This window comes from Haloarcula sp. H-GB4, assembly GCF_030848575.1.
Classification (GTDB): Archaea; Halobacteriota; Halobacteria; order Halobacteriales; family Haloarculaceae; genus Haloarcula.
This window is the reverse complement of sequence record NZ_JAVDDX010000001.1, coordinates 499,271-609,565: the sequence shown is the minus strand read 5'-3', so window position 1 is coordinate 609,565 and position 110,295 is coordinate 499,271. Positions and strand designations below refer to the sequence as shown.

At 62.6% G+C, this 110,295-nt stretch carries 123 protein-coding genes and 4 tRNA genes (2 of these 127 only partly in view); 52 read left to right on the top strand and 75 right to left on the bottom strand.

Going from position 1 to position 110,295, the window contains the following annotated elements; genetic code table 11:
• The 4 genes from RBH20_RS03285 to RBH20_RS03270 form a co-directional block, all read right to left on the bottom strand.
• Positions 1-1,000: the 5' portion of a divalent metal cation transporter gene (locus tag RBH20_RS03285; RefSeq protein WP_306705461.1), read on the bottom strand. It extends 326 nt beyond the left edge of the window; 1,000 of the gene's 1,326 nt are visible here — the first part of the coding sequence; the start codon lies at positions 998-1,000; its stop codon lies beyond the left edge, outside the window.
• 173 nt (positions 1,001-1,173) lie between these two features.
• Positions 1,174-1,878: a hypothetical protein gene (locus tag RBH20_RS03280; RefSeq protein WP_306707463.1), complete on the bottom strand. Its 705-nt coding sequence runs from the start codon at positions 1,876-1,878 to the stop codon at positions 1,174-1,176.
• Between the two features lie 60 nt (positions 1,879-1,938).
• A complete protein-coding gene (gene pdhA, locus RBH20_RS03275; protein WP_306705459.1) occupies positions 1,939-3,051 on the bottom strand; it encodes a pyruvate dehydrogenase (acetyl-transferring) E1 component subunit alpha in 1,113 nt (370 codons plus the stop codon).
• Between the two features lie 51 nt (positions 3,052-3,102).
• A complete protein-coding gene (locus tag RBH20_RS03270) occupies positions 3,103-3,759 on the bottom strand; it encodes a sugar phosphate isomerase/epimerase (RefSeq protein WP_306705458.1) in 657 nt (218 codons plus the stop codon).
• A gap of 91 nt (positions 3,760-3,850) precedes the next feature.
• On the opposite strand from RBH20_RS03270, the gene RBH20_RS03265 reads away from it, so the two are divergent.
• The 6 genes from RBH20_RS03265 to RBH20_RS03240 all read left to right on the top strand — a co-directional run bounded on the left by RBH20_RS03265 (position 3,851) and on the right by RBH20_RS03240 (position 12,093).
• Positions 3,851-4,243, top strand: coding sequence for a DUF5658 family protein (locus RBH20_RS03265; protein ID WP_306707461.1), 393 nt, complete (start codon positions 3,851-3,853; stop codon positions 4,241-4,243).
• 64 nt (positions 4,244-4,307) lie between these two features.
• The gene (locus RBH20_RS03260; RefSeq protein WP_306705456.1) at positions 4,308-5,432 is read left to right on the top strand and encodes a thiamine ABC transporter substrate binding subunit; all 1,125 of its coding nucleotides are present in this window, start codon (positions 4,308-4,310) and stop codon (positions 5,430-5,432) included.
• A gap of 12 nt (positions 5,433-5,444) precedes the next feature.
• The gene (locus RBH20_RS03255; RefSeq protein WP_306705454.1) at positions 5,445-7,301 is read left to right on the top strand and encodes an iron ABC transporter permease; all 1,857 of its coding nucleotides are present in this window, start codon (positions 5,445-5,447) and stop codon (positions 7,299-7,301) included.
• A gap of 25 nt (positions 7,302-7,326) precedes the next feature.
• Positions 7,327-8,451 (top strand): ABC transporter ATP-binding protein, encoded by a 1,125-nt coding sequence (locus RBH20_RS03250; RefSeq protein WP_306705452.1) that lies wholly within the window; start codon positions 7,327-7,329, stop codon positions 8,449-8,451.
• Between the two features lie 202 nt (positions 8,452-8,653).
• Positions 8,654-10,129 carry a Na+/H+ antiporter NhaC gene (nhaC, locus tag RBH20_RS03245; protein WP_306705450.1) on the top strand — a complete coding sequence of 492 codons (1,476 nt, stop codon included), beginning with the start codon at positions 8,654-8,656 and terminating at the stop codon, positions 10,127-10,129.
• 140 nt (positions 10,130-10,269) lie between these two features.
• On the top strand, positions 10,270-12,093 hold the full coding sequence (locus RBH20_RS03240) for an L-aspartate oxidase (RefSeq protein ID WP_306705449.1): 1,824 nt from the start codon (positions 10,270-10,272) through the stop codon (positions 12,091-12,093).
• 131 nt (positions 12,094-12,224) lie between these two features.
• Here RBH20_RS03240 and RBH20_RS03235 read toward each other — a convergent pair whose 3' ends face one another.
• Entirely contained in the window at positions 12,225-12,944 is a 720-nt protein-coding gene (locus tag RBH20_RS03235) for a DICT sensory domain-containing protein (protein ID WP_306705447.1), read from the bottom strand.
• A 10-nt stretch (positions 12,945-12,954) separates the two neighbouring features.
• Entirely contained in the window at positions 12,955-13,329 is a 375-nt protein-coding gene (locus RBH20_RS03230) for a transcriptional regulator (protein ID WP_306705445.1), read from the bottom strand.
• Positions 13,330-13,426: 97 nt separating this feature from the next.
• On the opposite strand from RBH20_RS03230, the gene RBH20_RS03225 reads away from it, so the two are divergent.
• Entirely contained in the window at positions 13,427-14,038 is a 612-nt protein-coding gene (locus RBH20_RS03225) for a translation initiation factor IF-2 subunit beta (protein WP_306705444.1), read from the top strand.
• A 35-nt stretch (positions 14,039-14,073) separates the two neighbouring features.
• Here the strand turns inward: RBH20_RS03225 and cysK are convergent, their stop codons facing one another.
• A complete protein-coding gene (gene cysK / locus RBH20_RS03220; RefSeq protein ID WP_306705441.1) occupies positions 14,074-15,006 on the bottom strand; it encodes a cysteine synthase A in 933 nt (310 codons plus the stop codon).
• A gap of 119 nt (positions 15,007-15,125) precedes the next feature.
• Between cysK and RBH20_RS03215 the strand changes: the two genes are divergently transcribed.
• Positions 15,126-15,251 carry a hypothetical protein gene (locus tag RBH20_RS03215; protein WP_306705439.1) on the top strand — a complete coding sequence of 42 codons (126 nt, stop codon included), beginning with the start codon at positions 15,126-15,128 and terminating at the stop codon, positions 15,249-15,251.
• A gap of 8 nt (positions 15,252-15,259) precedes the next feature.
• Here RBH20_RS03215 and RBH20_RS03210 read toward each other — a convergent pair whose 3' ends face one another.
• Both RBH20_RS03210 and RBH20_RS03205 read right to left on the bottom strand, forming a co-directional pair.
• The gene (locus RBH20_RS03210) at positions 15,260-15,961 is read right to left on the bottom strand and encodes an SOS response-associated peptidase (RefSeq protein ID WP_306705437.1); all 702 of its coding nucleotides are present in this window, start codon (positions 15,959-15,961) and stop codon (positions 15,260-15,262) included.
• Positions 15,962-15,995: 34 nt separating this feature from the next.
• Positions 15,996-17,645, bottom strand: a complete 1,650-nt coding sequence (locus tag RBH20_RS03205; RefSeq protein WP_306705435.1) for a thiamine pyrophosphate-binding protein — start codon at positions 17,643-17,645, stop codon at positions 15,996-15,998.
• A 165-nt stretch (positions 17,646-17,810) separates the two neighbouring features.
• On the opposite strand from RBH20_RS03205, the gene RBH20_RS03200 reads away from it, so the two are divergent.
• From RBH20_RS03200 to RBH20_RS03185, 4 genes are all read left to right on the top strand, one after another.
• Positions 17,811-18,197, top strand: a complete 387-nt coding sequence (locus RBH20_RS03200; RefSeq protein ID WP_306705431.1) for a hypothetical protein — start codon at positions 17,811-17,813, stop codon at positions 18,195-18,197.
• Positions 18,198-18,259: 62 nt separating this feature from the next.
• Entirely contained in the window at positions 18,260-19,489 is a 1,230-nt protein-coding gene (locus tag RBH20_RS03195) for a TIGR00300 family protein (protein WP_306705429.1), read from the top strand.
• A 128-nt stretch (positions 19,490-19,617) separates the two neighbouring features.
• Positions 19,618-21,108 (top strand): ATPase domain-containing protein, encoded by a 1,491-nt coding sequence (locus RBH20_RS03190; RefSeq protein WP_306705426.1) that lies wholly within the window; start codon positions 19,618-19,620, stop codon positions 21,106-21,108.
• 6 nt (positions 21,109-21,114) lie between these two features.
• Entirely contained in the window at positions 21,115-22,515 is a 1,401-nt protein-coding gene (locus RBH20_RS03185; RefSeq protein ID WP_306705424.1) for a PAS domain S-box protein, read from the top strand.
• 14 nt (positions 22,516-22,529) lie between these two features.
• Here the strand turns inward: RBH20_RS03185 and RBH20_RS03180 are convergent, their stop codons facing one another.
• Together RBH20_RS03180 and RBH20_RS03175 are read right to left on the bottom strand one after the other, a co-directional pair.
• Positions 22,530-23,396, bottom strand: coding sequence for a ZIP family metal transporter (locus tag RBH20_RS03180; RefSeq protein WP_306705422.1), 867 nt, complete (start codon positions 23,394-23,396; stop codon positions 22,530-22,532).
• Between the two features lie 45 nt (positions 23,397-23,441).
• Entirely contained in the window at positions 23,442-24,146 is a 705-nt protein-coding gene (locus RBH20_RS03175; RefSeq protein WP_306705421.1) for an SDR family NAD(P)-dependent oxidoreductase, read from the bottom strand.
• 95 nt (positions 24,147-24,241) lie between these two features.
• Between RBH20_RS03175 and aroA the strand changes: the two genes are divergently transcribed.
• The 4 genes from aroA to RBH20_RS03155 all read left to right on the top strand — a co-directional run bounded on the left by aroA (position 24,242) and on the right by RBH20_RS03155 (position 27,905).
• The gene (gene aroA, locus RBH20_RS03170; protein ID WP_306705419.1) at positions 24,242-25,531 is read left to right on the top strand and encodes a 3-phosphoshikimate 1-carboxyvinyltransferase; all 1,290 of its coding nucleotides are present in this window, start codon (positions 24,242-24,244) and stop codon (positions 25,529-25,531) included.
• Positions 25,532-25,633: 102 nt separating this feature from the next.
• Positions 25,634-26,029 carry a hypothetical protein gene (locus tag RBH20_RS03165; protein ID WP_306705417.1) on the top strand — a complete coding sequence of 132 codons (396 nt, stop codon included), beginning with the start codon at positions 25,634-25,636 and terminating at the stop codon, positions 26,027-26,029.
• A gap of 48 nt (positions 26,030-26,077) precedes the next feature.
• Positions 26,078-27,277 (top strand): chorismate synthase, encoded by a 1,200-nt coding sequence (gene aroC, locus RBH20_RS03160; protein ID WP_306705415.1) that lies wholly within the window; start codon positions 26,078-26,080, stop codon positions 27,275-27,277.
• A 1-nt stretch (position 27,278) separates the two neighbouring features.
• Positions 27,279-27,905 (top strand): uracil-DNA glycosylase family protein, encoded by a 627-nt coding sequence (locus RBH20_RS03155; RefSeq protein WP_306705413.1) that lies wholly within the window; start codon positions 27,279-27,281, stop codon positions 27,903-27,905.
• On the opposite strand, the gene RBH20_RS03150 is transcribed toward RBH20_RS03155, so the two are convergent.
• Entirely contained in the window at positions 27,906-28,448 is a 543-nt protein-coding gene (locus RBH20_RS03150; RefSeq protein ID WP_306705411.1) for a hypothetical protein, read from the bottom strand.
• Positions 28,449-28,548: 100 nt separating this feature from the next.
• Here RBH20_RS03150 and RBH20_RS03145 point away from each other — a divergent pair, with 100 nt between their 5' ends.
• From RBH20_RS03145 to RBH20_RS03095, 11 genes are all read left to right on the top strand, one after another.
• A complete protein-coding gene (locus RBH20_RS03145) occupies positions 28,549-29,301 on the top strand; it encodes a hypothetical protein (RefSeq protein WP_306705409.1) in 753 nt (250 codons plus the stop codon).
• A gap of 26 nt (positions 29,302-29,327) precedes the next feature.
• Positions 29,328-29,411, top strand: a tRNA-Ser gene (locus tag RBH20_RS03140).
• A 250-nt stretch (positions 29,412-29,661) separates the two neighbouring features.
• A complete protein-coding gene (locus tag RBH20_RS03135) occupies positions 29,662-31,044 on the top strand; it encodes a PGF-pre-PGF domain-containing protein (protein WP_306705408.1) in 1,383 nt (460 codons plus the stop codon).
• 45 nt (positions 31,045-31,089) lie between these two features.
• Entirely contained in the window at positions 31,090-31,389 is a 300-nt protein-coding gene (locus RBH20_RS03130) for a DUF5785 family protein (protein WP_306705405.1), read from the top strand.
• Positions 31,390-31,444: 55 nt separating this feature from the next.
• On the top strand, positions 31,445-31,783 hold the full coding sequence (locus RBH20_RS03125; protein WP_306705404.1) for a hypothetical protein: 339 nt from the start codon (positions 31,445-31,447) through the stop codon (positions 31,781-31,783).
• 108 nt (positions 31,784-31,891) lie between these two features.
• The gene (locus tag RBH20_RS03120; RefSeq protein WP_306705402.1) at positions 31,892-32,665 is read left to right on the top strand and encodes a GTP cyclohydrolase III; all 774 of its coding nucleotides are present in this window, start codon (positions 31,892-31,894) and stop codon (positions 32,663-32,665) included.
• Between the two features lie 67 nt (positions 32,666-32,732).
• Complete coding sequence (locus RBH20_RS03115; protein WP_306705399.1) at positions 32,733-33,308, top strand: CBS domain-containing protein; 576 nt, start codon at positions 32,733-32,735, stop codon at positions 33,306-33,308.
• An 86-nt stretch (positions 33,309-33,394) separates the two neighbouring features.
• Complete coding sequence (locus RBH20_RS03110; protein WP_306705397.1) at positions 33,395-33,862, top strand: N-acetyltransferase; 468 nt, start codon at positions 33,395-33,397, stop codon at positions 33,860-33,862.
• Positions 33,863-33,894: 32 nt separating this feature from the next.
• Positions 33,895-33,968 (top strand) — tRNA-Thr (locus tag RBH20_RS03105).
• A 35-nt stretch (positions 33,969-34,003) separates the two neighbouring features.
• On the top strand, positions 34,004-34,408 hold the full coding sequence (gene msrB / locus RBH20_RS03100) for a peptide-methionine (R)-S-oxide reductase MsrB (RefSeq protein WP_306705395.1): 405 nt from the start codon (positions 34,004-34,006) through the stop codon (positions 34,406-34,408).
• A gap of 48 nt (positions 34,409-34,456) precedes the next feature.
• A complete protein-coding gene (locus RBH20_RS03095; RefSeq protein ID WP_306705393.1) occupies positions 34,457-35,170 on the top strand; it encodes a hypothetical protein in 714 nt (237 codons plus the stop codon).
• Here RBH20_RS03095 and RBH20_RS03090 read toward each other — a convergent pair.
• The 6 genes from RBH20_RS03090 to RBH20_RS03065 all read right to left on the bottom strand — a co-directional run bounded on the left by RBH20_RS03090 (position 35,143) and on the right by RBH20_RS03065 (position 38,118).
• Positions 35,143-35,400, bottom strand: a complete 258-nt coding sequence (locus RBH20_RS03090; protein ID WP_306705391.1) for a glutaredoxin family protein — start codon at positions 35,398-35,400, stop codon at positions 35,143-35,145. The genes RBH20_RS03095 and RBH20_RS03090 overlap by 28 nt on opposite strands.
• Positions 35,401-35,466: 66 nt before the next feature.
• Complete coding sequence (ndk, locus tag RBH20_RS03085) at positions 35,467-35,931, bottom strand: nucleoside-diphosphate kinase (protein ID WP_306705389.1); 465 nt, start codon at positions 35,929-35,931, stop codon at positions 35,467-35,469.
• A complete protein-coding gene (locus RBH20_RS03080; protein ID WP_306705387.1) occupies positions 35,931-36,287 on the bottom strand; it encodes a 50S ribosomal protein L24e in 357 nt (118 codons plus the stop codon). The genes ndk and RBH20_RS03080 overlap by 1 nt, the downstream gene beginning before the upstream one ends.
• Before the next feature lie 2 nt (positions 36,288-36,289).
• A complete protein-coding gene (locus RBH20_RS03075; RefSeq protein ID WP_004516764.1) occupies positions 36,290-36,517 on the bottom strand; it encodes a 30S ribosomal protein S28e in 228 nt (75 codons plus the stop codon).
• Positions 36,518-36,528: 11 nt separating this feature from the next.
• Complete coding sequence (gene rpl7ae, locus RBH20_RS03070; RefSeq protein WP_004593501.1) at positions 36,529-36,891, bottom strand: 50S ribosomal protein L7Ae; 363 nt, start codon at positions 36,889-36,891, stop codon at positions 36,529-36,531.
• A gap of 213 nt (positions 36,892-37,104) precedes the next feature.
• Positions 37,105-38,118: a nitronate monooxygenase family protein gene (locus RBH20_RS03065; RefSeq protein ID WP_306705381.1), complete on the bottom strand. Its 1,014-nt coding sequence runs from the start codon at positions 38,116-38,118 to the stop codon at positions 37,105-37,107.
• Between RBH20_RS03065 and tmcA the strand changes: the two genes are divergently transcribed.
• The 5 genes from tmcA (at position 38,117) to RBH20_RS03040 (ending at position 43,874) form a co-directional block, all read left to right on the top strand.
• The gene (gene tmcA / locus RBH20_RS03060; protein WP_306705379.1) at positions 38,117-40,444 is read left to right on the top strand and encodes a tRNA(Met) cytidine acetyltransferase TmcA; all 2,328 of its coding nucleotides are present in this window, start codon (positions 38,117-38,119) and stop codon (positions 40,442-40,444) included. The genes RBH20_RS03065 and tmcA overlap by 2 nt on opposite strands.
• Entirely contained in the window at positions 40,441-40,938 is a 498-nt protein-coding gene (locus tag RBH20_RS03055; RefSeq protein ID WP_306705377.1) for a DUF456 domain-containing protein, read from the top strand. Before tmcA ends, RBH20_RS03055 begins: the two co-directional genes overlap by 4 nt.
• Positions 40,935-41,099: a hypothetical protein gene (locus RBH20_RS03050; RefSeq protein WP_306705375.1), complete on the top strand. Its 165-nt coding sequence runs from the start codon at positions 40,935-40,937 to the stop codon at positions 41,097-41,099. The genes RBH20_RS03055 and RBH20_RS03050 overlap by 4 nt, the downstream gene beginning before the upstream one ends.
• Before the next feature lie 123 nt (positions 41,100-41,222).
• On the top strand, positions 41,223-42,824 hold the full coding sequence (locus tag RBH20_RS03045) for a class I adenylate-forming enzyme family protein (protein WP_306705373.1): 1,602 nt from the start codon (positions 41,223-41,225) through the stop codon (positions 42,822-42,824).
• Between the two features lie 75 nt (positions 42,825-42,899).
• Positions 42,900-43,874 carry an LLM class flavin-dependent oxidoreductase gene (locus tag RBH20_RS03040; RefSeq protein WP_306705371.1) on the top strand — a complete coding sequence of 325 codons (975 nt, stop codon included), beginning with the start codon at positions 42,900-42,902 and terminating at the stop codon, positions 43,872-43,874.
• On the opposite strand, the gene RBH20_RS03035 is transcribed toward RBH20_RS03040, so the two are convergent.
• The 31 genes from RBH20_RS03035 to RBH20_RS02885 form a co-directional block, all read right to left on the bottom strand.
• Positions 43,871-44,602 (bottom strand): GNAT family N-acetyltransferase, encoded by a 732-nt coding sequence (locus RBH20_RS03035; protein ID WP_058997003.1) that lies wholly within the window; start codon positions 44,600-44,602, stop codon positions 43,871-43,873. The two genes, RBH20_RS03040 and RBH20_RS03035, sit on opposite strands and share 4 nt — an antisense overlap.
• Positions 44,603-44,670: 68 nt before the next feature.
• On the bottom strand, positions 44,671-45,030 hold the full coding sequence (locus RBH20_RS03030) for a hypothetical protein (protein ID WP_306707459.1): 360 nt from the start codon (positions 45,028-45,030) through the stop codon (positions 44,671-44,673).
• 11 nt (positions 45,031-45,041) lie between these two features.
• Entirely contained in the window at positions 45,042-46,703 is a 1,662-nt protein-coding gene (locus RBH20_RS03025) for an FAD-dependent monooxygenase (protein WP_306705368.1), read from the bottom strand.
• A complete protein-coding gene (locus RBH20_RS03020; RefSeq protein ID WP_306705365.1) occupies positions 46,696-48,360 on the bottom strand; it encodes an electron transfer flavoprotein subunit alpha/FixB family protein in 1,665 nt (554 codons plus the stop codon). Before RBH20_RS03020 ends, RBH20_RS03025 begins: the two co-directional genes overlap by 8 nt.
• 2 nt (positions 48,361-48,362) lie before the next feature.
• Entirely contained in the window at positions 48,363-49,217 is an 855-nt protein-coding gene (locus RBH20_RS03015) for an electron transfer flavoprotein subunit beta/FixA family protein (protein ID WP_306705363.1), read from the bottom strand.
• Between the two features lie 204 nt (positions 49,218-49,421).
• Positions 49,422-49,751 (bottom strand): ferredoxin family protein, encoded by a 330-nt coding sequence (locus tag RBH20_RS03010; RefSeq protein WP_306705361.1) that lies wholly within the window; start codon positions 49,749-49,751, stop codon positions 49,422-49,424.
• Positions 49,752-49,801: 50 nt separating this feature from the next.
• Positions 49,802-50,764, bottom strand: a complete 963-nt coding sequence (locus RBH20_RS03005) for an alpha/beta hydrolase (protein ID WP_306705359.1) — start codon at positions 50,762-50,764, stop codon at positions 49,802-49,804.
• 177 nt (positions 50,765-50,941) lie between these two features.
• Entirely contained in the window at positions 50,942-51,148 is a 207-nt protein-coding gene (locus RBH20_RS03000; RefSeq protein ID WP_306705357.1) for a hypothetical protein, read from the bottom strand.
• Positions 51,149-51,300: 152 nt separating this feature from the next.
• The gene (locus RBH20_RS02995) at positions 51,301-53,040 is read right to left on the bottom strand and encodes a glutamate--tRNA ligase (RefSeq protein WP_306705355.1); all 1,740 of its coding nucleotides are present in this window, start codon (positions 53,038-53,040) and stop codon (positions 51,301-51,303) included.
• Between the two features lie 771 nt (positions 53,041-53,811).
• Entirely contained in the window at positions 53,812-54,747 is a 936-nt protein-coding gene (locus RBH20_RS02990) for an ArsA family ATPase (protein ID WP_306705353.1), read from the bottom strand.
• Between the two features lie 87 nt (positions 54,748-54,834).
• The gene (gene idsA3 / locus RBH20_RS02985; protein WP_306705351.1) at positions 54,835-55,875 is read right to left on the bottom strand and encodes a geranylfarnesyl diphosphate synthase; all 1,041 of its coding nucleotides are present in this window, start codon (positions 55,873-55,875) and stop codon (positions 54,835-54,837) included.
• Positions 55,876-55,879: 4 nt separating this feature from the next.
• A complete protein-coding gene (locus RBH20_RS02980; protein ID WP_004593536.1) occupies positions 55,880-57,226 on the bottom strand; it encodes a ribonuclease J in 1,347 nt (448 codons plus the stop codon).
• Positions 57,227-57,490: 264 nt separating this feature from the next.
• Positions 57,491-58,894, bottom strand: a complete 1,404-nt coding sequence (locus RBH20_RS02975; protein ID WP_306705348.1) for a hypothetical protein — start codon at positions 58,892-58,894, stop codon at positions 57,491-57,493.
• A 173-nt stretch (positions 58,895-59,067) separates the two neighbouring features.
• Positions 59,068-59,820 carry an isopentenyl phosphate kinase gene (locus RBH20_RS02970; RefSeq protein ID WP_306705347.1) on the bottom strand — a complete coding sequence of 251 codons (753 nt, stop codon included), beginning with the start codon at positions 59,818-59,820 and terminating at the stop codon, positions 59,068-59,070.
• Positions 59,817-60,800 carry a mevalonate kinase gene (mvk, locus tag RBH20_RS02965; protein WP_306705346.1) on the bottom strand — a complete coding sequence of 328 codons (984 nt, stop codon included), beginning with the start codon at positions 60,798-60,800 and terminating at the stop codon, positions 59,817-59,819. The genes RBH20_RS02970 and mvk overlap by 4 nt, the downstream gene beginning before the upstream one ends.
• A 139-nt stretch (positions 60,801-60,939) precedes the next feature.
• Positions 60,940-62,277, bottom strand: coding sequence for a cytochrome P450 (locus tag RBH20_RS02960; protein WP_306705344.1), 1,338 nt, complete (start codon positions 62,275-62,277; stop codon positions 60,940-60,942).
• Positions 62,278-62,347: 70 nt separating this feature from the next.
• Complete coding sequence (locus RBH20_RS02955) at positions 62,348-62,728, bottom strand: DUF5518 domain-containing protein (protein ID WP_306707457.1); 381 nt, start codon at positions 62,726-62,728, stop codon at positions 62,348-62,350.
• A 58-nt stretch (positions 62,729-62,786) separates the two neighbouring features.
• Positions 62,787-63,170 carry a DUF5518 domain-containing protein gene (locus RBH20_RS02950; protein WP_306705342.1) on the bottom strand — a complete coding sequence of 128 codons (384 nt, stop codon included), beginning with the start codon at positions 63,168-63,170 and terminating at the stop codon, positions 62,787-62,789.
• Positions 63,171-63,271: 101 nt separating this feature from the next.
• Positions 63,272-64,093: a 30S ribosomal protein S2 gene (gene rpsB, locus RBH20_RS02945; RefSeq protein ID WP_306705340.1), complete on the bottom strand. Its 822-nt coding sequence runs from the start codon at positions 64,091-64,093 to the stop codon at positions 63,272-63,274.
• Positions 64,090-65,295 carry a phosphopyruvate hydratase gene (gene eno / locus RBH20_RS02940; RefSeq protein ID WP_306705338.1) on the bottom strand — a complete coding sequence of 402 codons (1,206 nt, stop codon included), beginning with the start codon at positions 65,293-65,295 and terminating at the stop codon, positions 64,090-64,092. Before eno ends, rpsB begins: the two co-directional genes overlap by 4 nt.
• A 2-nt stretch (positions 65,296-65,297) precedes the next feature.
• Complete coding sequence (locus RBH20_RS02935) at positions 65,298-65,471, bottom strand: DNA-directed RNA polymerase subunit K (protein WP_004516796.1); 174 nt, start codon at positions 65,469-65,471, stop codon at positions 65,298-65,300.
• A complete protein-coding gene (locus tag RBH20_RS02930) occupies positions 65,468-65,668 on the bottom strand; it encodes a DNA-directed RNA polymerase subunit N (protein WP_004516797.1) in 201 nt (66 codons plus the stop codon). The genes RBH20_RS02935 and RBH20_RS02930 overlap by 4 nt, the downstream gene beginning before the upstream one ends.
• A 12-nt stretch (positions 65,669-65,680) precedes the next feature.
• Positions 65,681-66,079 carry a 30S ribosomal protein S9 gene (locus tag RBH20_RS02925; RefSeq protein WP_004516798.1) on the bottom strand — a complete coding sequence of 133 codons (399 nt, stop codon included), beginning with the start codon at positions 66,077-66,079 and terminating at the stop codon, positions 65,681-65,683.
• Entirely contained in the window at positions 66,073-66,510 is a 438-nt protein-coding gene (locus RBH20_RS02920) for a 50S ribosomal protein L13 (RefSeq protein WP_004593558.1), read from the bottom strand. The genes RBH20_RS02925 and RBH20_RS02920 overlap by 7 nt, the downstream gene beginning before the upstream one ends.
• On the bottom strand, positions 66,507-66,857 hold the full coding sequence (locus tag RBH20_RS02915) for a 50S ribosomal protein L18e (protein WP_004516800.1): 351 nt from the start codon (positions 66,855-66,857) through the stop codon (positions 66,507-66,509). Before RBH20_RS02915 ends, RBH20_RS02920 begins: the two co-directional genes overlap by 4 nt.
• 24 nt (positions 66,858-66,881) lie before the next feature.
• Positions 66,882-66,966 (bottom strand) — tRNA-Leu (locus RBH20_RS02910).
• A 104-nt stretch (positions 66,967-67,070) separates the two neighbouring features.
• Entirely contained in the window at positions 67,071-67,850 is a 780-nt protein-coding gene (locus RBH20_RS02905) for a DNA-directed RNA polymerase subunit D (protein ID WP_004963344.1), read from the bottom strand.
• Between the two features lie 3 nt (positions 67,851-67,853).
• Positions 67,854-68,243 carry a 30S ribosomal protein S11 gene (locus RBH20_RS02900; protein WP_004516802.1) on the bottom strand — a complete coding sequence of 130 codons (390 nt, stop codon included), beginning with the start codon at positions 68,241-68,243 and terminating at the stop codon, positions 67,854-67,856.
• Complete coding sequence (locus tag RBH20_RS02895; protein ID WP_306705332.1) at positions 68,240-68,755, bottom strand: 30S ribosomal protein S4; 516 nt, start codon at positions 68,753-68,755, stop codon at positions 68,240-68,242. The genes RBH20_RS02900 and RBH20_RS02895 overlap by 4 nt, the downstream gene beginning before the upstream one ends.
• Positions 68,755-69,288, bottom strand: coding sequence for a 30S ribosomal protein S13 (locus tag RBH20_RS02890; RefSeq protein WP_005535607.1), 534 nt, complete (start codon positions 69,286-69,288; stop codon positions 68,755-68,757). The genes RBH20_RS02895 and RBH20_RS02890 overlap by 1 nt, the downstream gene beginning before the upstream one ends.
• Positions 69,289-69,309: 21 nt before the next feature.
• Positions 69,310-69,394: transfer RNA gene (locus RBH20_RS02885), tRNA-Ser, on the bottom strand.
• A 216-nt stretch (positions 69,395-69,610) separates the two neighbouring features.
• Between RBH20_RS02885 and RBH20_RS02880 the strand changes: the two genes are divergently transcribed.
• Together RBH20_RS02880 and RBH20_RS02875 are read left to right on the top strand one after the other, a co-directional pair.
• Positions 69,611-69,913, top strand: coding sequence for a hypothetical protein (locus RBH20_RS02880; RefSeq protein ID WP_306705328.1), 303 nt, complete (start codon positions 69,611-69,613; stop codon positions 69,911-69,913).
• Between the two features lie 165 nt (positions 69,914-70,078).
• Positions 70,079-71,140, top strand: a complete 1,062-nt coding sequence (locus RBH20_RS02875) for an Mrp/NBP35 family ATP-binding protein (protein WP_306705326.1) — start codon at positions 70,079-70,081, stop codon at positions 71,138-71,140.
• 62 nt (positions 71,141-71,202) lie between these two features.
• On the opposite strand, the gene RBH20_RS02870 is transcribed toward RBH20_RS02875, so the two are convergent.
• The 5 genes from RBH20_RS02870 to cofD all read right to left on the bottom strand — a co-directional run bounded on the left by RBH20_RS02870 (position 71,203) and on the right by cofD (position 74,783).
• Entirely contained in the window at positions 71,203-71,394 is a 192-nt protein-coding gene (locus tag RBH20_RS02870; RefSeq protein WP_004516807.1) for a 30S ribosomal protein S17e, read from the bottom strand.
• Between the two features lie 191 nt (positions 71,395-71,585).
• Positions 71,586-72,212, bottom strand: a complete 627-nt coding sequence (locus RBH20_RS02865; protein ID WP_306705318.1) for a DUF447 domain-containing protein — start codon at positions 72,210-72,212, stop codon at positions 71,586-71,588.
• Entirely contained in the window at positions 72,209-73,072 is an 864-nt protein-coding gene (locus RBH20_RS02860; protein ID WP_306705316.1) for a triphosphoribosyl-dephospho-CoA synthase, read from the bottom strand. The genes RBH20_RS02865 and RBH20_RS02860 overlap by 4 nt, the downstream gene beginning before the upstream one ends.
• The gene (locus tag RBH20_RS02855) at positions 73,045-73,791 is read right to left on the bottom strand and encodes a tRNA-dihydrouridine synthase (RefSeq protein WP_306705314.1); all 747 of its coding nucleotides are present in this window, start codon (positions 73,789-73,791) and stop codon (positions 73,045-73,047) included. Before RBH20_RS02855 ends, RBH20_RS02860 begins: the two co-directional genes overlap by 28 nt.
• Entirely contained in the window at positions 73,791-74,783 is a 993-nt protein-coding gene (cofD, locus tag RBH20_RS02850; RefSeq protein ID WP_306705312.1) for a 2-phospho-L-lactate transferase, read from the bottom strand. The genes RBH20_RS02855 and cofD overlap by 1 nt, the downstream gene beginning before the upstream one ends.
• 160 nt (positions 74,784-74,943) lie before the next feature.
• Here cofD and RBH20_RS02845 point away from each other — a divergent pair, with 160 nt between their 5' ends.
• Complete coding sequence (locus tag RBH20_RS02845; RefSeq protein ID WP_306705309.1) at positions 74,944-75,483, top strand: dual specificity protein phosphatase family protein; 540 nt, start codon at positions 74,944-74,946, stop codon at positions 75,481-75,483.
• Between the two features lie 16 nt (positions 75,484-75,499).
• On the opposite strand, the gene RBH20_RS02840 is transcribed toward RBH20_RS02845, so the two are convergent.
• The 5 genes from RBH20_RS02840 to cyoE form a co-directional block, all read right to left on the bottom strand.
• Positions 75,500-76,240, bottom strand: coding sequence for an ABC transporter permease (locus RBH20_RS02840; RefSeq protein ID WP_306705307.1), 741 nt, complete (start codon positions 76,238-76,240; stop codon positions 75,500-75,502).
• On the bottom strand, positions 76,237-77,178 hold the full coding sequence (locus tag RBH20_RS02835; RefSeq protein ID WP_306705305.1) for an ABC transporter ATP-binding protein: 942 nt from the start codon (positions 77,176-77,178) through the stop codon (positions 76,237-76,239). Before RBH20_RS02835 ends, RBH20_RS02840 begins: the two co-directional genes overlap by 4 nt.
• Before the next feature lie 272 nt (positions 77,179-77,450).
• On the bottom strand, positions 77,451-77,690 hold the full coding sequence (locus RBH20_RS02830) for an Rdx family protein (protein WP_306705303.1): 240 nt from the start codon (positions 77,688-77,690) through the stop codon (positions 77,451-77,453).
• Positions 77,691-77,721: 31 nt separating this feature from the next.
• Positions 77,722-78,423, bottom strand: coding sequence for an ABC transporter ATP-binding protein (locus RBH20_RS02825; RefSeq protein ID WP_306705301.1), 702 nt, complete (start codon positions 78,421-78,423; stop codon positions 77,722-77,724).
• Positions 78,420-79,811, bottom strand: a complete 1,392-nt coding sequence (gene cyoE / locus RBH20_RS02820; RefSeq protein WP_306705299.1) for a heme o synthase — start codon at positions 79,809-79,811, stop codon at positions 78,420-78,422. The genes RBH20_RS02825 and cyoE overlap by 4 nt, the downstream gene beginning before the upstream one ends.
• 142 nt (positions 79,812-79,953) lie before the next feature.
• Between cyoE and coxB the strand changes: the two genes are divergently transcribed.
• Positions 79,954-80,718: a cytochrome c oxidase subunit II gene (gene coxB / locus RBH20_RS02815; protein ID WP_306705297.1), complete on the top strand. Its 765-nt coding sequence runs from the start codon at positions 79,954-79,956 to the stop codon at positions 80,716-80,718.
• Positions 80,719-80,865: 147 nt separating this feature from the next.
• On the opposite strand, the gene RBH20_RS02810 is transcribed toward coxB, so the two are convergent.
• Entirely contained in the window at positions 80,866-81,324 is a 459-nt protein-coding gene (locus tag RBH20_RS02810) for a hypothetical protein (protein WP_306705295.1), read from the bottom strand.
• Positions 81,325-81,574: 250 nt separating this feature from the next.
• The gene (locus RBH20_RS02805) at positions 81,575-82,351 is read right to left on the bottom strand and encodes a CAP domain-containing protein (RefSeq protein WP_306705293.1); all 777 of its coding nucleotides are present in this window, start codon (positions 82,349-82,351) and stop codon (positions 81,575-81,577) included.
• A 122-nt stretch (positions 82,352-82,473) separates the two neighbouring features.
• Here RBH20_RS02805 and srp19 point away from each other — a divergent pair, with 122 nt between their 5' ends.
• The 3 genes from srp19 (at position 82,474) to RBH20_RS02790 (ending at position 84,080) form a co-directional block, all read left to right on the top strand.
• Positions 82,474-82,752, top strand: a complete 279-nt coding sequence (gene srp19 / locus RBH20_RS02800) for a signal recognition particle subunit SRP19 (RefSeq protein WP_023843155.1) — start codon at positions 82,474-82,476, stop codon at positions 82,750-82,752.
• Positions 82,749-82,976, top strand: coding sequence for an H/ACA ribonucleoprotein complex subunit GAR1 (locus tag RBH20_RS02795; protein ID WP_306705290.1), 228 nt, complete (start codon positions 82,749-82,751; stop codon positions 82,974-82,976). The genes srp19 and RBH20_RS02795 overlap by 4 nt, the downstream gene beginning before the upstream one ends.
• 75 nt (positions 82,977-83,051) lie before the next feature.
• Positions 83,052-84,080 carry a presenilin family intramembrane aspartyl protease PSH gene (locus RBH20_RS02790; RefSeq protein WP_306705287.1) on the top strand — a complete coding sequence of 343 codons (1,029 nt, stop codon included), beginning with the start codon at positions 83,052-83,054 and terminating at the stop codon, positions 84,078-84,080.
• An 18-nt stretch (positions 84,081-84,098) separates the two neighbouring features.
• Here RBH20_RS02790 and RBH20_RS02785 read toward each other — a convergent pair whose 3' ends face one another.
• On the bottom strand, positions 84,099-85,106 hold the full coding sequence (locus RBH20_RS02785; RefSeq protein WP_306705286.1) for an ornithine cyclodeaminase family protein: 1,008 nt from the start codon (positions 85,104-85,106) through the stop codon (positions 84,099-84,101).
• A gap of 116 nt (positions 85,107-85,222) precedes the next feature.
• The gene (locus tag RBH20_RS02780) at positions 85,223-85,453 is read right to left on the bottom strand and encodes a hypothetical protein (protein ID WP_306705284.1); all 231 of its coding nucleotides are present in this window, start codon (positions 85,451-85,453) and stop codon (positions 85,223-85,225) included.
• A 477-nt stretch (positions 85,454-85,930) separates the two neighbouring features.
• Here RBH20_RS02780 and RBH20_RS02775 point away from each other — a divergent pair, with 477 nt between their 5' ends.
• Positions 85,931-86,098, top strand: coding sequence for a hypothetical protein (locus RBH20_RS02775; RefSeq protein WP_004518770.1), 168 nt, complete (start codon positions 85,931-85,933; stop codon positions 86,096-86,098).
• A gap of 35 nt (positions 86,099-86,133) precedes the next feature.
• Here the strand turns inward: RBH20_RS02775 and RBH20_RS02770 are convergent, their stop codons facing one another.
• Positions 86,134-86,547: a DUF3054 domain-containing protein gene (locus RBH20_RS02770; protein ID WP_306705281.1), complete on the bottom strand. Its 414-nt coding sequence runs from the start codon at positions 86,545-86,547 to the stop codon at positions 86,134-86,136.
• A 111-nt stretch (positions 86,548-86,658) separates the two neighbouring features.
• On the opposite strand from RBH20_RS02770, the gene RBH20_RS02765 reads away from it, so the two are divergent.
• Together RBH20_RS02765 and fen are read left to right on the top strand one after the other, a co-directional pair.
• Positions 86,659-87,207, top strand: coding sequence for a GNAT family N-acetyltransferase (locus tag RBH20_RS02765; RefSeq protein WP_306705279.1), 549 nt, complete (start codon positions 86,659-86,661; stop codon positions 87,205-87,207).
• A gap of 86 nt (positions 87,208-87,293) precedes the next feature.
• Positions 87,294-88,274 (top strand): flap endonuclease-1, encoded by a 981-nt coding sequence (gene fen, locus RBH20_RS02760; RefSeq protein ID WP_306705277.1) that lies wholly within the window; start codon positions 87,294-87,296, stop codon positions 88,272-88,274.
• A 57-nt stretch (positions 88,275-88,331) separates the two neighbouring features.
• Here the strand turns inward: fen and RBH20_RS02755 are convergent, their stop codons facing one another.
• The 3 genes from RBH20_RS02755 to RBH20_RS02745 are packed head-to-tail and all read right to left on the bottom strand — an operon-like array spanning position 88,332 to position 91,479.
• The gene (locus RBH20_RS02755) at positions 88,332-89,471 is read right to left on the bottom strand and encodes an ABC transporter ATP-binding protein (RefSeq protein ID WP_306705275.1); all 1,140 of its coding nucleotides are present in this window, start codon (positions 89,469-89,471) and stop codon (positions 88,332-88,334) included.
• Between the two features lie 17 nt (positions 89,472-89,488).
• Positions 89,489-90,418 carry a carbohydrate ABC transporter permease gene (locus tag RBH20_RS02750; RefSeq protein WP_306705273.1) on the bottom strand — a complete coding sequence of 310 codons (930 nt, stop codon included), beginning with the start codon at positions 90,416-90,418 and terminating at the stop codon, positions 89,489-89,491.
• Positions 90,415-91,479: a carbohydrate ABC transporter permease gene (locus RBH20_RS02745; protein ID WP_306705271.1), complete on the bottom strand. Its 1,065-nt coding sequence runs from the start codon at positions 91,477-91,479 to the stop codon at positions 90,415-90,417. The genes RBH20_RS02750 and RBH20_RS02745 overlap by 4 nt, the downstream gene beginning before the upstream one ends.
• 562 nt (positions 91,480-92,041) lie before the next feature.
• Between RBH20_RS02745 and RBH20_RS02740 the strand changes: the two genes are divergently transcribed.
• Both RBH20_RS02740 and RBH20_RS02735 read left to right on the top strand, forming a co-directional pair.
• The gene (locus RBH20_RS02740) at positions 92,042-93,448 is read left to right on the top strand and encodes a class II fumarate hydratase (protein ID WP_306705269.1); all 1,407 of its coding nucleotides are present in this window, start codon (positions 92,042-92,044) and stop codon (positions 93,446-93,448) included.
• A gap of 325 nt (positions 93,449-93,773) precedes the next feature.
• A complete protein-coding gene (locus tag RBH20_RS02735; RefSeq protein WP_306705267.1) occupies positions 93,774-94,007 on the top strand; it encodes a hypothetical protein in 234 nt (77 codons plus the stop codon).
• Between the two features lie 48 nt (positions 94,008-94,055).
• On the opposite strand, the gene RBH20_RS02730 is transcribed toward RBH20_RS02735, so the two are convergent.
• Complete coding sequence (locus tag RBH20_RS02730; RefSeq protein ID WP_306705264.1) at positions 94,056-94,556, bottom strand: GNAT family N-acetyltransferase; 501 nt, start codon at positions 94,554-94,556, stop codon at positions 94,056-94,058.
• A gap of 158 nt (positions 94,557-94,714) precedes the next feature.
• Between RBH20_RS02730 and RBH20_RS02725 the strand changes: the two genes are divergently transcribed.
• Complete coding sequence (locus tag RBH20_RS02725) at positions 94,715-95,011, top strand: hypothetical protein (RefSeq protein ID WP_306705261.1); 297 nt, start codon at positions 94,715-94,717, stop codon at positions 95,009-95,011.
• 32 nt (positions 95,012-95,043) lie between these two features.
• Here RBH20_RS02725 and RBH20_RS02720 read toward each other — a convergent pair whose 3' ends face one another.
• On the bottom strand, positions 95,044-95,838 hold the full coding sequence (locus tag RBH20_RS02720) for a hypothetical protein (protein WP_306705259.1): 795 nt from the start codon (positions 95,836-95,838) through the stop codon (positions 95,044-95,046).
• 88 nt (positions 95,839-95,926) lie between these two features.
• Between RBH20_RS02720 and gatE the strand changes: the two genes are divergently transcribed.
• On the top strand, positions 95,927-97,798 hold the full coding sequence (gene gatE, locus RBH20_RS02715; protein WP_306705257.1) for a Glu-tRNA(Gln) amidotransferase subunit GatE: 1,872 nt from the start codon (positions 95,927-95,929) through the stop codon (positions 97,796-97,798).
• On the opposite strand, the gene RBH20_RS02710 is transcribed toward gatE, so the two are convergent.
• Together RBH20_RS02710 and RBH20_RS02705 are read right to left on the bottom strand one after the other, a co-directional pair.
• A complete protein-coding gene (locus RBH20_RS02710; RefSeq protein WP_306705255.1) occupies positions 97,795-98,214 on the bottom strand; it encodes a hypothetical protein in 420 nt (139 codons plus the stop codon). The genes gatE and RBH20_RS02710 overlap by 4 nt on opposite strands.
• A 61-nt stretch (positions 98,215-98,275) precedes the next feature.
• A complete protein-coding gene (locus RBH20_RS02705; RefSeq protein ID WP_306705253.1) occupies positions 98,276-98,764 on the bottom strand; it encodes an HTH domain-containing protein in 489 nt (162 codons plus the stop codon).
• Positions 98,765-99,064: 300 nt separating this feature from the next.
• Here RBH20_RS02705 and RBH20_RS02700 point away from each other — a divergent pair, with 300 nt between their 5' ends.
• Positions 99,065-101,536 (top strand): bacterio-opsin activator domain-containing protein, encoded by a 2,472-nt coding sequence (locus RBH20_RS02700; protein ID WP_306705251.1) that lies wholly within the window; start codon positions 99,065-99,067, stop codon positions 101,534-101,536.
• Between the two features lie 3 nt (positions 101,537-101,539).
• Here RBH20_RS02700 and RBH20_RS02695 read toward each other — a convergent pair whose 3' ends face one another.
• A complete protein-coding gene (locus tag RBH20_RS02695) occupies positions 101,540-102,265 on the bottom strand; it encodes an RNA methyltransferase (RefSeq protein WP_306705249.1) in 726 nt (241 codons plus the stop codon).
• Positions 102,262-102,786, bottom strand: coding sequence for a hypothetical protein (locus RBH20_RS02690; protein WP_306705247.1), 525 nt, complete (start codon positions 102,784-102,786; stop codon positions 102,262-102,264). The genes RBH20_RS02695 and RBH20_RS02690 overlap by 4 nt, the downstream gene beginning before the upstream one ends.
• Positions 102,787-103,050: 264 nt before the next feature.
• Here RBH20_RS02690 and RBH20_RS02685 point away from each other — a divergent pair, with 264 nt between their 5' ends.
• Both RBH20_RS02685 and RBH20_RS02680 read left to right on the top strand, forming a co-directional pair.
• Entirely contained in the window at positions 103,051-104,010 is a 960-nt protein-coding gene (locus RBH20_RS02685; RefSeq protein ID WP_004518753.1) for a transcription initiation factor IIB family protein, read from the top strand.
• 146 nt (positions 104,011-104,156) lie between these two features.
• Positions 104,157-104,489: a hypothetical protein gene (locus RBH20_RS02680; protein ID WP_306705243.1), complete on the top strand. Its 333-nt coding sequence runs from the start codon at positions 104,157-104,159 to the stop codon at positions 104,487-104,489.
• Between the two features lie 162 nt (positions 104,490-104,651).
• Here the strand turns inward: RBH20_RS02680 and sop2 are convergent, their stop codons facing one another.
• Positions 104,652-105,362, bottom strand: coding sequence for a sensory rhodopsin II (gene sop2 / locus RBH20_RS02675; RefSeq protein ID WP_306705241.1), 711 nt, complete (start codon positions 105,360-105,362; stop codon positions 104,652-104,654).
• A gap of 2 nt (positions 105,363-105,364) precedes the next feature.
• Positions 105,365-107,620 carry a methyl-accepting chemotaxis protein gene (locus RBH20_RS02670; protein ID WP_306707455.1) on the bottom strand — a complete coding sequence of 752 codons (2,256 nt, stop codon included), beginning with the start codon at positions 107,618-107,620 and terminating at the stop codon, positions 105,365-105,367.
• 345 nt (positions 107,621-107,965) lie between these two features.
• Between RBH20_RS02670 and RBH20_RS02665 the strand changes: the two genes are divergently transcribed.
• The 3 genes from RBH20_RS02665 to RBH20_RS02655 form a co-directional block, all read left to right on the top strand.
• A complete protein-coding gene (locus tag RBH20_RS02665; RefSeq protein WP_306705239.1) occupies positions 107,966-108,922 on the top strand; it encodes an NADPH:quinone reductase in 957 nt (318 codons plus the stop codon).
• A 94-nt stretch (positions 108,923-109,016) separates the two neighbouring features.
• Entirely contained in the window at positions 109,017-109,727 is a 711-nt protein-coding gene (locus RBH20_RS02660; RefSeq protein WP_306705237.1) for an SDR family oxidoreductase, read from the top strand.
• A gap of 227 nt (positions 109,728-109,954) precedes the next feature.
• Positions 109,955-110,295 carry the beginning of a sodium-dependent transporter gene (locus tag RBH20_RS02655; RefSeq protein ID WP_306705235.1) on the top strand. It continues 997 nt past the right edge of the window, so only the first 341 of its 1,338 coding nucleotides appear in the window; its start codon is at positions 109,955-109,957; its stop codon lies beyond the right edge, outside the window.

The window sequence follows — 110,295 nt, the reverse complement described above, 5'->3', positions numbered from 1 at the left end:
CGGACAGCAGCGCAACAGCGACGAGCAGGCCGCGGTAGCGGTTGTCCTCGATAGTGGTGCCCCAGCCGAGTTTGTCCGCGAGCAGGAACGGCGGGACGATGGTGTTGCCTCCGAGCGTCGACACAGCAGCGCCCCACAGACCGAGCAGGAACAGCCAGCGGGCGCTGTCGCCGACCAGCGGACCGAGGGCCTCAGCAGCGCCGACCGTGGTAAGGTCGCCCGAAGTGAGCACGCTCGCCGTCACCAGAAAGATGGCGAGGCTGTAGATGCCGAAGGCCACCAGCATCGACGCCCCCACGTCGACCGTCGCGAGGTCGTAGTCCTCGCGGGTCCAGCCGCGTGCCCGCATTGTGTAGGAGTGCATCGTAATGAGCGTGATGTGGACCGCGCCACCGAGGATGCCGGCCGCGACCAGTGCGCTTCCGGATGGGACAGACGGGACCAGTCCTGTCACCGCCGCACCGGCGTCGATGGGCACGACGAATAGACTGGCGACGAACGCGACGACGACCAGCAGGACGAGCACTTTCGCGGCCAGTTCGAGGAACCGGTAGCCCCCGCCCGCCAGCCCCGCTGCGAGGATGAGCGCCCAGACGACGCCCCAGATACGCGCGTCGATACCCGTCACCGTCGCCGAAACCGTGGCGACGGTCTTCATGATGACCAACTGTGCCACGCCGGCAGCGAGTACCGCGTCGCCGACAAGCAACCACGCCCACGTTTCGCCGAGGTGATCCTCGACAACGGCGACGATGCCACGCTCGGTCAGCAGTCCCAGCCGCATCGCGAGATACTGCGCCAGCGCTCCCGCCCCTGCGGAGAGGACGACGACCCACAGGAGACTGTAGCCGAAGGCACCGCCCGCGGTAACGAGGCTGGCTATCGTCGCTGGGCCGGCAGCAATCGCGCCCGCGATCCAGGATGGTCCCATCGCTTCGACGTAGTCACTGATTGTCCCGCTGCTAACAGCCGAACTGTCGACGGTTTCGGTCGAACTCATACCTCCGGCTTGGGTGAGGCCCCCTGAAAACACTGCCGACATATTGTTCGGTGGTATTCTACGGTAATTCGGTTGCTGTACAGCGATTATGCGGAAATGGAAGCTCTGCGGAATTAGTATATCACGCGCTCACCGGGCGGAACGCTACCAGAAGGAGTCCAGACTGCGCTGACTCAGAGTTCGACGGTCCCGAGGTCCGATTCCAGTTCGTCGACGTGGTCGTTGTACGCGTCGACGAAATCCTCGAACTGCGGGGCGTACTCACGGATGTCGGCTGCCGAAGGGGGTTCGTACTGCGAGAGGAGATAGAGCCCGTTGCTCCCGCCGACCCGGAGGTACGACGCCCCGTCGGTGTCCCACTTCAGTTCCCAGCGCGTGCCGCCGATTCGGTCGGTGAAGGTGCCGTAGTCGCCGCCCTCGTAGCGCTGGAGTTCCCGCGCGATCTGGTCGCATATCTCGCGGATACGGCCGAGGACACGGTCTCGTTCGGCCACAACGCCGTCGGTCGTCTCGATTTCCGGGAATTCCGTCGACACGTCGTCGAGAACACCGTCGAGCGACGCGACGTAGTTGTTGAATCCCTCGACGAAGGCATCGTAGTCGGCGAGCGCGGCCGCCAGCGGCTCCGGCTCTGGTGGCTGTTTGGTCGAGATGACGTAGGTATCGGAGCCGCGCGAGGGGGAGAACCGGAGGTACTCCAGATCGCCACCCTCGTACTTCACCGTCCACTCGCCGCGGTCGGTCTCGATATCCGCCTGTCCGTAGTCGCCGCCCTCCAGTCGGGCGAGCTGGTAGGCGACCTGTCCGGCGTGGTCCCGGACCGCCGCGACCAGTTCGTCACGCTGCTGTGCAACGGCCGTTGCGTCGGCGGGGTCCACCGGTGGCCACTCTGTCACAGTAGACGGAAGCGACGGGACGGCAATAACAGGCTCGGTCGGCTACTCGGACTCTAGGAGCGCATCGTCACCGTGGCGCTCGCGGAGTCCCTCGAAGTACTCGCGCTGCTCGTCGATGTTCGATGTCGATTCATCGTACACGTCGGTAAAGAGGTCCGTCGGGTCCGGTGCGTGGGCCTCAGCGTTGTCGATGATTTCGCCAAGGCGCTCGTCGATGGTGTCGTCCATCACGTCGATTTTCCCGTCGTCCAGCAGATTGCAGTTTCTGAGGAATGCCTCCATGCGGTCCAGCGGGTCGCGTTCGCGCCACTCCTCGACCTCTGCGTCGTCCCGGTATACGTCCGGGTCGTCGGCGGTCGTGTGCGCGCCAAAGCGGTACTGGACGGCCTCGATGAAAATTGGCTCCTGATCTTCGCCGTTTGCTCCTACGGCCCGCTCTCTGGCGGCCTCGGTGACGGAGTAGGTCGCCAGCGGGTCCATCCCGTCGACCTGCACGCCGTCGAAGCCGTACGCGTCGGCTTTCTGCGCCAGCGTCTGGCTGGCAGTCTGGCGCTCCCGCGGGACGGAGATGGCCCACTGATTGTTGTTGCAGAAGAACACCGTCGGTGTCTCGAACACGCCGGCAAAGTTCATCGCCTCGTGGAAATCCCCCTCGCTGGTGGCCCCGTCGCCGAAGTGGACGACGCCTGCCCGCTCGTCGCCCTTGCGCTTTGCCGCCCACGACCAGCCGACGGCGTGGGGCAGGTGTGCGCCGATGGAGATGTTCAGCGGGAACACGTTCACGTCGCCGAGAGCGGCGTTACCCGCTTCGTGGCCCATCCAGTAGAGGACGTACTCCCAGGGGAGCCCGCGGGCGACGAGCGCGCCGTGTTCCCGGTACTGATAGAAGATAGTGTCCTCGTCGGCCAGCGCGTACGTCGACCCGATCTGTGACCCCTCCTGGCCCGCCAGCGATGAGTAGGTCCCGAGCCGGCCCTGCCGCTGGAGGCTTATCATCCGCTCGTCAAACCGGCGGGCAAAGCGAATATCGCGGTACATCGACACCAGTGACTCATCGGACAGGTCCGGAATGAGGTCTGGTTCGACGATCTCACCGTCTGAATCGAGCGCCTGTACCCGGTCGTCGGGCGCCCGATTGAGAACGTCCTGTGTCATTTCGTACCCTACACTCGGAGAGGACCGTCAAAAAGCTGTGTTCGGCTCCGGTCAGCCAAGCCACTCCAACACGCGCCGACGGGCGTCAGCCTGATCGTCGGGCATCACTTCGAGGACGACGGCGCCGTCGAAGTGGGTATTGAGAACACCGGCAGTTGGTTCGAGCGGAATGTCACCATCGCCGAATGCCAGCCCGTCCGTCAGTACTGTGCTGTCGGTGAAGTGAACGACTTGAATCTGGTCGCCGTAGTCTCTCAGGAGGGTTGTCAGCGACTCCAGATAGGCTGGCTCGGACATGAACAGGTGCGCTGTATCGAGCACCAGGTCGTGGCCACGGTCGAGCAGGAGGTTTGCCAGCGAGAACTGACTCGCGCCGGGATTGTTCTCGTAGCCGCAGGGAGCGGTGAAGTCGTAGCTGTCCAGTTGGGTAGTATGCGTGTGCTGTGCGTACTGGCTGTGGACCACGAGATAGGCGTCGAGTCGCTGGGCCAATGCATCGCTCTGGCGGAACGGGTCCGGGTCATCCGGGCGGGCATGAAGCGTGTGGACCGACGTCGCGGAGACGGGTGACTCTTCGACCGTTGCCGCTGTAGCCGGTACGTCATCGAGGTCTGACGGCCGCAAGTGAAGTTCTACGCTATCAAAGCCCCGATCGGCCGCGGCGTCTAGCTTGGCCGGGGTCGGCGGGCACTTGCCGACAAGATTCATTATCGTGATTTTCACGACGGCGAAAATAAAACAGTCCCTTCATTAGCATAACTGAGCCGTATAATTCATGGCGTGTCCGCCCAACGTATTCATGATGCTCGGCAAAGAGGGGCCAGCGGCAGACAGTGAGCGGGTGACGCTCTGGCCGGATCACCACCTATCGCACACTCATGCGGTGCTCTGGACCGTCATCCTCGTCGCAACAGTCGGAGATATCCTCCTGACAATGACTGGGCTCACGGTCGGCCTACAGGAGGGGAACGCCGTCGTCAGCACGATGCTTGCGGAGTTCGGGCTGGCTGGCCTCTGGCTGGTGAAGTTCGGGGCGATGCTGTGGCTGGTCGCCGGGTGGCGACTGCTCTCCGAGCGCAACGCGACGATCTTTCTTGCCCTGTTTGCCGTGGTGACACTCATGGTCGTCGCCTACAACTCAGTCACCATCCTGCAGTACCGCGGGGTAATAACGGCTTTTGCGGGCATCTGAAGCGCTGAAGCCTTAGAATTCAGGAACAGCGGGATTAAGTACCACTGGGTGTGACCACGGTGTAATGGATAGACGTTCTTTCCTGACAGCGGCCGGCGCGACGGTGTCCGTCTCGTTTGCCGGCTGTGCCGGACTGGGTGGCAGCGACGAAGCGAGCACTGAGGCGTCGAGCACGGACGAATCAACCGCCACCGGGACAAGTACCGGCGACGCCGGCAGTGCCGACGAGACGCTGGTCGTTGGGACCTACAGCGCGTTCGTCGACTCGCCGTCGACGAGCCCGGGCGCATGGGTGAAACAGCGCTTCGAAGAGGAGTTCGACGCTCGCCTGATCTGGCAGACACCAAGCAATGAGGTCAACCACTACATCGAGCGCCGGAACGCTGGCGTCGACATCGAGGCCGATATGTACCTCGGACTGAACACGGACCACCTCGTCCGAGTCGACGAGAACCTCGACGACAGCCTGTTCGCCGATGTCGGCGACGTGGCGGGGCAGAACGACATCAAATCTGGCCTGCAGTTCGATCCCGACGGCCGGGCGATCCCCTACGACACCGGCTACATCAGCCTAGTGTTCGACGGGACAGCGACTACGGCGCCGGAGACGTTCGACGGCCTCCTTGCCGAGGAACACGCTGGCGACCTCATCACACAGAACCCTGCCAGTTCAGCGACCGGGCGGGCGTTCCTGCTGCACACGGTCAAGCAGTTCGGCCCGGACGGCTATCTGGACTACTGGAGCGACCTGCAGGACAACGACGTTCGGGTGCTTGGCTCCTGGAGCGACGCCTACAGCGCCTGGTCGGGCGGCGAAGCGCCGATGGTCGTCTCCTACTCCACTGACCAGGTGTTTGCCGACCAGAACGACGCGAACATGGAGAAACACCAGATCCGCTTCCTGAACGACCAGGGCTACGCCAACCCGGAAGGGATGGCGATCTTCGACGGGGCGGACACGCCCGACCTCGCCCGGGAGTTCATGGGCTTCCTGCTGCGCCCGGAAATCCAGGGCGAAATCGCCGTCCGGAACGTCCAGTTCCCGGCGACTGAGTCAGCCGACCTCCCCGAGGACTACGCCGAACTGGCCCAAGAGCCACCTGAGCCGGTCACGTTCGGCTACGACGAACTCAAGGGCTCCGTCTCGGGCTGGATTTCTGACTGGGAACGGCAGTTCGCCTCGAACTAACGACGACGGACTGTGGCCCGAGATTTCGACGGCGGCGTAGATGATTCCGACAGCGAAACAGCGACAGGGACAGCGAGCAGTCCGTCCCGCGAGCGAGGCCGGACCGTCCGAAATACTATCGAACGCCGGGCAATCGTCGGACTTGCAGTCGTCACTATCGCGCTGTTGCTCGGCATTTTCTACTACCCGGTGGCGACAGTCTTTATCGACAGCGTTCTCGTCGACAGCCGCTGGACTGGCCGGGTGTTTGTCTCGATACTGCAGGACCCGTTCTATTTCGGGGAGCCCGCGCGATTCCTCGCAGGCGAGCCAGTAGGTGCCGTCATCGAGAGTGTTCTGTCGCCGGACCGGCGGCTTGGCGTCATCGGCTTCACGGCCTATCAGGCGGCCCTCTCAACCGTTGCCAGCGTCGCACTCGGCCTGCCGGCGGCGTATCTGCTGGCGCGCTACGAGTTCCCCGGTCGGCGAACGCTCCGGTCGCTGACGATTCTTCCGTTCGTCCTCCCATCGATAATGGTCGGAGTGGGCTTCGTCGCAACATTCGGCCAAAACGGAACGCTCAACGCCGTTCTCGGTGCGATCGGGATAGGACAGGTGGATCTCTTGTTCACGCTGGAGGCTGTCGTCATCGCTCACGCGTTCTACAACGCCCCCCTCGTGGCGCGGGTGACCACCGCCGCCTGGGAGTCCGTCGACGCCAGCGCGGTCGAGACGGCCCGGAGCCTCGGCGCGAGCCCCTTCCGAGCGTTCCGCGACGTGGTCGCCCCGCAACTGTATCCGTCGGTGCTGATGGGTGCGGCGCTTACCTTCGTGTTCACCTTCAGTACGTTCCCCATCGTCCTCGCGCTGGGTGGGTTCCAGCTGGCCACCGTCGAGGTGTTCGTCTATCGGCTCATCCGCGACTTGGAATACGCCGAGGCGGCCGCCCTCGCGCTGATTGAACTCGGCATCTCGCTGGGGCTGCTGTACGCGTATCTCCGGTACGAGGTCAAACATACTGTCCAGTCACGAGGGATTCGGCCGCTCCCGCGGCGGCCGCTGACGCCGCCGTCGCTCTCGGTTCGGGAACTGCTTCCACGGATGGGGATCGCCGTCTACGCCATCGTCGCGCTGGCGGTGTTTGTCGCGCCGATAGCGAGCATGATTCTGGCTAGCTTCAGCGGGCCGGAGGGTTTGACGCTGGCGAACTATCAGTTCCTCATCGACCGCCAGACGACCGGCGCGTCGTTCCAGGTCCAGCCGTGGGATGCGGTCAGGAACTCACTCCTGTTCGGGGTCGCCTCGCTCGCCGTTGCCCTGCCGATGGGTGTCGTCGTGGCCGTCCTCACGACTCGGGACTACCGCGGTCGGAAGCTCGTTGACGCCGTCGCAATGGCTCCGCTCGCCGTGTCGGGCATCGTCGTCGGCCTCGGCCTGCTTCGTGGCCTCGTCTTCGGCGTCGAAGTCGGCGGGTCCCGCTTCGCCGTCGGTGGCGGTCTCGCTATCATCGCCGCCCACGCTGTCGCCGGTTACCCGTTCGTCGTTCGGACGGTCGCGCCCGGACTGGAGGGGGTCGACCACACGCTGGTCGAATCCGCCCGCGCACTCGGCGCACCGCGTGCTCGAGTGCTCCTCGACATCGAACTGCCGCTCGTGTGGCCAGCCGTCATCGCTGGATCGGCCTTCGCGTTCGCTATCTCTATCGGGGAGTTCTCAGCGACGATTGTCCTTGCCTCCGGGACGAACCAGTTCACGATGCCCATCGCCATCGAGCGGTTCATCGGCCGGCGACTCGGTCCCGCGACGGCAATGGGGGTCGTCCTGCTCGTGGTCACCAGCGCGAGCTTCCTGCTCATCGACCGGCTCGGGGGTGACGAGGTTGGGTTCTAAGGAGCCCCCAGCAGACAGGGCTGCCGTGAACCGGACCGCCCTGCCGGCTGTTGAACTCGACGGTGTCACCAGACGCTACGGCGAGACGACCGCCGTCGATGACCTTTCGCTGTCGGTTCGGGACGGCGAGTTCTTCACGCTGGTCGGGCCCTCCGGCTGTGGGAAGACGACGACGCTCCGTCTCATCGCCGGCTTCGAGGACCCGACGCAAGGCAAAGTCCGATTCGGCGGCACGTCCATCACTGGCGTCCCACCGGAGGACCGCGACGTGGGCGTCGTCTTCCAGAACTACGCGCTGTTCCCCCACATGACCGTCGGGGAGAACGTCGCCTACGGACTCCGATTCGCCGACCCGCCGGGCGGCGGCAGCGCCGAGGCACGGGTGCGTGAACTGCTTGAACTGGTTGACCTCGGCGGCATGGTGGACCGGGACCCGGACACGCTTTCCGGCGGCCAGCAACAGCGAGTGGCGATGGCCCGCGCACTGGCCCCCGGCCCCGACGTGCTCTTGCTCGACGAGCCGATGAGCGCCCTTGACGCGAAACTCCGGGAGCGCCTCCGCGTGCAGGTCCGCGAGATTCAGCAGGAACTGGGAATTACGACGATTTACGTCACCCACGACCAGGAAGAGGCCCTGGCCGTATCTGACCGCGTGGCGGTCATGCGCGACGGGACGCCAGAGCAAGTCGCGCCGCCGCGGACTATCTACCGCGAGCCGGCGACGGAGTTTGTCGCCACCTTCGTCGGCGACAACAATGTTCTCAGCGGCGAGGTGACAGCGGTACGGTCAACCGTCAGTGCCGAGGATGCCGACAACTCTGGCGGTGATAGTGGTCACTCCATCGCAGACGTGACGGTCGACGACACCACGCTCTCAGTGGCCCTGAACGGTGACAGCGACCCGACCCCGGCTGTTTCGTCCGGAGACCGGCTCACATTCTGTGTGCGCCCGGAACGGCTTGCTGTCGACGCTGACCGAAACGCGGTGACGGCGACGGTCACGAGCGCGGAGTTCCTCGGAGAGACCACGCGCGTTCATCTCGACTGGGAGGGACGCGAACTCCTGTTGCGAGCCGAAGACCCGCCAACCGGGACCGTGACAGTCGGCTTTGACCCGGCGGACGCACACATTGTCGATAAGCAGTCGTAAGCTACCATTCCCCACGCCGACACTGGAATGAAGTCTGTTTTAACCCGCCTGTGGTTATCGCCGATATAACTATGACACGCGGTGCCGTCGCAAGTGGTCAGAAGAGGCGTATCGGTGCGTGTCGACAGGGCTGGCGGGAATCTCCATCCCCAGACCGGAATCCTGCCGGAGTCCGGTCAGATAGGCGCGACGGGGTGCAGTGATGGTCGAGTTCGAACCTCGGCTGTTCGACGAGATCGATCCGTCTGAACGGCCCTCGTTGGGTGCCGCACTCGTGCCAATCGCGGGAATGATCGTGTTCCTCAGCGTGGGCCTCGTCGCCTTCGATCTGGACCCACAGTTCCCGCTTTTCTGGGGGATTGCCTTCACCGGCCTGTTCGCACGGTACCATCTCGGGCTGTCGTGGACGGAACTGTATGACGGCATTGCCAGTAGCCTGCTCATGGGCATGCGGGTAATTCTCATCATGTTCACCGTCTATGCGCTCATCGCGTCGTGGATTCAGGCGGGCACGATTCCCAGCCTCATGTACTTCGGGCTGGAGCTGTTCACGCCCACGGTGTTTCTCCCAGTAGCGGCTATTCTCTCGGCGATAATCTCTTTCGCCGTCGGCTCCTCGTGGACGACGGCCGGGACGCTCGGGGTCGCGCTCATCGGGATCGGGTCGGGACTGGGTATTTCAGAGCCGATGACTGCCGGCGCGATTCTCAGCGGGGCCTACACGGGAGATAAGCAGTCCCCGCTCTCGGATACGACGAATCTGGCCGCCGCAGTGACGGACACAGACCTGTACGAGCACATCAACGCGATGCGGGCCGGGACGCTCGTCGCGTTCACGATCGCCATCGTCCTGTACGCTGGCCTCGGACTGCGGGCCGCTGGGGCCATTCCCGCTGACCGCGTTGCGTCCATCCAAGCGGCGATCGAGAGTACATACGTCGTCTCGCCGCTCGTGTTTCTGCCAATCGTCGTGACCTTTGGGCTTGCGCTGCGTGGCATCCCCGCACTGCCGACGCTCGGGACGGGCGTCTTCGCGGGCGTTGGGACCGCGATGTTCGTGCAGGGAACCGGATTTGGCGCTGCCTGGTCGGCGGCACAGTCCGGAACAGCCCCGGAAACTGGGATGGAACTCGTCAACGGGCTCCTAGAGAGCGGTGGGCTGACCGGCGGCGCGTGGATTGTGACGATCGCGATTGCCGCGCTCGCACTGGGCGGCCTGCTCGAACGGGCCGGCGTGCTCGCGGTGCTCTCCCACCATCTCGGGCGACTCTGCCACAGCGTCGCGAGTCTCACGGGCGTGACCGCTGTGTCCGCCATCTCGATGAACATTCTTGCGGCGGAACAGTACGTGAGTATCGTGGTGCCGGGGATGACACTCGGGAATCTGTACAACGAACAGGGGCTCAAGAGTCAGAACCTCTCCCGGGCCATCGAAGCGTCGGGAACGACGACGAGTGCCCTTATCCCGTGGAGCAGCGGCGGACTGTTCATGGCCGGAACGCTCGGCGTTCCAACACTGGAGTACGCGCCGTACTACTTCTTCGGCTTCCTCTCGCCGCTCGTGCTCCTGTTCATCGGGGTGACCGGCTGGCAGATCGTCTATGCGGACCGAACCGACAGCGAAGAGCCGGCCACGGGGCCCGGTGGTGCCGGATCGGTGGCAGCGGGCGAGGACTAATCGGCCCCGAACCGCCCGCAGTAGCGGATACGTGACGACATCTGGAAGTCATCTTCTGACGATGTCTGAAAACCGTCTCGGGGTCCGCGTGCGCGTGTGCGCGCGAAGCCCTGATAAGTCCACAGCCCCTACATTAAATGATGACACCACAGAAGCCATCCGCTGACGGCGAGCAGGCTGCCGACGGTCGGGCGAGCGACGCGGGCCCGGCGGTCGACTACGAGACGGTGTCGGTCCCAGTGCTGGTCGTCGGCGCTGGCGCTGCCGGGGCGCGGGTCGCGATCGGACTCGCCGAGAACGGTGTCGAACCGCTGGTCATTGGCAAGCGGGACCACGGCGATGCGCATACGACCTGGGCGGCCGGTGGCATCAACGCCTCGCTTGGGTCGCTCGACCCTGAGGACGACTGGACCATCCATGCGGCGGATACGCTGGACGAGGGTCATTTCATCAACGACCCGAAAGCGGTCGAGTTGACGGCTAAGCACATGCCCGACCGCATCCGGGAACTCGACGAGTGGGGAATGCCGTTTGACCGCACCGAGGACGGCAAAATCAATCAGCGGTACTTCGGCGCGCAGTCGTTCCGTCGGACCTGCTTCGTCGGTGACCGGACGGGCGAGGCGATGCTTGATACGCTCGTCGACAAGGCCCAGAGTCTCGAGATTCCCTACCGCGACAACGTGATGATTACCCGCTTGCTCTCGGATGGCGACCAGATCTACGGCGCGGCCGGCTACGACATGGAGAGCGGCGAGTTCATCCTCTTCGAGTCCGACCACGTCGTCCTGGCGGCGGGTGGCTCCTCCGCCCTCTACAACCGCCACTCCTCGCGTGATGAGGAGAACAACGGTGACGGCCCGGCGCTGGCACTCGAAGCCGGCGCGTCGCTGATGGACATGGAGTTCGTTCAGTTCCACCCGACGGGGATGGTCGGCAACCGCTACGGCGAGGACTGGGACGGCCGACTCGTCACCGAGGCGGTTCGCGGCGAAGGCGGTCGGCTGCTCAACGCCAACGGCAAGCGGTTCATGGAAGAGTACTCGCCGGATCAGATGGAACTCGACGCGCGGGACGTGGTGGCCCGCGCCATCGCACAGGAGCTCCGTGAAGGCCGCGGAACCGAGAACGGAGGTGTCTATCTGGATATCTCCCACCGCGACGACGAGTACATCAAATCGCGGCTCCCGCGGATGTACGAGCGGTTCATGGACCTCGGCGTCGACATCACCGAGGAGCCGATGGAAGTCGCGCCGACCGCCCACTACTCGATGGGCGGCGTCGACATCAGCTTCGAGACCGGCGAAACCGGCGTTGGTGGGCTCTATGCCGTCGGCGAGACAGTAGCAGGCGTTCACGGTGCGAACCGCCTTGGCGGGAACTCGCTCGCGGAGACGGTCGCCATCGGCGCGCTCGTCGGCGACCACGTCGCGGCGCAGGTGACAGGCGACGACCGCAACGGGGCCTTGCCGGATGGACAGCGCGCTATCGCCGAGCGTGAGTTCCGGTCGCTGCGGGAACTAGAGGCCACCGATGGCGACGAAACGCCCGAGCAGCTCCTCGCAGACCTCGGCGACCTGCTGTGGGAGCACGCTGGTATCCTCCGCACTGACGAGTCGGTGTCGGCAGGGCTGGAGAAGCTCCGAAACCTCCGCGAGCGGACGGGGAACATCAGCGTCGACGGCGACCGGACCAGTCTGTCGTTCGAACTCGCTGTCGACCTCTCGTTCAGCCTCACGGTGGCCGAAGCGCTACTGCTGGGTGCGCGCAAGCGTGACGAGTCCCGCGGCGCACACTACCGCACCGATGCGCCCGATGTGGACCCCGACTGGCGGCGGAACATCCTCGTGAACCGCGGAGACACCGGGCTCGAACTGACGACCCGCGGGGTCGCCGAGCCGAGCGACGCAGTCAGCGAGGCGGTCGATGTCGGCTACGAACTCGACTATCACCATCTTGAGTAGGGGACACTTCGAGGACGGGCTCGGCCTTTTCGAGCACTAATCAAACGGTGATAGGCTCGTGGTTTTGGCTCCGCTGTCGTGTCAGCATAGCATCCGCTGTGGTGTCTTTCAAATCGGCGCGGCTTCGACGGCTACTCCTCGACAGCGACAACTGCGGTCATGATATCGTCGACCAGTCGCGGGCTGTACGTCCAGAGGCCCCGGAACGGTCCGTCAACTGTTTCCTCAGCAACGAGCGCACACTTGTTCTGGTCGTCACCGGCGGCGTCGAACGCCAGCAACCACACCTGTTCGAGGGCGGTGTCTGTGAGCGGATGGAACGTGATTCCGGGAATCGTCGGCGGATCCCAGTCCGCCTGTCCGTACACGTGAATGTCGAGGGCCGTGTCGCTGGCAAGCGTCTCATACCGGGCGCGCTGAGAGCGGAAAATCGACAGCGACTGGAAGCTCACTCGAAGGGTTCCCTCCCCGACGCGGTAGGCTCTGTCCTCGAACTCGTGGGACGTTTCGAGCAACTGTGCCGGTGTGAGCGATGAGAGGAGCGTGTTTGCGAGTGCCGAGTAGAGCAACTGTCGGCCCGGGTCACTGTCAGGCGGTCCGCGTTCGTCGGAACCGATCGTCGGCTTGCACAGGAACGCCTGCAGGATGGTGAGTGGGACTGTCTCTGCGAACGCGCCATCCCGACGGATGACGACGAACGCATCTTTGTGGCCGGTCGGGAGTTTCCGCCACGTGGCGTCGATTCCCTGGCCTGCTAGACGCTCAACTATAGTTGTCGATGCAGGCGGACCGTACACAGTCATCGCTACGTCCGAGCCCTCAAACCGTCGGAGGAGCGTGCTGACTGTCATCGGCCCATAGTTAGCCTTCGTGGTCTGTCTCAGCGGGATCCAGATCGGTTATCGTTGCAAGAATCTCGGTCGCTGACGGCGGCAGCGATGCCAGCGTTGCCGTCTGCTGGTCAGCATCGTAGGTAACGATGCCAGCGTCATCGAGAATGGGGAGGTGCTGGTGGTGGAGCGCAGTGCGGGTATCGTCCCAGTTGCAGGCGTCCCGCCCACGCGTTTTGAGCCAGCCTACGACCACATCAGTGAGTTCCGTAACTGTGGCCGAATCGTGTTCGGCGAGGTAGGTGCATATCATCCGTCGGGGCTCAGCTGCCAGCGCCCGTAGGAGCGTATCGAGTCGCTCGGATGATGATCCCGATGTCTCCGCAGGCTGTTCGTGTTGATCCATGTCAACCAATTATCCACTCTCAGTATTAATATCATTTGGCAGTAGTTAGTCACAGATGTGACGGAATCCATTTACGTGCCAGCACCGTCTAAAACGTATGAACTACGAGTCCGCTCTACAGCGTGCGTACGACGTGCTACCAGACCAGCCCCGGGAAGCCGGTGAACGGCTCTCGATTCCGGACCCGGAAGGTCAGACAGACGGGGCGTTCACACGCCTGACAAACTTAGAGGCAATCGCTGACGCCGTCTCACGGGACGCACAGCACCTCCACCGGGCCATCCAGCGCGAGTTCGGGACCAACGGGCAGTTCGACGGCGGTGAAGCCCGTTACAACGGCTCGTTCGATACCAGCGATTTCGAGGCTGCCATTGACGCGTACGTCGCCGAGTACGTCACCTGTTCCGAGTGTGGCCTGCCCGACACCGTCCTCAAGAACGAGGACGGCGTCGATATGCTTCGCTGTCAGGCCTGTGGTGCGTTCCGCCCGGTTGCCAAGGGTGCGAGTTCGAACACACAGCAGGACCGACCGACGCTCGAAGAGGGCGAGACCTACGAGGTCAAGATCACCGGCACCGGCCGCGAGGGCGACGGCGTCGCCGAGAAAGGGAAGTACACAATCTTCGTCTCCGGAGCGCGCGAAGGCCAGGTTGTCGAAGCCTACATCGAGAGCATCAGCGGCACGCTGGCGTTCGGTCGAGTCGCCTGAAGGAAGCTTCTCCGCGGCGCAGTTACGTTTCTTCCTTATTCCCAGAGATCCGTCGAGAGGTATCGTTCGCCGGTGTCAGGCAGGATGACGACGACCGTTTCCTCGGGGTTCTTTCGGGCATATTCGGCGGCCGCGTGCAACGCCGCACCCGAGGAGATTCCAACCATGATTCCCTCTTCGCTGGCAAGTCGGTGGGTCGCGTCGATAGATTCCGCCTTGCTCACGGTCCGAACCTCATCGACGAGGTCACGCCGGAGAATGTCCGGTACGAACCCGGGACCGATGCCCTGGATATCGTGGCTATCGGGGTCGTCCGCCGAGAGCAGTTTGGACTGTTCCGGCTCAACAGCAACTGAGGTGAGGTCTGCACCGACCGCCTCCTCGATGTACTCCGAGATGCCGGTGATTGTGCCGCCGGTCCCGACGCCGGCGACGACCGTGTCTACGTGGCCGTCGGTATCAGCCCAGATTTCCGGGCCGGTCGTCTCGCGGTGGGCCCGCGGGTTCGCCTCGTTCTCGAACTGCCGGGCACGGATAGTGCCCGGCGCATCCGCGAGTTCGTTCGCGCGCTCGATTGCGCCGCTCATCCCGCCGTCGGCCGGTGTGAGTTCGAGGTCCGCGCCGAATCCCGAGAGCAACTGCCGGCGCTCCTCGCTCATCGATTCGGGCATCGTCAGCACGCAGTCATAGCCCCGTGCAGCACAGACAGCGGCCAGCCCGATGCCGGTGTTACCACTGGTCGCTTCGACGACCGTTCCGTCGTCGGGGAGGTCCCCGGATTCGGCGGCCGCCTCAACCATGTACAGCGCGACGCGGTCCTTCACCGAGTAGGGGTTGGCCGCTTCGACCTTCGCGAGCAGATTGCCTGCGAAACTGTCGAGACAGACCAGCGGCGTGTCGCCGATGAGGTCAGTCACGCTAGCTGCGACAGTGCCGTCATCATCATCTCGCTGGGCGTACGACTGCATACATCGGGAGAAGACGATTGGTCCCCGTAACAGAGTGCCCCGAATACTGTGGGTCGAATACATTCACTCGGTTCCGAGTCTCCAGAAGCTTATGTTGTCCCCATCCAATCGTTTCAGTAATGCCTGAGATTACTGTCTCTGAGGGCCTGTACCGCCAGCTATCCGCCGCCGAAGATAAGGTCGAGGAAGACACGCTCTGGAAGATGCTGCACCAGTTCAAGCGCCAGAACACGCCAAGCGAGTAACGCCGTTGCTATCCGACCGGTTCGATGAGTTCTGATGAGTCGTTGGCGGGGCTGTTGACCGCTGACGAAATCGGATAGGTCTGCATGGGCCCGTCGTACGGGTCAAGCAGTGTGCCCACGTCGTCGGCGCTGCCGTGCAGCCACGTCGACTCCTCTGAGGGGGCCAGAATGACGGCCATCCGGTGATGGAGGTCGGCAACGGCCTCGTTCGGTTCGGTCGTCACAATCGTGAACGACTCGACGATATCGTCTTCTCCACCCGAATCGCCGCCGCTTGCACCGAACTCGCCCAGCCCGGCCTGTCGCTGTGGCGGCTCCCATCGCTCGTACAGCCCCGCCATCGCAAACAGGTCGTCGTCCGGCAGCGCCACGCGGTACGGTTGCTTGCCGCCGCTCGTCTCGACCCACTCGTAGAACCCATCAGCGGGGACCAGACAGCGCCGGGACTCGTAGGCCTCGGCGAACGAGCGTTTCTCGGTCAAGGTCTCGGCGCGGGCGTTGATGTGCCCGTGGTCCGTTCGGTTGTCGGCCCAAGTCGGAATCAGGCCCCACTCCATCCGCTGGATTGTCCCGGGCGACTCGTCGGTGATGACCGGCAGGTCCTGACTCGGAGCGGCGTTGTATCGAGACTCGTGGTCGACGGAAAACTCGGCGTCGAATCGCGTCTCAATTTCTTCGCGGGGGGAGAACAAACTGTAGCGGCCACACATGACCTGTGTTTGGCGTTCCCGCTGGATAAATCCACTACTCGCGCATCCACTCGCTTGCCTGTGGCTCCGCCGGGTCGGTCCTGACCTCAACGAGCGTCGGCGCGTCCGTCTGCACCGCTTCACGAACCGCCGCGCGGATCTCGGACGGTGTGTCGGCTTGCATGGCTTCCATCCCCATCCCGGCAGCGACAGTTCCGAAATCGATCGGCGTCCTGTCCCATCCGTACGCCTGGTGGTCGAGATCGTAGCTGCGCCCGGCCTCCTCGCTGATAATCGCGTAATCGTCGTTGTTGAGGACAACGACGGTAATTGGGAGATTCTCAGCGACCGCAGTATGAAGCTCGTGGACGCACATCATGAGGCCACCATCACCGGTCAGTGCAACGACCGGCGTGTCCGGATTCGCTAGCTGTGCCCCAATCGCCGACGGTAGTCCGGTTCCCATCGTCGCCCACGACCCGGGGTTGACGTAGCTGCGTGGTCCGTGCGCCTCGAACGTGTTCAGCGCCCAGACGCGAAATCCACCGGCGTCGGCGGCTGTGATGGCGTCCGAAGGGAGTACGTCTCGAAGGAGTTGCAGCACATGGACGGAGGTGAGCGGTGGTTCCGAGTCGACGAGCGGTTCGATTCGACGCGCAGTGGCAGCACGGACAGCCTGTGCGCGGTCGGTGCCGTCCGCCTTTGAAGCGGGAGCGATGTCAGCCGCCGCGATTCTGTCCTCAATCGCTGTCATCGCGTCCGCGGCATCTGCGAGGATGCCGACGGTCGGGTCATAGCCCGTGCCGAGGTCGTCAGCGTCAATGGTGACGTGAACGAGCGTCTCAGGCAGTTCGACGGACCACCCGCGTGTTCCATGTGCGTCAAGATCGGAGCCGACGGCGAGCACGGCATCGGAGTCGGCGAGACAGTCCAGTAGCTCCGGGCTCGCGCTTCCAGCCAACACGCCGGCACTGAGGTCGTGGTCCTCCGAGAGCACGCCTTTGCCTTTGTACGTCGTTACGACGGGCGCGTCGATTCGCTCGGCGAGGCTTCGGAGCGCCGCCGTCCCACCCGACGCTCGCACACCACCACCGGCCAGAATAAGCGGCCGCTCGGCCGTGAGCAGGTGCTCGGCGGCTGTCGAAACCTCTTGCTCCGGGACGGTGCTTGCGGACGGAGCCGACGGTGTGCTTGCACCGGCGAGCGGGACATCCATCTGTAGATAATTCTTCGGAAGCCCGACTCTGACTGGGCCCTTCGGGGGTGTTTGCGCGATCTGTACTGCCCGGTCGATTGTCGCCGCTGTCGTTTCGGGGTTTTTCAGTAATATGTTCTCTTTGACGACGTTGTCGTAGGTGTCCGGTGGTGTTTCGTGAATCGCATCGCCGCCCCGGAGCGCCGGCTCGGTTTCGATGGCGAAATGCACCAGCGGCGTGCAGTCGTTCAGCGCGTTTTTCAGGCCGTTCATCGCGTTCATATCGCCCGGGCCGGGGACGACAACCGTGCTCGCTATCTCCCCGCTCGTTTCTGCATAGCCCCAGGCCTGATGTGAGACCGCAGTTTCGTGTCGGGCTACGACGAATCGGATGTCGTCCCGGTTGCCGATGGCCTCGTTCAGCGGGAGGGACTGCTTCCCCGGGATTCCGAAGACGGTATCGATGCCGTTCGCGACGAGACGGTCTACCACCGCCAGACTAACGCGCATACTGATTCCTCACTCCGAAGACAATTCACTCTCATGACTTTAGTTCGCCGCCGGCCATGCTAGACCCCAGACCACATCGGGTCGCCACAGCCGCAGAGGAGAAGATACTACTGGGCCCTGCACGGCCCGCGAATTTAAATCCGAAAGCGCCCAACTACGTGACAGATGACCACGGACCCCTCGTTCAGCATCCCCGCACACCCACAACGGCGCTTTCCCCACGGAAGCGGGGTCGAATACGAGGGCGGGACGGAATTCCGACTCATCCCGGAACAGGAGCAGGCGACGCCGGAACTCGCCGAGACAGTCGTCGACATTCTTGCGGCTGGGCCGTACCGCTACGGTGATTTCCACGACCTGCCGATGCCGCTGTGGCTGGTCCGCGACGAGGAAACAGCCGATGTGTTCCGCGTCGCGGTCCGCGACGGAACGGTGCGATTGCACGTCCTGCCGACCACGGAATCCGACGGGCTACAGCGTTTCTTTGAGCGCCTGTGTGAGACCAGCGCGGGGGTGTCGTGGGCCGTGCAACGACACGTCGACGGACAGTAGCCGGACCGCCGGGGTCACGCAGACCCAAAACCGTCTTACACACCTGCCTCCATGTCTTGGCCATGACCGTCTCTCGCGAAGTCGAGCTAGAGGGCCACATCATCGACTCCGGGATGATGCAGTCCTGTTTCGGTATCATCATGGATCTGGGCGGTTCCTTCTCCGTCCAAGAGTTCGATATCGGCCGCCACAAAGACGAGGAGTCCTACGCCCGAATGCTCGTCGAAGCCGACGATGAGGCCCAACTACAGTCGATCGTCCACGAACTCCACCAGCACGGCGTCAACCCCTCAGACCCGAAAGACGCCACGCTCGTCCCCGCGCCCGACGACCAAGTCGTCCCACATGGCTTCTACTCGACGACGAACCATCCGACGTTCATCCGCCACAACGGCGAGTGGATAGAAGTCGAGGACGTGGAGATGGACTGCGCTGTGGTTGTCGAAGACGGTGACTCCCCCCGGGCCTACACGAAAGTTCTCAACGCCATCGAAGAGGGCGACATGGTCGTCACCGACGAAACGGGCATCAAGGTCCAGCCGCCGGAGCGGCCCCGTGACTCAGGTGGCGCGTTCGGCTTCATGCAAGGTGGCGTCTCCTCGGAGCGGCCGTCAGAGTCGACAATCCGCAAAATCGCAAACGCGATCGAGGAGACGAAAAAAGAGGGCGGCAAGGTGATGGCGGTCTGTGGGCCGGCGCTCATCCACTCCGGGGCACGTGAGGACCTCGCTCGCCTTGTCCGAGAGGGCTACGTCGACATGCTCTCGGCCGGCAACGGCTTTGCAGTCCACGACATCGAGCGGGATATCTACGGCACGTCGCTCGGGATGGATACCGAAAGCCTTGATCACCCCCGCCACGGCCACAAACACCACATCTACACCATCAGCGAGGTCATCCGCGAGGGCGGCATCGAGGAGGCCGTCGAGTCCGGAACCATCGAGTCTGGCGTCATGTACGAGTGTATCGATAACGACCGTCCGTTCGTGCTCGCGGGATCGATCCGCGACGACGGCCCGCTCCCAGACACGATTACCGACGCCGTCGAGGCCCAGAACGCCATCCGAGAGCAGGCCCACGAAGCCGACATGGTGCTGATGCTCTCGACCCTGCTGCACTCGGTCGCCGTCGGAAACTGCCTCCCCTCGACGACACGGGTCGTCTGCGTCGACATCAACCCCGCGACGGTGACACAACTCCTTGATCGCGGCTCCGCACAGGCAGTCGGGATGGTCACCGATATCGGTACCTTTGTCCCGATTCTGGCGAGACAGTTGCTTGGCGAGGACTAGGTCGACCACGAGCGGCGCGAGTGAGCGAACAAGCGAGGAGACGCGAATCGGTGATTCGTGGACTGTCCTCGGTTGTCACGCCCGTGTTCTCGCGAGATGCTTATTACCGGCCATCCGATAGTCCGTCTATGTTCTCTTCCGAGCGGCAGTTCGTGCAGCTTTCTAGCGGTATTTCCGGCCTTGATTCGCTTCTCAGAGGTGGACTGGTAGAAGGGCGACTCTATCTCGTTATCGGGCCGCCCGGAACTGGCAAAACACTGCTTGGCACGCAGTTTCTCGAAGCAGGACTCGAAGCTGGCGACGACGTACTGTTCATTCATGCCGAAGAATCTGCTTCCGACCTGCTGGCGAACACTGCCGAACTCGGCATTGATATCAGCGACGCGACGTTTCTCGACGTTGGCCCCGACTCAGAGTTCTTCGAAGAGGCTGAGTCGTACGACGTTGTCAAACCCCAAGACGTCGAGGACGGCCACCTGATTTCGGATATCCGCGAGGCTATCGAGCGGGTCGACCCGGACCGCGTTCTCATCGACCCCATCACGCATTTCCAGTATCTTGAACCGACCGAGTACCAGTTTCGCAAGCGCGTCATCTCTTTCGCACGCTTCCTGCAGGACAGGGAGACGACCGTGCTGGCGACCAAGACGCCGAGCAATCAGATGGACAGCCAGCTCAGGTCGCTCAGCGACGGCATCATCTCGCTCAGCTACGGCGACGAGAAGGCAGGTCGACGGATTCGATTGCGCAAGCATCGCGGCATCGGCCAACAGGACGGCTCACACGGGATGGAAATCCGCGACTCCGGCGTCGAAGTGTATCCGGCGCTCGAACCGGAACAGCGGACGCGGTCGTTCGACCCCACGCAGTTTTCCGCGGGGGTTCCGGAACTGGATTCGCTCCTCGATGGGGGACTCGAACGCGGGACAGTGACGATTCTTAGTGGCCCCTCCGGTGTCGGCAAGTCGACGACAGCGACGGAGTTCCTGGCCTCCGCAGCGGCAGACGGGTCCCCGGCGCTCGCGTACCTGTTCGACGAGTCAATCGACACGTTCAGCCACCGCTGTGAGACGTTCGGGATACCACTCTCGGAGTTACGTGACGAGGGGACACTTCTCGTCGAGGAGGTCGAATCGCTGGCGCTGTCGCCCGAGGAGTTCGCGAACCGCGTCAAGACCCAGTCCGAGGAGCGGGGGGCCGAACTCGTCGTTATCGACGGCATCGCAGGCTACAAGAACGCGATCAAGCGCGGCCAAGACGACGTGGAACTGCGTCGGCGACTCCACGCCCTGACACAGCATCTCTCTCGCGGGAACACGGCCGTAATCCTGATTGACCAGCGAAGAGACGTGACCGGGTTGCACGAGCCGACGAGCGAGAACGTCAGCTACCTCGCTGACAACATCGTCTTCGAGAACTACATCGAGGTTGCGGGCGAACTCCAGCGCGTCGTCGGCGCACTGAAAAAGCGCGTCGGCGGGTTCGAGACAGTCCCGCGCCGATTCGAAATAACGGCCGACGGCCTACAGGTCGGTGCCCCCGTCTCAGGGATGCACGGCGTGTTCGAGGGCGTTCCCGAACAGCGCGGCGACAACACCAATCAGTCGTCCACTCGCTAACCACCGATGGCCGACATCCAGTTACTGCTGGCCGGCGATGGCAACCGGGACGCACTCGCCTCCGTCGTCGCCGAACACCACACGGCGATCACGGACGGCGAGTTCCGGGAGGCAGACCTCCACATCGTCGACGAGTCGTCGTTTCCGCAATACAGAGAAGCGATAGAGCAGTACAAACATCGGGCAGATCCGGTGTTCTGCCCCGTGATTCTGGTCCGTCGCGAGGAGACTCCGGGCAGGATCGATCTCCCCGATATCGACGCGGCCGAACAGCCACTCGTCGTCGACGATATCATGACAGTGCCGCTGGACACGCAGGCACTCTTCCGAACCATCGCGAACCTCCTCGCGCGGCGCAGTCACACCGAGGACCTTGCTAAAAACCTCAGGGAGCAACACAACGAACTCCGGCGGTTCAGAAACGCTGTCGAGCACGGAGGGCACGCGATTCTGATAACAAACACGTACGGCATCATCGAGTACGTTAATCCGGCGTTCGAGGAGTTAACTGGATTCAGTGCCGAAGAAGCAATCGGTCGGACGCCGCGGATACTCAAGTCCGGCGAACAGGGCGAACAGTTCTACGAACAGCTCTGGGACACGATTTGCCGTGGCGAGGTCTGGACGAGCGAAATTGTAAACGAGCGAAAGTCCGGAGAGCGATTCATTATCAACCAGACCATCGCCCCGATTCAGGACGCAGACGGGACGATCCAAGGGTTTGTTGGGATTCAGGACGAAATTACCGGTCGTCGGCTACGTGAGCAACAGCTCACCGTTTTTCACCGGATACTCCGACATAATCTCCGTAACAACGGAACGACGATCAGCGGACGTGCGGATATTCTCTCAGAACTAGTCGACGACGATGACGCGCTCGCCCATCTTGAGACCATCAAAAGAAACGTTCAGTCCCTGCTCGATATCAGCGAGAAAGCCCACCACGTGCAGGAACTGCTCGCGGACTCACTGACTGACGATGTCGAGCGCGAACTCGAAACTGCCCTCGGTGATATCACAGACGGACTGGCTGCAGCATACCCCGACGCCGAGTTCGTCGTCGAGGTCGATTCACTCCCGTCATCGACGATAGATGCAAAGGTTGTTCCGGCGTTGCAGGAACTCATCGAGAACGGTATCAAGCACTCCGACGCATCGGCACCGCGAGTGACCATCCGGGCGAAGCGCCACGACACGACAGCGACAGTGACGATTTCAGACAATGGACCAGGCGTCCCGGACCAGGAGCGCCAGGTCATCGAAGCAGCGGAAGAAAAGCCGCTTGAACACGGGTCCGGGCTGGGGCTGTGGTTCGCGTACTGGCTTATCAGCTACATCGGTGGCGATATCGACATTCAGACCCATAGTGACGGGACGAGTATTTCCGTGATGATGCCCGTGCGGTGACGGCGAACACACGCTCAGATGGCGGCCCATGCCAGGACAATGACGGCAGCGCCGACCACCGTTGACCCGACAGCGTGCGTCCGGAGTTCGTCGAGCAGGTCGTGAGAGTGGTCGTGGAGTTCACAGACCTCATCGATCTCACTGCCGGCTTCGCAGTTCGGCAGGAAGTCCATTGCGACGTGGAGGAAGATGCCAGCGGCGAATCCGAAGATAACTGCGTTGAGAAGCGCTGACTCCGGTACTGGAAGCAGCGCTGCCGGGATCGCCGTCAGGCCAACGCCGGCCGCGGGGAGCAACAGGGCAGTTGCGGACTTGCCGCTACGTCCGAGCCGCCGGGCAGCAGCGTAGCCGGCCGGCCCTTTGTGCGAAACGATGGCGAGACCGAGCAGGATGCCCAGTTCCGGCATCGAAGCGTAGACCAGTCCGATGACCAGTCCGGCCGAGAGCGCGTGGGCAGCGATGGCGAGTGTCGTTATGTCGAAGGACGTCTCAATGTGTGTCAGTCGGTGGCCGATAGTGTGGGTGCCGTAGCCGGTGACCAGTCCGGCGGCGATACCGACGCCGCCGATTCGCGCTGCGCCAGCCTGACCGCCAAGCCCCATCGCCTGCGGGACGAGGAACATGGCTGCTGACGCAACCATCGCTCCGCTCGCGAGGCCGTACCCCCAGACCAGTCGGTACGGGTTTGTCTCGTCGGCCCGCGCACCGAGCCACGCGCCCATTGCCATTGCGACGAATGCGACCCAGGAGATAACGAGGACTTTGCCCGCCCCGGCAGTGAATGCGACGGCTGACAGGACTACCAAGCCGACGGCACCCGCGATACCAGCGGCGGACACCCGCCCATTGTTATTAAAAATTGAGGTTGAGTTAATAGACATTATCTACAATCACCGGCCTGTTGCCAATAAACCCATCGGTGGCGGTCACCGCGTCGCTGACCGATAGTCGCCCCAGTCGAGGACCCCGCCGTCCAGTGCTGACGGATCAGCGTCCCGGAGTGCCCAGAGAACCATTTCAGCGACGGATTCTGGATCGCGTCCGCCGTCACCGGAGAGGTCCGTCGCGACCTGTCCGGGGTCGACTGCACCGACCGGAATATCAAGTTCGGCGGCGAACCCGCGGGCAACAGCCTCCGCGGCGGCCTTTGAGACGGCATAAGAACCGTACCCGGGCATTCCCTCACGCGCGACGACGCCCGTCGGGACGACGATGCGGGCGTCCGAACCGAGGTGTGGGACCGCTTCACGAATCGTTGAGAACACGCCGCGGGCGTTCGTCCGGATGTGGTCGTCGAACGCGGTGTAGGATTCCTCGGTGAGCGGCGTCTCGCCGGCGGTGCCGTGGTAGACACCGGCGTTGGCGACAACGTACTGTATTGCATCTCCTTCCCGCATGGCAGTTTCGACCAGCCGTTCAACGTCGTACTCATCGCGTACGTCCGTGCGAATTGCAGTCACGGAGCCACCCGCGTCCCGGATAGCAGCTTCGACCCGCTCAAGCGCCTCGGCATCGCGGGCACAGATGACCGTATGTGCGCCTGCGGCCGCTACCGCATGGGCTATCTGCTCGCCGATACCTCTACTCGCACCCGTGACAACAGCGGTTGCGCTGTCCATCGCTGGGACCATGGCGGTGGTACCGGTGCCAGCCACAAGGTCGTTGCTCTCACCCCCTGTTGAGTGGGAGCGGTAGTCTCTTGTCGAACGCCCGCTACCGACCGGGCATGGACATCACGATTACCGAGTCGACGGTCAAGGGGACGGCACAGGCGCCGCCGTCGAAGAGCTACACGCACCGGGCAGTGCTGGCCGCGGGCTACGCTGACGGCGCAGTCGTCCGCGACCCGCTCGTGAGTGCGGACACGAAGGCCACGATGCGAGCCGTCGAGGCCTACGGCGGCAGTGTTTCGCTGGCCGACGACGAATCGACGGTCGAGGTTACGGGCTTCGACGGGCGTCCGGAAACGCCGGCTGACATCATCGACTGCGCCAACAGCGGGACGACGATGCGACTGGTCACCGCTACGGCTGCGCTACAGGACGACCTCGCGGTGCTGACTGGTGACGAGTCACTCCGGTCGCGCCCGCAGGGGCCGCTGCTGGATGCTATCGGACAGTTGGACGGCGACGCCGAGTCGACGCGCCGGAACGGGCAGGCCCCGCTTGTGGTCGGCGGCGGCATCGACGGCGGCGCAGTGGAAATCCCCGGCGACGTATCCTCGCAGTACATCACTGCGCTGCTGATGGCCGGTGCCGTCTCGCCGGACGGCATCGACATCGACCTGACGACCGAACTGAAGTCGTCGCCGTACGTCGACATCACGCTGGAGGTGCTGGACGCGTTCGGCGTCGACACCCAGAAAACCGACACCGGGTTCACCGTCGACGGCGGCCAGACCTACGTCCCCGACGGCGGCGACTACAACGTCCCCGGGGACTTCTCGTCGATGAGCTATCTGCTCGCAGCCGGCGCGCTCGCCGCCGAGGACGGCCTGCAGGTCACGTCGGCGTTCCCAAGCGCTCAGGGTGACGCCGCAATCGTCGACATCCTCGACCGGATGGGGGCCGACCTCGACTGGGACGAGGAAAACGGCGAAATCACCGTCTCACAGTCAGATCTGACCGGCATCGAGATCGGTGTCGAAGACACGCCGGACCTCCTTCCGACCATCGCAACGCTGGGGGCCGCTGCCGACGGCGTCACCCGGATTACCGACGCCGAACACGTCCGGTACAAGGAGACTGACCGCGTGAGCGCGATGGCCGAGGAACTCACGAAGATGGGCGCGGAAGTAGAGGAACACCAGGACAAACTGTTCGTTTACGGCGCGGACAGCGACCTCGCCGGCACGACCGTCGAGGGCCGTGCAGACCACCGCATCATCATGTCGCTGGCCGTCGCCGGCCTCGTCGCCGACGGCGAAACGACGGTGATGGGCGCGGAGCACGTCGACGTGTCCTTCCCGGACTTCTTCGACGTACTCGAATCGCTCGGCGCTGCTGTCGAGCAGTAAGGCATCGGGTCACCAGCGCGTCAGGTTTTGTACTGAAATAGTACTGTTGATTTGATAGATGAGTGAGCTTATACGTTTCGAGAAGTATTTACAACACACGTTGTGAATCAGACGAGCGCTTCCGAACAGTCTACTGCGGACCCCACGACAGTCCTCTACGTCGATGACGACCAGTTGTTGCTTGATTTGCAGGCCGATATCGCCGACGAGCGTGAGGCAGTCGAACTAGTAACGACACCAAACACCGACCGGGCGATGACACTGCTGACCGACCGCGAATTCGACTGCGTGGTGGTTGGACGCCGGCGTACTGCCTCCTCAGTGGGCAACTTTGCCCGTACGGTCAACACGAAGTATACGGACACGACACTGGTACGGTACACCTGGGAGCCCTGGTCTGACGACGCAGACGAGGTGTTCGATGCGGTCCTTGAAAAACAGATCAGGGCGGCGGAGACGGTGCAGTTCCTCGACCGTGTCAGGTGGCTCGACGACTGACAGGAGCATCTACAAGGTTCAAATGCCCCCAACCCCGACACCACTGTAATGAACGGTAACGAGTTCGGTCGTCTGTTCCGCATGACGACCTACGGCGAGTCTCACGGGGAGGCGATGGGCTGCACCGTCTCCGGCGTTCCAGCGGGCGTCGAACTCTCGGAGGAAGAGATACAGAAAGACCTTGACCGACGCAAACCCGGGCAGTCGATGATTACCACCTCCAGAGGGGAACCGGACAAGATAACGATCAACTCCGGGATTCAGGACGGCTACACCACGGGCACGCCTATCGGGATGGTCATCCAGAACAAGGATGCCCGGTCGGGCAAGTACGAACCTTTCATCACAGCTCCGCGGCCGTCACACGGCGACTACACCTACTCCGCGAAGTTCGGGACCCGAAACTGGGGCGGCGGCGGCCGCTCCTCTGCCCGCGAGACGGTGAACTGGGTCGCTGCCGGCGGCGTCGCCAAGCAGGTGCTCGAACAGTCCGACCACGATGTTCAGATCAAGGCCCACGTCTGCCAGATCGGTGACGTGGAGGCCGGTCCGGTGACCTTTGAGGATATGCTCGAACACAGTGAGGAAAACGAGGTCCGCTGTGCCGACCCCGAAGCCGCCGACGAGATGCGCGACGTGGCCGACCAGCACCAGAAGGAGGGTGACTCCATTGGCGGCGCGATTTACTTCGAATGTCGCGGCGTCCCGTCCGGCCTCGGAGCGCCGCGGTTCGATAGCTTCCCGTCCCGGCTCGGACAGGCAATGTACTCCATCCCGGCGGTCAATGACTTCGAGTACGGTATCGGCCGTGAAGCCCGGACAACCAAGGGCAGCGAGTACACCGAGAACTGGGAGTTCAACGAGGACGGTCACCCTACGCCTGTCGGCAACGACCACGGCGGAATCCAGGGCGGCATCACAACAGGCCAGCCCATCTACGGCGAAGTGTCGTGGCACGCGCCGGTGTCGATTCCAAAGACCCAGGAGACCGTCGACTGGGAGACCGGCGAAGGCAAGGAAATTACCGTCACCGGTCGCCACGACCCGGTCCTGCCGCCGCGGGCGGTCCCAGTCGTCGAGGCCATGCTCGCCTGTACGGTGCTCGATTTCATGCTGCTTGGCGGCCGCATCAATCCCGACCGGCTCGACGGCCGGCCAGGCGAATACGACACCGACTACCACCCGTCCAGCCCGCAGAACGACCCCGAGGATGCGGACACCCACGCAAAAACCATCGACGACGACTAACATGGACGCACAACAGGAGTCCAAGTCGAACCCCTTCGGGATGGATGAAGAATGCCAGAACTGCCCTGCGCTGTGTGAGACGCGCGAGAACGTCGTTCACGGCTACGGCGACGTGGGCGCAGAGTTCATCGTTCTCGGTGACTCGCCCGCAGTCGGCGCCAACGAGTCCGGTCTCCCCTTCACCGGGGAGAGCGAGCGCGAACTGCTCGACATCCTCGCCGCGGTCGATATGTGTTCAGACCCGGACGCTGACAGACCACAGCTACAGAACACCTTCCTGACCTACGTCACCCGCTGTCGCCATCCCGACAGGGATGCGACTGACGAGGAGGTCGTTAACTGCGAGCCGTATCTCAACAGCGAGATACGGATGATTAACCCCGAGATCCTGCTGCCGGTCGGACAACGGCCACTCGAAGAATTGGCCTTCGAGTACACGACGATGAGCGAGGACGAACTCGACATCGAGGACCGCCACGCGACGACGATCCGCGGCCGCGGGTTCGAGATCCTCCCGATGATTCCACCGAGCGAACAGACTGACGCGGAACGGACGGCGTTTCTGGAACACTTCAGCGAGACGCTTGGACAGGACTACCGCCAGACGAAGGGCCGACGCGGGCGGTAGTCAGGTGTCAGACTGGACTTCAGTCGCAGCGGCCTGAGGTAACTCTTTCGGGCTCGACACTGTTCCGTACTCTGTTGCTGCCTGTAGACGGTTCTCGGCGTCGTGGCGGTACTGGCTCGCCTGTGTCGACTCACCCTGTTCGCTGGCATAGGTCATGCCGCTGAGCCATTCGGCGGCTTGCCAGAGGCAGGTCGCTTTCTTGCGTGCTCGTTCCGATAGCTCGGCCAGCGTGTCGTCGTTCGCTTCGCGAACAGCCGTCGTGAACTCCTCGACGCTGTCCTCGAAATCCGACGCGGCACTGTCGAACCCACCACGAGCGAGCGCCAACTCCCCGTCTTCGACGGTCGCCAGCGCGTCCGATAGCTGGCGGCGCGCCTCGCGATACCGTGTGTAGCCGATACGATATGCCCGCTGTGCTGCCGCCGTCCCGGATAACGTCGCTTGGCGGTCGCAGTCGCGACACACGACTTTCGGTTGTGGATCTCCAAGTACCCGATACTCCGACCCACATCCATCGCATCTGTAGGTCTGGGATTGCTCCATATAGATTCTCTTACTTATCAATTATCCCCCATGTGATATAATTGTTCTGTGCCTACACCGGAACACAAGCGACTAATCACAGTCGGGCCGAGAAGACAGTATGACTACGGTAACTGTGCTGGCTGACCCGCCAGTCGAAGGGTTCGTGTTACAGGAACTGGCGGGCGGCATTGTAGACGACGCCGAGGCCGCCGAGCTATACGAAGCCATGCTGCTTGACGTTTGTCGTGCGGTGGAGATCAGCGGTGCCGAGTTGTTGGTGAACTACCGTCCCTCGGAACAGGTCCCGGACGACGTCGACCCCGAAGCTGCGGTGCGGGAGCCAGTGACAGAAGCTCTTGAATCACCGGATAACGCCCGGTTCGAGGTTCAGGTCGGTTCGACGTTCGCCGGTCGGGTCGGGAACACGGTGACGCACCTCCTTGATCAAGAAGATGTCGCAACTGTCGCCGCCGTCAAACCGACAGCAGCGCTGCTGAATCGGCAACTTATCGACAGCGCGGCGATGAAACTCCGGTCCAGCGGCGTGGTTCTCGGCCCCGCTGCCGGCGGCCGCGTCTACTACGCCGGGTTCGGCGAGCCGATTGATTTCGAGGACAGCTACGCCACCCCGACGGTCGAAACGATCGGCGAGCGTGCTGCGGATGCCGGCCTCGACGTGGACTTTCTCCCGCCGTCAGCCGTTCTCGAAACGCGAGCGGATCTTGAGACCATCGTGCCGCTGCTCCGAGCCCGGAGCCGGGCTGGTCGGGTCGTACCGCAACAGACGACGGCGTTCCTCGATGACCTCGGAATACGTGTTGTCGACGACGACGGCGAGCCGAGCGTGGTCCGAGAGACCGACAGGTCTTAGAAGGCCCACCGAATATGCTTGACTGCGGTGGGATGGCAGAGCGGCCTATTGCGCCTGCCTTGAAAGCAGGTATCCTCACGGATTCCTGGGTTCAAATCCCAGTCCCACCGTATTGCTCCGAGCGAATACGCGAGGAGCCACCGGTACGCATTGGCGATTTGAGCCTTGCAAGTCCACGCAGAACGCGGTGAGTGTGATCGCCTTGTCTGGAAAGCTGAAACCCGTCGCAGCCGACTGCACGAGTAACAGACGCTGCAACGGGAAGATACAGAATTCGCTGCCTTCTGACTCGTAGGGACCGTTTACCGAATCGAGGCAATCGGGCGGTTTTATGTCGATGGTCTGGATTATATTTGAGTAATGGTACGTGAAGAGAGGTCCCCAAAGCAGCATCTTCCGAGCCTCCTCGCGGTCTGTGTCGTTGCCCTCCTCCTCGCAGCGACGGTGGCAGGTCCTGTTGCTGCTGCACCACGACTGTTCGTATCCGGCGCATCGAAAGAGGTAGACACGATACTGGCCGGTGAATCGGTAAACGTCACCGCGACGGTCAAGAACACCGGGAGCTCCGGGGGCGCGATGAGAGTTGAGTACATAGCGAACGGAACGACGAAAGCGACTGAGCGGGTGGCCGTCGATTCCGGGTCATCGGCCAAGCAGACACGGGCACTAACGTTTAACACGCCTGGGACATATCAGATTACGGTTAAAGGTCCAGAGCGGTCGGCTGGACGCCTTCAGGTCAAGAAGGCGACTGCAACGATGAGACGACAGGATGCAACCAGCCGACAAACCGAGGTCCGTGGCGGCGCAGTGCCAACGGCGAAGCCATACGAAGTCGAGATGCCGGGTGCGATGAACCGGACGTTCGCAGTCCAGTCGTGGACTGTAAACGCATCCCAGCGATCGTTCACACAGGACGTGACCGAATATACAGACCCCGCGGACGCAGGTATCACAGTACCCGATGACGACGATGCATCGGTGTTCGGTGTGGTTACCGTCGGATCATCGGCGGGGGTCCAACCGTCGTCGATGCAGTTCATATTGAACCGCTCGAATCTTCAATCGGCTGGCATCGATGCTTCGGCGGTCCGCGTGTACCACCGTGTGAACGGGTCATGGCAAGCCGCCGAAACAAGCGTTGTTGACGAGCGGCCTAATCAAGTCGTCTACGAAGCGGACACGGCGGGCGCATCGGCCTACGCGATTGGGCAGATCGAGCCTGCATTCAGCATCACGCGAACCGCAGTTGTCAGCGAACAGGTTCCTGAGGGGCAACGAGTCGTCGTTGAGGCAACGGTTTCCAACGGCGGCGGTATCGAGGGCTCCTACGACGCACAGATGCGGGTGGACGATGCGGTCGTCAATCGAACATCTGTGACTGTACCAGCGGACACCGAACAGACGGTGACGCTGTCGACGGTCATAACAACGCCAGGGACGTTCCAGATCAACTTCAACGATGTCAACGCCGGCGAGATTCAGGTAACCGAGAGTCAGGTCCAGACCGGCGAAGACGGCGGCGCCGAGCCGAATCCGGAGCCGACGGGAACAGAGCCAGCGGCCCAGACCGAACCAGCGGTTGACGGTGACGGCGGACTCGGGCCGCTCCCGGGCACAATCATGGGCATCAATACGATGCTGGTCATCGGCGGACTTCTCGGTGCGTTGCTGCTGTTCGGTGTCGTCATCGCGCTCCTCCGACGAGGTGGCAGCCGGAACGACAGCGGCTTCGAACTGTAGGCGGGGAGAGAAACCCTTTTTGTGCCAGTGTCCAGAGAGTCGCGTATGGATTGGCCACACGATCCGGACGGCGAGGAAGGAAGCGAGGGCCGGCGAAAGTACGGCCACGCTGTGCTGGCGAAGAAAGTTGACGAGGACGAGGACTTCCCGCTGACCGCCGAGGAGTATGTCGAACAGTACGGAGATCACCCGGTTCGGATCGATTACGAGACGGTCGTCAGCGTGGCGGACATCTTCGAATACGTCGACCAAGAGGAGTTCAAGGACTTCCCGGACTTCCACAAATCGCTTGGGCGCGCGCTGCGCGAGGCAGACTGGTGGCCGTACAGACTCGAACAGGCCTGATTGTGTAGTGTGTGGGCACGACACATACTTGTGGGAGGCCGGTGTAGCGTCGCGTATGGCGACGACATCTTCAAGCGGCGACCGCACCGAGCAGGGACTTCCCGAAGAGGTTGTTGCTGACCTGTTGTCGGACAACACTCGCCGGCAGGCGCTCTCAATACTGGCTGACCGCGATGAGCCAGTGGTCGTGTCAGACCTCGCAGCAGCGGTTCTGGCGGCCGAGCGTGACACCGAACCAGCGGCGATCCCAGACACTGACAGGGACGAACTCACCGAGGAACTGTTTACCGATCACCTCCCGAAACTGACGGCAACAGATATTGTCGCGTACGATTCGATGGTCGGAACTGTCGAGATCCAGCGACGTGATGCAGTAGCGACTGACCCCCGTTGAATCGGCTCGCATATCTGGAATCCAACACCGGTCGGACCGGCCTTCAGTCCATTCTGCCGGTTAATTTCGACAGAGCAATACCCGTTGCTTCTAAACGAACGATGGACAGTGACCAACACCCAAATCACCCATATACAGATTGATAATTACGGGCCGTGGACTGTGACGCCTGAGCCCCGCCGTGAAGTCGACTTGCAGACGCTCCAGTCCCGGTTGTACGCTGACCTCGCACAGTTGGTCGGGAACCGCGACGGCTACATCTTCTTCTCGCGGTTCGACAACATGATTGCCGTGACGAATGGACTGGATGAGGCCGCACACGCGCTCATTCAGGAATCCGTCGGCAATCGCTACCCGGTGACGATGAGCCTCTCTGTCGCGACGGGAACGACACCCGTCTCGGCGCTGGGAACGGCGACGGAACAACTTCAGGAGGCCGGTAGTGCCCAGGACAAGGGTCGACGAGAAGTGCTACGCGGCCAGACGATCGACGAGCAGTTCCAGAAGCCCACAGACGTACAACTCGCGCATTTCGATGTCGATGACGCCACCGAGAAATACACCGACCAGCTCAACGAGTTCGACACGTTCATTCAGATCGAACAGGGGTATGCAGCGCTCATGAAATATATGCGCGAGGCCCACGACTCGCTGTCGTTTTTCGTCGGCGGCGACAACGTCATCGCAGTCTGTCCGGACTTGGATGAAGCCGACTACCACGACGCAATTAATCACGTTCGTGAAGCGGTCGACGTAGAGTTGAAAGTCGGTGTCGGACGCGGGCGGACGGCAGCGACGGCCGGGATGGACGCCAAGCATGCGCTAGAAACCTGTCGAGCGACTGGCGAGGCCGTCACCATCGAAACCGAGACAAGTGAATAACTTGTGAACCACGCGATATAAACGTAGTGGAGGTATCTTTTAGACCGGTCATGTGGTAACTACACACATGAACGGTGAGGTCACTGTGCGGGAGGTTATGAATAGAGAGTACGTCGGCGCAAGCGAGTCCGACGACCTCCTTGAAACGACGGAGCTGCTGATCCGAGAGGATCAGCACCCGATTCTCGTATTACGGGGGAACGAACCAGTCGGCGTCGCGACGGACAGAGACGTGCTGGCATATATCGTTGACGGTGGTGACCCGGAGACTGCCACTGTCGGTGACGTGATGCGTGAATCCATTCCGACAATCGGTCCCGATGCTGGACTCCCGGCGGCACGGGACCGGATGGCGACACGCTCCGCCGAGTTCCTTCTGGTAACGGCTGACGGAGAGCCGCTCGGGACACTGACCGAGCACGATATCCTCTCGACTGCGAGATTAGAGAGCGAGTCGACAGAGGTCGTCGAACAGACCTCGACAGTTGCGACGACCGGTCAGGAAGCCACAACCGACGGAATGCAGTCCGCCGCCGAGGATTCGTTCGACAGTCAGGGCATCTGTTCCGCCTGCAGCACGTTTACACGGGATCTGGCCTCGTTCAACGGGCAGCTTCTCTGTGCGGACTGCCGGGACGTCTGAGCCACTTCAACCGGTCTCCCTCACTGCAGCGGACGGATACGACGGCGTAGCCGAACTGTTTTGACCGTACGACACGGAGTAACATTGTGGAAATCGCCACCGCCTCGATGGATGACGTGGACACCATCGTTGACCTGTGGGTCCACTTGGCGGAGAGCCAGCGTGCTCACGGATCACATCTGTTCGGAGACCGGAACCGAACCGCGGTCCGAGAGACAGTCGTACAGCGCGTTGTCGCCGAGAACGTCTGTCTGGCTCGCATAGACCGGCACGTCGTCGGGTTCGTCATGGTGACCATCGACAGCGGCCGGTACGAACAAGACGAGACGCGGGGTATCATCGAGAATATCTTCGTCGAACCGGTCCACAGGAACCAGGGAATCGGCAGCGAACTGCTCGCTACAGGAGAAGAGCTACTCCACCAGGCCGGTGCAGATATCCTTGCGCTGGAAGCGATGGCAGACAACGAGTCCGCCCGACAGTTCTACCGCGCACACGGCTACGCACCACACCGGATCGAGCTCGAAAAGCCGACCGAAAACGATACTCTCTAAACGGTCCCCACACAACGCAGGTATGCAACCGTGCCAGGGGAGCTTGGGTGGTCCAAGCACTCGACTTGTAATCGAGAGTTCGTGGGTTCAAATCCCACCCCTGGCTTTACGCTTTTACCGCTGGAGGGCGTACGGCAGAGCATGAGTGAATCCGAAGAAGAACTCCCGGACAACGACGAAGAGTGGCGCGACATACTCTCCGACGAAGAGTACCGAATCCTCCGCGAGTCTGGAACAGAGCCGCGGTTCAGCAGCGAACTTATCGATGTAGAGGACGAGGGCGTATTCACCTGTGCCGGCTGCGGGACAGAACTATTCGATAGCGACAGGAAATTCGAATCAGAAACTGGCTGGCCGAGCTTCTGGGACGTGTATCAGGAAGGCAACGTCGAAACACGGGCGGACAACAGCCACGGGATGGAGCGAACAGAAGTCATCTGTGCCGAGTGTGGCGGTCATCTGGGTCACGTGTTCGATGATGGACCGGAGCCAAGCGGGAAGCGGTACTGCATCAACGGCGCGGCGCTTGACTTCGAGTCAGAGTAGCAACCACCGGAACCCTTTTTTTCGTCATTGAAGTTGATACGGCTAGACGTGACTGAACATGGGACCGACGAGGCGGGCGACGACGGGGCCGGAGCATCGGTCGACGAGTCGCTGGTCGACGAACCACCGACTGCGACCGCCGAACAGCCACAGCCGGAGAGTCACCTGCTAGCTGAGAGCCTCCGAACGTTTCCGTGGCTCCGCGCCGCCGGCGTCGCAGTCGGGACGCTGGCTGTCGAGTATCTGCTCGTCGCCCTGCTGTTTCTCGTCGGCCCGTCGTCGGTCGACCTGCCGGAACTGTCGGACCGACTAGTCCAGTACGGGTTCGTGCTGTACAACGCCCACCACGTGCCGACGCTGGTGACGGCATCGGACGCAGAGGTGTACGGCTCGGCCGCACGGAACGTCCTGTACGGCGCACAGGGTGCAAGCATCCCGCCGATAGTCTATTTCCTGATTCCGATTGTCTCGCTGCTCGTCGTCGGCGCGCTGTTCGAGCGCTATCGCGGCGATGCCCGGTCGGACAGCCTGCTCGAGGAAGCGGCGCTCGTCGGGACTGGTATCGGCTTTGGCTACGTCGTCACTGGGTTTATCGGGAGCTTCGTGTTTGTTCGGACGGTCATGTTCGATGGTGGGGGCGAAGGGCAGGCTGCACCGGCAGTGCTGTGGCTTCTCATTCTGCTGTTTTTCCTCCCGCTGGTATTTGCGAGCCTCGGCGCGGCCGCTCGCTATCTCTACGCTGACTGGGCTTCGGGCGCGTAAGTCGTCTCAATAAGCTCGAGGATACGGTCGGACTCGGCCATCGTGACGCCGCGGTCCTCATCAACCAGAACCGGGACCCCCCGCTGACCGGAGACCCGCTTCACCTCGTCGCGTTTCGAGTGCAACGCCTCGACCCAGACGCTGTCGTAATCGATGCCGAGTTCGTCCAGTCGGTCGGCGACTTTCTCACAATACGGACAGCCGTCGAGCTGGTAGAGCGTCAGGCTCATACTGAGCGGTACGGACGCCGCCCTCAAGGTGGTTGTGCTCGAAAAAACGCAGCGGTCGACCTGACGTTACTCGTACAGCCAGGACGAGTCGATCTGGTCCCAGTCGACGAGTTCGCCCTCGTCGAAGAACAGCTCGATTTCGCGCTCGTTTGCGCCCTCGTCCTCGTGGTCGGAGCCGTGGATGACGTTCCGACCGAGGTCGAGCCCGTAGTCACCACGAATGGTGCCGGGAGCCGATTCGGCGGGGTCAGTCTCGCCCATCATGTTTCGGACCTGCCGGGTCGCGTCCTGACCTTCCCAGACCATCGCGAACACGGGCCCGGAGGTGATGAAGTCGACAAGCCCGTCGAAGAACGGCTTGTCCTCGTGCTCGCCGTAGTGCTCCTCGGCGAGCTCCTGGTCGATCTGCATGAACTTGCCACCGACCATCTTCAAGCCGCGGTCCTCGAAGCGGGAGACGATATCTCCTATGAGGCCGCGCTGGACGCCGTCAGGCTTGACCATCACGAACGTGCGCTCGTGCTCGGACATCAGGCCTCGGCCTCCTCAGCTTCCTCGTCCGCCTCGTCTTCAGCATCTGCGTCGGCCTCGTCGGCGTCGGCAGCAGCTTCTTCAGCGTCTGCTTCCTCGTCCGCAGCCGCCTCAGCGTCCGCTTCTGCCTCGTCAGCGTCAGCTTCGACGTCTTCAGCCTCGTCCTCGACCGCACCGGCGTCACCGCGTGCGGTGTCAGTCCATTCAAGGTTGCGGGCCTCGCGGCCCAGGTCGGCGTTGTTCTCGCACTTCGAGGAACAGAAGTGCGTGGTCGCGCCGTCCTTGTGGACGAACATCGTGCCCGTGCCGGGTTCGATGTCCGTGCCGCAGTAGTCACATTCGCGTGTCCGGGGCATGGTTACTGCCCTCCGATGGTGTCGGCCTCGCGAGCCGTCTCGCGGAGCTGGAGCACGTCACCTTCGCGGACCGGGCCGAGAACGTTGCGCGTGATGATGCGCCCCTGGTTCTCGCCTTCGCGGATGCGGCACTTGACCTGCATGGCCTCGCCGTGCATCCCCGTCCGGCCCACGACTTCGATAACCTCGGCGGGCGTGGAACCGCTGCTTTCGGATTCCTCAGCGCTCATCCGAGGTCACCTCACCGAAGCTCCTCGACCTTGTCGGCGATGTCCTCGACATCGGCGTCAGCCTCACCGGCGTCGGTGACGGCTGCGGCGGCCGAGCCGACTTCGAGCCCGGCGGCGTGTCCGAGGTCGTCCTGCTGCTCGACGAAGATGAAGGGAACGCCCTTCTCGTCGGCAAGCTCCGGAATGTGCATGACGATTTCCTCGGGCTGGACATCTTCAGCGACAAAGACGAGCTCGGCGGAGCCGCGCTCGATGGACTTGGTCGTCTCGTTTGTACCCTTCTTTACTGCGCCTGTGTCCCGGGCAACCTCGAGCGCCTCAAGGGCGTCGTCTTCGAGGTCCGCGGGAACGTCGAAATCTACGTATACTGGCATTTGTATGTTCACCTCCTGCGCGCGAGCTCAGGCTCCCCCGCCGTGTCCGGGCCGCGAGGCCCGTCACACCGTGATGGTGTGTATCCTGAAAAGGCTGGGAGCATCATCAACTCGGCGCAGGCTGTACACCATTCTGTGCTACCGGCCCTAAAAGCGCTTTCGAAGCCGAAATCGCGTGCCAGCCCGCCACACAGGTGCTGTCGGGGGGTCTGCCTATTCTGCGGCCGCCGACGCATCGACCAGCGCGGCCCGCGCGTCCGAGACGAGACGGGCCACCACCTCACCGGCGGGCCGTACGTCCTGTGTGAGGCCAGTGCTCTGGCCGGCGTAGTGTGGCAGGGCCTCGACATCGCCGGACATCCCCGCAAGCGGGGGCATATCAGCAATCCGACTAATCGGCTCGCCGTCGGGCATCTGTGCAATTTGTTCGGGGTCGCTGGCGTCGTCCAGTTCATCCGAGTCGTGTCCGGCCTGTTGTCGAACCTCGTCGGTTTCGAGGACTCGGTGTGGTTGGTCCGGCCAGCCCCGGTCGAACAGGTCGGTAAACCGTGTCGCCGTCTCAGGCGCGTCAACGATTCGCTGCCGATATGTCTCGTGCGCGCCCGATTCCTCGGTCGCCACAAACCGAGTGCCGAACCAGCCGCCATCGGCTCCGAGCGTCAGCGCCGCCGCAAGCCCACGCCCGTCGCCGAGACCGCCGGCCGCAACGACCGGGACTGGAACCGCGTCAGCCACCCGCGGGAGCAACGCGAAAGTCGTCACGTCGCTCTGGACGTGGCCACCAGCCTCCCGGCCCTGAGCGACCACTACGTCGGCCCCGGCGTCGACGGCGGCCCCGGCCTCGGCAGCGCTGGCAACCGTGACCATCACCGTCCCGCCGACCTCGTGGACCCGGTCGATGTACGGCCCGGCATCGCCAAACGAGAAGGAGACGACCGACGCGCCCGCGTCCAGACAGGCATCGAGACACGCCGACGGCGAGAGCACGCCCGTCGATTCGTCGAGGACGACGTTGACGCCGACCACGCCGTCAGTCGCGTTTGCAGCGTCCGTGTACGCGTCACGGATCGCGTCGGCCTCACGCCACGACATCGCCAGCATCCCGAAGCCGCCCGCGTCCGCGACTGCCGCGGCCAGGGACGGTGTCGAGACACTCCCGACCGGTGCCTGCACGACTGGGTGGTCGATACCGATCTCGGAACAGAGCGGGGTCTGGAGGGGAGCCATGCCGGCGACTGTGTCCGGTCCAATAAAAAGCGTACCTGGAGAGCACCGTGACCGTCAGGTCCATACTGGCTCGTCCGCCACCACCGGTATGGACATCGCGCGCTCGCTCCGAGCGGAGGCCCGCCGTGCGAACGAGCGCCGGCTGCTCGTGCTGGCGGGCGACCCCGACCGGACGCGGGAGCGAGCGGCAGCAGCGCTTGACGCGGCAGGCATCTCCAGCGCCGAAACGACTGTCGTCGGCCCGGAATCGTTTCTCGACTGTGAACACCACGAGCAGTCCCGCGCCGAGGAGCTTCTCGGTCGGACGCGGACGGCTGTCATCATCGATGCGCACGAGGAACTACGACCGGATGCGGTCGGGCGCACCGTCGGTGCCGTCGACGGTGGCGGCCTCTACGTCCTCCTCGCGCCACCACTGGAAACGTGGCCCGAAGAAAGCGACGGGTTCGACGCCTCGCTCGCAGTCCCGCCCTTCGGCGTCGAGGACGTGAGCGGGCACTTCCGCCGTCGGTTCGTCGAGACACTGCAAGCACACCGAGGTGTTGCCATCGTCGACGCCGACACGGGCACTATCGAGCAGGACGGCCTGACGGACCCGCCACCGAGCCGTCCGGTTCCGCGCCCGACACTACCCACCGACGCGTGGTTCTGCTCCGAGACCTACGCTCAGTGTCTCACCGACGACCAGCGGGACGCGGTCCAGGCATTCGAATCCCTGCGGGACGACGGCGAGGCAGTCGTGGTCGAGGCGGACCGAGGGCGGGGGAAGTCAAGTGCCGCCGGGCTGGCCGCCGGAAACCTCGCCGCGGCGGACAGGGACGTACTGGTGACCGGGCCGCAGTACCGGAGCGCCGCCGAGGTGTTCGCGCGGGCGGGACATCTGCTGGAGACGCTCGGCGTCGCCTTGACGCGCGACCGTTCGTCAGACCCCCAGCGGCTCAGCGTTGCAGGGGCGGGCTGTGTGCGGTACGCGCCACCGGACGAAGCGGCATCGCTTCCGGATGGTCCCGACGTGGTCATCGTCGACGAGGCCGCGGCCCTGCCGGTCCGGCGACTCGAACAGTTCCTCGACGCGCCGGCGGTCGCCTTCACCACGACCGTCCACGGCTACGAGGGGGCAGGCCGGGGCTTCTCCGTCCGGTTCCGTGACCGCCTCGCGGAAAGCGACCTCGCCGTCACCGACGTGTCGATGACGACGCCCATTCGATACGGGGACGCCGACCCCGTGGAGGTGTGGGCGTTCCGGGCGCTGTTGCTGGACGCTCGCCCGCCGGTCGACCAGCTTATCGCAGATGCGACGCCAGAGACCGTGGAGTACCGCCGGCTCTCGGCAGCCGACCTGCTCGCTGACGAGCACCTGCTCCGGGAGGTCTTCGGCCTGCTCGTGCTGGCGCACTACCGGACGGAACCCTCGGACCTGGCCCGACTGCTCGACGCCCCCAATCTCACTGTCCGGGCGCTAACCCACGAAGGCCACGTCGTTGCAGTGGCGTTGCTGGCACAGGAGGGCGGCCTCTCGGCTGACACGCGGGCCACGATGTACGAGGGTGGACGGGTCCGCGGGAACATGCTCCCGGACGTGCTGTCGACGCAACTCCGGGACGAAGCTGCCGGAATCCCGGTCGGTCAGCGGGTCCTCCGCATCGCGACCCACGCTGCGGTCCGGTCCCGCGGACTCGGGTCCGAACTCCTCTCGGAAATCAGAGCGGAGTTCGCCGACCATGTGGACTGGCTCGGGGTCAGCTACGGTGCGACGCCGGAACTCGTCCGTTTCTGGGCGGACAACGGCTACAACACCGTCCACCTCGCAACCTCGCGGAACGCGACCAGCGGCGAGTACTCCGTGGTAATGCTCGACCCCTGTTCCGACGACGGGGCGGCGCTCGCGGCGCGCCACGGGGAGTGGTTTCAGAACCGAATCGCGGCGGTGCTGTCGGACCCACTCGACGACTGTGACCCCGACGTGGTTCGGGCCGTGCTTCGAGCGACCGACGGCGAGCGGCCGGTATCGCTCTCGGAGTGGGAATGGCGGCTGGTCGCCGGCGTCCCCGGTGGCGCGTCGGTCCTCGACACGAACCCGAAGCCGTTCCGTCAACTCACCCGTCGACACCTGTCGCACCCAGCCGACGCGACCGCGCTCTCGCCGCGGGAGAAACGCCTGCTTGTCCGAAAGGTCTTGCAGGCACATCCATGGTCAACTGTCACCGAGGAACTGGCGTTCGTCTCTGAGCGTGAGTGCATGCGCACGCTCGGCGGAATAGTCGAAAGGTTGACGCGTCTGTACGGCGACCCTTGGGTACAGGAGGAACTCGATAGACACCTATGAGCCTGCTTGGCCTCGAAACGCTGTTGTTTGTACTCGCGTTCGCCCTACTGGTCGGCGGTGTCATCGGTAGCCTCACGCCCCAGGTTCCCGGCGCGCTCGTCTCGCTCGCCGGCGTGTACCTGTACTGGATCGCCAGCGGCATGACCGACCCCGGAACGCTCTTACTGGCCCTGTTGACGCTGGTCGGCCTGCTGACGTGGGCCGTCGACATCGCGGGCGGAGCCGTCGCCGCGCGCGTCGGCGGGGCGTCGAACTGGACAGCAGCCCTCGCCGGCGTCGTGGCGCTCGTCCTCTTTTTCGTCACCGGCCCGCTCGGCATCCTGCTGGGCGTCGCTGGAACGGTGTTCGTCGTCGAGTTCTATCGGCAGGAGGACGCAAGGGGGAGCGCGAAGGCCGCGCTGGTAACCACCGTCGGGATGCTGGCCTCCGGCGTCGTTCAGGCCCTGCTGACGGCGTCGATACTGGTTACCATGATTGCCGTCGCGCTCCTATGACACAGTGTGCGGAGGACAGCTGCGAGAATGAGGCCGCGGTCGAACTCCACATCCCTTGGGAGGCGAACCGAGAAGTGTGTCCGGCCCACGCTCGCGTCTGGGCGCAGAAGGACGGCGTCGTCCCAGCGCCGATGGACGGCCACGAAGACAGGTGGCCATAGACCGCTGTCGTCGGAATTGACGATTTAATTTACACGTGGGTATCGAATCAACAGGTTGTCAACCGTTCACGAAGAAAATATAATAATAATTGGGTTTGAATACGACAATTGAGGCGTGTTATCATGAAACGCGAGATGCTCACCACCGACTTCATCGACCGTGCAGCAGACATATACGACGACGTTACCGGGATCATCGCCCATGACGGCACCGAGTACACGTACGCGGAGGTGAACGAACGGGTCAACCGGCTGGCACACGCGCTGTCGGACCGGGGCGTCTCGAAGGGGAGTCGCGTGGCTCTCCTCGCGCCGAACACACACTACTTCATCGAGACGCTGTACGCGACGAATAAACTCGGCGCAGTCTTTGTCCCGCTGAACTACCGACTCGATCCCGCAAAAATCGAGTACATTCTGAATGACTGTGAAGCCGCGACAGTAATCGCCGACTACGACTTCGCGGAGAAGATCCAGCCAGTACGGGATGACATCCCTGCGGAGACGTTCATCGGCTACGAGCCCGACCGTATCGATGGGGAATGGGAGGGGTACAGCGATGTCCTTGACGGGCAGCCGACTGCCGAACCGGACCGACCGGACATGACCGAGGACGACGACGCCAGCATCAACTACACGTCCGGAACGACGGGGGACCCGAAGGGCGTGGTCAGGACCCATCGGACCGAAAGCTGGCACTCGCTGGTCCTCAATCAGCATATGGAGATACGCGACGATGACACGTACCTCTGGACACTCCCGATGTTCCACTGCAACGGCTGGGGCCACACCTACGCCATCACCGGGACCGGCGGGACGCACGTCTGCCAGCGGACCTTCGACGCTGCGGATACCTTCCGCCGGGTCCGCGAGTACGACGTGTCGTTCATGTGTGGCGCGCCGACGGTGCTGAACAAGCTCATCCAGCACTACCGGGCCAACGACGGCGACGTAGTGACGCAGGGTGACCGCGACGTGCGAATCGCGACAGCCGGCAGTGCTCCGGCGACGGCGACCATCGACCGCGTCGAAGACGAGTTCGGCTGGCGCATCATCCACATCTACGGCCTGACCGAGACGGCCCCGATCATCACGACCAGCAACTCCCCGCGGCGTATCGCTGAACGGGGCCGTGAGATCAAGGTCAAGCAGGGGTCTCAGGCGCTGTGTACCGACATCAGGGTCGTCGACGAGGACGGCACCGACGTGCCACGCGATGGGACGGCCATCGGTGAGATCGTGGTTCAGGGCAACCAGGTGATGGACCGCTATCTCAACAAGCCCGATATTACCGAGGAGGCGTTCAACGACCGCGTCGAAGGGTACTTCCACACTGGCGACCTCGCGACGTGGGACGAGGACGGGATGATACAGATCATGGACCGCCGGAAGGACATCATCATCTCCGGCGGCGAGAACATCTCCTCGATCGAACTAGAGGACGAACTGTACGATCACCCCGATGTGCTGAAAGCCGCGGTCATTCCGGCACCGAGTGAGGACTGGGGCGAGACGCCGATGGCAATTGTCGTCCCAACGGCCGACAGCGACGCGACCGAACAGGATATTCTCGAATTCCTCAGAGAACGCGTTGCGAGCTACAAGGTCCCCGCAGGCATCGATTTCCGTGACTCGCTTCCTGAAACAGCGACCGGGAAGATCCAGAAGTACGAACTCCGAGAGGAGTACTGGCAAGAGCAGGAGCGGATGATCGGGCAGGAGTGAGCGCGGCGGTAGCTGTGAAGTAGTGGAACAGAACCAACACGATTCTTTATTAGGTTTCCAGCAGTCGGTCACAGCATGCATCTAGGAGTCGTCGTGCCACGCGTTGATGACCACAGCACAATCGACCTGGCCGTCGAAGCCGAAGACCACGGCTACGATTCGGTCTGGCTAAACGAACTGTGGGGCGCTAGCTCCGTCGTCGAACTCACGGATATCGCGACACGGACCGACGATATCGAAATTGGCAGCGCGATACTCAACGTCTTCTCGCGGTCACCGGCCGTGCTGGCGATGACAGCGACGACCCTCGACAGGGTGTCGGACGGACGAGCAGTGCTGGGGCTGGGGACGAGCACAGCCCGGTCCATCGAGAACATGCACAGCACAGAGTTCGAGCGCCCCGTCCGTCGCGCCCACGAGACAATCGATATCATCAAACGGCTCATGACGAGCGACGAGCGAGTGACCTACGACGGCGAGGTAGTATCGGTGAGGGGGGTTCCGCCGCTAGACCGTGACGTACCGGTGTACCACGCCGCGCTCGGGCCGGCGAACAGGCGTGTTGTCGCCAGACTCGCCGACGGCTGGCTGCCGCACATGATTGCGTTCTCCGAACTGGAGTCGGCGTTCGATTACATTGCGGAGACAGCACGCGACGCTGACCGCGACCCGGACGACATCACCGTCGCGCCGTACGTGCCGGCAGTGGTCCATGAGGACCCCGACCAGGCGACCGAGGAGCTCCGACAGCACATCGCCTACTACGTCGGCAGCGGCGAGGGGTACCGCCGGGCTGTTGCGGAGACGTATCCGGACCGGGCGGAGCGCATCGCCGACGCCTGGCAGGCGGGTGACCGCGGCGAGGCGACGGAGCTCGTCACCGACGAAATGACGGCCGACCTCGGCATCGCTGGGACGCCGGAACAGGCGCGGGAGAAACGGGATAAGATTGCGGACAGGGATGTCATCGACCGGCTTTTGCTAACTGTGCCACAGCAGGTCGACGGGGAGCTGGCTCGGATGACGATTCGGGCGCTGGGGCCGAATTAAAGGTCGATCTCCATCATCACCTCGTCGGCGTACTCGTCGCCGAACTTGTAGTGGTCCTCGCGGATGGCGTCAGTGTCCCACCCGTGGCCTTCAAGGAACTCGATCGCATCCTCGTTCGTCGATGGGACAGAGTTGTACAGTTTCTCGTAGCCGTTCGACGCCGCCCACTCGGTGCCCCGGGCAAGCAACTGCGAGCCGATGCCGTGGCCTCGATACCGGTCAAGGACGCCAAGCGTCAGCTCTGCCGTGTGGCTGAGCTTCTCAACTTCGGGATGTTTGAGATGGACCCATCCGACCACGTCGTCGTTGATGCAGGCGACGAAGAAGATGCGCGACTCCAGTTCGTTGTGCCGGAGCAACACGCCCTCGCTGTCCACTACGTCGGCGACGGTCTCCGCATCGACGTACTCACCGCCGCCGATCGCGGCCCGGATGGCCCCAACGAGACCGGTCAGGTCCTCCTGTCGCGCCTGACGGATGGTGAACTCGATGTCGTCGGCTTCGAACTCTTCCTCGACGGTATCGTTGTAGGCGACGCGGAGTTGACCGTCGATTTCCTCCAGTACGCCGTCGCGTTTGAGTATCGCAACGTGGTGGCCGAACGGTCGCGGGTCCATCTGTAGCGCCGAGCGAGCGGCTCGCGGCTCCACAGACCCGTGCGATTCGACGTACTCGTAGATGTCCCGTCGGTCCTCGTGATCGAAATGCAGTGGCTCTGTTAACTCCATGTTATCTGCTACCACGACACAGTACTTAATCCTTTATCAAAAACCATGTATATCTCAGTAAACGGCAGCTACTGCTCCGGAACACCGGTCAAAAGGACTGCCACGTCACGGGCGTTATGGGTATCGACGAGCAGTTCTGCGGCCGCTCTGACGCTGTAGGTGCCGGCTAACTCCACGCCGTAGCAGGCGGCGTAGCAGTCAAGCCAGTCGTTCATCGCCCGTTCCAGCCGCTCGAATTCCGCTTCGGAGAACCGGACCCACGACCCGCCGGTCCGGGCCTCACAGTATAGCGCTACCGTGGGTCCGAACCCGTCCCGAAGGATTTCCATCGCGCGCTCCTCGTCTGGCGGGTCGGGGTCCAGCGACTCGTGGACCTGTTCGGCCCGGCGCGCGAGCGCCCGAACACGGTCGTCGTACTGGCCGCTCATCACCGACCGGGTCACCCCTGGTTGAACTCCACGCCTTTCCCGCCGGCAGGGTGTTCCCACTCGGTGTCGGCGACGATGGCGCAGGTACCACACTCGACGCAGGGCTGGGTGTCGAGGCTCACGAGGTGTTCCTCGCTTCCGTTGGTCTGGACCATCTCGTCGCGGTAACAGCCGCCGCCGAAGTCCTCGGCGCTGACCGGGCAGGCCGTCACGGCGGTGCCCGAGGCTTCGAATGACTTGTCGACCAGTTCGATGTGCGGGTCGTCTACGTCGTAGGTCAAGTCGCCGATGCGGTCACCCAGGTCAGGTGGTGAGACGGTGTTCTCATCGGTTACCGGCTCGCCGAGCTCCTCGGCAATGACAGTCGGTAGCGTCACGTAGGGAAGTTTAGTGTCAGGAATCATCGACACCATGCGCGGCGACGAGTAGGCCCGTTCAAGCAGTCCGGCTGCCGCGCGGACCCCGAACCGGCCGACGGCGGAGTCGGCGATAGCGTTCGAGAAGTCGTCGACGGGGCCGAGTTCGCCGAGCTGCCCGAACACCCTGTACCCGGTCGGCCGGAGCTTGTCCATCACGCCCTCGTCGTGGAGTTTCTTCTCGTACAGGTCGCCGGCCTGAGACGGATCGTCTCGTGCCCTCGCGTCGGCGAAGGCCTCGGCGGCCAGCGCCCCGGCAGTGACCGCATGGTTCATCCCCTTGATAATGGGGCCCTGGGCCTGCATCTGGCCGGCGGCGTCGCCGACCAGCACGAGCCGGTCCTTGTGTGGCGAGGGATGGGCCGCTTTCTTCGAGTCCGGGACAAGTTTCGCGCTGTACTCGCGCTCGTCGTATTCGTCACCGAGCCACTGGGCCATGAGCGGATGCGTGAGCAGGCTGTCGAGCAGTTCGTGGGGCTCCGCCCGCTCCTCGGCGATAGAATCGAGGTGGAACACAGTGCCGATAGACAGCGAGGACTCGTTGGTGTAGAGGAAGCCACCGCCGCGGACGCCGTCGAACAGGTCGCCGGAGAACAGGTGGGCCGCGCCGTCATCGGGAGCCACGTCGAAGCGGTCGTTGATGACCTCCGGCTCCATGTCGACGACCGCTTTGACGCCCTGGAACCATTCCTCGGGCTCGTCCCAGTCCATCAGCCCGGCGTCCCGGGCGAGTTCGGAGTTGACGCCGTCGGCCGCCACGACGATGTCGGCTTTGATGGGGTCTAGCTCCTCGGTCGTCACGCCGACGATTTCGCCCCGTTCGCGGAGCAAGCCGGTGACATGGACCTCGGTCAGCAATCCGCCGCCGGTCTCGCGGGTGCGCTCGTGGACCTGCTGGGCGAGCCACGAGTCCATCTTCCGACGGAGCACTGCGTCGGCCCACGCCGTGTCGTGGTGGTGCAGGTCGCCGATGTCGAAGGATTTCACCTTGTCGCCGGCGATGTTGTGAATCATATTCTCTGTCACCGGCCGCTCGGTCGCCTCCTCGCGGAAGTCCGGGAACAGCCCGTCGATAGTGTATGGGGCCGATTCTTCGGCGTATATGAGCCCGCCAGAGACGTTCTTCGAGCCGGCATCGACGCCGCGTTCGAGGACGAGCGTCTCGACGTCGTTCCGCGCGAGTGTCGCCGCCGCGGCGGCCCCGCCCGGACCACAGCCAACGACGACGGCCTCGTACTCCTCAACGGCGTCAGTCATCGCTGGCCTCCATCATCGCACCCAGTTCACCGGCCTCGACCGCCTCGGTCAACTGCGGCAACACCTCGAATAAGTCGCCCTCGATGAGATAGTCCGAGAAGTCGCGGATATCGGCGTCCGGGTCAGTGTTGATTGCGATGATCGTGTCGGACTCGTCGCAGCCGACCTTGTGCTGTATCGCGCCGGAGATGCCCGCCGCGATGTACACGTCCGGTTCGACCTCCTGCCCGGACTCGCCGATCTGGCGCTCCTCGGTGACGTACTGCTCGACGTGGCCGTCGAAGGAGTACGACGAAGTGATGACGCCACGCGAGAGCCCAAGGTCGGCGTCCTCGAAGGCGTCAACGAGGTCCAGTGCCTGCTCGATGCCCCGCGTCGGATCGTCACCGATACCGCGACCCACGGCGACGATAACGTCGTTGCCGGTGAGGTCGACGCCGCCGGAGAGGCGATCGTACTCCTCGACTTCGACTGTGAACCAGTTGTCATCGAGGTCCATCTCGTAGTCGATGACCTCGCCGTCGCGCTCGTAGTCGGGGTCAGGCATCTCGAAGCTCCCCGGAATCACCGACGCCCCTTGTGGGTGGAAATCCCGGTGGGGTTTGTCGATGCAGAGAATCGTCGAGTACTCGAACCCGGAGAAGTCCGGGCGCTTCATATGTAGCACCCGTTCGAACTCCTTCTTGTCGCCGGCGGTGCCGACCTTCGCGGGGTTTGAGATCATCGCGCTCTCGATGTACAACCCCGAACAGTCCGACGCTAATCCGGAGTCGAGTTCACCCTGAACGAGCGCCGAGAGGTCCCGACCGTTGTTCGTCGCCGGGAAGACGGCATACCGCGGTTCGTGGTAGTCCTTCCATTCGATTTCCTCTCGCCCCTCGGTAGCGAGGTCGCCACCGGCACGAGCCATGTCACAGATGATTTCGGTGTAGGGCTGATGGCGGAAGCGCTCGAGGCGGTCGTCCTCGTGATAGACGACGAGATCCGCGCCGCAGGCGATGACATCGTCGATGTGGTCGCTGGCGTCGGCCCCGATGAGCACGGCGACGACACGCTCCTCCTCGTCGTACGCTGCGTTGTAGTCGTCCATCAGTTCGCGAGCCTTCCCGAGCATCTCCTTCGAAACGTCCACCAAGTCGCCGGCCTGCGTCTCGCAGTACACCCACATATCGCGGTACTCTGCGCCGACTGTGCCCTCAACCCACTGCTTGTCGTTGGTCGGGTGGTCGAGTTCGGGGTACTTCTCCTCCGGTGGGACGTACTCGACCTCTGTCACCTCCTCGCCTTCGGCCTCCTCGGTTCCCTCGACCGATTCGATTCGACTCTCTATCTGGGATTTCGCTGTCTTCCGGTCCTGGCCTGCTTTCTCGCGTTCGATCAGGTCCCGGAGCACATCGGCGTCATCGACGTCCCTGACCATGTTCGCCACGTCAGCGACGGTGAGGTCGGAGAGGTCGACGCTTTCCGGGTCGGTCTCGCCGTCGTCGTCGCTTTCGACCTTCTCGATACGGTCCTCGATGAGCGTCTTGACGGGCATTCGGTCCTCACCATCTTCCTCCAGCGCCAGCATCGCCCGCAGTTCGTCGGCATCATCGACATCTTTGAGTTTCGGCCCGAGCTCGGCGATTTCGTGTTCTGTGGGGTCGATATCAGGCATGGTTAGTCACCCGCCGCGTACGGCGTGAGTTCGTCCAGTACCGGTTCCAGTGCCTCGCGTTCGTCGGCTTCGATAACCGTCGCCTCTCGCTCCGAGGGAGCCTTTGGAATCGGGTCGACGCCGGAGACGATGGTCGGCGACCCGTCGAGACCGATGTAGTCCGGGTCGAGGTTGAGATCCTCGTGGTCCCAGACCGTGAGGTACTCTTCGTACCCCGTGGCCCGCTCCTGAGTCTCTTCACGGAGGTCCTTGTGTTTCAGTCGGTGGCTCGCCTTCCGATAGGTCGGTTCGAACTCGGGGTCGGCGACAATGAAACACGGCATTGGCGCTTCGACCGTTTCAATCTCGGAGATGTCGCCGTCGACCAGCCGCTTCGCCCGGACGGTGCCAGCATCCTCGTCGATATCGAGCGAGAGAACGTGGGTGATTATCGGCCAGTCCAGACACCAGCAGGTCTGTGGGCCGGTGTGGCCCGTTTCGCCGTCGGCCGTCTTGAATCCAGCAAACACCAGATCGGGCTGCTCATCGAGATTCTGGAGGCCGGTGGCGACAGTCATTGCAGTCGCCCAGGTGTCCGCGGCCCCCATCTCGCGGTCCGAGAGGAGGTATAGGTCGTCTGCGTACACGTCCCGCATTCCTTCTTGCAGGACCTCTTTGTATCCCGGCGGCCCCATGCTCATCAGCGAGACGTGGCCGCCGTTGCGGACTTTCGTCTGGAACGCCGCACGGAGTGCGTGCTTGTCGTTGGGGTTCATCACCGTCGGTGTCTTTCCCCGTTCGAGATGGCCCTCCTCGTCGAACGATACCTGTCCCTCACGGAAGTCCGGAACGCCCTTTGTCATAACAACTGTGTGCATGGTACCATGACCCTCGTGAGTGTATCTCACACAAGAATCTATAATAAATGTATGTTTACAAATCCGAGTGACAGGTCGGCGGCTCCATCTCAGGGGAGGTAGAGTCCGGGCAATGCGCAGTATGTCGACGGGCCGATAGCTACAGGTCGTATGTATTCGAGGTGTAGAATACTGCAATCCCGCGAAAACAGGAGTTTGGTAGCTTCAGATCCGACCGGCACGGCCCGGGTCCACGTCGATTGCGTCGACCGGGCACACGTCGACACAGAGCATACAGTCGATGCACTGGTCCTCGTGAGCCGGGTCGGCCTTGATCTCGCTCTCCGGATGGTCCGGCGTGTCGACCCACTCGAACACGTCGACGGGGCAGTCCTCTAGGCACGCGCCGTCAGCGATGCAGATGTCGAAGTCGACGGCGACGTGTGTCCCGTGGATGCCGAGATCCTCGGGCTCGTCGACTGGCCCCCAGACATCGTGTCCGTCATGCTGTTCGACAACGTCGCGGTTCTCCTCGAACTCCGGGTCTATGGCCATTGGTATCTTATCTCACTTTTGGGAGCTACTTAACTTTTCGACCTGCCCCGTCAGAATCCGGGGCCGTTGCGGCGATCCGAGCCGCGAATATCCCCCGACCCGAGGTCGTCAATGCGGTCGGTCGATCCTGGCAGATTGCTGTCGGGCAAGCCGGTGTCCTCGCCTGTGCCCCCTGGGCCGTCAGTGCCCGGACTGTCGGTTCCGATTCGCCGAATGAACTCGACGGTCCGTTCGTACACGTCGTCGTAGTGAGCGCCGTGGAACGGGAACCCGTGGTCCGACGGCACCGTCTCGTGGACCACATCGGTCATGGGACCGAGGGCATCAGCCAGCAATTCGGACTGTGCCGGCGGCACGACGTCGTCGTGGGTCCCATGGAGCAGCAGCGTCGGCGGGGCGTCGATATCCACCTGTGCGACCGGCGAGGCGAGGTCGTAGGCTGCGGGTTCACCGTCGGGCCCGCCGCCGAGATACGCTCGATGGCCCTCACCCGCTGGGACGTCAGTGGCAGTGTCGAGCGCGTGGAAGTCGTAGACGCCAGCATAGCCGACGACGACTGACAGTGCCGAGGACGAACCGGGGTACAGTTCGGGTTCGAATCCGGGCTCATCTGCCGTCAGCGCGGCCAGAACAACGAGGTTTGCGCCCGCGGAGTGGCCGATGCCGACAACTCGGTCGGTGTCCGCGCCGTAGCTCTCTCCCTCCGTCCGTGCCCACTCGATAGCGGCCTTCACGTCGATCAGCGCCGCTGGGAACGTCCATTCCGGTGCGAGCCGATACTGCGGCTCGATGACCAGAAAGCCGTCCGCGGCGAGATCAAGCGCGTGCCGGGCGAACTCGCCCTTGTCGCCAGACGTGAACGCGCCACCTCGGACGAGCACGGCAACCGGCTTCGGGCCGCTGGCCGCCGTTGCGTCGTACAGGTCGAGCGTCAGCGTCTCGCCACCCGCCTCATGGAACGGAATGTCGCGCTGCACTGTCACTGACTCCGGGGCGCGTTCTGTCACGGGCATTGGTCGGGCCGTCGCGGACATAAGCCCGACGCTATCAGCTCTCGGTCCCGGAGTTGAACGACGCGTCGGCATCGCTATCCCACCGTGGTCTGTTGGGACTGGCTTGATCGTCAGTTGCCTCCCTCCGAACGAAGTGAAAAAGGTCGGCTCTCGGGCGGTGCGTCTGTGGCCCGACGGTCAGCCTTCGACCTCGATCTGCTTGCCACGGGCTGTCGCGCCCGTCTCAACGGGTAGGCGCACTTCGAGGATACCGTTCATGTAGTTCGCAGCGATTCCCTCGTCTTCCTCGTACAGTTCGTAGTCGTCACTACCGGTTTCGAACAAGCGGGACGAGAGGTCGAGACCGCGCATCGATGAACTCGGTGTGGTTGTTGGCAGTGCCATTGGCCATCACCCCCATCTATTTGACACTATTGTTGTGGTTCGTAAAAAATCCCCAATCATGTTAACTGATGCCATACGACAGATAGAACGTAAGCGAGTCGTTGCGGTACAGAAAGCGGTATTAGGCCAGCAGAGCCAGCGGTTCGCCCGTGTCAGGGATGTGTGAAGTACGCGACAGACTCCGCGTCTGAGTCGTCCGCGATCTCGTCGAGTCGGGCGAACCCGATACGCTCGAACTGAACGACTTTGTCGGCGTCGTAATCGAGTAGTCCAGATTCCGCCACGCCAGACACGTCGCCGTCCATCGTGCGCAAGCGGAACTTTGGCCCATCAGCCGGTGCCCAGTGAATCACGTCGACGCCCTCCTCGCGGACGGCGTCAATGTCGTCGCCGGTGTATTCGAATGCGTCGCGGGTGTGGCGCACGCAGCCGTATCCTTTGAGCCATATACGATCGCCGTGTTCCGGCAGGTCGTCGCCCTCAACGACGACACCGCTGGTCACCGGAATCTCGCGGCGGCCACGCTCCTCGTGGTCCGGATGCAACGGCGGTTCGCCAGCGTCCGGCCCGCCGACGATCTGGCGCTCAACGAGACCGCCGTGGTCGTCGCTGTCCCGGACGAAGAACGCCCGGTCTGAGTCGTCGTCAATGAGATCGCGGTTGTTCGAGTAGATAGAGGACATCGCCAGATCGACGTTCGAGGTGGACGTACCCAGCTGAATCATCGCATCGACGACGGCCTCACCGCGGATGCCGCGCCGTTCGAGGCTGGCGACGGTCGGCGCTCGCGGATCGTCCCAGTCCGCGAGTTCGCCGTCAGCGATGAGTTCGGCGATGCTCGATGTGGACAGCGGTACGTCGTAAGCATCGACCTGGACGTGGCCCCAGTGGATGACCTCGGGGTATTCCCAGTCGAAGTAGTCGTAGACGAACTGCTGGCGCTTCGCGGAGTCCTGCAGGTCGATACCGCGGATGATGTGCGTGACCCCCAGCAGGTGGTCGTCCAGCCCGCTCTGGAAGTCCAGCATCGGCCAGCAGCGGTACTCCTCGGCCGCCGTTCGCGGGTGTGGTGTGTCCACCATCCGGAACGCGACGAAGTCCCGCAGTGCGGGGTTCTTATGCGTAATGTCGGTCCGGACCCGCAGTACCATCTCGCCGCTGTCGTACTCGCCGTCGACCATCGCCTCGAACTCCGAGCGCGTGGTCTCGGCGTCCTTGTCGCGATGCGGACAGGCCTTGCCGTTATTCTTCAGATCGGAGAACTCGCCCTGCGGGCACGAGCAGGTGTAGGCCCCGCCCTTGTCGATGAGCTCGCGGGCGTACTCGTAGTACGTCTCGACGCGGTCGCTGGCGTTGACCACGTCGTCGGGTTCGAAGCCCAGATAGCCGATAGCGTCCAGGATTGCGTCGTAGGCATCCAGATCCGGCCGCTTGGTCTCGGGGTCGGTGTCGTCAAAGCGGCAGATGAACTCCCCGTCGTAGCGCTGTTTGTACGTGCCGACGACGGCGGCCATCCGCGCGTGGCCGATGTGCCACGGGCCGTTGGGGTTTGGCGCAACGCGCATCCGGACGGTGTCGTACTCTTCGGCGTTGGGCAGGTCTGGCAGCGGGTGGTCCTCGCCCTCATCCTCGGCCTCCAGCTCTTCGAGTTTCTCCGGAGCGAGTTCGGCCAGCCGCTCCCGGCGCTCCTCGGCATCCATCCCGTTGACTCGCTCAACGACCGGCGCGATAACGCCGGGTATCTCGTCGCCGTACTCGCGGAACTCCGGATTCTCGCCCATGAGCGGGCCCATTATTGCGCCGACCTGTGCCTCGCTGTCGTGTTTGACCGCGTTGAGGAGGGCGCTCGTCTCCGCCGCCTCCGTGATTCGGTCTCGCAGCTCGTCGTCCATTACCGGGACCTGCGACTGGGAGGGTCAAAACGCCGTCGGGTTCAGCCAGCTATGGGGGCAGGGTGTCAGCAAGCGTTCACATAGCCCTATGTCTACAACGATTCGCTTCACTCGGTACAGGGGGAAACACACTGGTTAGTACAGCGAGCACCGTCAACAGCCCATACTTGTGGAGACGGTCCGAGAATCGACTGTTCCGTTGCTATCGATACGGACTTCTGCAAACCGGGAATTACAGTCGAAATGGTCAGTTGTCACTGGGTACGTTCCATTCGCCTGTGTTGACACGTCCGTCACTGTGAGGAGGTACCCTGGAGACGGAATTTCTAACCAAAGTGTCCCGTTCTGTGGGAGTGTTTCTGTACGGGTTACGACTGAAGAGTCACTGTCATTATGTATTAGTTCGACGGATACGGTTTGATTCATCGGGCTAGCATTCCAAACCTGAATCGGCAACCCATTCCCAGTTGCACCGACTTGGATGACGACAGAGGGGTTGGCTTTCGTTCCTTGGTATGGTGCTGGAACAGATGGATCAATCGTCGGCGTGTCAGTCGTCGTTACATCGGGCGGGCCGCTGTGGGCAGAAAGGGTTGGAAACAGGAGTAGCGAAGCTACGATGCCGACAGTAATAATGAGAAACACCGCAAGAAGCGGACGCAGATTCATGACGCAAGCAACTCACCTCTGGCCCCATGTGTTTTCCGGTTGGTACGTTCGCAGACGGGCTGTGTATTCTACGCAGGACGGTTCCCCGCAAACGAAGAGTGGTCACTCAACAGCACCCAATGAGTCCGCGACCCGTTCCAGCGCGCTAAGACCAGTCACCTCACCGGACTGATCGGTAATCGTCCAGATATCCAGTTCGGGCAGCGACTCCCGGAGTTGTGCAATAGCCGCCTCCTGCACTGCCTGCTTGCCCTGACACCGCTGACAGTCACCAGCATCCTCGATAACCTTGTTCACGACCAGCGTCGTCACCGGCACGTCGAACTCGCGGAGTTTCCCGACCAGCCGCTCCGTCTCGCGGACGGCCATCGTCTCGGGGATGGTGACGACCCGGAACGCGGTCTGTTCGGGGTCCCGAAGCACCGTGCCGACCCGCTCCATCCGCGTGCGCATCTCGGTGAAGTCGTCCGGGCCGTCGTCGCGCCGACTCGCCATCGGGCCGAACATCATCGTCCGAGCGGTGTTGACCTTCCGGCGGACCTGATCGCGCAGGTCCATCGCCGTCGCAACGCCACGGTCCATCACCGACGGGAGGTCAAGCAGGCGGAGCGTGTGGCCGGTCGGAGCGGTGTCGAACACCACGCGGTCCCAGCGGTCGCTCTCGATGTACGTCGCCATGCCTTCGATAGCCGCCAGTTCGTCGCTACCGGGCATCACGCCGGTGGTGAACAGGTCGGCGATTTCGTCCTCGTCCATCCGAATGCCGGCATCGGAGAACTCCGACGCGAGCGCCTCGAACAGCGACCGGTAGCGGTCGATTCCAGTCTGTGGGTCGACCTCGACACCCCACAGCCCCGACCGGATTTTTGTCGGGTCGCCACCGACCTCGGTCTCGACGGCGTCGGCCAGCGAGTGGGCGGGGTCGGTAGAGACAACGAGTGTCTCGTGGCCCGTCCTCGCCAGCCGATAGCCAGTCGCCGCGGCCACGGTCGTCTTGCCGACGCCGCCCTTGCCGCCGTAGAGGACGAATCGAGTCACGGGCGTCGCTAGGGAGCGACGTGTCTTAGTTGCTGACCAGCACTAGTCAGGGTCGAAGCGACGCGGGAAAACTGACCGCCGGCGCGCTCAGTAGTCGCGCTCAACGAGGTAGTTCGCGATGCCTTCGAGCAGGTAGCGAGCTTCGTTGTCCGGGAGGACTTCGAGGTTCTGCTTGCCGCTCGCGATGAGGTCTTGCCCGGTCTGGCGGGCGTATTCGATTGACCCCACCTCTCGCAGGCGCTCGACGGCGTCATCGATTTCGGCTTCCGAAACGGCCTCCACGGAGTCCGTGTCGACCAGATCGCCGACATCGACACCCTGCTGGCGGGCGTGCAGTGTTACCAGCGTCTGCTTTTCTTCGACGAGGTCCGAGCCCCGTTGCTTGCCCAGTTTCTCCGAGGGCGTCGTCAGGTCCAGCAGGTCGTCCTGAATCTGGAACGCACGCCCCACGTCGAGCCCGTAGTTGTACAGGGCATCGACGGTTTCCTCGTCGGCCCCCAGCAGCGTGGCCGGAATCGAGGCGGCCGCGCCGTACAGCACGGCCGTCTTGAGTTCGACCATCTCCAAGTACTCCTCAGGCGTGACGACATCGCGTTGCTCGAACTCGATGTCGAGGGACTGGCCCTCGCAGATGCGGGTACACGTCGTCGCGAGTCGCTTGTTCGCGTCGACGGTCCGATCGTGGGCCGCGCCCGTCTCAAGCAGGAACTCGAACGCTTTCGAGTACAGCGTGTCGCCGGCGAGAATTGCCGTTGAGAGGTCGTACTCCTTGTGAACGGCGGGCACTCCACGGCGGAGCGCGTCGTCGTCCATGATGTCGTCGTGAATAAGCGTGAACGTCTGGATGACCTCGATGGCGAGGGCGGCCGACATCATGTCGGCTTGCCCGCCTCCGAGTGTCGGGAAGTCACGGTAGTCTGCCGTCAGCGGGTCGACATCAAGTAGCGACTCCGCGACCAGCAGCAGGACCGTCGGGCGGAGTCGTTTCCCGCCCGCGTCCAGCAGGTATCGCGACGCCTCGTAGAGGTGGTCCGGCTTCTGTACCGGAAGGTCCTCTGGCAGGGCATCGTTGACCCGGTCTCGTCGGGCGACAATCGCGTCTTCGACCTGCTGATGGCGTTCGGACATCGATTTACTCGGTGAGCTTGATCATGTTGCCGTTGCGGGTGATGTGGAGGTCCCGTCCGGCTTTGTAGCCCATGTTTTCGGCGAGGTCGACATACGGTGCGAACCCTTCGAGGCTCTGGTGGGCCGGAATGATGTTCTTCGGCTGGAGCGCGTCGATCATTTCGTAGTGGCCCTCTTCGCGGAGGTGGCCCGAAACGTGGATATCGTCGTAGATGCGTGCGCCCTGCATGCCCAGAAGCTTCTCGGACTGGTAGCGCTGGCCCTCGTTGGTCGGCTCCGGAATGACCCGAGCCGAGAAGATGACCTTGTCGCCGTCGTCTAGCTCGTAGGGCGTCTCGCCGCGGCCCATACGGGTGAGCATCGCGCGTGGCTCGCCCTGATGGCCGGTGACGATCGGAAGGAAGTTCTCCTTGCCCTCGTTCATGATCCGCTTGAACGTCCGGTCAACGGACTTGCGGTGGCCGTACATCCCCAGATCTTCCGGGAAGTCAACGAAGTCAAGCCGTTCGGCCGTGCCGGAGTACTTCTCCATCGAGCGACCGAGCAGCACCGGCTGACGGCCGATGTCGTCGGCGAACTCGACGAGGCTCTTGACACGAGCGATGTGTGAGGAGAACGTCGTCGCGACGATCCCGCCGTCGTAGTCGGCGACGCTGTCCATCACGTCTTTGAGGTGGCGACGCGCCACGGACTCAGAGGGCGTGCGGCCCTTCTTGCCTGCGTTCGTACAGTCCTCAATGTAACAGAGGACGCCCTCGCCCTCGCGGCCGATCTCTCGGAACCGCTTCATGTCGATTGGGTCACCGATGACCGGCGTGTGGTCCATCCGCTTGTCCAGCCCGTAGACGACCGACCCTTCCGGCGTGTGGAGGACGGGGTTGATGGCGTCGATGATGGAGTGTGTGACGTTGACGAACTCCAGTTCGTTGCGCTCGCCGATTGACATCGTCTCGCCGGCATCCATCTTGACGAGGTCGTTCTGGACGCCAAACTTCTCCTCGCTCTTGATCTGCTGTTTGACGAGCTCGATTGTAAAGGGCGTCGCGACGATCGGTGCGTCGTAGCGGTGGGCGAGCTTGGATATCGCGCCGATGTGGTCAAGGTGACCGTGTGTCGGCACGATAGCCTTCACGTCGCCTTCCAGGTCGGACATGACCCGGTCGTCCGGAATGGCACCCATGTCGATGAGGTCCAGCGAGTGCATCCGTTCCGTCTCGACGTTGTCGTGAATCAGTACCTTCGAGAGGTTCAGGCCCATGTCGAAGATGACGACGTCGTCCCCTGCACGGACGGCCGTCATCTGTCGGCCTACAGCCTCGTAACCGCCAATTGTCGCAATTTCGACTTCCATGGTTGTAGCTCCGAGTGGAAAGCCGGCCGCGGGCATCCGGTGGGGCACGGCAACGACGGTATCTGCAATGTAGGCGACTTCGTCCGCGTCGGCGCTCCAGGCCAGTCGGGTACGCCCGTAGCCTGTGCAACCGCAGTGGGAGGGACTTCCGTCCCGCAACTTACATCCGCCGTCTGCCGGCCGCCGAACCGCAGTCCACGGGCGGCCGTGCGCTCGGTTACGTCGGTCTACAACGGCGCTTCTTAAAACGGTGTGGGTTCGTCGCTACTCGTCGTCTAAGGGGTCCGAGAGCGGGTCGTCGTCACTGGAGACGTCGAAGCCAGTGACACCGTCGTCCGCGAGCGTCGCGTCCTCGCCAGCAGGTGTGTCCGTATCCTGAGACTCCCCCTCGCCCTGCACGCTCTCGTCAGCGTCGGTTCCAGGTTGGCCGTCATCAGCACCGCCGAACAGGTCGTCCGTCGTCCGCGGGCCACCGGACGTGTCTTTCTCATCCGATTCGTCGAGTAATCGGGTGTCCTGAGTCACGGCGTCGTGCTGGTCCGCCTGGTCGGTATCCGGCGTGCCGGCACCAGTGGGTTCAGCATCGGCTTCAGGTTCGGTTTCCCAGTCGTCGGCCGGTGCTGGCTCATCTGCCCCCCGGTCGTCAGCTGCCGCGGGTTCCTCGCCCTGCGTGTCGAACTCCGCAGGGTCCGGCGGGGTCCATTCCTGTGGCTCCGTGCTCGGCTCCGACTCCTCGGCGGCGTCCGAAGCAAGCAGGTCACGGTCCGACTGCTCGGTGGGGTCTGACTGCGGACCCACCGTTTCCGAGTCCTCGGCGAGATCCGTTTGGGATGGCTCCGCCGTAGTGTCGTCCACCGCTTCAGGTTCCGGTCCGGCAACGTTTTCCGCCGGCTGCTGGTTCGATATCTGTTCGTCCTGGTCCGCCGGGGCTGTCTCTACCGCGTCTTCGTCCGTCACCGGGCCAGCATCCGTCGCTGGGTCAGCATCTGCCAGCGGATCATCGTCGGCCGCCGTCACCGGCGCGTCGTCAGTCTCGGCCACCGCAGTGTCGGACGGAGTAGACAGCGCTGCCCCATCGGATTGCTCAGGGGGTCGCTGTGCGGGCGCGTGGACTCCCGGTTCACCGGTCGAGTCGGCGTCCGGTTCGGAGTCAGCGACCGGTTCCGACACCTCGGACTCGCCCATTGCCGACTCGGCAACCGCCGGGTCAGCAGCCGGTTCGGTATCCCGGGAAGCCGCTGGCTCAGGCTCGGTTGGCTCCGGTGTCGGGTCGTCGGAATCCGAAGTCAGTTCGGTGGCGGGTGCAGCGCTATCCTCGGCAGTTTCAGTTGCTGTCTGGTCACTGGCCGGAGGGGCCCCGGATGCCACATCGGTCGCATCACGCTGTGCTGTCTGTGCCGCGAGCGTGCCCGCCATTGCCGCGTCAGCGATGAGCTTGTGGGTCAAGCCGAGCACGCCGGAGAGCAACAGGAGTCCACCGAGCGCCCCGACGACGATGCCGAGTACCGCACGATAGCCCGCGTTCCCCGATAGCGAGGCGAGCGAGCCGTTCTGTATCAACACGTACCCTGCAGCGATGAGGCCGCCACCGACGCCGGCGACGACAAGCAATATCCCGAGAAACCTCGTTCCGTATCGATAGACGTCGGTCAGACCTACTGCAGACATAGTCGCATAATTGATAACAGAGGACAAATATGTTACGACAGTCGAGGAAGTGATATTTAGATTACCTGTCCGCTGAGAGCGAGCAGTGATACCGCTCCATCAGTCCGTTTGGGCTTGAGTTCGAGTATTCACACTCTGGGCAGAGTCAGCCGACGACAGGGCTAGCGATTCTATCAGTCGCTGTCATTACCAGCGATAGTCGTCCCCGGACTCTCACCGGCGAGAAACGCAGGGAGCGCGTCGGGGCCGAACACGAGAGCGGGGGCCGAAAGTGCAAGCAGCGCACGGACCTTGCCGGCCATCCCGCCCGACACATCCGTCGTGTCGCTCCCACCCAGGGCCGATGCTACAGCCTCGAATGCCTCGATACGGTCAATGACGGTCCCGTCTTCATAGAGAACGCCGGGAACGGTCGAGCAGACGCCGACGCGGTCGGCGTCGACGGCGGGCGCGAGTTCGACGACCAGTTCGTCGCCGCTCAGAACCGTCGCGCCCGCGCCGGCGTGTGCGACGAGGTCGCCGTGCAGGACTGGAACGAACCCTTCCTCAAGCAGCGTCGTGACCTGCGCCGTCGGTAGCGAGATATCGCCACCTGTGTCGCGTGCAGCCGCCGAGAACGGGTGGACCGGAACAGCCGGAACGCCTGCCTCGGAGAGCGCATCTACGACAGCGGCGTTGAGCCGGCACATCGCGCCGTGGATGGCCTGCACGCCGTTTACGTCGTGGGTTCCTTCGGTCGTGCTAACGCCATATTCGGCGGCGTGGTGGTGGCCGAAGCTCCCCCCGCCATGCACGATGACGATATCCTCGCCGACTGCCGAGTCAGCGATAGCTGACACCGCCGCCGATAGCGCAGTTCGGTCGACCGTCTCAGGTTCGTCTTTTTCGGTGATGACGCTCCCACCGAGTTTGAGGACGACCGTCATTCCTGTCGGACTCCGTCGGTGTCCAGTTCAGCCCGGAAGACGTCCTCACACCCCGGCGTGTACTTCAGCGCCGTGAGCGCGTCATCCGTCTCGTCCAGCACGACGATACAGCCGCCGCCACCGGCCCCAGTGAGTTTCGCGCCATGGGCGTCGGCGTTGCGGGCCGCCCACACCATCGAGTCCAGCGACCGCGAAGAGACCCCCAGCGCCGAGAGCAGTCCGTGGTTGAAATCCATCAGCTCCCCGAGCCGTTCGTAGTCGCCCGTTCCCAGTACTGACTCGCCCTCGCGAACGATGTCGCCGATTGCTGCGACGGTGTCGGCAGCGAAATCGTACTTCCCACGGAGGTCCCGGACGCCGGCGACGAGCGCCCCGGTGTCGCCAGCTCCGCCGTCGTAACCGATAACGAAAGGGAGGGTGTCGATGCCCTTCAGCCGCCGGCAGTCATCGCCCTCCACACGAACTGCCCCGCCCATCGCCGAGCAGAACGTGTCCGCCCGCGAGGCCTGTCCGTCCTGTACCTCGTGTTCGACCTGATAGGCGCGGTCGGCGATCTCGCTCGCCGATAGTTCGACGCCGAGTTCCCTAGTCGCCGCGTCTATCGCTGCGACGACGAGCGCGGCCGACGACCCCAGCCCTGCCCCGAGCGGGATGTCACCCTCGACGGAGATCTCGAAGCCCGCTTCAGGCGAATCGGCCGCATCACGGGCCTGTGCGACCGCTTCGTTGACGTATCCCATCCCAGCTTCGACGAGAGACTCGGCGACATCCACGTCCGGATGGCTCTCCCCGTCACCGGAGTACTCGACGGTAAAGCCGTCCAGTTGCAAGTCGTTCGCGTGGATGCGCAATCCCTCATCGATTTCGGTTGCCGTCACGTGCACCCGCCGCTCAATGGCGCAGGGCACCGCCGGCTCGCCGTAGACGACTGCGTGCTCCCCGAACAGGTACACCTTCCCGGGAGCGCTCGACGTGACCATACCCGCTCGTGTGCTCCCAGGGCGTTAGGCGTTTTCGGAGTCGACGGTCAGGACGACCGTCGGTATAATACTCGGAAGCGGTGCCGATATCGGAGAATTCGAACCGTGCGTCAACAGGGTGGTCCCATCGGCGTCTGTGTTACCGTTCCTGTACGCGCATCGACATCTCCTGTCGGGGGTGGGCAGTCAGCGACGGAAGCAGTTCCAGCGGCGTCTCCCCCTGAAATTCCAGTCGGTACTGACTGGCCGTTGTTGCGGTGATGAGCTGCGCTTCGAGCATTGCGAGGTGCTTCCCGATACAGTGGCGCGGGCCACCACCGAAGGGGAAGTAGGCGAACCGCGGGCGCTCGCTCGCTCGCTCGGGCTTCCAGCGCTCCGGGTCGAACGCTTCGGGGTCATCGTAGAACCGTTCGGACCGGTGGACGCCCCACTGTGGGACCATCAGCGTCGTCCCGGCCTCGACATCATATCCCGACAGCGTCACGTCTTCGGTCGGCTCTCGGAAGATTGTGTACACTGGCGGGTAGAGCCGCATCGCTTCCTGAATCACCCATTCGAGGTAGTCCAGTTCGCGGACGTGTTCCATCCCCGGCCGCTCGTCGCCGATGACATCGTCCAGTTCTTCGTGGACTCGCTGTTCGACTTCGGGGTGTTCCGACAGCAGGAACCAGGTGTAGGTAAGCGTCAGTGCCGTCGTGTCGTGGCCCGCGAGCAGCATCGTCATCATTTCATCGCGCAGTTGCTCGGGCGACTGATTCCCTTCGTCGCGGGCACGCAGGAGCACCGACAGGAAGTCCATCGGGCCGTCGTCACCGGACCCGACCGAGTCCTCACGGACCTCGATAATGTCGTCCAGTACCTCGTCAAGCGTCCGCACGGCGCGGTTGAACTCTGCGTCGTCGGGCATCGGCATCCACTCTGGCATAGCAAACCGGATCGGGTCCGGTTCGAACCGCTGGCCCAGCGGCAGCAGTTGCTCCTCGATGGTCTGGACTCGCTGCTCAGAGAGTTGGACACCCATCATCAGGTCCAGAATCACGTCCAGCGTCACTCGGGTCATTGACTGCTCGGCGTCGATGACATCACCGTGGGACCAGTCGGCGATGCGGTCCTCCGCGTGGTCGGTGATGCGATCAGCCATCCCCGATAGCCGCGCCATTGAGAACGCGGGGTTCGCGAGCTTTCGCTGCTGCTCCCACGTCTCGCCTTCGCTCAACAGCAGTCCGTCACCCAGCAGGTCCCCGAGCGCATCGCCCTGAAAATCGGGCTTGCGGAACCGATCGGCCTCCGAAACCAGTACGCGCTCGAGTGCCGTCGGGTCACACAGCATGACCGTGTCCATCGGCCCCATGTCGAATCGAGCGACGTCGCCGTAGGCCCGCTCCAGCGCCGAAATGAACCGGAATGGGTCCTGTGCGTACGTTCGACTACTGCCGAACAGCGGTTCGCCCTTCGGTCCGGGCGGCGTCTTTGACATCGACTACTGTTAGTGTCGGACACGCTTGAATGGTATGCCAAATGTCGGGTAGCAGGCGGTTCTGGCACGTTCAGAGCCAGCGGTCGGCATCTATGTGCCAGTCAGTGTGTACCGATATCCAGACGCCGCCGAGGCCACCAAGGGCGCTGAGACCGACAGTGTACAGCAGAAAGAACGTGAACACGAGCGCCAGGAACAGGCCGTACCCGGGCGTCCCGGGCGGAATCCCAAGGCCGAGGAGGCCGGCGATGTACAGTGCCGGGATGAAGAGGGCGAGCAAGGGGACCATCGCGCAGGCGCCGGCCAGCGTCCCCAGCCAGAGCCCGGTCCGGTAGCCGCCACCGTGGTTCGCCGCGGCCACGGCACCGCCAGCCACCGACGAAAAGGGGATGAACGACAGCGCAACCGTAACAAGTGCCCCAATACCGGCGTTGGTCACCGTCTCACGCATATGCGTTGGTAGTAGCGGTATCTCCAGTGATGTAGTTACCGACAGCGCGGCTGGCCGGTTAATCACCAATGGTGGTGTCGTATCTGACGTAGTTGCCCAGCCAGCCGCCGAGGGCACTCAGACCGAGGAAGTACGTGGCCGTCGTGAGCGTTCCCAGAACGAGCACGAGCAGCCCCATCGCACCGAACACGCCCAGCGCTTCGGGAGCGAACGCCAGAAACACAGTCAGGAAGACGAACACAACCAGCAGGAAGACCAGCGATATTGCCAGCCCGATGACGCCGGACAGGAACCCGACGCGAACCCCGTCGGCTCGCTCACCGCCTTCGAGATAGCCAGCGATGCCACCACCAAGGAGCGGTGCGAGCGGGACAAACCCACTCAGCAGTGCGGTCGCGACAGCACCGATGATAGCGTTGACAAACGTGTCTCCTTCTGCCATTTCCCGGAGCTACTCCGGGGCTCGTGGTATGTTTTGTGTTGGCGACACCGGCGTCGCCACTTGTGCGGCAACGGGCCGGAAAACGAAACAGTTCAGCGACGTTAGAGGTCGGACTCGAAGTCGTCGAGTCCGTACGTCGGCTCGGCACCGCGGCGGTCGAGCGTCTCGTTGGCCAGCAGCCAGTAGACGACTGACAGCGCCTTTCGCCCCTTGTTGTTCGTCGGGACTACCAGGTCGACGTTCGACGTGGTGTTGTTGGAGTCACACATTGCGATGACCGGGATCCCGACTGTGATGGCCTCCTTGACAGCCTGGGCGTCACCGATCGGGTCGGTGACGACCACGATGTCAGGCTCGATGTAGCCGTCGTAGTCGGGATTGGTCAGCGTGCCGGGGATGAACCGACCGGTGCGGACGCGCGCGCCGATCGCTTCGGCGAACTTCTCTGCCGGGAACCGGCCGTACTGGCGCGACGATGCGGCCAGGATCTGCTCCGGCTCGTAGTTGGCCAGGAAGTCCGCGGCGGTGCGGATACGCTCGTCGGTCATCGAGACGTCCAGCACGTAGAGCCCGTCGGTCCGGACGCGGTGGATGAACCGCTCCATGTCCTGGGTCTTCTGCTGGGTCCCGATGTGGACACCGGCGCCGAGGTAGTCCTCGACGGGGATGAGGAGGTCGGCCTCCGACTGCTCGTCGGGCATGACGTCCTCGTCCAGCTGTGGGCCGGCAGCCTCGTCGGCGTCGGCCGCTTCGTCGGCTTCCGTGTCGTCATCAGTTGGTTCGGCCTCTGTCGCCTCTTCGGCGTCGTCGGCGGGCTGTTCGGCTTCCGTTTCGGTCTCCGCGTCGACCGCTTCGTCGTCCTCGTCGGACGGGTCGAAGTCGGAATCGGACGCGTCGAGACCTTCTTTTTCGTTGCCGCTCATACTGCGTTGTCCTCGATACGGATTAGTTCGTTCAGCTTGGCTGTGCGCTCGCCGCCGACCGCGCCGGTCTTGATGAACGGTGCGTCAGTGGCGACAGCGAGGTGTGCAATCGTCGTGTCTTCCGTCTCACCGCTGCGGTGGGAGACGACGGACTCGTAGCCGTTTGCCGTCGCCAGTTCGATGGCGTCGACAGCGTCGGTAAGCGTCCCGATCTGGTTCGGCTTGATCAGGATGGAGTTACCGGCGTCGGCGTTGATACCGGCCTGCAGGCGCTCGACGTTCGTGACGAACAGGTCGTCGCCACAGACGAGCGTCTGGTCACCGACCTGTGCGGTCAGGTCCGCGAAGGCCTCGTAATCATTCTCGTCGAGTGGGTCCTCGACGTAGACGAGGTCGTACTCCTCGACCTTCTCGGCGATGTACTCGATCTGCGCTTCGGTGGACTTGACGCCGTCATCGTAGACGTAGCCGTCCTCCTCGTCGTCGTAGAGTTCCGCGCCAGCGACGTCGAGGCCGAAAGAGATTGCGAAGCCGAAGTCGTCGGCAACGGTCTCAACGGCCTCGTCCATGATCTCGAACGCTTCGTCGTCCGAGACGGACGGTGCCCAGGCTCCCTCGTCACCCTTGCCCGCTGGCAAGTCGCGGTCAGCCAGGATGTCGTGGACTTCCTGGTGGACCGCGGCGTTGGCGAAGACGGCCTCTTCGACGCTCGGCGCGCCGACGGGGGCCGCGAGGAACTCCTGAATGTTGGTTGCATCCGCGGCGTGTTCGCCGCCGCCGATGATGTTGCCCAGTGGCGTCGGGTACGCGTTGCCCCGGAACGTGCCACCGAGGTGCTGGTACAGCGGTGCGCCCAGCACATCAGCACCAGCCTTTGCGGCCGCCATCGAGATGGCGACAGCGCTGTTGGCTCCGATGCCGGAGAAGTCGTCAGTGCCATCGGCGGCGTGAAGCGCCGCGTCGACGTCACGCTGGTTCCCGGCGTGGACCTCACCGATGAGTCGTGGGAGTGCCTCCTCACGGGCCTTGGCGATGGCCTCGTTGGCGGGGAGTTCGATGGCCTCGTACTCACCCGTGCTTGCGCCGCTCGGTGCCTTGCCACGACCGAAGCCCCCACTCTCAGTGAGAACGTCGGCCTCGACAGTCGCGTTCCCGCGGGAGTCGAGGACGCGGCGGAGTCGGATGTCAGTGATGAGCGTCATCGTTAATCACTCCTGTTGACCGTAAACGGTAGGACGCCAGCGTCGTACTCCTCGGCGGCGATGAGTATCGGCTGGGTGTGTTCCGTCTCGATGAGCACGGGAGCACCGTGGGCCAACTGCAGCGCTCGCGCGCCGAGTTTGCGGGCCTTCTCGTAGCGGCTTTCCTGTGCGTTCATTGGTAGGGTGAGACGATGTCGACGAGGTCCTTGTGCGAGACGAGCATCCGGCGACAGCAGTGCCGCTCGACGCCGAGTTCATCAAGGACCTTCTCCGGGTCCTCAGGCTCCTCGGCCTCGCGGGTGCGTGCTTTGAACTCTTCCCAGTGCTCGCCGACGACATTACCGCACGTGAAACACCGAACCGGTACCATCATACCTGAATCACCTTAGCGGTACGATTTCTGGTAGCGGGCCCGCGCACCGGGGCCGCCCCACTTCTTGGGTTCGGACTGGCGAACATCGTTGACCAGCAGCGAGCGGTCGAACTCCATGAACGCGTCACGGAGTTCGGCGTCGTTGGTGTGGTCGACAAGTCCGCGAGCGATGGCGGTTCGGGCGGCATCTGCCTGCCCCATGACACCGCCACCTTCGACGGACACTTCCACGTCGACCTCGCCGCGGAGGTCGTCCTCGGCGATGCGGAACGGTTCCAGCATCTTGAGCTGCGCCAGCTCGGGGTCGACGAGTTCGACCGGCTGCGAGTCGATACGCACGCGGCCCTCACCCTCGCGAACGGTCGCGCGGGCGACGGCGGTCTTCTTCTTGCCAGACGTGTTCGTTACCATGTCTTGTTCGCTCCAAGCGTTTCGCTGATCTCGCCCAGCGTGACGAACTTGATGTTCGACAGTCGGTCAAGCGACGTGCCGTCTAGAACCTCGCCGTCCTCGTCGTACGGGTTGCCGAGGTAGACACGGACGCTCTCGAACGCCTCGCGGCCACGCTGCTTCTTGTGGGGCAGCATGCCACGGATGGTGCGTTTGAAGATGCCGTCCGGTCGCTTGGGGTAGAAGTACCCGTTGTCGTTACCGATGTCGACACGTTTCTCGTACTTCTCTACGATCTGCTCCTCTCGGCCGGTGATCACGGCGCGTTCGGCGTTGACGACAGCGACCGTCTCGCCATCGAGAGCCTGTTCGGCGACCTGTGATGCGACGCGGCCCATGATACAGTCGCGGGCATCAACGATGACATCCGCGTCGAACTCTGCGACGCTCATCGGATCACCCGGACGTGGGAGCCTTCTGGGTTGTTTTCAATTGCCTGTTCGAGTGATACAGCCTCTCCAACCTGGTCGATCTTCGTCTCGGCGGTTCCGGAGAAGTCGACAGCGGCGACGGTGACGTCCTTCTGCAGGACACCGGAGCCAAGCACCTTGCCGGGCACAACGACGGTTTCGTCTTCCTGGGCGTATCGTTCGATACGGCCGAGGTTGACTTCCGCGTGTGTGCGCCGTGGCTTTTCTAAGCGCTCGGCGACGTCGCCCCAGACAGCACCGCCCGAACTGCGGGCGGCTGACTTCAGGTCGGCGATGAGACTACTGAGTCTCGGGTTCGTCTTACTCATATGATTCCTCCGTTGTGGGAAAAGTGCAGGGAGCAGGATTTGAACCTGCGGACCCCTACGGGACAGCGCCCTGAACGCTGCGCCGTTGGCCAAACTTGGCTATCCCTGCGCGCGATTGTTCGTTTTGCGTGCCCCGTAAAACCCCTTTCGGTCCTCGCGCTCGGGGAGCGGGCGGTCATCGGTAGTAGTGGGGTGTGTCGGGGCATTGTATCGTTACAGCTGGACTGCGTCTTTCAGTTCGGTCGCGCGGTCACGCAGCGTCTCGACCGCACGCAGGACCAGTTCCTCGGTGGTGAACGACCCGTCCGTCTCGACGTGGAACACGAACGCGTTCGGCACGTCCGATACCTCGACGTCCTTGCCGGGGTAGCGGTTCCGAAGGTCGTTATCGAACTCGTCTGTCGCGACAAGTTCGCCGTTGGTGGCGTCGCCGGCGGCGTGTTCGGCCGCCTGCTCTTCGATGACGCCACGCAGGATGTTCGGGTCGTCGTCCTCGAACTCGCCGAGGTCGCCGACGACCTCCACCTGCTGGAGGTGTCGGTAGCCGACGGCCACGCCGCCCTGGTGTTTGGCGTGTTCCCGACCGGTATCGAGGACGGCGTCTGCCTCGACTTCGAGACGTTGGCCTTCCTTGAGGTCGATGATCGGGATGTTGTCGTCGGCGGCCTCGACCATCGGGTCCGAAGAGACGAGGTCGCTGGAGTAGGCCGTGCTCGGCCCGTCGACGGACAGCGACAGCGTCACTTCGTCGCCGATCTCGAAGTCGTCGAGGTCGGTCGTCAGCGGGACCAGTCCCAGTCGGAGACCGATCTGCTCGTTGAACATCACGCTGGTGTTCTCGATGACGCGGACGGTGTCGATACTGAACGTCGGTACGTCCGCGACCATCGCTCGCCGGATGCCGTTGGCGAAGGCCGGCGTGATGCCGCGCACGAGGATCCGCGCCTCGCGCTCGCCGCGTTCGACGAACTCAACCTCGTAGTCCTGTGTCATTGGTTAGAATCCGGAGTTCTTGGGTGCACGAGTGCCGTCGTGCGGGGTCGGCGTGACGTCCTCGATGCGACCGATCTCCAGACCCGCTCGGGCGAGTGCGCGGATCGTCGCCTGCGCACCCGGACCGGGCGAGGTCTGGAGGTTGCCGCCGGGACCACGGACCCGAACATCGACGCCTTCGACGCCACGGTCGAGGGCCTTTTCGGCAACGACCTCAGCCATCTGCATCGCCGCGTACGGCGACGCTTCGTCGCGGTTCTGCTTGACAACCGTCCCGCCGGAGCTCTTTGCGAGCGTTTCCGCGCCGGTCTGGTCGGTGATGGTGATAATCGTGTTGTTGAACGATGCGTGCACGTGGGCGATGCCCCAGATGTCTTCGGTTTCTTCGCTCATTCTTGGGCCTCCGCGCGCTCAGGATGGAGTTCGTCCGACAGAGAGCTGTGCTCGTCGAAGCCGACCGAGCTTTCGACGGCGTTCTCCACCGTCATGCCGGGTCGGGTAACGCGAGCGTCGTCCAGCACGATATGTCCGTGGACGATGAACTGGCGGGCCTGCTCGGGCGTGTTCGCGTAGCCCTTGCGGTAGACGACCGTCTGCAGGCGGCGTTCCAGCACGTCAGTCACGTCAAGCGACAGGACGTCGTCGAGCTGGTCCTGCTCGTTGAGGATGCCGTAGCGCTTGAGCCGAGCGAGGAACTCCTCGGACTCGGTCTCGTGCTCGCCGGCGCTGCCCAGCAGCTTCCGTGCCTCACGGCGGTAGCCACGAAGCTCGGACTGTGCGCGCCAGAGCTCTTCTTTGTTCTTCAGGCCGTAGCGGCCGATGAGATTGGCCTCGTCGGCGATGCGTTCGCCCTGGAAGGGATGATTCGGCGTCTCGTAGAACTTCGTGTTTGAACCAAGCGCCATTATTCGTCATCCTCCGCAGCGGCTTCCTCGGCTTGCTCTTCCTTGATCGCCTCGACGTTGACGCCGATGGTTCCCTCCGTCCGGCCGGTGGACTTGGTACGCTGTCCACGGACCTTCTGGCCGCGCTTGTGGCGGACACCGCGGTAGGAGTCGATCATCTTCATGCGGTTGATGTCCTGCCGGCGGGTAAGCTGGAGGTCGTTGCCAGTCTCGTGGGTGGTTTCACCAGTGAAGTAATCCTTCTGGTGGTTGGTCATCCACTCGGGCACATCGTCGGCGAAGTTCTCGACGCGGTCGACAACGCGCTCAATGACGTCGTCGTCGAGCTTGCCGAAGACAGCGCGCCGGTCGACGTCCGCCTTCTGGGCGATAATTCGGGCGGCCCGGTGGCCGATACCGTTCAGTTCTGTCAGTGCTCGCTCGACGGATTTCGTCCCGTCGAGGTCTGTCTGTCCGATACGGACGAAATAGCGGATGTCCTCCTCCTCTTCGGCATCCGCGTCCTCGCCCGCGTTGGGGTCTTCTGCACTCATATGTAGGTACTGATGGGTGAGCGTCGTGGCGGGGATTCGAACCCCGGAGGCTGTACGCCACAGAGTTAGCAACCCTGCGCCTTGGGCCAGGCTTGGCTACCACGACACGCGTTCTATGACACTCGCGCCCGCAGCACGCGGACTCGGGGGCCGGTCCCCCTACACGAGTCTATCCGATTCTATTCCGGGGTTGTATTTAAACGCAACGAAGGGGGCCGGGCGCGTGATTGTAAGGCATACCCACTGAGGCATGGAGTAACAGGCCTCAGGTCGTTGACGGGGCCGGCACAATACACTCATCACTGGGACCACATGTCAACGTATGCGCCGACAGATCACCGACGGCGGCGGCGGTGGCATCGACCCGACCGACCGAACGGCGGTTCGCGGCCAGCTGGAACGGTTCGCGGGACCGGACGCCGTGACCGAGGCGGACGACGGAACGCTCCGGGCCGACTTCGGCGGCCGCACACACGTCACAGTGGCCCCCGACGGCGCGATAGACACCGGCATGCCGCTACACTCCTTTGCTGGGACGCCGGAGCGGCTCGTGTTCGACCACGACAGCGGTGAGCTACGCGCCGAACTTGACGACGGCGGCATCTACGTGTTTCGACGCCCTTGAGTCCGAGACGGCTGCTGTACCGATTTTCGTTATTTGACCTCGTGCGCTTGCGTACGCGAGAGCTACGATAACTGGAGCCAGCACATCTCGATGCCGCCAATTCGGTTACTGCCGTGTCCGGCGGTGTCACAATCCTTATCGCACCTCCAGAGCCTAACCCTGTGCATGAATACAGATGACGTACGCGAGCGCCTGCAAGCGGTCGAGGACCCGGATCTTGGGGACGACATTGTCTCGCTCGGGCTGATCAACAGCATCGACGTGACTGACGACCAAGTCAGCATCGACCTGGCGCTCGGTGCGCCGTACTCGCCGACGGAGACGAGCATCGCGAACGAGGTCCGCGAGGCGCTGGGTGACCTTGACCGCGAGATCGACCTCTCGGCGAGCGTCGACCGCGGCGTCCCGGAAGCAGAGGACCCACTGCCGAAGGTCAAGAACGTCATCGCGGTCGCCTCGGGCAAGGGTGGGGTGGGCAAGTCGACCGTCGCAGTGAACCTCGCTGCCGGTCTCTCGCGGCTCGGTGCCCGCGTTGGCCTGTTCGACGCCGACGTGTACGGGCCGAACGTCCCGCGGATGCTCGATGCTGACGAACAGCCACAAGCGACAGAGGACGAAGAGATAATTCCCGTGGAGAAACACGGGATGCGACTGATGAGCATGGACTTCCTTGTCGGCAAGGACGACCCAGTTATCTTCCGTGGTCCGATGGTCGACAACGTCCTCACGCAACTGTGGGACGACGTGCTCTGGGGCGAGCTCGACTACATGGTCGTGGACCTGCCGCCGGGGACCGGCGACACGCAACTGACGATGCTCCAGCAGGTGCCCGTCTCCGGGGCCGTCATCGTCACCACGCCGGAGGAGGTCGCGCTCGACGACGCCCGGAAGGGCCTGCGGATGTTCGGTCGCCACGAGACGCCGGTTCTGGGCATCGTCGAGAACATGTCGTCGTTCGTCTGTCCGGACTGTGGTGGCACGCACGATATCTTCGGCAGCGGCGGCGGCCGCGAGTTCGCCGACGAGACGGAGATGCCGTTCCTTGGCGAGATTCCTCTCGACCCCGAAGTCAGGGAGGGTGGAGCCACTGGCGAACCGCTCGTGCTCGATGAGGATAGCGACGTTGGTGAATCGTTCCGCGACATCGCCGCTCGCACCGCGAACATGCAGGGCATCATCCACCGGAAGCGACAGAGCGACAGCCAGCGCGCTCAGCCCGAACAGTAGCGGGCAGCGACTGAAGAGAGCAGTAGCTCAGATGCCGCGGGAGACAGAGAGAAAGAACCGAGTTACGCTTCGACCGGGTTGTTCATCTTCCGGGTGACGTAGCCGGCGATGCGGTTGCGGACACCCTTGGACTCGATGTTGGTCAGTTCCTCGACGACGTCTTTGTTGTGTTCGAAGTCTGCACCGAAGGCGTCAGGGTATCGCTCCATGAGGAGCGTCCCGGTCTTCTTGACGTAGGCGGGTTTGATTGCCATGCGCGCTACTTGCTTGGTCGCACTCAAAAAGGGTTCGGAACGGACCACGCACGCGAATGTTTATCAGTAGGGGTGGGACGACCCGCAACCGTGCGCTGATCGTTGCCGTGGCAGGTCCCGCAAGAGTGCGACACAGCCTGTCTCGGACCGTCGTGTGTCACCTGCATGCCCCAAATTCCGTTCGAAGTCCCCTACCAGTCGGTGTCGACCAAGTCGCGGACGCGCTCGAAGGCCGCGCGCTCGCGCTCACCGCCGGCTGTTTCGACCACGGACTCGAAGTACGCGAGACGATCCAGCAGCGTCTCGCGGTCGTAGCTCGGTACATCCAGCCGTGAGGCTGCGACGGTCGCCTCGACGACGGCGGCGTGGCCGCGGTTCGTCGTCGGGACGACGCGGCGCTCGACAGTGCTGTCGACGGGGTGTAGCGCCCACTCGACCCACTGCGTGTTGCCCTCAGTACCGGAGTCACGCCGTTCGACATTGACCTGTACCCAGGCGTCCGCGCTGTCGAGGACGGGGTCGTCCTCCTCGCGGACCGACAGCGCCGCCTCGGCGAAATCGACCGAGTCGCGCGTGAACTGAACGTAGCCACCCTCTCGCTCCCGGAAGTTCCGCCAAGTCCGGGTTCGGCCCCACGTCGTCGCCGTAGCTGGCCCATCGTCATCCGGTGCATGCACACCCAGCGCAGCCACGTTCCAGCGCTCGTTCGGGCCCAGTGTTGTGACGACTGTCTCGGAGACGCCAGCAAGCGTGACGGGCCACTGTGTCTCGGACTCACCAGAGTCCGGACCATCGCCTGTCGAAGGAGCCCCAGTCACACTTCGAGCCCCCGTTCCAGCGCGACGAACAGCGCACCGGCAACGATGTCGGCAGTCGTTCCGGGATTGATGTCACGCCTGACGAACTCCTCGGCGAGATCGGTTGCGTCTCCGTCGCCGTCGAGAACAGCCTGTGCCCGCTCTTGGACCTCCTCGGCGGTTTCGCGGTCCTGACGCGTGACGACGAACGTGTCCGGTTCCGCCGCGAGCAGTTCGAGGAAGACCTCGGACGCGCGGTCGGCGACCGGACCAGACCCGTCCAGTAGCCTCTCGCTGGCCTCGAATACGCGCTCGAAGTCGGAGACCCACTCGGCGGCCACGCCGTCGGTATCGGCGCTGGACTCCATCACGTCGAACAGCGTCATCTCGCGCGCCTGGAGTGCCGGAACCGCGTCGCTTCCGCGGCGAACATCGAGCGGTTCCAGCCCGTCCGGCGGGTCGTCGACAGCCACGTCGACGTGCTCGAAGGCGCGGTAGAATGCCGCCGCGTCTTCGACTATCGTCCCACGAACCACAGCATCGACGCCAGATGGGGACAGCCGGCCATCACTCGCCGCGGCCACCAGCGGTGTGAGCACCAGCAAGGCCCCGAACTGGGTGTTCCCGCCGGATTGGCCCGCCATCCCTTCGACAGCGGTCTCGAACGCAGGACCGATAGGGTCGCCCGCGGCCGCGCGGTCGAGGCCCGGACGCGCCCCCACGGCACCGGCCATGAAGTGCTCGAACCGGAGGTCGTCGTACTCCCGCTGGCGGTCGACGTTGCCGGGCTTCGGCGTGCCGGAGACCTCCAGTAACAGTGCCAGCTGGGCGTTCTGTGCAACAGACCGCTCGGTCACGGTGACACCTCCGAGGCGAACCACTCCGCTGTCGTCGCCCGGACCTCGTCAAGTAACTCCGGCCTGTCGCTTGCGCGACCGACGCTGACGGCGTCAGCACCGTACGAGAGGTACTCCAGTGTGGTCGCCGTCCCGCGAACGCCGTTGTTCGCCACGACGAACAGGTCGGTGGCGTCGGTCACGTCGGCGATGACCGACTCCGAGTCCATCGCGTCGACGTGGAATACATCACCACCGGCATCTTCGATGGCTCGAGCAACGGCCGGAAGCGAGACACCGTCGAGTTCGGCACGCCCCTTCACCGAAACCGTCGCCCCTGTCGACGCTGCTGCTTCCACGAACGCCGCCAGTCGCTCCGGCTCCCGAAGGAGCGACTCACCGGCACCCGCAGCGCACATCTCGTCCTGCCGGCAGTGAGCGTTGATTTCGATGATGGCGTCGTGGCGCCGACAGACGGAGGCGGCACGCTCGACGGGGGCAGGTGTCGCGCTCCGGACGTTGAAACCAGATCGAAGCGGTGCGTCCGCAAGTGCGCCGAGCTGTTCATCGATGAACGCAATCGGATCGTCCGGCAGGAACTCGGAGCGGTCGCGGTCGGTCATCGCCCGGGCGGCCTTGCGCGTCTGGTTGTCGAGCGCGATGCCGCCGAGGAACGCACATCCGACGTGGGACTTGACCGCGCGGGCCCACGACGCGTCGGCCTCGCCACTCAGACTCGCGAGGGCGACGCGCGGCTCGAACATCAGGACACCTCCGAAAGAGCAGTCTCGACCGCACGGTTCACTCGCTCGGCGTCGGCCGCGTCGTTGAGGGTCGTGTCGGTTTGGACAACCGGCACGTCAAGCGGTGTCGAGTCCTCGCCGTCCAGCACGAACGCATCAGCGAAGGGGTAGGCCTCGGCCACGCCGGCAGTGCTTGGCTCCAGCCCGACACCGGCCATGAGGTCCGCCGCCGGCCCCGAGAACACCGTATCCTCGATGAACGGCGAGACGGCGACGACCGTTGTCTCGTGTAGTGCCCGTTCGATGTCGTCAATGGCGAGCATCGGCCCGAGCGAAGTCACAGGGTTCGACGGACCGATGACAACAGTATCGTCGAGTGCGGTCAGGACGGCGTCCGTCGCGCTGGCCCGTTCTGCGCCTCTGAACTCAACATCTTCGACCGGCAGCTCCCCCTCATGACCGACCCACCACTCCTGAAAGTGCATTGGACCGCTCGGCGTGTGTATGATTGACGCGACAGGGTCGTCGCTCATCGGTAACAGCGTCCGTTCCAGCCCGAATGCATCGGCGAGCGTACGCGTTACGTCTGTCAGTGAGCGGCCCTCGTCGAGCAACGAGGTCCGCGTGACGTGGACCGCGCGGTCCTGGTCGCCGATGTGCATGAACTCAGCGACGCCGGAGAATCGCCGCCAGTGGGCAATGTCTCGGCCCTCAATTTGCGCGTCGTCGGAAAGGTATCGCGGTCCGCCGTCGAGCCCGGCGGCATCGGCGAGCCGTGTCAGTTCGGCGTGTGTCTCAGCGGTGTCGTCGGCGATACCCCACCATGTCTCACGGTCGAGGACTTCCCCGTCCAGAAACAGCACGGTGTCGAGGTCCGGGCAGACAAGGTGGCCTCCCAGCTCGATATCGTCGCCAGTGTTGGCGACAACAGTCGTGGCTTCCGGCGAAAACACGTCGTCGGCACCGACGAGGAGCTTCGGCGTTCCCGTCCCGCCGGCGAGAAACGTCACCATGTCTCGACGTAGGGGGAACTGACAGTATAAACGTGGTCACTGAAGCTGGTCAGGCTGGAAAGCGGTCCGGCGGGGACAGTGTTCTATTCAGAGAATCACAGCTGAGAACTGGGTGGGTAGAGTGAAGGGGGTCGGTAGGATAGGCAGGGTAACGGGTGCTATGCCCATCGTGAATCCACACCGCTTCGCGCCTGCAGCCTCCAACGAAGAGTACGTCTACGGGTCCTGTGCACCGGGCTGGCATACGGCCGCCACGCATCAGGACGCTCTTGATGATTGGATTGCACATATGCAGGCCCACGACATTGAGCGGATCTGCTGTCTGCTTCCCGGGCGACAACTCGACGATGCTGGGGCCAATATCCAGCGCTATCGAGAGGCCTTCGGAGCGTCATCAGTCCGCCACGTACCGGTTCCCGACCACCGACTTATCCCTCAAGACCGCCTTCACGACGATGTCCTGCCGTTCTTAGTTGACGCCTGTGAGGCAGAGGAGCGAGTCGTGGTTCATTGCCTGGCCGGCATCGGCCGCACCGGACAGGTGCTCGCCGCGTGGCTGGTGTATCACTATGACTACGGCCCCAACCGCGCCATCGAGACCGTTCAGGAGATGGGTCGTGACCCCAGAGACGCTATCGAATCAGGGAACGCGACTGAAGCAGAGCTGTCCGGGCTGCTATCGTCAGTCGCACGCCTATAGAAGGTCCCGCCAGAACTCAATCCGTCTGCGGGAGGAGTCGCGCACCGATCACAAAGCCGACGACAGCACAGACTGTGAGAACAGCCAGCGGCCCGAGTGCATCGCCAGTACCGGTCGTCGCCGCACGGACGCCACGGGAGAAGTACGTCAGCGGCGAGAGCCACGTCGGCAGCCACGCGGGCAGAAGTGTCTGTGGGACAAACGTCTCCGAGAGAAAGAGCAGCGGGAGCGCGAGGCCGTTGCTCGCCGCAATGACGCCGTCCTGTGAGTCCGCGAGACTACCCAGCATCGCGCCGACGGCACAGAACAGCGCGACGCCGAGGCCGACAAAGGGAAGCAACAGCCCCGACAGATGGATGGTTGCGCCGGTGAGCCATACCATCATACCGAGTATCAGCAGGCCGGCGATGCCGATGATGACGACGTTGACGAGCGTCTGTGCCAGCAGCCACTCGGTCCGGGTCAGCGGTGTCGTCGCCAGCTTCTCGAAGCGGTTGCCGTCCCGATGCCGCGCCACTTCGCTACCGACGCGGGAGAGCGGCGTAAACAGGACGACGACGGCCAGATAGCCCGGTGCGTAGAAGCTCGGCGGCTCGGTGAACAGCCCGCCGCCGCCCGGCTGGGTCTGGACCAGTACGCCGAAGATGACGACGATGATGACCGGGAAAAAGAACGTGAAGAAGACGGCCGTCCGTCGCCGGAGGAAGGCCAGCGACGCCGCACGCGTCTCCGCTGTGAGTCGTCCCAGCCGGCTCATTGGGCACCACCCGCGACCGGCTCCGCCTGTTGTGGCTCACCGCGCTGACCGACGGCCGTTCCGGTCAGTTCGAGGTAGACGTCCTCCAAGTCCGGCTGTTTCCAGGTCAGGCTGTCGTACTCGATGCCCGCCTGCCCCAGTTGCTCAGTGATGTTGCCGATGGACTCCGGGCGGATGCCGTAGACGACCAGCCGGCCGTTCCGGATCGCTGTCTCCGCCGGATAGTCGATGGCTGAGACGGCAGCTTCGTCGAAGGATCCATCAACGATGAGCTGGCTGTCGCCACCGTGTTCGGCCACGAGCTGCTCCGGCGAGTCAAGTGCGATGAGTGTCCCGTCAGCGAGGAGGCCGACGCGGTCCGCGAGCCGCTGAGCCTCCTCCATGTAGTGTGTCGTGACGAGTATCGTCACGCCGCGGTCGGCGAGTCCCTCCAGCAGTCGCCAGAGATCCCGCCGACCGGCCGGGTCGATGCCGGTGGTCGGTTCGTCCAGCACAAGGAGGTCCGGATCGTTGATGAGCGCCGTCGCGACGCAGGTCCGGCGCTGCTGCCCGCCCGAGAGATTCTCGTATGTGGTGCTTGCGGTGTCGGCTAGACCCACATCGTCGAGAACAGCCTCGACGTCGCGGGTATCGTCGTACAGGCCGGCGTAGTATTCAAGCAGTTCCCGCGCCGTCAGTCGCTCGTGGGGCGAAAACGACTGTGGCAACAGGCCAAGTCGGTCGCGAGCGACCGTTCTGGGTGACTGGCCGAACAGCCGTACCTCGCCAGTCGCATCTGTTGTTCCGGTCAACGCCCGCACCAGCGTCGTCTTGCCAGCCCCGTTAGGACCGACCAGCGCGAGCACCTCTCCAGTGGTCGCCGTCAGCGAAACGCCGTCAAGTGCGACCGTATCGCCGTAGCGCCGCCCGACATCCGACGCGACCAGTACCTCGTCCATGCGCCCTCGTCCGGTCGGGTGGCCGAAAGCAGTTCCGTTCTCGCGCGACTATGGGCTACACGTTGCGGCCACATTCCAGACAGACAGCGGGGAGCCACGGCTTGTCCGTGACGACTGGCATGGTCTCTTCACAGTGGTCACAGAATTCGGTTTTCGTCGCCATTTGCCGAAAGTGTCACACCAGAACAACAAATAGTTTGTTGTGCGGTAGGCAGTCACAAACCGAGGATAGCTTCGCCACGATATTCCGCCGACAGTAGCACAGTGGCCTGCTACATGACGTGCGACCGGATCTCGCGCACGATAGCGTCCACATCGAACTCATCACCGGCCTCGGCCTTGTCGTAGACAGTCTCGTCATCCACGCTAATCCGGAACACGCCGTGGTCGCCCATGACCAGCCGGACGCTGTCGAGTTCCCGCTCGAGTCCGGATAAGATCGCTTGCTGGACGTTTACTGCTCGCTCGCGGAACCCACACGGAACACAGTATTCGATTTCGACAGAACTCATACCGGCCCTTACGCCTGTCGGCCTGAAAGCGCTATGGCCGGCCGATCAGTGTTCGGAGCCGACCGACGAGCGTCACGTCGAAGCGGTGGACGCCGTACAGCAGTCCAACCGAGGTGACGAACACCACCGTGGAGAGCCCGTACGACTGGGACAAGGCTGCCTGTGACAGCGTTGCTCCGACACCCACGAACCCGCCCAGTATCGACGCGATGATCGGGAGGACACAGGAGACACACGAAAAGAGGCCAACGATGCCGCCCACCGCGCCGCCGCTCGCATCAACGGCAGTCACGAACACAAGATACGAGAGCGCCAGATAGCCGGCGACCTTCCACGGGATGAGCACCACACTCAGGGTCGCGCCGCTGAACACGACCGTCGGCGAGAACCCTGGCGGAGCCTGTGTGACTAGCCGGAGACCAGTCCCCTGGCCGCCCGTGCCGTACACGCCACCGACATACCCCAGCACAAGTAGATAGCCGAGAGCGACAACCGCACTGCTGACCGTCCGACGGCGGTCGGTCAGTTCCGGCCGCACTCGCAGGGCAACGAGACCGGCGATATTGAGCCAGATGAACGGGAACACCAGCAAAAACGGGTCCGTTGCGGGCTGGGCCGTGTTGACGACGTAGCCCAGAATGAGGATTAATTCCGCGTTCAGTACGACTGCCCCGGTTACGAGCGAGCGCGTGTCCGGTATCGCATCCCTGAGCGTGGCTGTCGTGGTGCTCATAGTGCCAGTGCGTCGACGACGATGGCGACCAGAACTGCCCCAAGGTAGGCGTTCGATGCGTGGAACGCCCGGAACGCCGCCGCTTCGGTCTGCTCGCGGTGGAGCAGGATGACAGCCCAGAGGAACACTGCCCCCAGCAACACCGACGTGACGGCGTACAACCAGCCAAGCGGCGTGAGTACGCCCAGAACACCCGCAGCGATGAGCGTCGCCCCGAGATAGTAGACGATGTGCTTGCGCGTCTCCGTCTCGCCACGGACGACCGGCATCATCGGGAAACCACCCGCCTCGTAGTCGTCCTTGTACGCGAGCGCGAGATTGTAAAAATGCGCTGGCGTCCAGAGGAAGATGACCACGGCAAGGACGACGCCCGGGAGGCCGACCGATCCGTCAGCAGCGACCCAGCCGATGAGCGCCGGTAGTGCACCGGCAGCCCCGCCGATGACAGTGTTCTGGACGGTATTGGGCTTCAGCACGAGCGTGTAGATAATGCTGTAGAACACAATCGCGGTCAGTCCGAGGACCGCTACGAGCGCGTTCACCTGCCAGAACAGCCATAGCGAGGCGAACGACAGGAGCAGGCCGAAAGCCAGCGCGTTCCGGACCGGAATCTGGTGGGTCGCAATGGGACGGTCCGAGGTTCGGTCCATCCGCTTGTCGATATCACGTTCGAGGACATGGTTGAACGTTCCCGACGCGCCGATAGAGAGGACGCCGCCCCCAAGTGTGAGTAGCACCGTTCGAACGGTAAGCGTCTGTCCAGCGGCGAGTGCCATCCCGGCCGCGGCGACCAGACACAGGAGCCACATCAGCCGGGGTTTCATCAGGCGGAAGTACGCAGACGCGGTCCCGACAAGCCGTTCACGGAGGGAGAGTGTTGGAGTCCGGCCGGCGGTTTCGTCTCCGGTCGGCTCCGGTGCGAGTGTTGGGTTCTTCACCGGAGACTCATCATCACTGCCCGTCTCAGCTTCGAGGTGCCACGCCAAGGCCAGCACGAACGAGCCGAAGATACCCATCCCCAGAGCGAGGTGGGCCCCAGGGAGTGCCGTCTCGGTGCTCGTCGCGACGACAGCACCGAGCGCTATCTGGACTGGGTACAGCGCAGCCCCAAGAAGAATCGCCGCTTTGACACGGCCACGACAGCCGGACCGGAGCCCGACGACGGCCATAGCCACCACGAGGAGTCCGACAGCGGCTGCGACAAGTCGATGTCCCCAGGCGACCAACAGGGCCGTGTTCGTCACGTCGACCGGTCCGTCACACAGCGGCCAGGTCGTACAGGCTGCTGCCGCATCCGTGAGCGTTGTCGTCGCGCCGGCGAGAACTAGCAAGTACACGCCGACAGCGGTCGCGGCGAGCAGCCCGGTGAAGGTCCGGCTCTCTGCCATTATTGTATACTTCGATGCTGGCCACTTAGACCTCGCGATTCTGCTGTCTCTGTCCGGAGCAGTTCTGCTTCCCTATTGCTGCAAATCGGGGGCCTGCGGCGAAGACAGCAGTTATTTATCTCCGAAATCCTAAGCCGCATTCATGACCCGGAAACGCGCCGGTCTGGTCGCTCTGTTCGGTGCTGCGTTACTCGCGCTCGCCGCCGAGCCGGCCGCCGCCGCACAGATTCAGGACTCGACGACGGATAGCCTCATCTGGGGGCTAAACATGAACCTCCTGTACGTTGCTCTCCCGATTACAGTCCTCGTCGAAGGGATTCTGGTCTATACCGTCTGGCGGTTCCGTAATCAGGAAGAGGCGCTTCCAACGCGAGAGAACCGTCGACTCGAAGTGACTTGGACCATCGCGACAGCAATTATTCTCCTGTTCGTGGGCGTCGCCTCCTACCAAGTTATGGCTAGCCCGTACGTCACCGCCGAGGCCGGTGATCAGGCCGCACTACAGGAACAGGACACTGAACTCATTACCGTCGAAGCCCAGCGGTACGGCTGGACGTTCTACTACAACGAATCAAGCTGGGACGGCGAGGCAGAAGTAACCACTAGAACGGACCTGAAGATACCAGCCAATCAGGACGTCTCCTTGCGGGTTACATCGAAGGACTGGCTACACGCGTTCCACGTGCCTGGACTTGGACTGAAATCCGATGCGTTCCCCGGCCAGTACAACCGCCTCCGAACCAACGCGGGTAACACCGGGACATACCAGCTCTACTGTGCCGAGTACTGTGGCTCTGGCCACTCACAGATGCTCGGGACCGTTGAGGTCGTCCCGCAGGACGAGTATGAGGACTGGCTGGCAGAGCAGAAAGGCGGCGGTAACGGCTCCGAAGGCAGCGGCGAGTAGCGCGGTAACTGAGCGGCTTTTTCGCTTCGAGAACTGGCGAACTACGGAATATTACGATCACCCGGCACACCGTACGTTTCCGTACGGAACGGGAGTCACGACCAAATCGAAGTACCACAAGAGAGCGAACTGAAGCGGGCCTGTCCGTTACTGAACGATCCATCTTTCAGTCATTTCGCCGTCCGAACCCACGGTCAGATTCACGCTTTGGTGGCTGTTGACCGTTTCACTGAATTCTTGCTTACCGTCGACAGATAACACAATTCGACAGGTCTGCGCATCTGTATCGCGGTTAATTCGGACTGGTTCCCCTGCTTGGATTGAAAGCTCCTTGTCCCGGCATGTGGCTATTAGAACAACGGCACCCGAGAACCCGCCGACGACTTGGGCTTCCACGAGCTGCGACCCTTCACACATCGATGGCCAACATTCCGGTGTCGATACCTCGGAAGGCGTCGTCCCAGTTTCAGTGGCGGTTTTGCTCGGCGTTTCGGTCATCTTCTGTGCTGGGGAATTATTTTCGGTTGCGCCATCAAAATCCCACTTGACACAACCGGTCAGAGGTATGGAAAGTGCTGAGATTGAGAGGAGTTGTCGACGATTCATAATAGCTGGTGAAATGGGTTGTGTAAGTGTCTTGTGAGAAATTAGGTTGAGGATCTCTGCTGACTGAGTGAGTACTGACACCAGCGATTTCCGAACGCTCACCACAGAGAGAAGCGGAGTAACAACGACACTGCTCGCATTTGGGGAAGTATAGAGTTTGGGCAGAGATGTAGAGCGGTGGCGGCAAGACAGCGCTCATAAACGGCCCGGCCATCAGAACAGTCGCTGTGCCGATTAGCCCGTCCAGCAGTTAGCTGCAGATGTTGGCAGTCACGTACACGTTACCAGTGTCGGTTATCTCCACGCCGATGCCGACGAGATTAGCGTTGCGGAGCGTGAGCCGTTCGCGGTAGTCTGGCCACGCCATCCAGTCATCAACGATCTTTCTGGCGACTTCCTTATCGGTAGCGTGGAATCGCTCTTTGCCACCCTCCTCGTACGTTTGTCCAGCGACTGTCTTCTCAACCGCCTCGAACCGGTTTCGGTCTGGTTGCTCGATGTACTCGCCTTCTGCAGAGTTGAACGTGCACCGGTCGTAAAGGCCGGTGTTTTTGTACCGGTCCTTACTGGAGACGCCGTCGACCTTGTGAATCGCCTTCCCTTCGATGGACATCTGCTTGCTGTGGTTCTTTGCCATCTCGTTGAGGTCTTTTTCCGTCCGAAGTCCTGATTCGAACGGTGGGACTCCTGCAGCCTCGCGTTCTTCGTTGAGGAACTGTCGGACGTAGTCCGAGACGTTCTGTTCGTTGAACTGTCGTGCCGGGATCGACTTCTGCTGTGGAGTCGCTGTCTCGGTCGCCGTTCCATTTGCTCCCGGTGTCGGTGTCGGCGTCGTACTATTGCCCGCTGTCGCCGTCGCCGTTGAGCTACCGTCATTACCGCCGCCGCCATCGCCGTTCTGTGAATCGGTTGTCTGTGTCGTCGTGTCCGCTGTCCCGCCCGCGAACTGTGCTCCGACAAGGACTCCCGTCCCCAGAACCACGAGGAGTACCACGGCGGCGATAGCGAGTAACCCTTTCTTTACCATATACAACGAATAGATTACAGAGGTATGTAAGCTTGATTCTTCATTTACCTAATCTGATTTTCATTTCTCCTACTGTCGACGGTGACGATAACCCATATATGCCACGGGCGGCCACTGCCGGTATGGTCGAGAACGTTATCTGGCCGGCGGCACTCGACGCCAACCGTTCGCGAAGCGATGGGCGTCGTGTATCACTGGATCTAGCCGTCGAGGACCCGACTGTCGACGAGATCGCCAAAGCCGTCCAGCAGGTTGGTTATGATGCGGTCATTGAACGGGACAAGACGTATCCACGCGAGTACGAAGGCCGCGGGCGAGTCGTCGTCAAGGACGCGGACGATGCGACGAAAAGCGACCTGCTTGGGGCCGTAGCGGCCTACATGCAGGCGCTCCGTGAATGAAACGTATCGGCACTGTCTCGCGGGTCACACAGGGACTAGCGGTTGTCCGGGCACCTGACGACGAGTACGCGTCCGTCGGAACCGACGTCGTGGACGAGGAACTCCAGACGGTTGGCTCCGTTGTCGACGTGTTCGGTCCGGTCGAGCGCCCATATCTCGCAGTCTCGCCGAACGACAGCGTGCATCTCCCGGCGCTGGTCGGCACGGTCCTGTACGCGCGATAACAGCACTCCGATCCGCCGACACGTGTCCGCACCTGCTTCGTAACGCTCAAACCGGTTCCTGCAGGACGTGTGTGCATGGAGAGACGGTGGCGAATCCTCGGCGGCTGTGGCCTTATCGCTGGTATCTTTCTGTTCGTCCAACTCGGCGCGCTAGCGCTGGTCCAGCCCTTCGAATCGGCTGGCTACCAAGCCGTCGAGGATCCGTCTGACCCTACGAACAGCCTCATGTACATCGGGGCGATTCTGGTCGCGACGGCACTTATATTGCTTGCTTTCCGCTACGATGTCGATCAGCTCATCCGCGGGCTTATCGTCTTCTCGTCGGCCTGGCTCTCTCTGTACGTGTTTCAGGTGCTGGTGCCGCCGGTGTTCACGTACGCCGGCATCAACGTCGTTGCCGCCCTATTAGCGCTGGGTCTGGGGACGGCGCTGCTGGTCTATCCCGAGTGGTACGTCATCGACGGTGCCGGTGCTGTAATGGGGGCCGCCGCCGCTGGCCTGTTCGGTATCAGTTTCGGCGTGTTACCGGCGCTCGTTCTGCTGACTGTCCTTGCCGTGTACGACGCAGTCAGCGTCTACGGGACCGAGCACATGCTCACGCTGGCCTCGGGCGTCATGGACCTCAGGGTCCCTGTCGTCCTCGTGATTCCCATGACGCTGTCGTACTCCTATCTCGACGCGACGACGCCAAACCCAACGGCGGAAGACGAGACGAGCGACGACTCGACGGCAGACGACACAACTGAGGGGGCGACGGGCACTGACGAAGCAGACGAAGGTGACGACGTTCACGCCGACCCGCTAGAGCGCGACGCGCTGTTTATCGGCCTCGGTGATGCGATTATTCCGTCGATACTCGTCGCTAGCGCCGCGTTCTTTGCCTCATCGGACGTACCGTCGGTGTTCGGCGTTCCGTTGCCGGCGCTGACCGCGATGATCGGGTCCTACCTTGGCCTGACGATACTGCTCTGGATGGTATTAAAAGGACGTGCGCACGCAGGACTCCCACTGTTGAACGGTGGAACTATCGCCGGCTACATCGTCGGCGCGCTCGCCGCGGGCATCAGTCTGGTCGACGCCCTCGGTCTCGGCCCGTATCTCTAATTAGCATTCCTGCGACCGCTACCGGCCGGTCAGAGCCTTGCTCGCGGGCGCGAAGTCGATCTCTTCGCCGCGACCGTCTGCCGTCGCCCGCTCGTATAGCATATGGCCCGCAGCGACGGTTTCGATGGCCGTGCCCCCGGAGTCGAAGACTGTAATCTCCTCGGGTGACTGCCGCCCGGATGCGTTTCCAGCGACGATGTCACCCAGTTCTGCGTGGACGTGATCTTCGTCGACGACGCCCGCATCAAGGGCATTGATGAACGATCCGGCGTCCTGTGTCACTCGCTCGCGCAGGTCCGGAACGTACGTGGCGCGCTCGATTGTCGTCGCGTCCAGTTCGTTCTTCTCGGGGTGGTACTGACCCATCGCAGTCACGTGTGTTCCCGGTTCCAGAAGGTCGCCGTCGAACACCGGCTCGCTCGCGTTAGTCGCCGTGATAACGACATCGGCCCCTTCGATTGCTGCGGCCGGGGACGCAACGGCTGCAACTGTCGGGTCCAGCGCGTCGTTCATCTCCGCGGCGAACGACTCCCGGTTATCGGCTGTCGGCGAGTACACCTCAATGCGGTCAAAATCACGGACCGTCGCCGTCGCACGGACCTGGCCGCGTGCCTGTGCGCCACTGCCGATGATTGCGAGGTCGCTGGCGTCACGGCGGGCCAGTGCGTCGACACCGACAGCCCCGACCGCGCCAGTCTTGTGCGGGTTCATGCTCGCACCATCAAGGACAGCGAGCGGGTCGCCGCTGTCGGCGTCAAAAATCGGGAGTGTGAAGTGTGCATCACGTCCGCTGAACCCAGCTGCATAGGTGTACCCACCCATCGCGCCGGTGTCGGGGAGGATCGCGAGATAGCCCGTCAACATGCCTGCGGGCTCGTCCGAGAACAGCGTTGTTCTGGGAGTTGCCGGGGCCCCTTCACCACGCTGGCGATACCCCTCCCGGACGGCGTCAACGTACTCGGCGGGTTCAGCGAGGTCAGCGACCTCATCACTCTGCAAGAACAGCGCTGTCGCATCTGTTGTCATACTCCGTCGTTTGGGCGACCAACCCTTATACTGCCCGGCGGTGGCCAGTGTGTTCGATCGGGTATGCAGTTACTGAGTTTCTATCGAAAACAGGAGAGAAGACGGGTGGAAAGCGCCTAATCCGCGGTCTGGACCGGATCCGACTGTGCACTCTGGGCTGACGTCTCGTTTGGAACCGGGTCAACGGGAGCACGGACGAACATCGCGTGGCCGATAAGGCCGACCGTTACGACAGAGGCCATCGGAATCGCCGTCGTCAGTTCGAAGCCGACAACGAACAGAGTGGCAGTGATGCCGGCCATGGCGAGCGGAATGAGTCCGAGAATGATGTCGTAATAACCCGTCATAAGTATGAATTATTCTACGGTAGTGTGGTATATGAATGTTTCCCTAAAATACGGGATAATACACTCAATGGCCCCTACAAATTTACTCAGTACCCGCTGCGTAACAATTTCATAAGTTATGAGTTGGATATGGGGAAAAGATTAATATGGTTCTATTCCTGTGAGTCTTTCACAATATAAGGACAGAGACGATCCGTTATTCCTGGCTGCAGTCACGCGCAGGATATGTAATGTTACTACAAAGCAGGAATACAGTGTTTACCAACCGTTGTGCGGTAGGTGCTGTAACGGCTATCTGTTTCTCGGTATAGGACCCGGTTATACGTCTGTTTTCAGAATTTGAGAACGGGATTTGGCCATTCGTGGAGTGGTAATGCAGGCTATTTTCTCCAATGATAACTGGGTCCGTGTGCTTATTAACTACGCCAAGATACATTGAACCGGAGAAAAACGGAACGCCGACTTCCAAACGAGACAATGAGCACGAACGCAACGGACAACACGACGGACGCCGCGACCGACGACCAAGAACGACGCTACGCCGAACTGAACATCGGAGACGAAGAGTTCGTAATTTACGACCGAGAGAACCACCAGGCATGGATTCAGTCGACAGAGTCGCTCGAAGTCGCCGACCTGCGATAGTCCGTCATCGACACCCCAGTTCTACTACGGGCCGCCTATTTTACGACTGCAACTGCACTGCGCCAGAGCAGCAGCAGCGTGCCACCAATGATCACGGATACGAGCGCGAATGTCAGCGCCGCATTACCGGGGAACATCGCCGTTGACCGAAGTCCCTGTGCGATCCCGACTGCCAGCACCCACCCCACGATAGTGCGGCCGAGAGCCACTCGAATCGTTGCGGTCGCGGCGGCGGTGTACAGTCCCCCAAGTCCTGCAACGAGGAGCCACCCGATATAAAAGGGCGTCAGCGCCCCAACGAACCGACCGGGACTGAGTATCGGATTGGTACCGTGGGTTAGCTCGCCGACACCGACGAACAGGGCAATCGCCAGCAAGTCACCGACGGCGACCAGCGCCGTCCGAGCGGACAGTTCGATACGACCGTTCCCCACCGTCGAGACGCTCATACAGAGAGTTCTGACTCCGGGCACTTCCCTCCCTCGGATTTGACGACAACGGTTAGTATCCTGAAACAGCGACCAGTACTGATTACACTGGGCGGCCTGTTCAGTTGGACTATGGAGTTCACGCTGCTCGGCTGGCCCGAGGACGGTCACCGGCTCCGGTTGGACCACGAGCAGTTCGCGTACGCGGGCAAGTTCGTGATGACCTCGACCGGAAAGGCCGTCGTCGGGGACGATGGGGTCGTGGCCGCGGCTGCGTTCGATGCCGACCGGACGGACTCTGACACCCTCTGTGTCCGGTACATCACCGTTCGGCAGGACCGGCAGGGCAACCGGCTCGGTGCCCGTCTCCTTCGGTTCGTTCGAGAGCGAGCTACGGAACGGGGCTTCGAACGTGTGTCTATTGGCGTCAACAATCCGTTTTCGTATCAGGCCGCCTACCGAGCCGGGTTTTGCTTCAGCGGCGCGGAGTCAGGGATGGCCGAACTCGACCTCGTCTGGCCGGGCGACCGCAGTACTGAGCGGTATCAGGCCGGGCTTGACCTGTTTCGAGAGCGCGACCTCTCGCCCGATGAGGAGTCGTTTCTCGCGGCGAAGGCCGACACCGACCCGCCGCCAGTCCTCGCCAACTGGACCGAGCAGCCGTCCGCACGGACCGACTGAGTCGCCCGACCGACACCGACTGCGCCATCACGGAGTAATACGTCGTCTCCGAGAGATTCAAACCGCTGTCGGCCAAAGGCCTGCCAATGGGAAACGCTGATTTGCGGTCGCTCGCGGCCCTGTCGGACGTGTCGTTCGACGACCTCGGCGGGAGTGTCGTCGCCGTGGATGCCCACAACTGGCTCTATCGCTACCTGACGACGACGGTGAAGTTCACCAGTGAGTCGAAATACACCACCAGCGACGGCGAGGAGGTGGCGAACCTCATCGGCGTCGTGCAGGGCCTGCCGAAGTTCTTCGAGCACGACCTCACGCCGGTGTTCGTCTTCGACGGCGCGGTCACGGACCTCAAGGATGACGAGGTCGAGAAGCGACGCGAGCAACGCGAGAAATACGAGTCCGAACTGGAGGCAGCCCGGGAAGCTGGTGACAGCACCCGCGTCGCCAAGCTTGACTCGCGCACGCAGCGGCTGACCGACACTATCGTCGATACGACGCGGGACCTGCTGGAACTACTCGACGTGCCTATCGTCGATGCCCCAGCAGAAGGCGAGGGGCAGGCGTCGGTGATGGCCCGGCGGGGCGACGTAGACTACGTCGGGACTGAAGACTACGACGCGCTCCTGTTCGGTGCGCCGATGACACTCCGGCAGATCACGTCGAAGGGCGACCCCGAACTGATGGACTTTGAGGCCACGCTTGAGCGGCACGACCTTACCTGGGAGCAACTGGTCGACGCGGCGATTCTGATGGGGACGGACTTCAACGAGGGAATCTCCGGCATCGGCCCCAAAACAGCCGTCAAGGACCTCCACGAGCACGGCGACCTCTACGCGGTGCTTGATGCCCGCGACGAACACATCGACCACGCAGACCGCATCCGGGGCCTGTTTCTCGACCCCGCGGTGAGTGACGACTACGAGATTCCGGACAGCATCGAGCCGGACATCGATGCCGCCCGTGCATTTGTCACCGAGCAGTGGGAGGTCGACGCTGACGAAGTCGCTCGCGGGTTCGAACGCATTGACGACTCAGTCGTCCAGACCGGACTCGACCGTTGGGCGTGACAGCAGAGGCTCACGACCGACCAACAGCGGAATAAGGACGGCTACGACGGGTTCCGCTCAGACGACAGATTCGACGGTTTCGATCTCGTCGAGCGTACGGTTCCGGATGGCCTCTCCACTGGCCGTGTCGAAGAGGTGGATGGCGTTTTCGGGGAACCGGACTTTGACGCGCTGGCCGGCTTTGAGCTGTTTCATCCCGCCGACTGTCGCGATGAACTGGTCGTCCATCGACTCGTCGAACTGCAGGTGCGCCGTGTTCTCGTTCCCGCGTGGCTCAACGACGTGGACCGTCGAATCAAACACGTTCGGGCCGGCGTCGCTCTGAATGAATTCGATATCTTCAGGCCTGATACCAAGCGTGATGTCGGTCGTCCCCTCGACCGCGGCGATCGTCTCGTCGCTGAGTTCGTACTCGAACCACTCCCCTTTGAGCGTCGACCCCTCCAGCGTCATCGGGAAGAAATTCATCGACGGCTCGCCGATGAAGCCAGCGACAAAGAGGTTGTTCGGCTCGTGGTAACACTCAAGCGGCGTCGCGCACTGCTGGAGGACGCCGTCGTTGAGGATTGCAATGCGGTCACTCATCGTCATCGCCTCCGTCTGGTCGTGGGTGACGTACACCGTCGTCACGTCAAGATCTTGCTGGAGCTCCTGAAGTTCGGTTCGCATCTCGGCTTTGAGCTTCGCGTCCAGATTCGCCAGCGGTTCGTCCATCAGGAACACTTCGGGGTCCCGGACGATAGCGCGGCCCAGCGCCACACGCTGTTGCTGCCCGCCGGAGAGTTCGCCTGGTTTGCGGTCGATGAGCTCGAAGATGCCCATATCCTTGCACGCCTTCTCAACGCGCTCGTTGATCTCGTCGTCGGGCATATCTGTCGATTCCTCCAGCCCGAACGCCATGTTCTCCCGCACGGTCATGTGCGGGTACAGGGCGTAGGACTGGAACACCATGGCCACGTTCCGACGGGCCGGCGGCTGATCGTTGATTATCTGACCGTTCAGTCGGATTTCGCCGCGCGTGATGTCTTCGAGCCCGGCAATCATCCGCAGTGTCGTTGATTTTCCACAGCCAGATGGACCGACGACACAGAGGAACTCGCCGTCCTCGATGTCGACCGATATCTCGTCAACTGCGATAATTTCGCCGTCGTCGTCTTGGAACGTCTTCGTTACCTCGTCCAGTGTGAGTTGTGCCATTGTGAATACCTCCGTGATTATTCTCCAGCGACGCCTTTCGCGAACTGTTCGCCGAACATGATGTAGACGAGCAGCGTCGGAAGTGCTGCGACGATGGCCCCTGCCATCGTGGTGTTAAACGACTGGACGACCCCACCAGTGAGCGCCGCAAGGCGCTGGGTCGCCACCTGCGAAGCCGGTTCGTTAACGAGCACGAGTGCGAACAACAGATCGTTGTAGACCTGCGTGAACTGGTATATGAGCGTCACCGCGAACATCGGCAGCGACAGCGGGAGGATGATGTTGCGGTAGATGCTGAACGCACTCGCGCCGTCGAGGCGAGCGGCCTCAATCATCTCGTCGGAGATGCTCTGGTAATACGACCGGAACAGCAGTGTACAGATCGGAATCCCGTACGCGGCGTGGGTAATCGACAACTGCAGCAACTGCACGTACCCATTACGGCTCGGATACTGCCAGTTGCCACCCGTGATGAAGCCAAAGACAGTGTTGACGAAGCCGTTGAGCAGTCCCGGAAGCACCTGGAACCAGAACTGTGCCAGCGGGACCAGCACGGCCTGATAGGGAATGAAGATGCCCGCGATGATGAGGACGACCACGCCGACCTGCCCGCGCCAGCTAATCGTCGTCAGTCCGTACGCAGTCATACTGCCCAGCAGCGCCGACACAATCGTCGCGGGAATCGCCATCAGCAGCGAGTTTATAAGTCCCGGCCGGAGCGTGTTCCAGGCGGTAGTGAGCGCGTCAAGCGTGAAGCCGTCAGTGCCCGGCGGCGCGAACGGAAGCGTCCGGGCGAACGCGCTCTCGGTCTTGAACATCGTCATCACGGCCGTCTCCACCGGGAAAAGGTAGAAGACAATGCCCGCCAGCAGGAGGGCATACAGGCCGATACGGCTGTTCTCTGTACTACGAAGTTCGTCGATGAAACCGCCGTCTCTGATACTCATAGTTCACCCCGTCGGTATTCGCTGTAGAGATATGGTCCGATGACCAGCAGTGCGAGGGCAAACAGCACAATAGCGACGGCTGACCCATACGCCCACTGGAGGCTGTCGAACGCAACCCGATACATCATCGTCGCCAGAATGTCCATGTTCGCCCCCGGCTGTGAGCCACGAAGCGCGTAGATGAAGTCGAACGCTTTCAGCGCAAACACCATCAGCACCACCGACGCGGACACCGCGGAAGCACGGAGCTGTGGGATGATTACTCGCGCGTACATCCGAACCGTCGACGCCCCGTCGACCCGCGCAGCCTCGTAGTGTTCGGTCGGGATTGCACGGAGGCCGGCGAGGAAGACAACCATCGCGTAGCCGCTGAACTGCCAGATAAGCGCGAAGATGACCGCCGCCAGTGCGGTCGTGTTCCAAGAGAGCCACTGAATGACCTCAGCGTTGACTCCAGCCGGCCGGAGTAGTCCCACGATGGCCCCTTCGAGATTGAACACGCGGAGAAATTGGTTGAGAACGCCGTTACGGGCGTTGTACACCCACGCCCACATCGTCGCCGTGACGACGAACGAGAGGCTCATCGGGAGCAGGTAGATGGTCCGGAACGTGTTCTCGAAGCGTATCTGCTGGTCGATGAGGATGGCCACAAACAGGCCAAGCGCCAGACAGAGGGCGGTGAACACGACAAGTAACACCACCGTATTCTGTGCCGCCTGCCAGAACGCCCCGTCGTTCAGTATGCGGCTGTACATACTGAGATCGAAGGTCTCGTACTGTGCACCACCCAGGCCGCTGTAGTCGGTCAGCGACAGGAGGAAGTTCCAGGCGATAGCGCCGTAGACGAAAAAGCCCGCAAACAGGACTGGCGGCAGCCAGAACGGGGCGGATTCGATGAGTTCCCACTCGACCGGCAGTGAGTTCCGGAGCGAGTCTCTCCGGGTCGTTTTCACCGTCGCCCCTCCGTCTGTTGCCAGTTGGTCGCCGTCCGATTCGTCTCTCGATACCGCCGACCGGAGCCTACCCCCGGTGGCGAGGAGTCTACTGAGTATCTCGCGCATGGTTGGTCAGTGGTTCGCCGACGTGAGTTCGCCGTCCATCGTCCCGACGGATGTGTCGTCAGTCACATAGACTCGCCAGCTAGCACGCAGACCACGCGACCCGCACAGCCTGTCGCACCAACACAGGCCGGCAGGCAGCATGGGAACGCCAGATGACGGGTGTGCCATCCCGTCGTCGTGCCGAGTGGGCGAGCGATTGCAACGCGGCGGGTACACCGGCCGCGAGCGTTCGCGATGTGTCACGTCCGTCGGTGTCCCATCGGGCCCTAACAGCCGACGACGGCAGCAACACACCGCCGTCACCGGGCATTGTAGGCCATCAGTCATGAACGTCTCTGTGGCGTCGAACTCATGGTAAGTGGAGAGAGATTCTACTTAATATTTCCGAATGATAATACACGTTTATCCAAGTCATGGGTGCTGAGCCCTACGGTCTCCGCTGTCCGAGGAGGGACTCGTGGCACCCCGTGAGTGACTGTCCCGGCGGTTACAGGGCTGTGCCGAGTGGTGTCCCGACTCGTACCGGTGGGTTTTACGACCGGGCGGACCACCCCCCGGACGTATGACCGACGAGTACCGGACAGAGCAGGATAGCCTCGGTGAAATGCAGGTGCCAGCCGACGCGTACTGGGGCGCACAGACGCAACGTGCCGTCGAGAACTTCCCGATCAGCGACGTGACGTTCGGGCGGCGATTCATCCGAGCGCTTGGCGTTGTCAAGAAAGCGGCCGCACAGGCGAACCGCGACCTCGAAACGATTCCAGAGGACAAGGCGGACTGTATCATCGAGGCCGCCGATGAGGTCATCGCCGGCGAGCACGACGACCAGTTCCCCGTCGACGTGTTCCAGACCGGGTCGGGCACGTCGTCGAACATGAACGCCAATGAGGTCATCTCCAACCGCGCCACGGAGCTGTACGGCGGCGACATCGGGACCCGCGAGATCCACCCGAACGACCACGTCAACTTCGGTCAGTCCAGCAACGACGTGATTCCGACGGCGATGCACGTCGCCTCCCTCGAAGCGGTCGAGAAGGACGTCATTCCGGGCCTGAAGACGCTGCGTGACGAACTCGAAGCCAAAGAGAACGAGTTCGACAACGTCGTCAAGACCGGGCGAACCCACCTCCAAGACGCGACGCCGGTGACGCTGGGCCAGGAGTTCTCCGGCTACCGCACGCAGGTCGAGAAGGGCATCTCCCGCGTACAGGACGTTCACGGTCGCCTCGCTGAACTCGCACTCGGCGGAACCGCGGTCGGGACTGGCCTGAACACCCATCCTGAATTCCCCGAAAAAGCCGCGACGTACATCAGCGAAGAGACCGACCTCAACTTCCGCGAGGCGGACAATCACTTCGAGGCCCAGGCCGCCCACGACGCGATGGCCGAGGCCCACGGTGCGCTCCGGACGGTCGCTGGTTCACTGAATAAGATCGCCAACGACCTCCGTCTGCTGGCGTCCGGTCCCCGCAACGGCCTCGGCGAGATCGACCAGCCGGAGAACCAGCCCGGCTCCTCGATCATGCCCGGGAAAATCAACCCCGTTGTCGCCGAAGCGGTCAATCAGGTCCACAAGCAGGTCGTCGGTAACGACGCTGCCGTCTCGGCTGGCGCTGCCGAGGGCCAGATCGACCTCAACCTCTACAAGCCCGTGCTGGCTTCGAACTTCCTGCAGTCGGCCAAGCTCATCGCCAACAGCAGCGCGGTGTTCGGCGAGAAGTTCGTCGCCAAACTGGAGGCCGACGCCGACCACTGCGCCGAGCGCGTCGAGCAGAGCATGGCGCTGGCAACGGCGCTCAACCCAGCTATCGGCTACGACAAGGCAAGCAAGGTAGCGAAGAAGGCGCTCGCCGAGGAGAAGACCATCCGCGAGGTCGTCCTCGAAGAGGGCTATCTCGACGAAGATGAGGTCGACGACGTACTCGACCCCGAGAAGATGACGAAGCGTGGCATCCTGGGCGAGGAATAGCGAGGAGCGCGCGCGAAGCGCGGCCCTCGTTAGTGCGAGGGGAGAGCGATAGCGACCCGCGAGTAGCGAGAGTCGAACGGAGTGAGGGCTCTCGTACTGGAACGGTGCCGTGAGGCGCCGTGAGGGAGTAGCGAGGGAGTAGCGAGGGAGCGACCGCAGGGAGCTACCTCGAAAATGCGAGCGGGAACAGAGTGATCCGTGAGCAGCAGAGACTCTTGCTTTAACAGGTTTCTGTTCGACCCTGCTTTGAGTGGCAGCTGGGACGCCAACCGCCACTCCGACCTGACCGTATCGGTTATGTCCTATCGTGTCAAAGGGTACCACAATGAGCGCGACAGTGTTCCTCGACAGTTCGATGGACGGCGACACCAGTATCGAGTGTACGACAGCTAAAATCATGGGAAACGTCGTCTGGGCCGTACCGGAGGGCGACGGACAGGAGCGCGTTATTCCGCTCTCCAACGTGACAGGCCTCGCCGGTGACGTTGTCGAGCAGGAGGTCGACGAGGTCGAGTACCCGGGTGGGCGCGTTACGGAACTCGTCACGCACCTTTCTTAGGACGATAGCCTCGGAGAGCGACGGCTTTCCCGTAAGTGACTCTGTGACCTATACCCGTGACTCGTCCGCAAGGACGTAGCGGCTCTCGGGGTAGCGCTCGCCGCCGATTTCGGTGTCGCTCTCGTCGGCGAACTCGAATCCGAACTGCTCGTAGAACTCGGCTCCCGGTTCGTTCGCCGAGAGGACCATCGCGTTGATCCGGTCGATATCGTGCTCGAACAGTTCCTCGCAGGTCCGTTCTAGCAGTGACTGGCCGATTCCCTCGCGCCGGGAGTCAGGATGGACGTACAGCCGGAGAATATACCCCGTGTGGTCAGTCTCGTGCCACGTCGCGTGTGCGAACCCGACAACGTGCTCCTCGCGCTCGGCGACAAGCAAGAGGGTCTGCGGTTCGACCAGTTCCGATTCGAGCTGCTCGGGCGAATACCAGTCGTGAACGCCGTCTTCAACCGTTTCCTGGGTGAGCAGGGGGTAGTCCGTCTCCCAGGCTGCCGTTGCCACCTGATTGATCGCCGTTACATCGTCCGGAGTTGCCAGGCTAATTGACATACGAAAACATATGCCATGATCTTTGAAATGTTTTCCCGCACCGATTGGAGCGAAATATCAGGTCTCGTCTCAACAACCGGATCTGGTCAGTGAAGCCGATTACCGGATAACCAGAATTCATAATATTTTTTGATGATGAATACGGATGTGTAGTACAGATGCGTTACTCCGAAACGTTGCAGTTGTTCGACCAGGCCTGTGAGTTCCCCGCTGACCATGCCGCTGTCGTCCGGCAACTCGGCGACGTTGAGCTGGTCGCCCAGAACGGCGACTCGATCGAAATGAGTGAGGTACTGGCTCGGACCAGCGAAGCCACGTACCAGTCCGCAGATGGGCTGTACAACTCTCTGGTCGGGAATCTTGACGACGACTTCATCGGCCGAAAGTACTACGACGACCGGGCCGGGAGCACGTCCGGAACCGACGATGTTCGAACTGAGACTGATCGTCTGTAGCCGCTGACGTGCGCTGTTGCCTACCGGCCCCCTCAGTCCGCCGGTGTTGATTCGTTGAGCCACGCTGGCCGCTCCGCCGTCGTCTCACCGATATCCTCGTACCAGAAGCTGTATTCGACGATGCGATCTTCGGTGCGGTACCAGACGCTGAATCGGCGGACGAGGCCGGCAGGTTCGACCAGCAGTTCGATTCGGAACTCCTCCAGCCGTTCCGTGGTCGGAATCTCGCCGCCGGAGCCCCGAATCCGGTAGAGCCGACTGCCGTCCCGTGTGACGACGTCCGTGGCGCTCTGGTTGACCACGGCGTAGCGGTTAAGATAGAACGCCGTCCGGTAGGCGTACTTGTCGCGGCTGAACCGGACCTCACCACGCTGGCGCTCGACTGTGCCGTTGTCACGACGCTCATACCAGTTGGTGCCGTCAGCGTAGGTCGACTGTTCGTACCGCTTGACGGCCCCGTTTGAGTCAGTCGTCATTCTTACCATCTCGTCGCGGTACCGGGTCGGTGATTCGACGGCGACAGTCTCTTCACGCCGGACGGAAGTGCTGTCGTTCCCGATTGTGAACTCGCTGTAACGTTCGTTCAGGGTGTAGGTAGTGCCGTTGAGCGCCTGCCGGTGGGCAGCCGACAGGAGGGCAACGTTATCGAGCCGGTCCGTGGTAACGCCGGGCGGCGGGTCCAGCGATGTTGCTGTGTCCGACTCCGCTGCGGTCGGGACCGGGGCTGGCGTGACGGTCCCCTTATCGGCGGTGTCAGCGCCGACGAAAGCGTTACAGCCGCCGGTCAGAAGAAGAACGACCACCGCGGCTGTCGACAGCCAGCGCATATCGACAGTGAGGACGAGACAGTCAAAAGGGCGGCGGCGAGCGCGGGAAGGGTGCGTTTTTTGGCCCCCGGTCCCGGACACCTCGACAATGACTGAGTACGACTACGAGGAGCTGGGGCTCGTCGCCGGCCTGGAGATCCACCAGCAACTCGATACCGCGACGAAGCTGTTCTGTGACTGTCCGACGACGATCCGCGAGCCCGAGGAGAGCGAGCGCTCCTTTACCCGCTATCTGCACCCGACCAAGAGCGAACTCGGGGAGATCGACGAGGCGGCGCTGGAGGAGAGCATGGTCGACCGGGAGTTCGAGTACCTGGCCTACGACACGACCTGTCTCGTCGAGGAGGACGACGAGCCACCCCACCGTGTCGATCGCGAGGCGATGGAAACGACGCTCGAGATCGCCCAGCTACTGGATATGTCCGTCATCGACCAGGTGAACGTCATGCGGAAAATCGTCGTCGACGGCTCGAACACCACGGGGTTCCAGCGCTCGATGCTGGTCGCCAACGACGGGGCCATCGAGACGAGCGCCGGCCCAGTCGGCATCGAGGATATGCTACTGGAAGAAGAGTCCTGCCAGCGCGTCGAGGAAACCGAGAACGGCGTGCGCTTCTCGCTTGACCGCCTTGGCATCCCGCTGGTCGAAATCGGCACGAAGCCGGACATCAGGTCGCCCGAGCAGGCCCGCGAGGCCGCCGAGCGCATCGGGATGCTCCTCCGTTCGACCGGGAAGGTCAAGCGCGGCCTTGGGACCATCCGCCAGGACGTGAACGTCTCTATCGAGGATGGCGCACGGATCGAACTGAAAGGCGTCCAGAGCCTCGATGACATCGACGACCTCGTCCGCAACGAGGTCCGCCGGCAGGTCGAACTGCTGGACATCGCCGAAGAACTCACCGAGCGCGACGCAACAGTCGGCGAGCCACAGGACGTGACGGAGGTGTTCGAAGATACGGAGTCCGGCGTCATCGAGGGCGCGCTCTCCTCAGGCGGCAAAGTACAGGGCCTCCTGCTGTCCGGCTTCGACGGGCTCGTCGGCCGGGAGATTCAGCCCGACCGACGGCTTGGGACCGAACTGTCCGACCACGCCAAGCGCCACGGCGCGGGCGGCATCTTCCACACCGACGAGCTCCCGGCCTACGGCGTCACCGAGGCGGAAGTCGAGGCGCTGCGGGACGCTGTTGGAGCCAGTCCCGAGGACGCCGTCGCTATCGTCGCTGACGACCCGGAGACCGCCGAACTGGCCATCGACGCCGTTGCGGAGCGGGCCGAGACGGCGCTTGAGGGCGTCCCGGAGGAGACCCGCGACGCGAATGAGGACGCTACGTCGCGGTACCTCCGCCCGCTCCCCGGCGCGGCACGGATGTACCCCGAGACGGACGTGCCGCCCGTCGAACCCGACGTAACCGAAGTCGAGACCCCGGAACTGCTCACCGAGAAGGTCGACCGGTACGAGCGCGAGTTCGACCTCGGCTCCGGCCTCGCCGAGCAGGTCGCCTACGGCCAGCGGTGGCCGCTGTTCGAGGCACTGGTGGCGGGCGAAGGTGTTGACCCGACGCTGGCTGCCGGGACGCTGGAGTCGACGCTGACCGAACTCCGCCGCGACGATGTGCCCGTCGGGCATCTCACCGACGAGCACCTCAAAGGGGCTATCCTGCTGGTCGACAGCGGAGATGTGCCCCGTGAGGGTATAGAAGACCTCCTGACGGCACTCGCCGAGAACCCGTCGCTGACGGCCGAGGCGGCCGTCGAGCAGGAAGGGCTGGGCGGCGTCGACGAGTCAGAAGTCCGTGACGCCGTTGCCGAAGTCGTCGAACGCCATGAGGACCAAGTCGCCGAGGAAGGAATGGGCGCGTTCTCGGCGCTGATGGGCGAGTGCATGGGCGCACTCCGTGGCAAAGCTGACGGTGATACGGTGAGCGACGTGTTGCGCTCGGAGATACAAAAGCGGGCTTAATTGCGTCGCTCGGGCTGTAAGGAATTGACATCGACGGCGTTCGATGATAGGTCGTTACCGTTCGCCGACAGGTCGTGTTCGATCGTCGACTCGAGTAGCGGGACGAGGGCTGGCGCGTTCGGCCCGATATCGACCATATCTTCCGACTGGTTGTACTGGACGACACCGGCATCGACCAGCCGCGGAAGGTGGTTGTGATAGAGAGCCGTGTAGATCTTGAGTCGCTCGTCACGGTAGTGTTCGGCCGGTGCCTCGTGTTCGAATTCGGTCACCGTGTCCGTAAGTACAGCCAGTGAAACCGGGGTCGTGTACTGTGAAAGCCCGTACAGGAGGAACCGTCGATAGTGCGACGACAGGAGCGACAGCCGGTCGTCCAGTGGTAGCGAATCCGGTATCTCGGTTTGTTTCGTATTCATGTTACCTGGTATGGTGCTGGATCTGGACGGTCAGCGTGTTAGGTTTGGGGCGGTTCGGATGCTATTGTACCACGGTACGCTCATGGTCGAATTCGTCGGCTATGTCTGCGGTATCTGAGAGGTGTCTAACACGATCCGCGACGCGGTGGACCGTCCCATCCCGCGTGCAGGGGGCGACGTGCTGGAGGTCACCGTCAACGTATTCAGCGAGGGCAAGCGTGGGCAGCGTGATGACGGTGACCGACTCATCGGAAACCATGTTCGTCACCGGGTGCTGCCAGTCGAATGCGTCAAGCGAGGCATCGGCGTCCCGCTCCCACTGTTCGAACATGGACAGCCGTTCCAGCAGGTGTCGTCCCTCCGCAGTCCGCTGTGCGAGTCGTGGTTCGATCCGGCGTCCCCAGATCAGTATCGACAGGTCCTCGATACGGCCAGCGTTCTCAAGAGCCTGTAATCGATCAAGCACGTAATTCTGTTGTTGCGTTGTATCTTCCGGACACAGGGACCGGACGAACAGTTCGACGCGAACTGGATTGACAGTGGAGTCCATAGTGAGGTAGTGCGTATCCTGTGGGTCGCTACAGTGGTCACCATCCTAAACACTCTCTCTAGGTCCCTAGAATAAATCGGGGTGAGACAGAATCCTGTTTGATATATCCGGGCCAGTCGGTAATTGGTTAATATATGGATATTTGGTGGGTGGTCTGGCAGGCGTTCATTTGAATAGATCCATTTTACAGTCCTTTAACCCCAATTCGGCATGATATTCACGGCAAATATGTTCTCTGCGAGAATGTTAGTATTCTAACCAGACACTGGGCGTTAAGTGGCTCGCCGCAACAGTAAATACATGGTCCCAAGTGTCATGGATGGCTACGATGTTCCCACTCTGTACGGGCCATCCATCGATACACTACCCCTCATGTTTGCGGTTGTAGATGCGTCCGGGGTGATTCTCTCGACGAACGAGACATGGAGCGAGTTCGGCCGGGCAAACGGAACAGAGTTGACGCCGAATACGGTCGGTGTGAACTATCTCGACGTCGCTGACATGGCTGACGACACGACCGGGCAACAGGCAGCCGACGGGATCAGGGCCGTCCTCGCTGGCGAGCAATCCTCGTTCGAACTCGAATATCCGTGTCACGCCCCGTCGTCGAAACGGTGGTTCCGGTTGTACGCTGCCCCGTTCACCGTCGATGGAGCAACGTTCGCGTCCATCGCACATATCGACATCACGGCTCGGAAGCAACGGGAGTCGGTGCTCGAAGCGGCCTACGACATCTGTACCGATTCGAGCCGGACGTTCACGGAACAACTCAACGCGCTGTTAGAGCTCGGCTGTGAGACACTCGGTTCGTCGTTTGGGACGCTCTCCCGGGTCCACGGCGACGAATACGTGTTTGAAGCAGTCACTGCACCGACGACTGCCGACCTCGAAGCCGGCAGAACGACCAGCATCGAGGACCTCCCGAACTGCAGGCACGTCGTCGAACACCGCGAACCGCTCGCGATCAGGGACGTTGAGACGGACGCGCCGGACCTCGCTGACCCTGAGTGGGGCATTGCGAACTACATCGGTGCACCCGTCGTCGTCGATGGGGCCGTGTACGGAACGTTCTGCTTCTACGGACTGGAGCCGCGCACAGCGGAGTTCACGCAGTGGGACCTGACGTTCGTTCGGTTGCTCTCCGACTGGGCGGGCTATGAACTCGAACGACAGCGCCACACGGAACAGCGCGATGCGTTGAACACCGCCTTTCCGGACCCTAGTTTCATCATCGACGCGGAAGGGCGATTCCTCGACTGCCTGACCGACCCCGAGACAATGCTGACGGTAGACGATACAGACACGCTTGTCGGCCAGACGCTACATGAGTTTCTTCCCCACGACACCGCTGATTCGCTCCTGACGACCGTTCGTGCGGCCCTGCGAACCGGGTCATTCCAGTCCGTGGAGTACAAACTACGGGTTCCCGATGGCAAGCGGTGGTTCGAGGCACGGGTCGCGCCGCTGGAAAGTCGCGCCTACGACCTCGATACTGTCATCTTCGTCGCTCGCGACGTCACTGCTCACAAGAATCGCCAAGCCGAACTTGAGCGACAGCGTGACGAACTCAAGCAGGCACAGCGGCTCAATGTGCTGGGCAGAGAGATTGCAAAGGCACTACAGGACACACAGACACGTGAGGGAATCGAATCGGCAGTGTGTGCGCATCTCACTGAATCGGACTTGTACCAGGCCGTCTGGACCGGGAGCCGCGGGGGTGCCACGAGCATAACACTGGCTGCCGCCGCTGGGATTGACACGGCGCCGGAGCAGCTTTCGTCCGACGAGCACAGCCTCGCCATCGACGCCATCGACACCGGCGAGGTACAGGTCGTTGAGGACATCGCCAGCGTGTCGACGCCTTCGGACGCCGACATGGACCGTTCACTAATTGCAGACCACTGTTCCGTTGCGGCAGTTCCCCTGACAACTGGCGTGACGACATACGGCGTACTGATGGTCTACGCATCGACTGGGGCCACGATTGGCTGTCGTGAGTCCGACATCCTGGCCGATCTGGGGCGACTTATCGCGCTTTCTATCCAGCGCGTCCACAGTCAGCAGTCATTGCTGGCGGCGACGACCGTCAAACTAGAGTTCCTGACGCCGGATTCCGACGACGTCTTCGCCCGCCTCTCCGCGATGCTCGACTGTTCGTTCACGCTCGAACGGCGCGTTCCGATCAGTTCCGGGAACTGTCTCCACTACGTTCGCGCCAGTGGTGTGGACACTGACCGGGTGTGTCGGGCGCTCACTGAGATGCCGTCGGTCGAGTCCTGTGCCGTCGTGGAAACGGCGGCGGAAAACCGAGTGCCCTTGCTCGAAGTCACGCTCGATGAGATATCCGCATCGCCGCTTGACACGCTCGCAGATTACGGCGGGGCCGTTCAGCAGGCCGTTGCAGCGGACGGTGATCTGCGGTTCACAGCGGAGATGGCGCCGGACATCAACGTCCGTGCTGTCGTTGAGGCGATCCAGGAGGGAACACCCGGGACAGAACTACGGAGCAAGCAGTACGTCGACCAGCCAGTCTCTACGGTGACAGATTTCCAGACACAGATACGCGATCAGCTGACTCCGAAACAGGCCGCCGCACTCAAGACTGCCTATGCACGCGGCTACTACGACTGGCCGCGAGGGAGCTCCGCAGAGGAACTGGCTGAGACACTCGACATTTCCGCGCCGACCTTACACTACCGGTTGCGGAAGGCCCACGACGCTGTTATCGGTTCGCTATTCGACTCCGGAACCGGATCTGAGAACCTCAGCTGACCCTCAGTCGTCTTCGGCACGCTCGATTCGCTGTCGGGCTTGCCGGAACAGACCGCGAAGCGTCTTTGTCTCTCGGCCGGTCGGTTGTGCACGCCCGAGGACCCGCCGGAACAGCCGTCGAGCCTTGTGCTGTTTTTCTTCGGGGTGACCGATAGCCCCGAGGAACCGGTCGAACTCCTCATGTAGGCCCTCAACCGCTGGCGTCTCGGCGAGCGTATGGAGTTCCTCGGGGTGCTGGGTCTCGCCGACAGTTAGATCACGGAGTTCGTAAAGAACGATGGTGGCCGCCTGGCCGAGATTCAACACCGGATACGACGCGCTGGCCGGGATAGAGCAGATGACATCCAGCCGTGCGAGTTCGTCGTTCGAGAGCCCGACCCGCTCGCGGCCGAAGACGACGCAGATATCGCCCTCAACGTCCCGGAGCGAGTCGGCTAGGTCGGCCGGCGTCGTCGCCGGATACCGGACGTGGTTGGCCGGGTCCTCGTTCGTCGTCGCCGTGCAGGCGACGGTGTGGTAGTTCTCGACGATGTCGTCGAATGTCACCGTCCGGGCGTTCGGAAGGATGTCGTCCCGGGCCTGGCCGGCAAAGCCATACGCTTCGCCGTCTGGGTCCAGCTCCGGTGGGTCGACGAGCAACAGCTCCGACAGGCCGAAGTTCTTCATCGACCGTGCAATGGTGCCGACGTTGCCCGGTGTCTCCGCGTCGACGACGGCGACCGAGATCATACGTCCAGGTCGCTGAGGTCCATATCGATCGTGTCGAGATCCTCCTCGTCCATCTGCTCGACTTCCTCTTCAAGTCCTGGAATCGCTTCGTCCCTGTCGGGGGCCTCTGGCAGCGCTGTCGGATCCTCATCGACGTGTTCGAGGCCGACGTACTCCTCTGGCGCGCGGTTCCCATCAAGGAACCATTCGTGGAAGGCCGAGGCCAGGTCAGTATCACCGGCGTAGGCCTCGCCGCCTTCCTCACGGAACCAGTAAATGAAGTCCGTCTCGTGGTCCGAACAGACCACTACCTCACCCATTGGCTCGCCGTAGATAGCGTCCGCAACGTTGCACTGCTCAATGTCTTCGTCCCCGTGAATCAGCCAACAGGCATCACAGGGGTCGACCACTCGTTCTGCAAGCACCAGTAGCCGCTGCCGGGTTTCCGGTTCCATCGTCTTGAGCGGACGGACCCGCCCGTCCGGCCCAAGCACGTCCTCATCGAAGCGCCAGCCCCGAAGCCCGATATTGACCTTGCTCATACCGCAAGGTGGGGGAGTCCCGGACTAAAAGAGCGCGATATGTGGGACGAACAGTGCTGGCTGTCCGCGCTCCACCGTCACCGCGGAGTGAGAACAAGGTGTGCCATCCCATTACACCCATCGGTCGCTCGAAAGATAGACAGTTCTAGCTAAATTTAACATGATTTTTCCATCTAGCATTCACAGACAGCGTCCAAATCAGGCAAAACTGTCGGTCTCGCCCAAACATTTATACGTGATTGGCTTTTCTCCGTAAAAGAACACATGGAACGGCCGACGCGCCAGCGGGATTCTGAACAGGAGGAACGCGAGGAGGAGTCCGAGAGCACGGGCCAGCAGACCTGCCCTGAGTGTGAGTCGGAGTCCATATCTAGCGACGGCGGTGGTGAACTCGTCTGCGAGGACTGTGGCCTCGTCATCGAAGACGAGAACATCGACCGCGGGCCGGAGTGGCGGGCGTTCAATCACTCCGAACGCCAGTCCAAGTCACGCGTCGGAGCCCCCACAACCCAGACGATGCACGACAAGGGGCTGACCACACAGATCGACTGGAAGGACAAGGACGCCTACGGTCGGTCACTCTCCTCGGAGAAGCGGAGCCAGATGCACCGCCTTCGGAAGTGGCAGGAACGCATCCGAACCAAGGATGCCGGCGAACGGAACCTACAGTTCGCGCTGTCGGAGATTGATCGCATGGCGAGCGCACTGGGCGTCCCCCGGTCGGTCCGCGAAGTCGCCTCAGTCATTTACCGACGGGCGCTCAACGAGGACCTCATCCGCGGTCGCTCCATTGAGGGCGTCGCCACAGCCTGCCTGTATGCGGCCTGTCGACAGGAAGGCATCCCACGAAGTCTGGAAGAGGTGTCGGACGTTTCCCGGGTCGAACAGAAGGAAATCGGGCGGACGTACCGATACGTTGCACAAGAGCTCGAACTGAAGATGGAACCGGTCGACCCCAAGCAGTACGTCCCGCGGTTTGCCTCCGAACTGGAACTCTCCGAGGAAGTCCAGTCCAAGGCTAACGAAATCATCGACACCACCGCCGAGCAAGGCTTGCTCTCGGGGAAGTCACCGACCGGCTACGCCGCCGCAGCCATCTACGCCGCCTCGCTGCTCTGTAACGAAAAGAAGACCCAACGTGAGGTCGCCGACGTGGCCCAGGTAACAGAGGTCACCATCCGGAACCGGTATCAGGAGCAGATCGAAGCGATGGGAATCCACTGACCGGCCGCGCTTCCCCTTTTATTCGGTTGTATCGCTGTCCGCCGTTCGCTCTACATACTGCCACTGATAGTACGACTCACCCGGTTGTTACAGGATTGGTAACAAGCAACGTGTAGAGCTATCTGTCTGGGCAGCGAACTGTCGGTATGCCTGTTTCCCCCTCGCAGAAACGGATTGCACTTCTCGTCATCGGACTGGTGGTCCTCTTTGCACCCGCGCTGTTTGTTCTCGCCACGCTAGAGTTTCTCATCCTGTCCGGCAACCTCGCGCTCAGCGAGATTTCGGTCCTCGAATTCGTCGAACTGTATCTTATCGACCTCGTGCTGTTCGTCCTGCTCGGGTACGGCGTCTACCGGCTGACGTTCTGGCTGATCCAAGATCAGCTTCCAGACGCACTCGATACCGTCGACGAGACTGAGGGAAGTGACACGACTGATGAGGCAGAGACCACTGGGACCGTCAGTGAGGGTCGGTCCTGACTGGCCACTGATGTTATCGTATGAGAGTATAGCGATTCACACAAAATCGAGCCGCTCACAGTAATGAAGGTCGCTCACAGCAACGAGGGCCACTCCCTGCGCACGGCCCCTTCCGTCGCCGTTCGCATTTTCGAGGGGCGCTCCCTGCGGTCGCGCCCTTCGCTAGTCCCCTGCAACCGCCGTCGACTCCTCGGCAGTCTCGCCGACCGAGCCGAGGTCGATCATCGCCAGCAAGGCAATGACGCCAAAGCCGACTTTCGTGACCACGTCGAGGTAAACGATTACGAGCGTCGCAGTCTCGACATCCATGAGGCCCACTCCTGCCGCACCGAGTACCCAGACGACCGGATACACGAGCCAGAGGACGACGACGAAGTTCCGGAGCGTGCGGTACAGGCTCATCTCGATGTCGGACAGGGTCGACTTTGCGGCCGCCGCAATGTTCCGATAGAGGAGCGAGATGACGCCGCCGAACAGCGCTCCGCCGACCGCGAACAGCGCGTAGCTAATCGGCGATGGAGTGACCGCGCCGGCGAATCCGAAGACGATAGTCAACGCCTGCAGGACGACAAGTTTCACTGTGTCCTCCCGGCTCGCGCCAGCGAGCAGCGCCAGGAACCAGACGTTGAGCGGCGTCGTCAACAGCCAGTCAACGTACCGGATCACGTACACCGCGTGGCCCTCACTCTGTATCGACCCGAAGCCAAGCGCCATCAGAGCGTAGGCGACGATTGCGATACCCGGAATCGCGATCAGCAGCAGATACCGCTTCCGCACCTCTTCGGGGACGAGCGTGTAGCCGTACGCCAGCACCGCCGTCCCGAGCAGTTCACCCAGTAGTCCCAGCGTGAACCAGGTCGTTATCGTTGCCATTGTTAGTCATCCCCCACAGCGGCCGTACTGTCAGTGCCCGTCCCAGCGGAGTTTTCGACAGTGAAGCGGTCCAGTAGCGATTCGAGATCGTCAGCACGCTGCCTGAGTTCCGTCGCAGAGTCCGACACTTCGTCGATAGACGCGGACTGATCCTGTGCTGCACCGGCCACGGTGTCTGCCTCCGTCGCCGTCTGCTGACTGATCGTCGTCAGGTCGTCGATAGTCCCCATCACGTCCTGTGCGGTTCGGGCCTGCTCCTCGGTCGCCCGATCAATCTCTTGGATACCAGTGTCGACCTCTTCCGTGTACTCGACGATGGTTTCCAGCGCGTCGACGGTCTCCTCGACCGTCGAGACGCCTTCGGTGATCCGGGTGCTGGTCGACTCCATCGTCTCGACAGTGTCGCCGGCCTGCTCTTGGATGCCCTCAATGCGCCCTTCGATGTCGGCGGCGGCCTCTTTCGTCTCTTCCGCGAGGCCCTTGATCTCGTCTGCGACGACGGCGAACCCTTCGCCATCACCGTCGGCGTGGGCAGCCTCAATGGAGGCGTTCAGCGCCAGCATGTTCGTCTGCTCGACAATACTTGTGATGACGCCGACGATCTCGCCGATCTCGTCAAGTTCGTCGTCGAGCGCATTGATCTCTTCGACGGTCTCGCCGGTCTCGTCCTCGATAGCGCTCATCTCCGCAATAGCTTCCTGTGCGGCTTCACGGCCGTCCTCACCAACTTCTGCAGCCGATTGGGACGTGTCAGCGACCTGCTGGGCAGAGGAGGCGACTTGCTGTGCGGTTGCAGAGAGGTTCTGCATCTCGGCAGCCGCTGATTCGAGGCCTTCGTTTTGCTCGGTCGTTCCCTCAAAGATCTCGTTGATCGACTTCGACACCTGCTTGCTGGCCCGGTCGACCCGTTCCGCGTTCGAGTTGACACGGTCGCTGGACTGGATGACGTTCGTCGCGAACGCTTTCATATCGGCGATGGTGTCTTCGAGCGCATCAAGCGTCGTATTGATGTCCTCGCCGACTTCCGCCATCGCGTCGTTCATGCTGTCCGTGTCCACCCGTGCGGTGAGGTCCCCGTTGGCGGCAGCTTCCAACGTATTGCTGTACTGCTCTGCTTTGAGTTCGAGGTGGCCGGTCAGTGCCTCCATCTCGTTGCGCTCGGATTCAACATCCTTGCGGGCGGCCTCGGCCTGCTCTTTGGCTTCCTCCGCTTCCTGCCGGGCGGTTTCGGCTTCGGATATCTGTGTACGGAGGTTCGCCCGCATGTTATCGAAGGCCGCGTACAGCGTTCCGAACTCGTCTTCGCGGGAGGTGTCAAGATCAACGTCAAGCTCACCATCGGCCATCGATTCGGCCTTCACCGAAAGCCGCCGCAGCGAAGCGATCGTGTTCCCGCCGATCGTGACCCCAATGAGTCCGAGGTTGACGACGGCAAGCAGAATGAGCCCGATGAGATCGGAGTTGATCTGATCGCTCAGGGCGTATGCGGCCTCTGGGTCAGAGTGGACCATAACGACCCACTCATGCGATTCGAGGCGGCTCAGGCCCATCAGCATACTGCCTGTCTCGTGGAAGGCACTCTTTCCGGGTTCAACTGTACCCAGCGGGTCCGACTCCATCTGCGAAATCGGTGCTGTCGACCCGATCATCGAGGTGTTGGGGTGAGAAACGAACTCACCCTCAGTGTTGACGACCGTGGTAAATGACCCATCGCGCTGGTTTGATATCTGATCTGCCTTCTCCCGGAGGTCGATCATGTACACGAGCGCCCTGTCGTCGTCCCCTGGGACTGGCGAAACGACAGCAACTATCGGGTGGTCAACGACTGAGACGGAGAACGGCTCCGTCACGTGCGTGTCGTCAGGCCCGTCGAACTGTGGCGGGTCCGTAGCGAACGGAGCCCCTTGATCGGCAGCGTTGACCCCGATGAAGTCCTGATTCGAACTGGCACGAATCTCGTCTGTCTCGGTGTCGAAGTAGTGTACTGCGACGACACCGGGTGGCAGTTCCTCGTTGGATTGTAATTCCTCCAGTCGTTGCTGTTTCTCCGTGTCTGTTCCATCGGTGAACACGGGAAGTCGCGACGTCGACCGGACGTTCCGACGCGATGTCGTCAGCCAGTCGTCTAACTGTACTGCTTGCGTCTCTGACAGCGCGGTGATGTCGTCCGCCACGTCCTCCTCGAGAGTGGCGGACGCCTGTACGCTTGTCAGGACTCCAGCAGCGATAATGACAAGTATCGCGAATGAAAGCGCCAACCCGAGCCTGGCGGCGTAACTGCCAGCAATAAAGCTCGGGAGCGGCGAGTCCCTATCTGATTCCATCACCCAATTCTACACAAACGTGCTAATAAAGGGTTGTTGCGCAATTCTCACCGATGATAAGCACTGCGGCCGACTGTGGACATCTATCGCCTCAGAGCGGCTACCGTTGGGACAGTCTATTGCTCCGATGATACACCCTACAGTCACCGAGATGAGCACCGACCTGACTCGTTCGGTGTCGGCGATGCCACGCCACGTACTGCGATATGTTGAAACCGTATCCGGGGCCGCTCAGTCCGTGGGGAAAGGTTTTCCCGATACCACCTGACGCATATCCCAATGCGTGCTGTACGATTCCACGAATACGGCGGGACGGACGTGCTCCGTGTCGACGACATCGAACGACCCACACCGGGACCGGAGGAGGTCCTGCTCGAAGTCGAGGCAGCGGCGGTCAATCCGGTCGATACGTACTTCCGGACCGGCGACTACGAACCGGGCGAACTGCCCTGGATACCCGGCTCCGACTGTGCCGGGACCGTCGCCGCGACCGGCGAGCGCGTGGCTTCCGTCACCGAAGACGACCGGGCGTTCGCGACCGGACTGGGCAACTGGCTCCAGGGAACCTGTGCGGAGTACGTCGCTGTTCCCGAATCACACCTAGCAAAGCTCCCCGAGGGGGTGTCCGCCGAGACGGGCGCGGCCGTCGCGCTCGTCGGTGTCACCGCCTGGCAGACGCTCGTCGACGCTTGCGCGCTGGAGCCGGCTGAGCGGGCGCTGATTCACGGCGGGAGCGGCGGTGTCGGCCACGTTGCGGTCCAGTTAGCGGCGGCGAATGGCGCACGGGTGATGACGACGGCAGCACCGAAATACCACGACCGACTTGCCGACCTCGGTGCGGACGACGTGTTCGACTACAGCCGGGACGACCTCGCCGACGCGGTGGTCGGCGCCGGCGCGCCAGACGTGATTCTTGACCACCGGCTCGACGACTATCTCGGGTTCGACGCCGAGGTGGCCGCGCAGGGCGCGCAGGTCGCCGCCATCGGGAACACCGACCCCGCGGCGACGTTCGAGAGCGTTCCACGCTGCCGGGCGAAAGCCCTCAGCGTCCACCACGTCTCGATGTTCAACACGCCCGAGTTCGGCGCGGTACTGGACCGACTGGCGACCCTCATGGCCGACGACAAACTAACGCCAGTCGTCGCCCGCCGCTACGACCTTGCAGAAGTCCCGGCTGCTCACGAGGACGTGCTCAACGACAGCTTCCTCGGCAAACTCGTCGTCACGCCGTAATCAGACCGGTGTTACCGTCCATCGTCGGTCCACGGACTCGAACCTCGGGTTTTCGGGAGGGGCCTTTATCTTTCCACTATCCGTTGACACATCCATGTCAGCCGAGTTTAATTTCGACGGCGAGGTAGCACTGGTTACGGGTATCGGCGGGGCGCTGGGCAGCGCGGTCGCAAACGCGTTCCTCGAAGCCGGGGCGACCGTCTGTGGCAGTGACATTGTCGAACCGAACACCGAGGATTTCCTGTTGGCCGACCCCGAACGTGTGGGTTTCTACCGGGCGGACTTCAGCGACGAGGACGACGTCGCCGACACCATCGACGCGGTCGTCGACGAGCACGGGCAGTTGGACTACTTGCTGAACATCGCCGGAACGTGGCGCGGCGGCACACCGATCCACGAGACGGATGCGGATACGTTCGATTTCCTGTTCGATGTGAACCTGAAGACGATGTTTCTGGCGTCGAAACACGCGATTCCACACTTGCGGGCTGGCGAGGGCGCGATCGTCTCTGTCTCCGCGCGGTCGTCACTCGAAGGCGGTGCAGGCGACGGACTCTACCGAGCGTCGAAAGCCGGCGTCCGACTGCTAACAGAGACTATCGCGGCGGAGAACCTCGGGTCCGTGCGAGCCAACGCCGTCATGCCCAGCGTCATCGATACCCCGATGAACCGCGAGATGATGCCCGACGCTGACTTCGAGACGTGGGTCGATCCGAAAGACATCGCCGGCGTCCTGTTGTTCCTCTGTTCTGACACCGCAACCGTGACCAGCGGTGCGGCGGTGCCGGTGTACGGCGAGGTCTGATATTGTAGGCTGTATCTGGTCTGCCTACTGTTCGGCCACAATCACGCGTTTCTCGTAGTTACGTATCCGCATTGTCGAGAAACGGCGGACAGAGCGGGATCAGCGCGAATCTCCCGACTGCTGCTGTTTGGCTTCACAAATAGTGTTTTTATACTGATATTACAGGGTGGTATTGCGAACCTGAATCATGGTGGTTTTTATACCCCAAAAGAATATGCCGCATCACAATGAGTGACAGAGAAACGTGGGCCTCACGGCTCGGGTTCCTTCTCGCAGCAATCGGTAGCGCAGTTGGTCTCGGAAACATCTGGCAGTTCCCGTTCAAGACCGCGACAAACGGCGGCGCAGTGTTCCTCGTCTTTTACCTCGCCGCCGTATTGCTCATCGGCTTCCCGGCAATGCTGGCAGAGTTCATCATCGGGCGGCGAACGAACCGTAATGCCGTCGACGCGTTCGCTGAACTCGGATTCAAGCAGTGGCGGGTCGTCGGTGGTCTGGGCGTCTTTACGGGATTCTGGATCCTCTCGTATTACAACGTCGTCGGCGGGTGGGTCATGCGGTATATCCT

Coding starts and splice junctions, on each gene's coding strand:
- RBH20_RS02705 (WP_306705253.1), bottom strand. CDS start 98,764: ATGGACTCCACTGTCAATCCAGTTCGCGTCGAACTGTTCGTCCGGTCC.
- RBH20_RS03115 (WP_306705399.1), top strand. CDS start 32,733: ATGAACGGTGAGGTCACTGTGCGGGAGGTTATGAATAGAGAGTACGTC.
- tmcA (WP_306705379.1), top strand. CDS start 38,117: ATGCCGGCGACTGTGTCCGGTCCAATAAAAAGCGTACCTGGAGAGCAC.
- RBH20_RS02920 (WP_004593558.1), bottom strand. CDS start 66,510: ATGAGCGTCGCAGAGTTCGACGCGGATGTCATCGTTGATGCCCGCGAC.
- RBH20_RS02730 (WP_306705264.1), bottom strand. CDS start 94,556: ATGTCAATTAGCCTGGCAACTCCGGACGATGTAACGGCGATCAATCAG.
- fen (WP_306705277.1), top strand. CDS start 87,294: ATGGGAAACGCTGATTTGCGGTCGCTCGCGGCCCTGTCGGACGTGTCG.
- RBH20_RS02895 (WP_306705332.1), bottom strand. CDS start 68,755: ATGGCGCTTGGTTCAAACACGAAGTTCTACGAGACGCCGAATCATCCC.
- RBH20_RS02810 (WP_306705295.1), bottom strand. CDS start 81,324: ATGAATCGTCGACAACTCCTCTCAATCTCAGCACTTTCCATACCTCTG.
- sop2 (WP_306705241.1), bottom strand. CDS start 105,362: ATGGCAACGATAACGACCTGGTTCACGCTGGGACTACTGGGTGAACTG.
- RBH20_RS02745 (WP_306705271.1), bottom strand. CDS start 91,479: ATGCGCGAGATACTCAGTAGACTCCTCGCCACCGGGGGTAGGCTCCGG.
- RBH20_RS03235 (WP_306705447.1), bottom strand. CDS start 12,944: ATGACAGTCAGCACGCTCCTCCGACGGTTTGAGGGCTCGGACGTAGCG.
- mvk (WP_306705346.1), bottom strand. CDS start 60,800: ATGGTCACGTCGAGCGCTCCCGGGAAGGTGTACCTGTTCGGGGAGCAC.
- RBH20_RS03025 (WP_306705368.1), bottom strand. CDS start 46,703: ATGACTGACGCCGTTGAGGAGTACGAGGCCGTCGTCGTTGGCTGTGGT.
- rpl7ae (WP_004593501.1), bottom strand. CDS start 36,891: ATGCCAGTATACGTAGATTTCGACGTTCCCGCGGACCTCGAAGACGAC.
- RBH20_RS03210 (WP_306705437.1), bottom strand. CDS start 15,961: ATGTGTGGCCGCTACAGTTTGTTCTCCCCCCGCGAAGAAATTGAGACG.
- RBH20_RS03030 (WP_306707459.1), bottom strand. CDS start 45,030: ATGAGCGGCCAGTACGACGACCGTGTTCGGGCGCTCGCGCGCCGGGCC.
- RBH20_RS03240 (WP_306705449.1), top strand. CDS start 10,270: ATGACACCACAGAAGCCATCCGCTGACGGCGAGCAGGCTGCCGACGGT.
- RBH20_RS03045 (WP_306705373.1), top strand. CDS start 41,223: ATGAAACGCGAGATGCTCACCACCGACTTCATCGACCGTGCAGCAGAC.
- RBH20_RS03135 (WP_306705408.1), top strand. CDS start 29,662: ATGGTACGTGAAGAGAGGTCCCCAAAGCAGCATCTTCCGAGCCTCCTC.
- RBH20_RS02665 (WP_306705239.1), top strand. CDS start 107,966: ATGCGTGCTGTACGATTCCACGAATACGGCGGGACGGACGTGCTCCGT.
- RBH20_RS02890 (WP_005535607.1), bottom strand. CDS start 69,288: ATGAGTGCAGAAGACCCCAACGCGGGCGAGGACGCGGATGCCGAAGAG.
- RBH20_RS02735 (WP_306705267.1), top strand. CDS start 93,774: ATGAGCGCGACAGTGTTCCTCGACAGTTCGATGGACGGCGACACCAGT.
- RBH20_RS02740 (WP_306705269.1), top strand. CDS start 92,042: ATGACCGACGAGTACCGGACAGAGCAGGATAGCCTCGGTGAAATGCAG.
- RBH20_RS02695 (WP_306705249.1), bottom strand. CDS start 102,265: ATGATCTCGGTCGCCGTCGTCGACGCGGAGACACCGGGCAACGTCGGC.
- RBH20_RS03260 (WP_306705456.1), top strand. CDS start 4,308: ATGGATAGACGTTCTTTCCTGACAGCGGCCGGCGCGACGGTGTCCGTC.
- RBH20_RS02720 (WP_306705259.1), bottom strand. CDS start 95,838: ATGCGCTGGCTGTCGACAGCCGCGGTGGTCGTTCTTCTTCTGACCGGC.
- RBH20_RS03180 (WP_306705422.1), bottom strand. CDS start 23,396: ATGTCTATTAACTCAACCTCAATTTTTAATAACAATGGGCGGGTGTCC.
- rpsB (WP_306705340.1), bottom strand. CDS start 64,093: ATGAGCGGCAACGAAAAAGAAGGTCTCGACGCGTCCGATTCCGACTTC.
- RBH20_RS03080 (WP_306705387.1), bottom strand. CDS start 36,287: ATGCCCCGGACACGCGAATGTGACTACTGCGGCACGGACATCGAACCC.
- RBH20_RS03005 (WP_306705359.1), bottom strand. CDS start 50,764: ATGCCCGTGACAGAACGCGCCCCGGAGTCAGTGACAGTGCAGCGCGAC.
- RBH20_RS02700 (WP_306705251.1), top strand. CDS start 99,065: ATGGTCCCAAGTGTCATGGATGGCTACGATGTTCCCACTCTGTACGGG.
- RBH20_RS02980 (WP_004593536.1), bottom strand. CDS start 57,226: ATGGAAGTCGAAATTGCGACAATTGGCGGTTACGAGGCTGTAGGCCGA.
- RBH20_RS02970 (WP_306705347.1), bottom strand. CDS start 59,820: ATGACGGTCGTCCTCAAACTCGGTGGGAGCGTCATCACCGAAAAAGAC.
- RBH20_RS02845 (WP_306705309.1), top strand. CDS start 74,944: ATGCCCATCGTGAATCCACACCGCTTCGCGCCTGCAGCCTCCAACGAA.
- msrB (WP_306705395.1), top strand. CDS start 34,004: ATGAGTGAATCCGAAGAAGAACTCCCGGACAACGACGAAGAGTGGCGC.
- gatE (WP_306705257.1), top strand. CDS start 95,927: ATGACTGAGTACGACTACGAGGAGCTGGGGCTCGTCGCCGGCCTGGAG.
- RBH20_RS03020 (WP_306705365.1), bottom strand. CDS start 48,360: ATGCCTGATATCGACCCCACAGAACACGAAATCGCCGAGCTCGGGCCG.
- RBH20_RS03125 (WP_306705404.1), top strand. CDS start 31,445: ATGGCGACGACATCTTCAAGCGGCGACCGCACCGAGCAGGGACTTCCC.
- RBH20_RS03040 (WP_306705371.1), top strand. CDS start 42,900: ATGCATCTAGGAGTCGTCGTGCCACGCGTTGATGACCACAGCACAATC.
- RBH20_RS02855 (WP_306705314.1), bottom strand. CDS start 73,791: ATGTTCGAGCCGCGCGTCGCCCTCGCGAGTCTGAGTGGCGAGGCCGAC.
- RBH20_RS02680 (WP_306705243.1), top strand. CDS start 104,157: ATGCCTGTTTCCCCCTCGCAGAAACGGATTGCACTTCTCGTCATCGGA.
- RBH20_RS02725 (WP_306705261.1), top strand. CDS start 94,715: ATGCGTTACTCCGAAACGTTGCAGTTGTTCGACCAGGCCTGTGAGTTC.
- RBH20_RS02660 (WP_306705237.1), top strand. CDS start 109,017: ATGTCAGCCGAGTTTAATTTCGACGGCGAGGTAGCACTGGTTACGGGT.
- RBH20_RS02690 (WP_306705247.1), bottom strand. CDS start 102,786: ATGAGCAAGGTCAATATCGGGCTTCGGGGCTGGCGCTTCGATGAGGAC.
- RBH20_RS02830 (WP_306705303.1), bottom strand. CDS start 77,690: ATGAGTTCTGTCGAAATCGAATACTGTGTTCCGTGTGGGTTCCGCGAG.
- RBH20_RS02880 (WP_306705328.1), top strand. CDS start 69,611: ATGCGCCGACAGATCACCGACGGCGGCGGCGGTGGCATCGACCCGACC.
- nhaC (WP_306705450.1), top strand. CDS start 8,654: ATGGTCGAGTTCGAACCTCGGCTGTTCGACGAGATCGATCCGTCTGAA.
- RBH20_RS03200 (WP_306705431.1), top strand. CDS start 17,811: ATGACCACGGACCCCTCGTTCAGCATCCCCGCACACCCACAACGGCGC.
- RBH20_RS02750 (WP_306705273.1), bottom strand. CDS start 90,418: ATGAGTATCAGAGACGGCGGTTTCATCGACGAACTTCGTAGTACAGAG.
- RBH20_RS02795 (WP_306705290.1), top strand. CDS start 82,749: ATGAAACGTATCGGCACTGTCTCGCGGGTCACACAGGGACTAGCGGTT.
- idsA3 (WP_306705351.1), bottom strand. CDS start 55,875: ATGTCCGAACGCCATCAGCAGGTCGAAGACGCGATTGTCGCCCGACGA.
- RBH20_RS02805 (WP_306705293.1), bottom strand. CDS start 82,351: ATGGTAAAGAAAGGGTTACTCGCTATCGCCGCCGTGGTACTCCTCGTG.
- RBH20_RS02870 (WP_004516807.1), bottom strand. CDS start 71,394: ATGGCAATCAAACCCGCCTACGTCAAGAAGACCGGGACGCTCCTCATG.
- cyoE (WP_306705299.1), bottom strand. CDS start 79,811: ATGGCAGAGAGCCGGACCTTCACCGGGCTGCTCGCCGCGACCGCTGTC.
- RBH20_RS03055 (WP_306705377.1), top strand. CDS start 40,441: ATGAGCCTGCTTGGCCTCGAAACGCTGTTGTTTGTACTCGCGTTCGCC.
- RBH20_RS03190 (WP_306705426.1), top strand. CDS start 19,618: ATGTTCTCTTCCGAGCGGCAGTTCGTGCAGCTTTCTAGCGGTATTTCC.
- RBH20_RS02875 (WP_306705326.1), top strand. CDS start 70,079: ATGAATACAGATGACGTACGCGAGCGCCTGCAAGCGGTCGAGGACCCG.
- RBH20_RS02960 (WP_306705344.1), bottom strand. CDS start 62,277: ATGTCAAAGACGCCGCCCGGACCGAAGGGCGAACCGCTGTTCGGCAGT.
- RBH20_RS03090 (WP_306705391.1), bottom strand. CDS start 35,400: ATGAGCCTGACGCTCTACCAGCTCGACGGCTGTCCGTATTGTGAGAAA.
- RBH20_RS03035 (WP_058997003.1), bottom strand. CDS start 44,602: ATGGAGTTAACAGAGCCACTGCATTTCGATCACGAGGACCGACGGGAC.
- ndk (WP_306705389.1), bottom strand. CDS start 35,931: ATGTCCGAGCACGAGCGCACGTTCGTGATGGTCAAGCCTGACGGCGTC.
- RBH20_RS02710 (WP_306705255.1), bottom strand. CDS start 98,214: ATGAATACGAAACAAACCGAGATACCGGATTCGCTACCACTGGACGAC.
- RBH20_RS03000 (WP_306705357.1), bottom strand. CDS start 51,148: ATGGCACTGCCAACAACCACACCGAGTTCATCGATGCGCGGTCTCGAC.
- RBH20_RS03270 (WP_306705458.1), bottom strand. CDS start 3,759: ATGAATCTTGTCGGCAAGTGCCCGCCGACCCCGGCCAAGCTAGACGCC.
- RBH20_RS03010 (WP_306705361.1), bottom strand. CDS start 49,751: ATGGCCATAGACCCGGAGTTCGAGGAGAACCGCGACGTTGTCGAACAG.
- RBH20_RS03075 (WP_004516764.1), bottom strand. CDS start 36,517: ATGAGCGCTGAGGAATCCGAAAGCAGCGGTTCCACGCCCGCCGAGGTT.
- pdhA (WP_306705459.1), bottom strand. CDS start 3,051: ATGACACAGGACGTTCTCAATCGGGCGCCCGACGACCGGGTACAGGCG.
- RBH20_RS02775 (WP_004518770.1), top strand. CDS start 85,931: ATGAGCACGAACGCAACGGACAACACGACGGACGCCGCGACCGACGAC.
- cysK (WP_306705441.1), bottom strand. CDS start 15,006: ATGCAGTCGTACGCCCAGCGAGATGATGATGACGGCACTGTCGCAGCT.
- RBH20_RS03225 (WP_306705444.1), top strand. CDS start 13,427: ATGAACTACGAGTCCGCTCTACAGCGTGCGTACGACGTGCTACCAGAC.
- RBH20_RS02930 (WP_004516797.1), bottom strand. CDS start 65,668: ATGATGGTACCGGTTCGGTGTTTCACGTGCGGTAATGTCGTCGGCGAG.
- RBH20_RS02780 (WP_306705284.1), bottom strand. CDS start 85,453: ATGACGGGTTATTACGACATCATTCTCGGACTCATTCCGCTCGCCATG.
- RBH20_RS02900 (WP_004516802.1), bottom strand. CDS start 68,243: ATGAGCGAAGAAACCGAAGACATCTGGGGCATCGCCCACGTGCACGCA.
- RBH20_RS03050 (WP_306705375.1), top strand. CDS start 40,935: ATGACACAGTGTGCGGAGGACAGCTGCGAGAATGAGGCCGCGGTCGAA.
- RBH20_RS02790 (WP_306705287.1), top strand. CDS start 83,052: ATGGAGAGACGGTGGCGAATCCTCGGCGGCTGTGGCCTTATCGCTGGT.
- cofD (WP_306705312.1), bottom strand. CDS start 74,783: ATGGTGACGTTTCTCGCCGGCGGGACGGGAACGCCGAAGCTCCTCGTC.
- RBH20_RS02905 (WP_004963344.1), bottom strand. CDS start 67,850: ATGACACAGGACTACGAGGTTGAGTTCGTCGAACGCGGCGAGCGCGAG.
- RBH20_RS03130 (WP_306705405.1), top strand. CDS start 31,090: ATGGATTGGCCACACGATCCGGACGGCGAGGAAGGAAGCGAGGGCCGG.
- RBH20_RS02770 (WP_306705281.1), bottom strand. CDS start 86,547: ATGAGCGTCTCGACGGTGGGGAACGGTCGTATCGAACTGTCCGCTCGG.
- eno (WP_306705338.1), bottom strand. CDS start 65,295: ATGACGCTCATCACTGACATCCGACTCCGCCGCGTCCTCGACTCCCGC.
- RBH20_RS02975 (WP_306705348.1), bottom strand. CDS start 58,894: ATGTCTGCAGTAGGTCTGACCGACGTCTATCGATACGGAACGAGGTTT.
- RBH20_RS02765 (WP_306705279.1), top strand. CDS start 86,659: ATGGAGTTCACGCTGCTCGGCTGGCCCGAGGACGGTCACCGGCTCCGG.
- RBH20_RS03175 (WP_306705421.1), bottom strand. CDS start 24,146: ATGGTCCCAGCGATGGACAGCGCAACCGCTGTTGTCACGGGTGCGAGT.
- RBH20_RS02685 (WP_004518753.1), top strand. CDS start 103,051: ATGGAACGGCCGACGCGCCAGCGGGATTCTGAACAGGAGGAACGCGAG.
- RBH20_RS02915 (WP_004516800.1), bottom strand. CDS start 66,857: ATGAGTAAGACGAACCCGAGACTCAGTAGTCTCATCGCCGACCTGAAG.
- RBH20_RS03145 (WP_306705409.1), top strand. CDS start 28,549: ATGACTACGGTAACTGTGCTGGCTGACCCGCCAGTCGAAGGGTTCGTG.
- RBH20_RS02785 (WP_306705286.1), bottom strand. CDS start 85,106: ATGACAACAGATGCGACAGCGCTGTTCTTGCAGAGTGATGAGGTCGCT.
- srp19 (WP_023843155.1), top strand. CDS start 82,474: ATGGTCGAGAACGTTATCTGGCCGGCGGCACTCGACGCCAACCGTTCG.
- RBH20_RS03150 (WP_306705411.1), bottom strand. CDS start 28,448: ATGGAGCAATCCCAGACCTACAGATGCGATGGATGTGGGTCGGAGTAT.
- RBH20_RS02925 (WP_004516798.1), bottom strand. CDS start 66,079: ATGGTAACGAACACGTCTGGCAAGAAGAAGACCGCCGTCGCCCGCGCG.
- RBH20_RS02955 (WP_306707457.1), bottom strand. CDS start 62,728: ATGCGTGAGACGGTGACCAACGCCGGTATTGGGGCACTTGTTACGGTT.
- RBH20_RS03265 (WP_306707461.1), top strand. CDS start 3,851: ATGATGCTCGGCAAAGAGGGGCCAGCGGCAGACAGTGAGCGGGTGACG.
- RBH20_RS03185 (WP_306705424.1), top strand. CDS start 21,115: ATGGCCGACATCCAGTTACTGCTGGCCGGCGATGGCAACCGGGACGCA.
- RBH20_RS03015 (WP_306705363.1), bottom strand. CDS start 49,217: ATGCACACAGTTGTTATGACAAAGGGCGTTCCGGACTTCCGTGAGGGA.
- aroA (WP_306705419.1), top strand. CDS start 24,242: ATGGACATCACGATTACCGAGTCGACGGTCAAGGGGACGGCACAGGCG.
- RBH20_RS03205 (WP_306705435.1), bottom strand. CDS start 17,645: ATGCGCGTTAGTCTGGCGGTGGTAGACCGTCTCGTCGCGAACGGCATC.
- RBH20_RS03155 (WP_306705413.1), top strand. CDS start 27,279: ATGGACGCACAACAGGAGTCCAAGTCGAACCCCTTCGGGATGGATGAA.
- RBH20_RS03195 (WP_306705429.1), top strand. CDS start 18,260: ATGACCGTCTCTCGCGAAGTCGAGCTAGAGGGCCACATCATCGACTCC.
- RBH20_RS02755 (WP_306705275.1), bottom strand. CDS start 89,471: ATGGCACAACTCACACTGGACGAGGTAACGAAGACGTTCCAAGACGAC.
- RBH20_RS03215 (WP_306705439.1), top strand. CDS start 15,126: ATGCCTGAGATTACTGTCTCTGAGGGCCTGTACCGCCAGCTATCCGCC.
- coxB (WP_306705297.1), top strand. CDS start 79,954: ATGACCCGGAAACGCGCCGGTCTGGTCGCTCTGTTCGGTGCTGCGTTA.
- RBH20_RS02835 (WP_306705305.1), bottom strand. CDS start 77,178: ATGGACGAGGTACTGGTCGCGTCGGATGTCGGGCGGCGCTACGGCGAT.
- RBH20_RS02840 (WP_306705307.1), bottom strand. CDS start 76,240: ATGAGCCGGCTGGGACGACTCACAGCGGAGACGCGTGCGGCGTCGCTG.
- RBH20_RS03230 (WP_306705445.1), bottom strand. CDS start 13,329: ATGGATCAACACGAACAGCCTGCGGAGACATCGGGATCATCATCCGAG.
- RBH20_RS03065 (WP_306705381.1), bottom strand. CDS start 38,118: ATGGCTCCCCTCCAGACCCCGCTCTGTTCCGAGATCGGTATCGACCAC.
- aroC (WP_306705415.1), top strand. CDS start 26,078: ATGAACGGTAACGAGTTCGGTCGTCTGTTCCGCATGACGACCTACGGC.
- RBH20_RS02825 (WP_306705301.1), bottom strand. CDS start 78,423: ATGAGCACCACGACAGCCACGCTCAGGGATGCGATACCGGACACGCGC.
- RBH20_RS02995 (WP_306705355.1), bottom strand. CDS start 53,040: ATGGACGACGAGCTGCGAGACCGAATCACGGAGGCGGCGGAGACGAGC.
- RBH20_RS02935 (WP_004516796.1), bottom strand. CDS start 65,471: ATGAACGCACAGGAAAGCCGCTACGAGAAGGCCCGCAAACTCGGCGCG.
- RBH20_RS02950 (WP_306705342.1), bottom strand. CDS start 63,170: ATGGCAGAAGGAGACACGTTTGTCAACGCTATCATCGGTGCTGTCGCG.